We start from the raw sequence: 115,343 nt of genomic DNA, 5'->3' as shown, positions 1-115,343 counted from the left end.
TGAACGTACTTGGTGAGCCAATCGATGAAGCTGGTCCAATCGGCGAAGAAGACCGTATGTCTATTCACCGTGCAGCGCCTTCATACGAAGAGCAATCAAGTTCAGTAGAACTTTTAGAAACTGGTATCAAGGTAATCGACCTTGTATGTCCATTCGCTAAAGGTGGTAAAGTTGGTTTATTCGGTGGTGCCGGTGTTGGTAAAACCGTAAACATGATGGAACTTATTCGTAACATCGCAATCGAGCACAGCGGCTACTCAGTATTCGCCGGTGTTGGTGAGCGTACTCGTGAGGGTAACGATTTCTACCATGAAATGAACGATTCAAACGTACTTGATAAAGTATCGCTTGTATACGGTCAGATGAATGAGCCTCCAGGTAACCGTTTACGCGTAGCGTTAACAGGTCTTACTATGGCTGAAAAGTTCCGTGACGAAGGTCGCGACGTACTTTTCTTCGTAGATAACATCTACCGTTACACACTTGCTGGTACTGAAGTATCTGCACTTCTTGGTCGTATGCCATCAGCGGTAGGTTACCAGCCTACACTTGCTGAAGAAATGGGTGTACTGCAAGAGCGTATCGCATCTACTAAGACGGGTTCAATCACTTCAATCCAAGCGGTATACGTACCTGCGGATGATTTAACGGATCCATCTCCAGCAACAACGTTTGCTCACTTAGATGCAACAGTAGTACTTTCGCGTGATATCGCGTCACTTGGTATCTACCCAGCGGTAGACCCACTTGATTCATCTTCACGTCAACTTGATCCATTAGTAATTGGTCAAGAGCACTACGATACAGCACGTGGCGTTCAGACAGTTCTTCAGCGTTATAAAGAACTTAAAGACATCATTGCAATCCTAGGTATGGACGAGCTTTCTGACGAAGATAAGCAACTTGTATCTCGTGCACGTAAAATCCAACGTTTCCTATCTCAGCCATTCTTCGTGGCAGAGGTTTTCACAGGATCACCGGGTAAATACGTGTCACTTAAAGACACAATTGCTGGCTTCAAAGGCATCTTAAACGGTGAATTTGATGATATGCCAGAGCAAGCGTTCTACATGGTTGGCTCTATCGAAGAAGCTCAAGAAAAAGCCAAAAACATGTAATTAGGAGGGTAGTATGGCAGCTATGACTGTACATCTTGACGTAGTAAGCGCAGAGCGGAAGTTATTCTCTGGTCTGGTTGAATCGATTCAAGTAAGCGGTAGTGAAGGTGAACTAGGTGTAAACCCAGGACATGCGCCACTATTGACTGCCCTTAAACCTGGTATGGTACGTTTAGTAAAGCAATTTGGTCACGAAGAAGTAATGTATGTTGCTGGTGGTACTCTAGAAGTGCAACCGAACATAGTGACTATTTTGGCTGATGTAGCGGTTCGTGGTGAAGACCTTGACGAACAAGCAACAGAAGCAGCTAAACGTGAAGCTGAAGCGCAAATGGCGAATTCTTCAGCCGCTGAATTAGATTATCAACAAGCAGCAGTACAACTTGCAGAAGCAATTGCACAGCTACGCGTTATTCAGCAATTACGTAAAAAGTAAGCCTATCTGGTTTTCAAAAAGCCCACTTTATGTGGGCTTTTTTGTGCTTGAAATATACTGCATTGTTATTTTATTAGAACGCTATCATTTTTCTAAACTCTACTTTTACAGCTCTTTATCATTATTTTTACTTATATCCTTCATCGATCCCCGTTACAATATAACTAATACAAAGCAAGTTGTGATTTCAGCTTAGATTCAGTGGCTACTGTTAGATTGCCATTGAGTAAGTGCACATGATGTGACTTACGTAACCTTTTTGAATTTACACGCGCTTATTTATTTCAATAAAACAAAGAAAGAAGGATATTGTTTTAATGTCACTTACTACTGTAATTCTTGCTGCGGGTAAAGGTACTCGTATGCGCTCTGCTCTACCTAAGGTGCTGCATAAAGTTGCCGGTAAACCTATGGTGCAACACGTTATCGATAATGCTAAAGCACTCGGTGCGACATCTACTAACTTAGTTTTTGGTCATGGCGGCGAATTATTACAACAACAACTTGCTGACAACGATGTAAACTGGGTACTTCAAGCTGAGCAGCTTGGTACTGGCCATGCAGTGGCACAAGCAAACCCACATATTAATGATGAAGACACTGTATTGGTTTTATACGGTGACGTACCACTGACAAAGCAATCAACCCTTGAGCGTTTACTCGCTGCCACACCTAAAAACGGCTTAGCCGTGCTTACTGTTAATTTAGCTAACCCTAATGGTTATGGCCGTATGTTACGTGTTGATGGCAAGCTAGTGGGTATTGTTGAGCAAAAAGATGCAAGCGCAGAGCAATTACTTATTAACGAAGTAAACACTGGCATTATGGCTGTAAACGGTAAACTGCTGAAAAGCTGGTTAGGCAACTTATCTAACGAAAACGCGCAAGGTGAATACTACCTCACAGATATAGTCGCAATGGCGCACAGTGAAGGTGTAGAGATAAGCTCAGCACAACCAGATCATCCAATGGAAGTTGAAGGTGCAAATAACCGCGTACAACTTGCAGGCCTTGAACGCGCATATCAGTCGTGGCAAGCCGAACAGTTAATGCTTAATGGTGCAACGCTTGCCGACCCTGCTCGCATTGATGTACGCGGCGAAGTGACAACTGGTGAAGATGTATTAATTGACGTAAACGTTATTTTTGAAGGTAAAGTTACTCTTGGTAATAACGTTGAAATTGGCCCTAACTGCGTACTTAAAAATTGTACGATTGGCGATAACGTAATTATTAAAGCTAATACCTTAATTGATGATGCAAGCGTAGCCGACAAGTGTACTTTGGGGCCTTATGCACGTCTGCGCCCAGGTGCGATTATGGAAGAAGACTCGCATATTGGTAACTTTGTTGAGATGAAAAAAACCCGTTTAGGCAAAGGCTCTAAAGCAAATCATCTTTCTTACTTAGGCGATGCTGAAATTGGCGAAAAAGTAAATATTGGTGCCGGTACTATTACCTGTAACTACGATGGCGTAAATAAAGCCAAAACCATTATTGGTGATAATGCCTTTATTGGCTCTAACTCATCGCTTGTTGCACCGGTAAACATTGGCGCAACAGCAACTGTTGGTGCAGGTTCTGTGATCACCAGCACAGTTGAAAATGAACAGCTAGCAATCGCGCGTTCAAAACAGCGCAACTTAACCGGTTGGAAACGCCCAGTTAAAAAGTAAGTGCAGTAGTGTTTACCTTAGCTAGAAAAGCGAGTTTATACTCGCTTTTTGCTTTTTATTTAGCTGTAACATACTGCTATTAACTCCTGTTGCATCCGTTGAACTTTAATTTGCTGAGGTTGTTTTGGGCAATTAGCGCACTTTGCAACATTACCTATTTGGTAATGCAAACAACATGTTTTTCGCGTTAATGCTAATGAGTCTGAGCAAGCTGTAAGCATAATAAACTCCCCCGCCTCTGAGATATCGAGAGCATGCAACCAGTGCGCTGCCATTACATGAATATTAAACTGCGGCTTTCGCTTTGCATGAAGTAGTAGTATTGCTAATAGTGTGTCAGCTAATAAGGACATCGCCAAACGCTCATTAAGCCTTGCAACGAGGTTTAAATCTGTGAGTAACTTAACAACATAGCGTTTCAAATGGGCAGCCATATCCGTTACTGCCTGTTGCTGGTTTTGATGGTACTGCGCTTTTATAGTGGATAGTTGCAGCCCTGCAATAACACCTTGCTGATAGTGTTGCTTAAAGTTTTGCAAAGAAAAACTCATATTAAGTTCATGAACGCTGATAAGCGCTAAATAGACAGGTTGCCAATACAGCATGCCCCAGCTTTTGATTGCCCAATAACTGCGCCCAGCAGCGGGGTATTGCTGCTGCCAATACTTGTGTAACCTTGCAACCAGCAATGAACTCGATTGTATATCGAGCCAATCTGTTGATTGTTCTGGTACTTTTAAAGCACTGTGGTAGCCCTTAGCAAGCTTTAACAGCTTACTAAGGGCGAGGTGTTCAGCGTTCATAACGAGTTTAGATACTTAAAATGAGGCGTTTAAACTAAGCTCAACACTGCGCTCAGCGCCCATCCAACAGCCATTTATATCAAAACAAGCACCCACATAACGTTTGTCTGTTAAGTTACTCACGGCTAAACCTATTTTATAGCTGTCGTTAAAACGATAGCTAGCGGCAGCATCAAGCAAGGTATAACCCGGTACTGTATCGGAATTTAAGGCATCTAACTGACTTTCACCGACATAACGTACACCGCCATTAAATTCCAGTGCATCGTTAAAGAAGTAATTTAACCACATTGAGGCTTGTTGCTCTGCTACCCAAATTGGTGTTTTACCTTCCAATGCCGGGTTTTGTGGATTATCTATTACCTCAACATCCATATCTGTTAGATTTACAGTAACATCAAGAGTGTCAGTGAGTTGCTGATAAACACTGATCTCAAAACCCTTCGATTGTACTTCACCATTTTGTGTGTATTTCATAAAGTCTGGAGTGTTAACCACCACATCTTGTTTGCGCAAATCAAAAAAGGCCGCGGTTATTTTAGTTGTTGCATCATTGTTGTGATATTTCATCCCGACTTCAATTTGCTCTGCGGTCGTTGGTTTAAATGCTTTGCCAGTTAAGGTATCTACCCCCGAAGTGGGCTCGAATGATTCTGAGTAACTGGCATAAGGAGCAATGTTATTATCAAAGGTATAAATTGCTGCCATACGAAAAGTGGTATCGCTTTGATCGATTTCTTGACTACTAGATATACCGCTTTTCGTATCATCTGTAACACTGTAGTAATTATCATAACGAAGGCCAGCAATCACTGTCAGCGCATCGAGCTTTATCTCATCTTGAAGATAAAAACCGCGTTGAGATTGCTCTAAACGGCTAAATTGACGATAGCTATCTAAAGCGGCTGTAGTAGCTGCATTAAACTGGCTGTGATCTGGATTTGATAAATCAAGTGTTGGCGTATTTGCACCAAAAGTATCGGCATAGTCAAATGTAGAATCAAGGGTTTGATATTCAAAGCCAAATAATAGCTGATGATTAGTCTTCGCTAAACCAAATTGCACCGCGAGTTGGTTATCAACCACGAAGCCTTCCGCGTCTTCAATGGTTTTATAGGCAGTACGAGTTAAAATTTTATCTGCATCCGCTAAGCCGAAGTCATAGCTATTTTGTTGCGTGGCATCGGCATTGGTATAACGAAAGTTTTGCAAAAACGAAATTGAATCTGAAAATTCATGATTTAATTTATACCCGATCATAGTGACTTCACGAGCAAACTCAGCCCAGTTTTCATCGCCAGCATACGCATCAGCATCTAACTTACCGTAACTGGCTTCGTAAAGTGTGCCTTTCGCGGGTAATGGCGTTGATGGCACCATTTTAGGATCGTCTTGATAATATAAGTTAAGGTTTAAGCTTGTTTGCTCACTTATCTCAAAAGTTACTGAGGGCGCAATGGTGATTCTTTCTTCTTCGGTTGTTTGCTGTTGGCCGTCGCGGCTACGGGCAAGTGCAATAAAGCGATAATTAACGCCGTCGGTAATAGCGCCTGTGCTATCTAAAGCTAATTCAGCCAAGCTATTGCTACCAATTCGGGCTCTAATATTGTGCTCAGAGGATGCTTGTGGCGTTTTTGCTGTTTGGTTAACCATGCCACCTGGAGGTGCCGATCCGTATAAAACCGATGCTGGGCCTTTTAAAATCTCTACACTTTGTGTTGCATACGCATCTACTTGTGGAGCTAAGTTATAAGCTAGGTTGTATTGCAGCGGTAAACCATCGTAAAAATTACGGTAACTTTCAAAACCACGAATCGTATATTGGTCAAAAATCGTTACTGTACTGCGATTTTCAGGTGTGATCCCAGAAACATAGCGCAATGCTTCATTAACGGTATCTACTTGGCGTAACTCTAGTAATTTATTGTCGTAAACCTCAAAACTCATAGGCGATTCAATCGGTGTCAAACTCGATTTGGTCCCTGTTGAACGATAACTTTTTCCATATACTTCAATACTTTCTATGTCGTCTGCGGCTGGCTTTTTTGCAGCAAACCCATAGTTACTCATTAAACATAATGATATTGCAGATAGTCCAAACATTGATTTTTTTAACACAATCACTCCTTAAATTTTACTAGAATTAAACCATTGACACTTTATTGGAAACGCGATTAGTATACATTCTCATTTAGATTTATCAATTGTTTTCAATTAAAGGTGATCGTGCTCATGGTTCAGTTAAATGTGTTACTGGCGGATTCACAGCAGCAAGCTTCAACTAATGAAGCAAGTTCAATGCTTAATTCAATGTTTAATAAGGAAAATATAGATAATTTTAAAATAGGTCTTGAGCAGGTTATGCAATTGTTGGAGCAAACAATCGCAACACAACAAAAACCATTTAGCGGTATATTACCGCAGGAGCTAGCTAAAAAATTTATTGGTATTGACCTTAATCAACCGCTGTTTGATATACCGGACGCACTAGAAGAAGTTGCTCAGCTTTATCTTAAAGATGCTGTTTATTTTAATAATCCACGCTATCTCGCGCATTTAAATTGTCCGATTGTTTATCAAAGTATCCTTGCTGAATTGCTCGCTACTTCGATTAATACTGCTGTAGAGACCTGGGATCAAAGTGGTGGTGCCACTTTTATTGAACAAAGTATCGTAGATTGGACACTCTCAAAACTGGCGCTTGGTGAGCAGGCTGATGGCGTATTTACCAGTGGTGGTACGCAATCTAATTTGATGGCGATGTTGTTAGCTCGTGATTTTCAGTGCCATTTATATGCAGGGCATACTAATAAACAGCAAGGTTTACCACACGACTTTAGGCGACTAAAAATTTTCACCTCAAAAGTTAGCCATTTTAGTATTCAAAAAGCCGCCGCAATTTTAGGACTTGGTTACGATGCTGTTGTAAGCGTTCCGTGTGATGAATATTTTAGAATGGATATGACCGCTTTAAATCAGGCAATCGAACACTGTCAGCAACAAGGCGATATCGTTATGGCCATCGTTGCAACAGCTGGAACAACTGATTTTGGTAGTATCGATCCATTAACGCAGATAGCTGAAATAGCTAAGCGCTGTGGTGCGTGGCTTCATGTTGATGCTGCTTATGGCGGGGGCTTATTAATAACGCCCAATAATAAACACAAGTTAGCGGGTATTGAATGCGCAGATTCGGTCACTATTGATTACCATAAGTCATTTTTTCAGCCTGTTAGCTGCAGTGCTTTTTTTGTAAAAGATAAGCAACATCTATCAGTTGTTACTTATCATGCCGAATATTTAAACCCATTAAGTCAGCAACAAGCGGGAACGCCAGATCTATGCAATAAGAGCATTCAAACCACACGACGTTTTGATGCGTTAAAGTTGTGGTTTTCACTGCGTACGGTAGGAGCTCAAAACTTAGGTGTAGCATTTGAACAAGTGATGCATTTAGCACGACAAGGTTATTTGTTATTAGCCTCTGAAGCAGATATTGAAATTATTCATCAGCCGCAGTTAAGTACACTGGTATTTCGTTTTGTTGGCGATAGCGGTGCTACAGATAGTGAATTGGACGCCGTAAATAAATATATTCGTAAACAGTTATCTCGCCAAGGTGAGGCGTTGATCGCGGCAACTAAGGTAGCAGATAAACAATATTTAAAGTTCACCTTACTGAACTGTGCCACCACTATCAATGATATCCAGCAAGTTGTAAGGCTTATAAAGCAATATGGTTATCAATACTTAGCAAGTGATTTAGCGAACGAACATGCTCCTTTAAGTCTTGCACTGGAGGAAGTTAGCTATGGATAAGTCCATTTATGATGTTATTGGTATTGGTTTAGGGCCATTTAATTTAAGTCTGGCATGTTTAACTGCGCCACTTGAAGGAGTCAGCAGCCTCTTTTTAGATAAAAAAGCTGAGTTTAATTGGCATCCAGGCATGATGCTTCCTGAGGTAAGTTTACAAACCCCCTTTATGTCTGACTTGGTAACGCTTGCTGACCCTACTAGCCCTTATAGCTTTTTAAACTATATAAAGCAGCAAGGTCGACTGTATTCTTTTTATATTAGAGAAAACTTTTTCTTACTTCGCCAAGAATATAATCAGTATTGCCAGTGGGCAACAAAGCAGCTGCCTAATATACGTTTTAATTCAGAGGTTCAGCATGTTGAGTACAGCCAAGACGAAGATATTTATATAGTACAAACAGCAGAACAAGTGTATCTAGCTAAATATTTAGTGTTAGGCACCGGGCCGGTGCCACGTCATCCTCAATGTGCTCAAGCATTTAAGTTGCAAGAGGGGGTTATTCATTCCAGCAACTACTTAGCCAATAAAAGTCAATTACAGCAAAAACAGTCGATCAGCATTATTGGTAGCGGGCAAAGTGCCGCTGAGATTTTTTATGATTTATTACAAGAGATTGATCAGTATGATTATCAACTAAATTGGCTTACTCGTTCTTCACGGTTTTATCCGCTCGAATACACTAAATTAACGTTAGAAATGACCTCACCAGAATACGTTGATTATTTTTATCAATTACCAGAACAAAAACGCCAGCAGTTAAATCGTCGTCAGCATAATCTCTATAAAGGTATTAATAGCGAATTGATCAACAATATTTTTGATTTGCTTTATAGCAAACGGCTAACAGCTAAATTGCCAGTAAGCTTGCACACAAACTCGGCATTGATTGATATGACCTACCTGAGCCACCAGCAGGGTTTTGAACTTAGCTTAGAGCAAACTGAACAGCAGCAAGGTTATTCACTAAACACCCAAAGCGTTATTTTTGCAACGGGTTATCAGTCTTACCAACCGAGCTTTTTAGCAGGGATCAGTCATTGCATTGATAGTGACGACGCGGGGCTTTATCAAGTTGCTCGTAATTACTCAATAGACAAGCAGCATCAACGTATTTTTGTACAAAATACAGAGCAACACACCCATGGTTTTGTGACTCCTGATTTAGGCATGGCATGTTATCGCAACTCTTGTATTATTCGTGCGATCACCGGACATGAATATTATCCAATAGAACGTAAAATAGCTTTTCAGGAGTTTGCTGCGCCCAATTATGAGTTAAGCGACGAAGTAGAGCAGTTTCGCGCATGAGTAAGCAGTTTAAAGTTTTGTTGATCGCGGTAACGGTATTTGCAGTGCTCAGTGATTCAATGTTATTGCCGTTTTATCCTACTTTCTTTAGTGCGGTATTTAATATAAGTGACCCTGCCTATGTTGGCACTTACATTGCTGCCAGCTGCTTTGTTGTCATGGTATGTTTTCCTATTTGGGCCTTCATTAGTAAATACATTAATGTGCTACCTTTATTGGTTTATAGCCAAATTGCTGCGGGTGTATTTAGTGTCAGTAGCTTTTTTGCTAGCGACTTAAATTGGTTTTGGTTTTCCTCCATGGCTATGTTTGCTTTTAAAGCCAGCTATTTACTGGCTTATCCATACTTAATGAGCTTGGAAGCGAAAACAAATCACGTTACGACGATTGCAATGCTTAGTGTTGTGGTGCACTTTGGCACCATACTTGGCGCACTTGCTGGTGGCTTTGTGTTATCGGCTCTTCCTGGCAAAGCCGCATTTTTAATAATGGCTCTAAGCGATTTTACTCAGGTTTTTGTGTGCGCCTATCTCATAAGATTAGCGCCTAGTAAAAATCAGTCGCCTCCAGTAGCAAAAACATCAATCACTTCATCAAGTCGTTGGCCTGTATATCAACTTGGCATTGTTATGTTGTGCTTTTACTTTAGTGCTTTTTTGATCCGGCCTTTTTTTGCGGCATATTGGCAAAGTATTAGCGACACCTCCAGTATCGTCCTAGCGAGTGTTGTGTTTTCTATCCCTGCTTTTATGGCATTGCTTGCGCTGTGCTTTAATCATTGGCGGCAGCACACAAATCGCAACCCCATCAACTTATTAGTTGTCTTTATGTTGATCATTACAGGCGTTGCATTACAAGCCAGCCCTCTTTACTTAGTAGTGATCGCAGGACGCTGCCTGTTCGGTCTATCGCTATTCATTATTATTGTGCGTCTTGATCTGCTGCTTTACCAAGTGAGTACGCCAGACAAGTACGCTGAAGATTTTAGTAAAGTCAGTTTTTGCCAAAGCTTAGGTGTACTTTTAGCTTCTTACTGCGCGGGTTTGCTGGTTAAAAGCTCTGGTTTAGTAATACCTTTTTGGGTCGCCGCTGGTGGGCTCGCTATATCAGCTTGTTGTTTATGGCTACTGAGCAAGCAAAGTCGACGCCATACTCCTTGCGCCAATCTGGCATCGACCACGAGGGCTCAATAATGTCCATTACAACAGCTGTTTTTTGTCAGCAGTTTACTAATATCGCAGAGCTTAGCTTAAGGCCATTTAGCCTAGCACAAGATCTCGCGTTAATTCACCAGTGGGTTACTCAGCCTCATGCGCAGTTTTGGGGCATGCAGGAATTTACTATTGAGCAGTTACAGCAAGAATATCAAAGCCTGTTAGCACATAGTGATATTTATATCGGCTACGCAAACAATAGCGCGTGTTTTTTAGTTGAGTTATATGACCCTCTATTAGATGAAATAGGTAATCATTACCCCGTCAAAGCAGGTGATATTGGCATGCACATTCTGATTGCCCAAAGCAATAACAAGGTGCATGGCTTTACTTGGTCGGTGTTTCAACTGGTGATGAATTTCATTTTTGCTAATGACAAAAATCAGCGCGTTATTGTTGAACCCGATATTCGCAATAACAAAATTCATTGTTTGAATACTAAAGCCGGCTTTCGTTATCAATCTGCGGTTAGGTTAACTCATAAAACCGCACATCTCGCATTTTGCACGCGTGATAACTTTTATCACGCATTAAATAAGGATAATACTATGAAGCACATTCCGCTGAGCCCAGAGCAAGCCGTCAGTCATTTAACGCCACAGCTATGGCGGCATGTAAATAGGTTACATGTTCGCAAAGCTTTGAGTGAGTTTGCTCATGAGCGGCTGATAAAACCGCAATTGACCAATGAAGATGCAGATTGGCAATATTTTGAGCTCAGTACAGACAAAGAAACCATTGTTTATCGCTTTAAAGCCAAGCTGGGGTATTTGAATCACTGGCATATAGCAGCAGACTCAATTGAAAAACAAATAGATAACCAAGTAGCCGAGCTCGATTCAATCGCCTTTATTTGTGAGTTACAACATAGTTTAGGTATCAGCCAAGCTATGCTGCCTACTTATTTAGAAGAAATAGCCAGTACTTTATATGGCAGTGCTTATAAGCATCAGCTGCCAGCATTGACTGCTGAGCAGCTCACCACTGCGGATTTTCAACAGGTAGAGAGTGCGATGACGGAAGGTCATCCTTGCTTTATAGCAAACAATGGTCGAATAGGGTTTGATACCAATGATTATCGCCAATACGCACCAGAGACTGGCGCGCACTTACAGCTGGTTTGGCTAGGTGCGCATAAAGATAGAGTGGTGTTTTCGACCACCGATGATTTAGATTATCAAACACTCATAACGCAAGAGCTATCGACGCACACCATAGAGTCATTTAAGCAAAAGCTATTAGCGCGTGGAGTAAATAGTGACGATTACTTTTTTTTCCCCGTTCATCCTTGGCAGTGGTTTAATAAACTCGCGTCGTTATTCTCTAACGATATTGCTGATCAGCATTTGGTTTGCTTAGGATACAGTGAAGATGAATATCAGCCGCAGCAGTCTATTCGTACTTTTTTCAATAAAACACATCCGCATAAACGCTATGTAAAGACCGCACTGTCAATTTTGAATATGGGATTCATGCGTGGTTTATCGCCTTATTATATGAGTGCAACTCCCGCAATTAACGATTGGGTAGCACAAGTAGTATCACAGGATCCGTACTTAGCTGAATCCGGTTTTACAATTCTGCGTGAGGTTGCAGCAATTGGTTATTATAATCACGCTCTAGAAGCCGCAACCGATCAATACAGCCCATATCGAAAAATGCTTTCTGCACTTTGGCGTGAAAGCCCAATGCCAAAGATAAAGAGTAATCAGCGCTTAATGACCATGGCGTCGCTGCTGCATATAGATAATCAAGGACAAGCGTTATTACCTGCTTTGATAAAATCAGCCAAGATAGGTACTCATATATGGATTGCTAAATATCTAAAAGCATACTTAGATCCACTCCTTCATTGTTTCTACTCCCATGACTTAGTATTTATGCCTCATGGTGAAAACTTGATCCTGTTACTTGAGAACAACATTCCAGCCAAAGCAATAATGAAAGATATTGCCGAGGAGATAGCTATTCTTAATAAAGATTTAGTACTGGCGGATAATATTCAACGCTTAACTGTGGATGTGCCCGATGAATTAAAAGTGCTGTCAATTTTTACAGATGTGTTTGATTGTTTCTTTAGGTTCGTGGCTGATATCCTTGATCAGCAAAACGACTATTCAGAACGAGACTTTTGGCAACAAGTTGCAGAGTGTGTAATTAGCTATCAACAATCACACCCAGAACTAAAAGATAAGTTTATCAAGTACGATCTATTTAGTGCTGATTTCACCTTGTCGTGTTTAAACCGATTACAGTTAAGTAATAATCAGCAAATGATAGATTTGGCAGATCCGGCAAAAAATCTTAAATTTGAAGGAAAATTAATCAATCCGATAGCCGCATTTAATCCAATTAAAAAAGATAACAGTGCAACAGTTTAATAATTGCTATTTAGCTATGAGATGGATCAGGTCTGTATGCGCAGCTTGGTTGCTCTCATAGCTGAAAATTTAAGCGAAAATAACGCTGTAACGCCTTGTTTGTATGCCTTTTGAGCAAATAGTTAATTAATTTAATAAAACTGAAATAAAGCGTTGACGGCCTCAAGAATATCCCTATAATGCGCATCCACTGACCCGGCAGGCAGCAATGAAAAGCGCTGAACAAACGGTAAGTAAGTCGAGTAAAACTTAGCTTTGAAATCTTTTAAAAGAAACTAAAAATTAAGTGTTGACAAAAAAATAGGAAAGCGTAATATGCGCAGCCCTAGCGAGATAAAGTTTAACTTTAACCGCAGCGTTCTTTAACAATATAAAGCAATCATCTGTGTGGGCACTCGTACAGATTGAGTTCTAACAGCCGAGCTTAGTTCGCTAAGCAAGGCAAAAAATTTAGAGTCTCAATTGAAACTGAGTGACCAACAGAAGTAACTTATTTATAAGTTGCTTCGGCACAGTCAATTCAATATCGAAAGATATTAAATAAATTCAGAATTCATTGAGCTGTCGAAAGACAAAAAACTTTTAATTGAAGAGTTTGATCATGGCTCAGATTGAACGCTGGCGGCAGGCCTAACACATGCAAGTCGAGCGGTAACAGAGAGTAGCTTGCTACTTTGCTGACGAGCGGCGGACGGGTGAGTAATGCTTGGGAATATGCCTTTTGGTGGGGGACAACAGTTGGAAACGACTGCTAATACCGCATAATGTCTACGGACCAAAGTGGGGGACCTTCGGGCCTCACGCCAAAAGATTAGCCCAAGTGGGATTAGCTAGTTGGTAAGGTAATGGCTTACCAAGGCAACGATCCCTAGCTGGTTTGAGAGGATGATCAGCCACACTGGGACTGAGACACGGCCCAGACTCCTACGGGAGGCAGCAGTGGGGAATATTGCACAATGGGCGCAAGCCTGATGCAGCCATGCCGCGTGTGTGAAGAAGGCCTTCGGGTTGTAAAGCACTTTCAGTAAGGAGGAAAGGGTAGTCTTTAATAGAGGCTATCTGTGACGTTACTTACAGAAGAAGCACCGGCTAACTCCGTGCCAGCAGCCGCGGTAATACGGAGGGTGCGAGCGTTAATCGGAATTACTGGGCGTAAAGCGTACGCAGGCGGTTTGTTAAGCGAGATGTGAAAGCCCCGGGCTCAACCTGGGAACTGCATTTCGAACTGGCAAACTAGAGTGTGATAGAGGGTGGTAGAATTTCAGGTGTAGCGGTGAAATGCGTAGAGATCTGAAGGAATACCGATGGCGAAGGCAGCCACCTGGGTCAACACTGACGCTCATGTACGAAAGCGTGGGGAGCAAACAGGATTAGATACCCTGGTAGTCCACGCCGTAAACGATGTCTACTAGAAGCTCGGAGCCTCGGTTCTGTTTTTCAAAGCTAACGCATTAAGTAGACCGCCTGGGGAGTACGGCCGCAAGGTTAAAACTCAAATGAATTGACGGGGGCCCGCACAAGCGGTGGAGCATGTGGTTTAATTCGATGCAACGCGAAGAACCTTACCTACACTTGACATACAGAGAACTTACCAGAGATGGTTTGGTGCCTTCGGGAGCTCTGATACAGGTGCTGCATGGCTGTCGTCAGCTCGTGTTGTGAGATGTTGGGTTAAGTCCCGCAACGAGCGCAACCCCTATCCTTAGTTGCTAGCAGGTAATGCTGAGAACTCTAAGGAGACTGCCGGTGATAAACCGGAGGAAGGTGGGGACGACGTCAAGTCATCATGGCCCTTACGTGTAGGGCTACACACGTGCTACAATGGCGCATACAGAGTGCTGCGAACTCGCGAGAGTAAGCGAATCACTTAAAGTGCGTCGTAGTCCGGATTGGAGTCTGCAACTCGACTCCATGAAGTCGGAATCGCTAGTAATCGCGTATCAGAATGACGCGGTGAATACGTTCCCGGGCCTTGTACACACCGCCCGTCACACCATGGGAGTGGGTTGCTCCAGAAGTAGATAGTCTAACCCTCGGGAGGACGTTTACCACGGAGTGATTCATGACTGGGGTGAAGTCGTAACAAGGTAGCCCTAGGGGAACCTGGGGCTGGATCACCTCCTTATACGATTTAGAACTTATTTGTTCGTAGTGTCCACACAGATGATTGTTAGTTAGTTTTACCCTTTGGGTTAACTAATTAATATGCTCTTTAAAAATTTGGAAAAGCTGATAATAAAATTCGTATAAATACAGTGTATTTGTACAGAGTTTTCAAAAGTAAAAAAGAATGATAGCAGTATCATTCAGTGCCATTTAATGAACGTTTACGTTTGTTGATTGGTATCTACTTTAGTATTCAATATTAACTTCTGGCGAAGTTAAACTGTCATTAACGTATGACTAAACTTTACTGTTTAGTATTGCGACGTGGATTTGATGCTTAGGCAACGCCGCTGATATTTTTGTCGCTGGGCGCATAACGTGTTATGTAACCAAGCAAAAATTGATAGCAAGGCAGCATAAGTAACAAAGACCAAGCAAGACCCGTTTGGGTTGTATGGTTAAGTGACTAAGCGTACACGGTGGATGCCTTGGCAGTTGGAGGCGATGAAGGACGTATTAACTTGCGATAAGCCTAGTCAAGCTAGTAAAAAGCACTTGAGACTAGGATTTCCGAATGGGGAAACCCACCTGCTTGCAGGTATCGTTAACTGAATACATAGGTTAACGAAGCGAACGCGGAGAACTGAAACATCTAAGTACCCGTAGGAAAAGAAATCAACCGAGATTCCGAAAGTAGCGGCGAGCGAAATCGGAACAGCCCTTAAGCTTAATTGGTGTTAATGGAAGGCTCTGGAAAGTGCCACGATACAGGGTGATAGTCCCGTACATGAAAATCTCTTTTAAGTGAAATCGAGTAGGTCGGAGCACGTGAAACTTTGACTGAATATAGGTGGACCATCATCTAAGGCTAAATACTCCCAACTGACCGATAGTGAACCAGTACCGTGAGGGAAAGGCGAAAAGAACCCCTGTGAGGGGAGTGAAATAGAACCTGAAACCGTGTACGTACAAGCAGTAGGAGCCCACTTGTTGGGTGACTGCGTACCTTTTGTATAATGGGTCAGCGACTTATATTTTGTAGCGAGGTTAACCGAATAGGGTAGCCGTAGGGAAACCGAGTCTTAACTGGGCGATTAGTTGCAAGGTATAGACCCGAAACCCGGTGATCTAGCCATGGGCAGGTTGAAGGTTGAGTAACATCAACTGGAGGACCGAACCCACTAACGTTGAAAAGTTAGGGGATGACCTGTGGCTAGGAGTGAAAGGCTAATCAAACCGGGAGATAGCTGGTTCTCCCCGAAATCTATTTAGGTAGAGCCTCGGACGAATACTTACGGGGGTAGAGCACTGTTAAGGCTAGGGGGTCATCCCGACTTACCAACCCTTTGCAAACTCCGAATACCGTAAAGTAATATCCGGGAGACACACGGCGGGTGCTAACGTCCGTCGTGAAGAGGGAAACAACCCAGACCGCCAGCTAAGGTCCCAAAGTCATAGTTAAGTGGGAAACGATGTGGAAAGGCCCAGACAGCCAGGAGGTTGGCTTAGAAGCAGCCATCCTTTAAAGAAAGCGTAATAGCTCACTGGTCGAGTCGGTCTGCGCGGAAGATGTAACGGGGCTAAACTATGCACCGAAGCTGCGGATTCAGAATTTATTCTGAGTGGTAGGGGAGCGTTCTGTAAGCGGTTGAAGGTGTACCGGGAGGTATGCTGGACGTATCAGAAGTGCGAATGCTGACATGAGTAACGATAATGCGGGTGAAAAACCCGCACGCCGGAAGACCAAGGGTTCCTATCCCATGTTAATCAGGGTAGGGTAAGTCGACCCCTAAGGCGAGGCCGAAAGGCGTAGTCGATGGGAAACGGATTAATATTTCCGTACTTGGTATAATTGCGATGGGGGGACGGAGCAGGCTAAGCAAGCATGGCGTTGGTAGTCCATGTGAAAGTGAGTAGGCTAGTGACTTAGGTAAATCCGGGTTGCTGTTAGGCTGAGACACGAGACGAGCCACTAAGGTGATGAAGTTGCTGATGCCATACTTCCAGGAAAAGCCTCTAAGCTTCAGATTATACCGAATCGTACCCCAAACCGACACAGGTGGTCAGGTAGAGAATACTAAGGCGCTTGAGAGAACTCGGGTGAAGGAACTAGGCAAAATCGTACCGTAACTTCGGGAGAAGGTACGCTCCGATTGGTGATGGGATTTACTCCCTAAGCTGATTGGAGCCGCAGTGACCAGGTGGCTGGGACTGTTTATTAAAAACACAGCACTGTGCAAAATCGCAAGATGACGTATACGGTGTGACACCTGCCCGGTGCCGGAAGGTTAATTGATGGGGTTATCTTCGGAGAAGCTCTTGATCGAAGCCCCGGTAAACGGCGGCCGTAACTATAACGGTCCTAAGGTAGCGAAATTCCTTGTCGGGTAAGTTCCGACCTGCACGAATGGTGTAACCATGGCCACGCTGTCTCCACCCGAGACTCAGTGAAATTGAAATCGCAGTGAAGATGCTGTGTACCCGCGGCTAGACGGAAAGACCCCGTGAACCTTTACTACAGCTTGGCACTGAACATTGAACCTACATGTGTAGGATAGGTGGGAGACTTAGAAGCAGAGACGCTAGTTTTTGTGGAGTCGTCCTTGAAATACCACCCTTGTAGTTTTGATGTTCTAACGTTGGCCCCTGAATCGGGGTTACGGACAGTGCCTGGTGGGTAGTTTGACTGGGGCGGTCTCCTCCCAAAGAGTAACGGAGGAGCACGAAGGTTGGCTAAGTACGGTCGGACATCGTACGGTTAGTGTAATGGTAGAAGCCAGCTTAACTGCGAGACAGACACGTCGAGCAGGTACGAAAGTAGGTCATAGTGATCCGGTGGTTCTGAATGGAAGGGCCATCGCTCAACGGATAAAAGGTACTCCGGGGATAACAGGCTGATACCGCCCAAGAGTTCATATCGACGGCGGTGTTTGGCACCTCGATGTCGGCTCATCACATCCTGGGGCTGAAGTCGGTCCCAAGGGTATGGCTGTTCGCCATTTAAAGTGGTACGCGAGCTGGGTTTAGAACGTCGTGAGACAGTTCGGTCCCTATCTGCCGTGGGCGTTTGAGAATTGAGAGGGGTTGCTCCTAGTACGAGAGGACCGGAGTGAACGAACCGCTGGTGTTCGGGTTGTCATGCCAATGGCATTGCCCGGTAGCTACGTTCGGAACTGATAAGCGCTGAAAGCATCTAAGCGCGAAGCAGGCCTCGAGATGAGTTCTCACTAGAGCTATAAGCTCTCTGAAGGGCCGTTGAAGACTACAACGTTGATAGGCAAGATGTGGAAGCATAGTGATATGTTAAGCTAACTTGTACTAATTACCCGTGAGGCTTAACCATACAACGCCAAACGCGTTTTATGTGATAGTTGATAGCGCAAGAAGTTAATAGACTAAAGTAGATTTACTGAAAACTTTTATTATCAGAATTCCAAATTTTAGTTAATTGCTAACGCGATTAACACCGTATTTGCTTGGTAACAATAGCGTTTTGGACCCACCTGACCCCATGCCGAACTCAGTAGTGAAACGAAACAGCGCCGATGATAGTGTAGCATTTGCTATGTGAAAGTAGGACATTGCCAGGCTCCAAATTGAGAAAGCCGCTTCAGAAATGAAGCGGCTTTTTTACGTCTGTAGGAAAGCCAATGGCTTTGAGCTGTCAGCAGCGCAGTGTTATACCAATCGACTTAAATATTTAACCATTCTAGCGAGCTAAATAATACCAATCTGCCAAATTATGTGATCTAATTAGCACACTGATACTTATCTACTTTTACTAAATTGAACTTAGAAAAATCCAAGCAACTTTTAGCTTTATCACGTAAAGAGCCTAATGCGAGAAAGCGAATACGCCTGCTTGCTGTTTCATTATTCTTTGAGGGTGAAAACAGAACGAATATTGCTAAGCGGCTAAATACAGCGCGCGGCAGTGTCAATAAATGGGTTTCAAACTACCTTAATAATGGCGTTACTGGCTTGAACAACAAACCGATTAAAGGTCGTCCAGCTAAATTAACCTTACAACAACTAAACACACTGTCAGATTATGTAAAACAGTCAGCAAGTTCTTCAGAAGGCGGCAGACTAATGGGGGAAGATATTGCTCAGTATATTTATGACCAGTTCAACATAAGATATCACACCGATCATATTTACAAACTGCTCAAGAAGCGTGGGTTTAGCTGGATCACAAGCCGTTCTAAGCACCCAAAGCAGTCAAAAGAAAGCCAAGAGGCTTTTAAAAAAGTTCCAAGTGGAAACGATCCTTCACACCCCAGGACATCTCCCTTTAGATCGCATTGATGTGTGGTTTCAAGATGAAGCACGGTTTGGACAACAAAATCAAACAACACGCTTATGGGCTGAAACAGGCTCTAGGCCTCGCGCAACAAAACAACAGCAGTTTGAGTATGGATACTTATTTGGTGCAGTGTGCCCAAGTAATGGTAAAACAGAAGCGCTGATCAGCCCTATCGTCAATAAAGACGTCATGACGCAACACATGGAATTAATATCAAAAGCCACGGAGGCAGGACGTCATGCGGTCGTGATTGTCAACAACAACCGAAAAGTGATCCACTCCACCATTTGAATAATGATCCACTATTTATTAAGGTTTTCCATTAATCCGGCTTGTTTCTTTTCTTTGATCCTATAACTTTCCCCCTTAATTTGAACAATATGTGAGTGGTGTAAAATTCTATCTAACATCGCTGATGTTAACGCTGTGTCATTCGCAAAAATGCTCCCCCATTGTCCAAATGGGAGGTTACTGGTGAGTATGACCGCTCCTTTTTCATAACGCTTTGCAATGACATCAAACAATAATTTAGATTCCTGAGCACTAAACGGTAAATAGCCTATTTCATCAATTATTAGTAGCCTGGGTGCCAGAACTGAGCGCTGCATCACTTGTTTATACTTATCTTGACGTTGCGCTGTGGTTAATTGCAATATTAAATCAGACGCGCTAATAAAGCGGGTTTTTAAGCCTGCTTGCACTGCCTTGTAACCTAGCGCACTGGCAATATGTGTTTTGCCTACACCTGATGGCCCGAGCAGAACGACGTTTTCTTTTCGTTCAATAAACGAGAGTGTGGCAAGCTCGTTAACTTGTTTTTTGGGCACACCGGTGGCAAACGTAAAGTCAAACTCCTCAAGCGATTTTAATGACGCAAATCCAGCCATACGCGTAAACATAACCTGTTTACGTTGGTGCCGGTACGCCTGCTCACCTTGCAGTACGCGCTCTAAGAACTGTAAATAATCCCATTCCTCTTTTGCTGCTTGCTGCGCTAGCGCTGTTGCATTTGTTTCAACACCGGCGAGTTGCAGCTCCTCCGTTAGTTCATGTAAGCGTGCGAGTTGCAAGTTCATAGTGCCTCCGAGAATTGCGCGTAAATGTTTAAGTCATGATGTAACGGGTGAGTCTCGAAGGACATATCAAATACAGGTATAGCCACTTCTGCCGGCTGTGGTGGTGCAACAGGTTGGAGCGGGGGTAAAGGTTGTAGGTACGCTTGCTCTTCTTTTAATCTATCTGCGGGCTTTACTTTTATTGTGTCGTGAATGCGCTGGTTAGCCACTGTGTTCAACCAGTTAATGACTTCAACATTGGCTGTTTCAACGTCCAAAGTAAGTTCAAGGGCAAATAATTTAGTGGCTAATGGCTGATAAAAGTTATCGCGCACATAGCGCACCATTCGCTCTACTTTCCCTTTTGTTTGTGGGCGGTAGGGTTTACAGAGCTTTGGAATGAACCCCATTTCTTTACTAAATTGATAAAAGCATTGATTAAAGCGATGTTTGCCTTCACCGTAAGCATCACGCTCTATTACCACTGTTTTCATATTGTCATACCACACTTGCTGTGGAATGCCTTGGAAATACTCAAAGGCTTGGCGATGACACGCTTCGAGTGTTTCATAGCGCATGTTATCAGTGATTGCGACAAACAATGCACGGCTGAAGCCTAAAACAGCGACAAAGGCGTGCAGTGGTGATTTCCCACCTCGCATTTGGCCCCAATCAACTTGCATTTGTTTGCCCGCTTCTGTTTCAAAGCGAATAATGGGTTGGGGTTCAACGCTACCTCGATATTGATACAAGTACTGGCGTAGTAACGATATTTCTCCGGTATAGCCTTGCTCTTTAATTTCTCTGAGTAAAACAACGGCTGATAAATGTATTGGAGCGGCTTTAGCTAATCGAGAATGTAAATACGGTTTAAATGCCTCTAATTTTGAAATACCCGTTTTACGAGTAGCATAATGCGGCTCGTCAAAGTCACCTTGAAGGTATTTTTTAACGGTGTTGCGCGATATGGCCAATTGTTTAGCGATGGCTCGTTGAGACATGCCTTGCATGGCTAAGACTTTTATTTTCATGAACTCTTCTTTTGAAATCATGGTGCTTATCCAAAAGCACCAGTGTTAAGTTAACTGGATCAGATTTCAATTGTTGAAGTGGATCATTTTTGCATTGCTGGTAACAGTGATCGTTGATGGCGCTGGTTGGCATACTATTGATACTGTAAAACCATTCAATAATGTCACGCTAATAAAACTTCCGCCTTACTCCCCGGAGTTAAATCCAATAGAGCAAGTATGGAGTTGGATACGGCAACACTGTTTATCTAATCGTGTGTTTAGTGGTTATAAAGAAATAGTCGAACAGGTTTCGCAAGCGTGGAATAAATTCATTTCTGTTCCTGATACGGTTAAAAGCATATGCTCTAGAGACTGGATAAAATTGACTTAATCTTTATGCAGATTGGTATAAGGAGGCAAGGTATCACAGAGACATTTTTAATGCCTTCATCAACATTGCCCATGTGCCAGCTTGCGTGATCAACTATGACCACAGCGTGCTCTCCATAGCGCGTCGCATCCGAAATGTGTTTGGTATTAGCCTAGAAGGTTGTTAAAATAAATTCGACTTCAATCAGCAAGCCATTGAAATAGAGTATTATTTTCGGTTGTATTGTTCACTCTGAGTTCTAACAGGGAGCTTATTGAGTTAGATTTAAGATCTAATATTGGATTGCCTTTATTTTCCTCCAAAGTAACATTGTTTTTAAGACCTTTTTCGGTTACTTCACAGGTGCCATTTTTACAAATAACATCAGGTTCTGGTCTGAGGAGCTGCTTATCTGAAGTAATAATAACATACCGATCATCAACCTTAGAAGAATCTTCAAAAGCCTTAAATTTTTCAGCCGAAAAGCTTGGCACTATTCCCGCTTTTATTTCTATCATATGTTGTAGAAATTGGTAACTACCCCTATGAGACAATGCACTTAAACCTGGTTCAGTCATAAACGAAATGAAACCCTCATCTATATCAGATGAAGATAATTTTTTCTGACTATCAAGAATATTATTTATCGTAGCTTGATCTTTATCCGTAAAGCTGACCGCAAGCTGGTATCCTTCACCGTTGAAGTGTCCATTATTAAAATTATTAAGTATCTTCCCATCGTCATGCATTCTGTAACCACCAAGATCACTGGCAAACTGACGGATATACTTAAAATCTATATTATTATTATCAGCATATTCATAGATATCAGCTAATAACTCTCTATCTCCTTGTGTCAAAAATTCATAAGAACTTCGCATTAAGTTAGATAAGGACATCCCATCAGCGCCGCTTAAAATTTCTGATTCAGTACCACCAAAAATATCCGTCACCATAGCTTCATAATAATGCTCAGACCGGCTTATATTTTTGCTTTTTTCTAAATCCCGTTCATCTAAAATAGACTCGAACTGTGATGTTACTTGCGAGCTATATTCATCGGAAACCATCGCTTTACTAAAAGAAGAAAAAGAGTTCATATGAGATAATAGTAATTCTTCAAATGATGCTAGTGCGGTAACGTTACTTTCGTATTTAAGGCTGTCTCGTTTTAGGTTTGATAGGTTTTGCTGATCAAGTGTGTGCCATCTTTCATATGCAGCTACCCTCTCTGAGCTGCTAAATGTATTACTTGTGTCTAATGCTATCGTCTCAAGTTTTGATTTGGATAAATGTTCAAATTCCCATTTTGCTGTGGCAACCTCATCACTATTTATTTTTGCATTTGAAGAGAGTATTTCCTTATGTAGAGATAAATTTTGCTGACTTAATTTAGAAATATCAATAGAGCTTTTGGCCTTACTTAATTTCGACGATAATGAAGAAACCGATGCATGTATTTCTATATCCTTACTTTTTTTGGGGTCAGATTGTGGCTGAGGAAAAGCTTTTCTCGCATTTAACAAACTTCTCTTGATATCAGGTATATCCATACTATTGACCCTCTAAACGAAAATAGACTCCTTTGATTAAATTTGGAGTCTAAGGTGTTAATTAGTTAGTTGTGTAGTTAAAAGTTATACTTTCTATTCTATTTGGTGTTGAATAATGGAAAGTACCAGTTGCTTCAACTCTATGAACAATTGATACTTGAATACCTGGTTTGAAGCTCTCACCATTAAATACTGTTACCTCTCCAGTAGAGTTTGGCACAATTGGTTCGCACTTAACGGGATTGTTGTTATATGCTCGATAAAAGCACAATTCAACAATCTCGCCAAAAGAATCTGGGTAATTTGCAGATGTGTAATTAATCCCAGTAATTTTACCTGTTTTACTCTCAAGTGGAATATCTCTTAAATCGCCATGTAATATAGAAAATAGAGATGATGACAGACCACCGGCAGAGCTTAATACTAGCATCCTGCTTGGTTGCTTCTCTTTAGTTATACTGAAATCAGCGGCGAATGCTTGAGTGCTTAAAACTAGTGAAGACATTAGAAAAGCGGTAATAGACATTTTCTTCATTAAAAATTCTTTATTATATAATTGGAGAATTTTTCATTCTCTGCTTTGTACCTTTTTTACATTATTTTAATGAGGCAACATTGTCAATGTAATAAGAACAAATTATTCAATCTGGTTAGCTAGGCCATACTATGTAATGGATATTTGTACGTTTAAGTATCCATTATTAAATGAGCACTTTTTTAAATTCAAATGAGAGGGCACCCAACTAAATTACAAAAACTATTACTAGGTTTACTCGCTGATCTTATGCTTATAAAGCAGAAGAGCTGAGCGCTTCATGTTTGTGTGGGAGTTTGTCGACTATGAATGGGGATCCCGTGTCGAGACTGTAGCTGTCATCTAGCTAATTAAAAGTTGAGTGCAGTAAAGCATAGCCTTTGACCTTTAGAAAATATTATCTTGTTGCAATTTCCTCCTTGGTTTACTTTCTGAGCTGTGTAAAACTAGCTGGGTTAATTTAGTAAATCAGGTGACATGAATGTCGAATATAAAAGCTTGGAAACTTATCAGTTTATTTTGTTTGGTAAGCTTACTTATGGGCTGTCAATCGAAAGAAGAGCAGTTACAAGAAACAATTAAACAATCTATAGCTAAAGCTGAAGTTGAGTTAGCAGGACTTGGTAGTGCCTTAGATAACGGCTCAATTCGTAATGCCGCTTTATTAAGCGAATATGGCCGTATACTTAGCAATGAAAAGCCAGAGCTAGCTAAAATTGCTGGCGTGCTCGTGCAAGATGCAACTCGAAAAGGCCCGCTTTACTCAGGTTTGCAACAACGCTTAGCTGATATCAAAAGTACTTACCTTATTCCTCCTTACGATGAAACACTGCAAAATATTGATTTGTTGCGAGATGCTGCAAAGCCCGCTTTATTTTCGGATGCTTTGACCGATCCTATTAATATGCTTGCTGATATGTCGGGTGGCTCGCTTGCGCGTGTCGGTGCAATCAGTCAGCAGGCTGAAGGGGTTGGTGAAGGCAACCAGTTAGTCGGCAATCCTAATTATGGTAATTGGCAAACTAACAGTAGCGGTATCAGCTTTTGGCAGTGGTATGGCATGTACCGCATTTTAGGTGATGTATTTGATCGTGTTGAATATGGTAGTTGGAGCAAGCGCCGTAAGTATAGTTATTATAATGATTATGGTCGTGCGCGTTATTCTAGCCCTAAGCAAATTAAAGCACAAACCGCCGTTGAAACACGTACTAAGCAATCGTATCAACGCCAAGGTAAGCAATTCACAAGCCCTTATGCATCTAAAAAAACTGGGGCTTCTGGGTTAAGTCGTAGCAGTTATACACCACCAAAAAGTCGCAGTAGTTACTCCAAAACCAGTAGCTATAGTAAAGACTCGGGATCGGTCAGAAACAGCAATAATAGAACCTCTCGCGGTGTCAGTCGCGGTAAGTAAACGGCTATTTAAAGATTTAGTGTTGGAGTTTAAAGAATATGTACGAATTTAATGGAATAACTATGTGGTCACTACAAGCAATCGCGATTGATTTTGCGATTATTATTGCACTGTTTGTGAGCCTTAAATATATCAAAGGTTGGGTATCTAACTTACATGCCAATGATGAGATCACTGAGCGTGATAATTTTGCGTTTGGTATTAGCTTTGCTGCTGGCTTAGTTGCTTTAGCAATTGTGCTGACGGGTGTAAGCAGTGGTGCATTTGCAGTGAGCTTACAGCAAGAAGCATTGCAAATGGCAGCTTATGGTTTGTTAGCTATTGTGCTAATAAAGCTTGGGCACTTTTTTCAAGATAAAGTGGCACTGCGCAAAGTCAGCTTACATGATGAAATAGTGAAGGGTAATGTAACTGCCGCGGTGATTGATTTTGGCCATGTTGTGAGTGTGGCAATCGTGATTCGCTCAGCGCTATTTTGGGTGGCTACAGAAGGCTGGCATGGTTTACCAATCGTTATAGCTGCGTTTATTATTGGTAGCATTGCGTTATTGCTCGTGAGCCAGTATCGCGTACAACTATTTAAGCGTACTAACCGAAGTGGAGATTGCCTACAACAAGCAATTGTTGACGGTAACTTGGCTGTTGGTATTCGCTATGCTGGCTTTTTAATCGGTAGCGCGCTTGCGCTTACTGCGGCTTCAGGTATCGCGCCTTATGCTGCAGATAGCATTAACACCAGCTTGATTTTCTGGGCGATTAGCGCTTTGGTTAGTTTAATTGCATTTATCGTACTGCATTTAATTACGATTAAAATTATCCTTTCAGGTTGCGATATATCAGACGAAGTGAATCGTCAAAAAAATGTGGGTGTAGCAACTATTTCAGCGGCAATCTCGTTTGCTGTGGGTATTACCATGGCAACTCTATTAGGCGCGTAAAACTTGTCACATTCTAAGCAAAGCCCAAGTAAGTACTCCTTACTTGGGCATGATTTTTTATTAATTACTGTTATGGCCATACTCGCTGGGTGTGGCCTTATTTATGAATATCTGCTATCTCATTATGCCGGACGAGTTTTAGGCTCTGTAGAGAGCGCTATTTATGCGATGATAGGCACTATGATCGTAGCTATGGGTATAGGGGCTTTTTTAGCGCGTTGGTTTAAGGATGCCTTTACCGCCTTTGCTTGGCTTGAAAGTCTTATTGCACTTGTTGGTATGGGCTGTATCTTAGCTATAGCCAGCGTTATTGCTGTTAGTTATTCTTTACCGCATATTTTTTCTGACATTTTTAATCTACCAGCTGATGTAATTCTTAACGGCTATATATTTCAAAAACTCCAAGAGTGGTCACGATTCCTTCCTTATGTATTTGGCTTATTGTTAGGTCTATTAATCGGTATGGAAATTCCACTTATCGCTCGCATACGTCAGCATGTTTATGGTCGTTTCTTAGAAAATAATGCTGGCACGATCTACGGTGCCGACTATATAGGTGCAGGTATTGGAGCGGCTATTTGGGTTAGCATTATGTTGGCTATGCCAATCATGCAGGCTGCAGCATGGACTGCGCTATTTAATATTATCGCAGGTTTGGCATTCTTATGGCGTTATCATAGCTATGTCCGTTACGCCAAACTATTACTGGTATGTCATATCGCTTTACTGGTGTTATTTGGTTTTATTTTAATGCTTGGTAGTAGCTGGATGAAAGATTTAAGTAATGTGCTTTATAAGGATAAAGTTATTTATTCTGAAGCGACTAAGTATCAGCATCTGGTGTTAACCGAGCGATTGAGCCGCAATCAACCCGATCCAATTACCGATCTTTACTTAAACGGCCGCTTACAGTTTTCTAGCATTGATGAACAAATTTATCATTCAATGTTAGTGTATCCGCCATTATTAGCCTCGAACCGTCACGATAATGTATTGATTATAGGCGGTGGTGATGGGTTAGCACTAAGAGACGTATTGAAGTGGCCTGTTAAAGAAGTCACCTTAATTGATTTAGATGCCCAGTTACTTAGTTTATTTGGTCATGATGACGATGAATTTAATCCTCCGGCAGCTATTCATGAGCGCTTAACTAAACTTAATAAGCACTCAATGGCTGATCCTCGATCGCATATTAAAGTGGGTGATGCTTTTCTTGAAGTAGAGCGGTTACTTGATGAAGGTAAGCGTTTTGATACCATCATTATTGACTTACCTGATCCGAATCATCCCGATTTAAATAAAATGTACAGTGACTATTTTTATAATCATATCCGTCAATTACTAGCCGCAGATGGTGCAATGGCTGTGCAGTCAACTTCGCCTTATCATGCTAAAAAAGCATTTTTAAGTATTGGTAAAACAGTCAAAGCGGCAGGTTTTAAGCATGTTGAGCAATACCAGCAAAATATTCCATCATTTGGACAATGGGGATGGACGATTGCAACCACCACAGGTCAATCTGCAAGTGCGAGAATTAGCGATATAACAAGCTTACCAGTTGCTTCTAGATGGATCAGTAAAAAATATTTATTGGCAGCATTCGTATTCCCCAATCATTATTTTGAACAAATAAATGATATTGAAGTCAATCAATTAGGCTCAGGTACTTTATATGATTATTATCGTAGTGCATGGCAGATAGAAAGCGAATTGTATAAAAATTAATAAATCATGGTTGACATAATATGTCGACCATGCGAATCTTAACTCAGACATAATATGTCAAATGACAAAAGGCAGAGACATGGAATTAAATGAACTTTCAATAAAACTAGCATCTTTTGAAACTGAAGGCGCTAACTTTGAGTCTTTCTTGATTGCCAATCCAGGCGAGCAAGATGTGTTGCAAGTCATAGTAGATGGCAATGATGAGCTTCCTATTTTTGTTACTCAGACACAAGAGCAGCTGTTATGTATTAGCTATTTGTTCGCTGATGAGGAAGTGAAGCCTGAACTACGTGATGAGTTGAATGAAACCTTATTACGTTTGAATGTACCAATCCCGCTGAGTGCATTTGCGAAGATTGATGATAAATATGCGATCTTTGGTGCTTTGTCGGTTAATTCATCGTTTGATGATATTACCCATGAGCTAGTTACTCTAGCTGATAATGCCATCGATGCATTAGAAGCGGTAACCATTTATTTAAACGATTAACAGCTAGCTATTTTAAGTGGAGTTAAGATTATGAGTATTTTAAAAAAGTTATTTACAGCAGTACGTGGCGGCGCGCGTGAAGCGGGCGAAGCAATTGTTGACGCGAATGGGATTCGTATCTTTGAACAAGAAATTGCTGATGCGCAAAACGCGCTGCAGCGTGCTAAAAAAAGCCTAACTGAAGTGATGGCTAAAGAAATGCAAACGAAGCGTAAGATTAGCGCATTAGATGCCTCAATTGCTGAGCACGAAGCGTATGCAGGTCAAGCACTTGAAAAAGGTAATGAACCGTTAGCGCTAGAAATTGCTGAGAAAATTGGCGACTTTGAAGCTGAAAAAGCAGAGCATGATCAAGTGTTAGCTGGTTTTAGCAATCACATTGTAACGTTGAAGCAGCAAGTAAAAGATGCTGAAAAATCGATCAAAGAAAACCAACGTCAGCTTACTATGGTTAAAACCACTGAAAGCGTGCAACAAGCAACAATGGCAGTAAATAGCACACTTAATACTAATAGCTCGTCGATGACGAATGCACGCCAATCACTTGAGCGTATTAAGCAACGTCAACAAGATCGTAGTGACCAGCTTGGTGCTGCTAAAGTACTTGAAGCTGACACTAATGGCGATGATCTTAAAGCTAAAATGGCTGAAGCTGGAATTGGTGATAGCAATCCAAAAAGTGCAGATATCTTAGCGCGTATTAAAGCGAAGCAAAACGGCTAACGCGCAATTACGATTATTAAAAGGTAACTTATTATAAGTTACCTTTTTTGCTTATGAGGCAGTCTATGTTTAACTTCTTTAAGTCTAAAAAAGCCCCTGAACGCCAATTAAATCACCCTAGTGAACTTAAAAAAGGTGATATGTTCACAGTGATTGATTCGTTTGCTTACCCAAGTTGGCTAAAAGGGCAAACATTGCGCGTTATCGATGTGCAAACTTATCAATATCAGCACAGTGCTGATTATGAGCTAGTACTTGAAAGTGATGCTGGCAAGGTGGTTTTTTTGCAAATAGAGCGCAGCGATGGTGAAGAGTGGGCGAATTTTTCAATCAAAATCCAACGTGATGAAGTGGATGAAATCTTCACACTGGATGAGTTTGCGCGCATCTTTGACGAAGACGATTTAACCTACTTAGAAGTGAAAAATATACCAGAGCGTTACATGCAGTTTTTAGCTAAAAGCTATCAACAAAGTGAATCACCATTTGTGTGTTATTTTCATAATAAAGATTATCGTAGCCAGCCATTACCACGCTATGAGCAAGAAGGTGGCGAACCATGCGAAATGATTTGCCTTGAGTCGAGCGATGGGAGCCATGGTTTAAACATTGAGATTTGGGATGGTGGAGAAACTGAAGTATCACTCACTTTAACCCGACCAATCACAGACATTGTTGATCTGTTCCCTGGAGATGCGCAGTGAGTAATGCAAAAGATAAATGGTTACGTCAGGAGCAGGCTGTAAGAGCCACGCAAATGGCGTTTGATCTTAGCAGTGAAGTGCAAAAATCGATAAAAAAGCAAGCCATTGATCAAGAGCTAACGCCATCCGATATGATCCGCAAAATTTTATCACTTGAGGTTAAATCAAAAAAAACGCGTCAACGTTTATCATTTAACCTTAATGATGAAGAAATAGCATTACTTGCTGAACGCTTTGGCGTTGCCCCAGATGATAAGCGGGCAGTAAAACAGCAAGTTGCTGAGTTACTGATTGCTCGAACTAGTAAACGCTAGGTTTTGCCTTCTGATTATTAAGCCCTTACACTTAGGGCTTAAATTATCAAATAATGAGTTGTTGTGAATATTATTTTAATCGCCTATCTACTAATTTTTGCTTTGTTTGGCACGGCAGCGAGTTATTTCTTACGGTTTATTTATGCCTATTGGGTTAAAAAGCAGATGCCGATGCATTTTATTTTTAAAGCGGGGATTTGTATTGTGGCGGTCGTGGTAATTTCCGCGCTGATCCCATTATTGGTATAGCGCGGTTGCAGCAGAGCGACTATTTTAGCTCAAACGACTGGCATTGCTGATCAATACATAATGCTTGCACAGGTAAAACCGGTAAACAATCATTTAAACCATTGGTTTTATTATCGGCAGTTTCTTGCTGAGTAATTTGATCCGCTAACTGTTCTGCATTTTCTTGTTGTGTGTGCAAGGTTGAGTACACTACATAGCGGCTTGGACCACCACAGGCGCGTTGGCCTACTTCAAGCACCTTACATTGAAAACTCGCGGTACAGCTATTATCTTGCACCAACTCAGCCAATGCGCTATTTAATTTAGATACATTTGCATTGCCGTTTGCTGGTGTTGAGTCAGAAGTGCTGACACAACCACTGAGGATCAGCAAACTGGCTGTTGTTACTAAAAATTTAGAATATGATGAACGACTCATATTGGTTTCCCTTAATAAACACTTGTCGCAGAGCTTTCTAGTTTAACACATTTATTTTCAATACACTGAGCCGCAGGGGCAGTCAGGTGCTGACAAATACTGATCATCTTGTTCTGTGCATTAAATTGGCTTTCAAGGCTGGTGATCTGCTGAGTTAACTTTTCAACGGCTTGCTCATTTGCCGTTTTATTAGAGTAAACAATATAGCTACTAGGGCCGCCGCACGCACGGCTACCAACCGGTAATACTTTACATTGAGAGCTGTTATCGCAGTTTAGATCTGCAATTTGTGTCTGTAATTGCTGGTGGACCTTTTTAATGTTATCTCTTGTTGCCGGAACTTCTGTTTGCGGATTTAACTTAGTCGCTTGATTATTTTTAACTAGCGCTGCAGGAGCCGGGCTAAGTTGGTTGTTATTCGGGGTCGCAGCATCAGAACAAGCCGATAAACATAACGGCAGTAGAAGCGCGATAATAAATAAGCGCATGATAAACCTTCATAGTGGTGAACAAGTAACCACCATCATACACTTTGCAGATAACACAGCAATAAAAACTATGGCATTCAAAGGTTAAACCCGACGCTAAGGACGGGTTTAATATTTTTATAGTCCGCCTTGGGTTAATTTTGCGGGATTGAGTAAAGCTTCCAGCTCACTACGTGATAGGTCAGTTTCTTGCTCAGCAACATCAAGAATTGGACGGCCATCTTGATATGCTTGTTTGGCAATTTTAGCTGCTTTAGCATAACCAATGACTGGATTAAGCGCGGTCACTAATATGGGGTTTTTGGCGAGTGCTTTGTCGATACTTGTGTGTTTCACTTTAAAGGATCGAATCGCTTTATCAGCTAATGCTTGGCTACTATTTGCTAGTAACTCAATACTTTGCAAAATATTGTAAGCTATTACAGGTAACATTACATTGAGTTCGAAGTTACCTGATTGACCTGCAACAGTAATAGTTGCGTCATTACCAATCACTTGTGCACTAACCATGGCTGCCGCTTCAGGGATCACAGGATTTACTTTACCGGGCATAATTGATGAACCGGGTTGTAAAGCTTCTAGTTCGATTTCACCAAGGCCAGCTAGTGGACCTGAATTCATCCAACGTAGGTCGTTTGCTATCTTCATTTGTGCAACCGCGAGTACTTTTAGCTGCCCTGATAAAGCGACAATGGTGTCTTGCGAACCTATGTTATAAAAAAAGTTCTTGCTTGGCACAAAGCGTACACCGACGTTGGCACTGAGATTTTTACAAAATTGCTCAGCAAACAGGGGATCGGCATTTATACCAGTACCAACGGCTGTGCCTCCTTGCGCTAAAGCAGATACCCCCTCAAGGCTATAGCGGATCCCTGCCATTGCACTATCAACTTGGTGTTGCCAAGACCCTAGAATTTGCGCAAATGTCACTGGCATAGCATCCATCAAATGAGTTCGACCCGTTTTTACGATTTCACCTATTTCTGACTTTTTGCGCTCCAACGTTTGTGATAGCTGATCCAGCGCCGGAAATAGTTCATACACCACGTTAATTACACTGCTTACAGCAATAGTGGTAGGGATCACGTCGTTAGAGCTTTGCCCCATGTTTACGTCGTCGTTGGGATGGATAACCTCATCACCATAACGACTTGCTAAAGTTGCAATCACCTCATTAGCATTCATATTAGTGCTAGTACCTGACCCTGTTTGAAATATATCAATAGGGAAGTGTTCTAAATGTTCGCCATCAATGATCTCTTGGCATGCGCGCTCGATTAACTGTGCTTTATTTTTACTGAGATGACCTAGCTCGTAGTTGCTTTGCGCTGCGGCCTGTTTGATATAAGCAAGAGCGGTAATAAACTGTTTTGGCATTACTAAATCGCTAATGCGAAAGTTATTTACAGCACGTTGAGTTTGCGCTTGATAAAGTGCATCTGTAGGGACTTGTAATTCGCCCATACTATCTGATTCGGTTCTAAATTCGCTCATGAAAACTCCTAGAAAGGGTTAAATTCGTGACTGAGAATACGGGCTTCACGCTCTAGTATCAGGTATTTCTTGATACTATTATGACTTCTATAAAAGCGCTTTAATGCCAGTAACGGTTTATAAAGTTGCTCTAAACATTGTTTGCGAATTGCACAATGGACTAAAGAGTCGCACATTTTGTTGAGGATTTCATGGAAAGTGCGTCTTAGATAGAGTTCTTGCAGCAATAGACTGTGGTTTTTTTCGTAATGACGTGCAGCACTCAGGCCAGCTTCAATGTAATTTGCCACTAAAGCTGGCGCATGTAGCCCAGGTCGCGGGCAAATACATTTCATTTGCTGTTGATAATAAAGCATAGCGTGATGTTCATGCATAAGAAAAACCGATTAACTGTAATGGTAATTATTATCATTACAGTTAATCGGTTTCGGTGCAAGTCACAAATTGTAAATATTGGCGGAAGGTGAGTTTTTTAATTGTAGCCAAGAATAAATATTTGGTCTGTTTCATGTATTAACGCCTGATTTTGTTGATTTGTTTGCGATAGTAAATCAATTACAGTGGCACGTTCATCACAGCCTATTTTATCTGTTACTGGTTTTTCACTTGCCGCAATTGCAGCGTCTAGGGCGGTATAAGGTGATATATACATAATCTTCTCCGTTTGGTTGATTCAATTAGATAAATGCATAACTCATACCATGCTCAATATTTTTTTTATTACTTTGAATTATATAGTTTTTATATAAAATTAATTATTTAATAGCGACATCTGTTGCAAGATTTGCTTTACTAATGGGCATACTTTACCAATCTTGGTGCATCTGTATTGAGATGCTTGGAAATATATATGACGAAACCTTTCTCGCAAGCGTGTGAAAATAATAAAAATCCAATATTAAGCGTCATCACAGCATATTTAGCACAAGTCGAGAGTGTGTTAGAGGTGGGATCAGGTACGGGGCAACACAGCGTGCACTTCGCTGCTAATTTGCCTCATTTACAATGGCATACCAGTGATCGCTTGGTTAATCATAATGGTATTAAACAGTGGCTTGATGAAGCAAAGCTAGATAACTTGCACGCACCAGTAGAGTTAGATCTAAATCGCCCTTGGCCAATAAATACCGTTGATGCTATTTATACTGCTAATACGTTACACATCGTCAGCAAACCGTTAGTTGAGCAATTTTTTACTGGTGTTAATAAGCATTTAGCGTCAAAAGGTCTCGTGTGTATTTATGGCCCATTTAAATACAACGGCAACTTTACCAGTGAAAGTAATCAGCGTTTTGATGAATTTTTAAATCAGCAAGACTGCCAAAGTGGCATTCGTGATTTCGAATGGGTACAGCAATTAGCTGAGCAAGCAGGGTTAATGCTTGTTGATGATATTGCGATGCCTGCTAATAATCAGTTATTGATTTTTAAACGTCATTAGTTATCAATCTTAAAAGGTAATAATTCAGTGCATTGCTGATGATAGATGCGCATATGCTGACGCTCACGTTGTAAGTAATCTGCTATCGCAGGACTAAAAGTAGCATCCATTACGGCATGTACGGAGTGAGTAAATACCGGTGCAAAACCTCGGGCTATTTTATGCTCGCCCTGCGCACCTGAGTGAAAACACTGAAGCTGATGTTTAATACAATATTCAATACCTTGGTAATAGCAAAGCTCAAAGTGCAGGCAATCAATTTCTGCTATAGCTCCCCAATAGCGCCCGTATAGTGTGTCATTATTTTTAAAGCTCAGTGTTGCAGCGACCACTTCGTGATCATGGATGGCATGCATGATCACCAGTTTATCGGCCATTAAGGCATGTAACAAAATAAAAAAGTCATGATTTAAATAACCCATGTGGCCAGAGCGTTTTAAATAAGTGCGTTGGTAAAATTCGCAAAACTGGCTCATCACAGCTTTAGTTATCTGTTCACCTTGCAGCCATTTAATACTAATATTTTGCTGGGTTATTTTATTACGTTCTTTTTTCAATACTTTACGTTTTCGTGCAGTTAACTGCGCTAAAAAATCGTCAAAAGTAGCGTAGTTTTGATTTTGCCATTGAAACTGCACGCCAATACGATGCATACCTTGATGTGGTGTGAGTTGAGAGACTTGCTGTTGCGAGCAAAAGTTAATGTGCCAGCCAGACCAACCTTGTTGCTCACATTGAGCTGTTAAAGTCTGTGTAATGTACTGATATACTTGTTCTGGGTGTGAGTGTGCAATCGAGAGGCGTTGACCTTCAATAGGACTAAACGGTGAGCCAGATAACCACTTAGGGTAATATTCTAAACCATGCTGCTGGTAAGCTTCAGCCCATGCCCAATCAAATACATATTCGCCATAAGAGTGACTTTTTAGATAGCCGGGTGCTAATGCCACCAAAGTATCATTTTGGTAAATGGCTAAATGTTGCGGTTGCCAACCAGACGCGGCTGATACGCATTGGCTTTGTTCTAATGCAAATAAAAATGCATGATCAGTAAATGGATTATCGGCAAAAAACTGCTGCCAAACAGCGGCATCTATTGTACTGATACTGGTTAACCAGCGGTGACTAAATATACTCATTATTGATTGCCCTGCGAGCCTTCAACCTGCTTTATAAACTGTTTTATATAGAGTGCTTGCTCAGTAAAGTAAGGGTTGTAAGTCAGACGTTGAAAGGTTGGAAAGGCTGCAATATTTTCTGCAGTACGCTCGCCAATATTAGGTTTTTCGGTCGTTTTACATTGCTTATACAAAGTATCATCATCGAGGTAACTGCCGCAATTGCGATAAGCGCCAGCAATACCGTAGTAAGGGTTATCAGGTGAGTTAACTACGGCAATATGAGAAATACCATGAATGTTTTTACAGGTTGCATTTTTGCACTGTGGATTTAATACCCTGTAGTCTTTTGGAAAATCACTGGTAATGGTTGTTTTATCACCGTAATAAACCAAAGTATCTAAGCTATTTGCAGGGCGTATCTTTACATCATGTAAGGCGCTTAATAATAGCAGCGATGCACGGGTATCAATGGTGGTATCTACATCACTCATTACTGAAAAAATAGCTAAGTTTGGTAATTGACGCTCGATTAGTTCTGGTAACGCAATTGAGCGCATAGCATCGTCGGCTGCGGTTGCGGCATTAAATGGAAACGACTCATATTTAGCAAAATCAATATCGGCGTCTTTATCTATCCAATTCACAAAGGGAATACGATCAATCCACTTCGCCAGCCAACCATTTTTATTATGTGGTTCAGTGGCTGGTGAAAACAGCATCAGTGCGGTTATTTTTGGGTTAGCGGGCTTGACAGTTAGATAATTGAGTAACAGGGCTGCACCTGTAGAGTAGCCACCTAAAATCACTTGATCAAAATCTTTGATAGTGCGCTTGATGGCATAGTCAACAGCTTGCTGCCATTGTTTGGCATTAATACTACTTAGTGCATCAGCTGCGGTGCCATGGCCTGGTAACAGCAAAGTACGAACGGTATAGCCTTGTTGAAAGTAAATCTGTGCCAAGTCATGATAGGTAAATGGAGAGTCGGTAAGCCCATGAATCAATAGAACCGCTTTGTGGTTGTTATTTTGGCGTAATTCAAATGGCGCTATAAGATCAACTATATTAGGGGGGCTAGTACGTTGCTGTTGTTTAACTAAAAGCTGATAGGTATCAGTTAAAACAGGGCAAGGCATTGATGCGCGAGGGTTTGCCGCTAAAATATGTTGGTATGCAAAGCTTAAATAATCACTAAATGCTTGCTCACTTTGATAGGAAAAATCCGTATTAGCATTGCTTTTTTCAAACCGTAATAAGCCCTGCTTTTTGCTGTTCATAATATAGTTTAAATCAGTCAACTGAGTAACGCAGTTGGTTTGGCCGATAGCAAGGCTAGAGGTTGTTAATAAAGTGAGAGTTAGTAATATTCCATTAAGGCTCATAAACATCTACATAATTGATTAGGCACTCGGTTAGCTTATCGAGTTCGAGGGGTTTTGCAAGATGCTGATTAAAACCAATTGCTAAGGCATTGGCTTTATCCTCAGGCATTACATCAGCGGTTAAGGCAATGACGGGTAATTGTTCAGTACTTTTAATTTGACGTATCAAGGCGGTGGCTTGGTAACCGTCCATAATGGGCATTTGGCAATCCATTAACACTAAATCGAAGTCATTTATTTTAACTTGCTCTACTGCTAATTCGCCATTTTCAACCAGTGTTGGAGTGATCCCTAAAGAGCTAAGCATTGCTTTTATTACTAATTGATTGACGCTGTTATCTTCTGCAACCAGTATTTTTAGTTTGCTTAAATCAACATGCTGTTGTGTGTGCTTTGCCGTTACTTGTTGCGCAGCGCACGTATTTAACTCGACAGACAGGGTAAATGTGGAGCCTTTACCTGGCTCGCTTTGTACGCTGATATCTCCAGACATTAGCAAACTAAGTTCTTTTGCGATTGTTAAACCAAGCCCAGTGCCACCAAACTTACGTGATGTTGAGCTATCAGCTTGGGTGAATGCATCAAATAATTTACTTTGCTCTGATGGCGCAATGCCGATGCCAGAGTCTTTAATAGCCAAGGTAATTTGCCTACGTTTATCGGTGATCTCCTTACAGTATGCGCTAACACTTACTTCACCTTCGCAGGTAAACTTAATGGCGTTACTACATAAGTTTAATAAAATTTGCTCAATTCGCATAACATCACCTTCAAACCAAATATCGGCTGGTAATTGGTTATCAACCTTCCAGTGAATGCCTTTTTGTTCAGCGCTTTGTTCGAACATACTGCTAATCCGGGCAAGAAGCGCATTTAAATCAAAAGGAGCGACTTCCAAGGTGAGCTTTTGAGATTCAATTTTAGAGATATCGAGTACATCATTGATTAAACTTAACAATGATTTAGAAGCTAAATTAATTTTATTTAGATAATCGGTGAGGATTTCAGCGCTATCTTCATTTTTAGCTAAGGTTGAAAAACCGATCACCGCATTGAGCGGCGTACGAATTTCATGGCTCATATTGGCTAAAAATCGGCTTTTAGCCTGATTAGCTAAATCAGATTGCTTTTTAGCTTTAACTAGTGAGCGAGTTCGCTCTGCCACTAAACGCGAAAGTGCAAGATGTTGGTTATTAAACAGCAGTAATACCAGTAAAATGAGTGAGCTTACTATGACCTGTAAAATAAGTAAAAAGAGTGTCATATGATTGGTTTGATGCGGTAGAAACTCATCTTTAACCGTTAAATCAACCAACCAATTTTGCCCTGCAAAATTAATCGTGATGGTTGTAAGCTTATTGCTTTTGGTCGGCATATTTTCGACGTTTGAATAAAACGGGTTGGTAGCATTGGCTTCATAAATAGCGATATTAAACATCTTATTTTGTGCTTGCGTAAGCGATTGAGCAAGTATGTTTTCCACTAAGAATACACCTGTTGCGTAGCCTTTAATTGAGGCAATTTCATTATTTTGTTGATACACAGGGGCGAATAATAAATAAGCGGGTTCAGGTTTTTGTGCTTGCACTAATTGAATTATTTTAGTGCCTACAGGGCGATTTTTGATGCGTGGGTCGAGTAAAGTCTCTCGGCGATCTTTACGAGAATTGAGGTTAAAACCAATAGCGGATTGATTTTCTGCAAAAGGGGCGATATAGGTAATAATCACTAATGGATCGTCGTTTGATAATGGCGCTCCTTTAATACTCGGATCAAAGTTATATGAATTATAAATTTCATTGAGCTGCTTGTTAAAATCACTGACCTGAGCTGGGGGAATTTTGCGATTCCATGAAAATGCTTTAATAAATGAATGCTCAGCCAATAATTGGGCACTGTAGCTATCAAACTCTTGCTGACTTAAAGTCGGTGTTGATTGGATTTGGCTCGCAAGGCTTTGTACGGTTATTTGGCTAAGGTTTAAATTGCGCAGTAAACTGTTTTCAATGATAGATGTTTCACGCTTGGCAATTTGTATCGCATTTGAATAAGTCTCTTGGTTGTATAGCTTAGTGGTTAAGGCTACAGAGACGAATAATACCGAGCAGACTGCGATGGTTGGCAATGGGGTGACGTAGTGTCGTTTAAATTTAGGCTGTAATAACGCCAATAAAAAGGGGGTTGCGATCAGCACGCCGAGTGAGTCACCTAACCACCAAAAAGTAACATTTTTCCAATGATTATCAATGCTGTAAGCGGGATTAAATTGACTTAAAGCGTAGACTCCAATATTGGCCGATATGAGGCTGACGACAATACCGACGATAAAAATAAAATAAATAATTGATTGGCGTTGTTTTAAATACAGCGGATGGCCTAGCCAGTACTTTAAAAGAGCAGCGCCAATCATGCCTTGTAATACGGCGCCTAAGCCGATTAGCAGTACTTGTTGTAATGTATTGCCAATTAAAACCTGATCAGTGATCGCGTTATCACCGGTACTTAAATTAAAGGCGACAGAGGCAATAAATAATGCCGGAATAAAACGCCACCACCAGATAAAACAGCCAACTAAGGCAATACCAGCAGGGAGCCAAATAGGGATGACTTGTGATTGAAAGGCAAAATTAGTTAATAACTTACCAGTTGCAAAATAAGCAATAGCAAACGATATGTAAAAAACAAAAGAACTGGATGTTGAACGAAAAATCTTCACATGCATCCTTGTTAAATATTATTTTTATAGTGATATTTCAGTATAGCGAATCGGCACTAAATAGTATTATTTTTTAAAGTGGTAGCTGCTTTTTGCTAAATGTTTGCTTTAAAACCACTGTAGACTCAATGTTAGCAATACAATCAATACTCCCTAGCTTATATTTAACAAAACTTTCGTAGCTTTCTAAATCGGTAGCAATAATCTTCAATAAGTAATCATAGCTTCCTGATATGACAGAGCACTCCAGTACATGATTCAGTTTTTCCACGTGTTCTTCAAACATATTTGCCGCACTGGCGGAATTTTGGCTCAACCGCACAAACGCATAGACCAGCACGTTTAACCCGAGTGCGCGTGGGTTTAAGGCTGCGTGATAGCCAGTGATCACCTTACTTGCTTCAAGTTTTTTTATACGCCTTAAGCAAGGGGTATCCGATAAGCTTACAGTTGTTGCAAGTTCTGATACAGAGGTACGCGCATTGCTTTGCAACAACGTTAGTAATTGTTGATCTTTTTTATCTAAACTCATAATTGCGACAATAAATTGCATTTAATAGTGATTATAGAGTGAATATCACTAATTGTATGGGTTTTTATTAGTGGTTTTGCTGATTTGTGCTCTATGTTATCTGTTAACATTAATGCAATAAATTTTGGTGTGGAGTAATATCTGTGAGTAATAATACCCAGGCATTTGATGAGTGGCTCAGAACCCGCTTTGTAGAAATTAATAGTCAACTAGAGGCTATCTATTGGCAACAAGAAGATAAAGCTAACGTAGAATTTGTCGGGGAGCAATTTAAGCATCAGTTAGAGGCTGAGGGTAATGCGCATATTCGTAAGTTACTGGCAGAAGGCAATACTGATGAAGGGTTTGATCGTGCGTTTGATTTACTTGGTAATGTAGGATTATTTATGGCGGCTTGTCGACGCCATGAGATCACTGAACCATCGCGCGAAACAACCTCGCCTTTAGTCGAGGCCTCGGCACTAGCTATGCATATTGGTGCATCAATAGGGGTTACTCCGCGCTTTGCGACGGCTCATTTAACCACCCATAATAAGGCTATTAATGGCCTTTATAAGCGCTTTACGGATCTGCCAGATGAAAAATTATTCATTGATTACAATACCAAAGGGATTTTAGCCTATAAGCGAGCAGCTGATGCATTATTAAAAATTCAGCCATTAGGTATTTCGCATCCGCTATGCGGTGATTTACTTAAAGTTGCCAAGCAGGCGTTAGTCGATGTGATTGAATCGAATACGGCTTTATATAATCAGTTAGACACCGAGCGATTCTTTTTCTGTGTACGTCCTTACTATAAGCCGTATCGGGTTGGCAAAGAGGTTTACCGTGGAGCCAATGCGGGAGATTTTGCCGGAATTAACGTTATAGATATGCTGTTAGGTTTATGCTTTGCCAACGAACCGAGTTATTCACAAATGCTGGTGGATAAATTTTTATATATGATGCCTGAAGATCAGCAAATTCTGCGAGAGTCTATGCGTATGCCAAGCATAATGGATGACTTTTTAGCGGCAGGAGATACCCGCCATAGCTCGTGGTTTAAAACCAATGCCAAGTTGTTTATACAAGTATGTAAGCTGCATGGCGATACTGCAATAGGTCATCATAATCAACTGGTTAGTAAGTTTATAGCTCAGCCAGCTCAACACATGCAACAGCAACATATGAATAAAGTAACTGCCAGCGGTCCGCCATTGCATGTGTTATTGGATTCTCTTGAACAATTAAGAGATCGTCGAGCAGCAGCAAAGCGTGATGATATAAGAACTCGTTATGATGATTTAGCACAATTAAAGCAATGGGTGAGTAATTAATATGTACAAAGATGACTTTAATCTTGCGGCAGGCTGTTACTTGCTAAATCACTCTGTTGGCCGTGCACTGAAAAGCAGCCAAGATGATTTTAACCAGCATTTTTTTGCTCCTTGGCAAGCGAGTAATAAAGAGCCATGGCAACAGTGGCTGCCAGCCATTGAGCGCTTTACTCAGGCGCTCAGTACATTGTTTAATTCACCGAGCAGGCAATTTTGCCCACAAGTAAATTTATCGAGCGCTTTAACAAAGTTAGTTATGTCGCATCCTCGCTTACAGCAAGCTAATTGTAAGGTGTTGATGGCGCAAAGTGACTTTCCTAGCATGGGGTTTGCAATGCAAAAAGCGCTGGCTAGTAGCGCTGAAATAAAGTTTATTCCTGAACACGTAGATTTAACTGATAGCGTGCAATGGCAACAATATATTCAAACAGATATTGATTTAGTATTTATCAGTCACGCTTATTCAAATACTGGCCAGCAAGCGCCCGTAGCTGAAATTACGCAACTGTGTAAGCACGCAGGCTGTTTGAGTCTTGTTGATGTGGCGCAGTCAGCTGGTGTATTGCCTCTAGATTTAAGCCAAGTTGATGCTGATTTTATGATTGGTTCCAGCGTTAAGTGGTTATGCTCAGGTCCCGGTGCGGCATATTTATGGGTAAGCCAAGCGCAATTAAATGTGTGCGAACCACAAGATGTAGGGTGGTTTTCACATCAAAATCCATTTGAGTTTGATATTCATCACTTTGCTTATCATGATAGCGCATTGCGTTTTTGGGGCGGCACTCCATCGATTGCGCCATTTGTACTCGCAGGGCATAGCATTGGTTACTTTGCTAAATTAGGTGTTGCAACAGTGCGAGCGCACAACTTGGCGCTACTTGAACAATTAAGTGCAGAGTTTAGGCCATATTTGGTGTCACCAACAACGCCAGAAAAACGTAGCGGTACAGCTATTTTAAATTTTGGCGAGCAACAGCCAGCGGTATTAAGCGCGCTGTCTCAGGCGAATATAAGTGTCGATGCGCGAGCATATGGGGTGCGAGTTTCACCGCATATTTATAACAACAGTAGTGATATAGCACAGCTAATAAAAGTGGTTAAACAAACCCTAAGCTAAATTTATTGGCTTAGTTGCGTTTTAAACGCTTTTAACGCATCAATTTGTTGCTGATACTGCTTTATTTTCGGCTCAATGCGTTGCTCAGCTTGTGCTGTGCGTTTTGCTATCGCATCAGCAATTGAGTTTGCACCCATTTTATTTGCAGAGTCTTGCGTCATATAGTTTATTTTGGTTTTTTGTTCTGCAAGAGTATCTTGAAGTTGCTTTATTTCTCGTTGATAAACTGCAATTTCACGATCAATTTTTTGCATCGCAACATAACTATCTACAGACGCCATGATATCTTTGCTTTGTTGCGTATTAGTTGCTTGGGTCACATTAGTTGGTGGAATTTTTATTTCTTTAGCATCGTCACCACAAGGTATTTGACTAAAGGTAGCCACGCCATCAACCGTGCATTGGTAAGCAGCCGTAGCCACAGCTGCTGGTGGTATCAGCATCGCTACGGCACAAACCATTGTTAACTGAAGTTGTCGCAAGTACACTTATGAATCCCTAAATTTGCATTAAAATATCCAGTGCAGCTAGTTTATCAAGTTTGTTAATTTGAATCGCCAATTAATCGTTGCTATTTATTAGTGAATTTATTTTCCTTATAACGGTGCCTTTTGCAGTGAAAAATACCCGAGCAAGTGACGCATAGTGTTGGCTTGATCTGCCATTTGTTTTGCCGCAGCCATGGTTTCTTCAGTCATCGCTGAGTTTTCTTGGATCAAGGTTGTTAGGCGTTGTACCACAATATCTACCTCTTTAATTGCCTGTTGTTGGGTAATCGAAGAGCTATTGATAGACACTATCATATGGTTAACATCAGCCACAGCGCTGACAATTTGCTTTAGTTTCTCACCTGATGAATTAGCAAGGGCGGTACCGTGACTAATTTTTTGGTTGCTGTTGCTTATTATCGTTTTAATTTGTTTCGCCGAGGTTGCGCTGCGTCCAGCTAATTCTCTAACCTCATTGGCAACGACCGCAAACCCGCGACCATGCTCGCCAGCTCTGGCTGCTTCTACCGCAGCGTTGAGAGCTAATAAATTGGTTTGAAATGCGATTTCGTCAATAACAGAGACAATTTCATTAATATCCTTACTGGAATTATTAACCTCAACAATGGCATGAACCGTTTGTATGGATAGCTCGCCCCCTTCGGTTGCGCTTATTTGAGCATTTTCTGCAAGCTTAACCGCTTCGTTAGCTTGCTTAGCAATGGCGGCTATTTCATCTAGCATGTTACTGCTGCTAGCACTGGCTTCTTCTAAATTGGCTGCTTGCTCTTCAGTGCGTTGACTTATTTCGGTGTTACTCTCTGCTATCTCTGCGGCGCTTTGTGATACTCTTAAGGCAGAGTCTTGGATGCTGCTAATAACACTGGTAAGTTTTTCAATCGTTTGATTTACATCTGCTTTTAATGTAGCAAATACACCTTGGTAATCCTGCTGTACTTGTTGATTTAAATTGCCTTGAGCAAGCCCGCTTAATACCTTAGTCACCTCTGCGATTGCATCTGCGGTGATGGTCAAAGAGCTGTTCACATCATTTTGCAGCTGCGCTAATTGGCCTTGCATGTTTGTTTCTAGTTGTTGATTAAAATCACCGCTACGCATAGCTGCCATAACGCGCGCGAGTTCAGCAATAACAATACTCAAATTGCTAATAGAGCTATTTACATCATCTTTAAGTACATTGAGTTGGCCATTCATATCGCTATTGATTGTCTGCTCGAAGTTACCTTTACTGATCGCCAGCATAACGTTTGATATTTCACTTACAGCAGTGTCTAAACCCATAATTGAGTTATTAATATTGTGTTTTAAAGTTAATAATTGGCCATTGGCACTGCAATTTACTTGTTGTTTAAAGTTGCCAGCATTTACGGCTGCCATAACATCGTTAATATTTTTAATGATTAACGCGAGATTGTCGACGCTCGCGTTGATATCATTTTTAAGTGTGGCTAACTGGCCTTGTAGAGGTTGCTCAAGGTGTTGTGAAAAATCCCCATCGTGAAGTGCGCTCATTACGCGACTGATATCACTTACTGCTCCCGCTAAACTGTGTACTGAATTATTCACACTGTTTTTTAATTGTGCCAAAGAGCCTTGTGCGGCTACCGTAACCTGTTGTTTAAAGTCACCATGTTCGATATGGCTCATTACCCCGACAATTTCAGTAATGGTGCTATTTAGCGATTGCAGAGAGCCATTTATATTTTGTTTTAAGGTGGCCAGCTGTCCCTGCATTGGGGTTGTTATTTGGCTGTTAAAATTTCCTTGGCTCATTTCATCTATAATATGATTTATTTCACTCATTGCTTGCTCTAGCGAGTCTGCGCAATTATTTGTGGCCTGTTTTAAGGAATCTAATTCACCTTTGCAGGGCGCACTAATTCGGTGGTTAAATTCACCTGCGGCCATTTTATTCATAACCGTATTGGTTTGGGAAATAGAGCTTTGCAGCGCATCAAGGAGGCAATTAAAAGCACTTGCCGATGAACCTATTTCATCATTCGAAAGCACTGGCGTTCGTACCGAAAAATCACCTTTTTGTTCAACGTGACGCATTGTGTCGACAAGTAATTGCACAGGGCGGGTGAGCGAACGAGCAAACCAAATAGCGACCAGAGTAATGGCAATGATCGATATTATTAAGGTGCTAATGAGAATCGTCGTTAAATGACTGACTGTGGCAAAAGCTTCTTTTTTATCTATTTCAGCCAGTAATGACCACTGTATACCTAATACGTTAATAGGTTGATAAGACGACAGTACTAAGGAGCCGCTATAATCGGTGATTACTTGCTGACCTTTTTTACCTTGCTGAGTAAGCTCAGTTGCCAGCGTTTTTACTTTACCTATGCTTGGATAGCGAAAAGAATTTACAACTGAGCGGTTTTCGGGGTCGAGAAAGGAATCAGAACGCATTAAAAAATCAGGTCCGACTAAATATGTCTCGCCACTTGTACCTAAGCCAGCCCGCTCAGTCATAATGACATTTAGGGCATCAATGGATAGTTGAAAAATCAAGGTGCTGGTATGTACGCCTTGGTTATAAATTGGGGTGGCGATAAAACTGGCTGGTGCATTATAAGATGGCAAATATTGCTGATAATCGACAAAGGTTATTTCATCTTCATTGATCATTTTTGCTTGTTTAAATGCCAATGCTAGGTTGCTATTAGCATAAGGTCCATCGAGTAAAGAAGTGGCAAAGTCAACCTCTTTGTAAACAGAGTAAACTACTTCAGCGCTGCGATTGTCGATGATAAAGACATCATAAAAATCAAATTTTTGCGCAAAATTTAGTAAAAAACTATGGTATTTGCTGTGTAGTAAATTGTAGTTATTATCAGCACTTGCTTGTACTAATTTTGCTTTCTCGCCAAGTGGGTATGGGTTATCTGCTAGGTATTGTGATTGCCAATATTTAGCCGTGGGTGAAAGTGTGGAAAGCAGCTCAGAAGTTGGCAATTTGTCTTCGTTTTTAAGCCGGTATTTAGTATTAAAGTCGTTGTGATAGTAATCTGCCAGCTGTTGCTCTGCGGTGCTGTCGAGAGATGTTGTATAGGGCTCTTTAAATGCACGGCTAAGTTCATCTGCAGCGGTGTGGAGTAAAGGGCTTTGTGCTAAAAATAATAATTGCGCATGTATATCGGCAAAATGCCTTTCAATGGCGCTTTTTTTAATTTCACTAACCGCTTCTAATTGAGCATAAGTTTGTTTATTTAAAGCAGTAGCCGAGTTATACAGTGCAAGACTGATGGCTATCGCCAAGGGAATTAATGCAACGAGCAAAAAGGCAATAACAAGCTTTTTAGTCAAGCCAATATTACGTACAAAATTTCCGAATGAACGGGTTTGGTTAGCCATAACAACATCCTTATCAAAGCAAAGCTGTAAACCTAATATAGGTAATTAAGATTTAGTGTAGAACAGCTTGAATTAAAAGCGAGTCGATGACGAAAAATAGATTTTTTAGTTGCTGTAATGCACTCGCTATACTCTGTTAAACTACGGGCATTCAAATTTAAGTGTGTTTGCTATGAAAAACTCCATTATTCCAGTTGTATTGGCCGGTGGTATCGGTTCGCGGTTATGGCCATTATCGCGCCAAGCTATGCCAAAACAGTTTTTACCTTTACTGGGAGATGAGTCATTATTGCAAAGTACCTTAAATAGAGTCTCTGACTCATGTTTTACTGATCCGATTTTGGTTTGTAATGAACAGCATCGCTTTATTGTCAGCAGCCAATGCCAGCAAATCGGTGTTGCAACCATGGCGTTACTATTAGAGCCTGATGGCAAAAATACTGCTCCCGCCATCGCATTGGCAGCACAATATGCATTACAGCAAGGGCTTGATAAACCTTTATTAGTGATTCCAGCCGATCATCATATTGATAACTTTGAGTTGTTAATAGAGCAACTTCCTGATGCGATAAGCTTGGCGCAACAGGGCAAGTTAATTACCTTTGCAATTGAGCCAGACTCAGCCCATTGCGGTTACGGTTATATTAAAAATGGCACTAAAATAGCATCTTCAAACTGCTATGAAGTTGATCAATTTAAAGAAAAGCCCAGTCTACTATTAGCACAGCAATATCTTGCCAGTGGCGAATATAGCTGGAACAGTGGAATGTTTTTATTCACTCCTAGCGCATACCTTGCTGAACTTGAGCGTTTTGCACCAAAAATCGCCAGTTGCATTGCAGCAGCCGCCAATTTCAGTGGTGACTTAGGTTTTACCCGTGCCAATAATGAAGTCTTAAAAAACTGTCCAAGTGATTCAATCGACTATGCTATTTTAGAACGCAGCCCAAATGTGGCGGTGCTGCCTTTAGCGCTGAATTGGAATGATGTCGGCGGTTTTAATGCGCTATGGCAAAGTGCCGATAAAGACGAGCAAGGCAATAGCCTAAGCACCGATGACGTGGTTTTACATAGCCATAACAACTTGCTCAGCGGTGAAGAAGGTCATAGTATCGCAGCTCTTGGGGTGAGTGATTTAGCGATTATTCACACCCATGATGCAACTTTAGTCGCGAGCAAAAGCCAATTAGAGCAGCTTCCGGAACTATTAAAGCAATTAGCCGTTAAGCACGGTGATAAATTGATCCATCATCAAGCCGTGTATCGACCGTGGGGTAGTTACCGAGTGTTAATTGCAGGCACCGGCTTTAAAGTGAAAAAAATTATTGTCAGCCCAGCTGGCAAACTTTCAACGCAGCGCCATCAGCACCGCGCTGAGCATTGGGTTGTCGTCTCTGGCATTGCTGATGTGCGTATTGATGGCCAAGCACACAGGCTTACTGCCGATCAATCTTGCTATATAGCCGCCGGTCACATTCACAGTTTAGCAAACACGCAAAATGAGCCACTTATTCTTATAGAAGTACAAACTGGCAGCGTTTTAGATGAAACGGATATTGAACGTTTTGACGATCAGTATGGTAGAAAATAGTGAAGATTAATCGCTTTTAACCCAGCCAATACTTAATATATAACGACTACCTTTTTCTATTTTGGTTACTGCATGCTGAGTTATATCGGGCCTAAATAGTTTTATACGCTGGCTTTGAAATAAGGTGTTTTCGCACATAAACTCACCGCCCAGTTGGGCACGTTTGATAATGAGATTTAAACGAAAATGCTTACCTTTTTTTACTTTATCTGTATGGGGCTTTATTTCACTACCAACGGGAAACTTAATTAAATAAGTATCAAACTTTACTGGCCAATGGGCGCCACACAGAAGCATTTTGTCATAGCCCGAATCTTGCCTGCCACGCTGCCAGCGAAATAAATTTTTAAAAATAGCCATTGTATCTTTTCCTTATTACTTTAACTTCGCCAACTCGCCAACTCGCCAACTCGCCAACTCGCCAACTCGCCAACTCGCCAACTCGCCAATTCGTCAACTCATCTGCTCCCTGACATACTTTAAATACTGCTCAAGGCTATTTTGCCATAACACCAATGCTTCTGTGAGTGACTCTTTAAGCGGTTTGTTGTCGAGTAAGCGTCGTTCTATTTTTTTTAACTCTATGCCGTAGCGGTTAAAACCGAGTTGTAAAGCGGTGCTTGCTTGGCGATGGAGCAGCTTAATACATTGTTCTTTATCTTCGTCTAATAATTGTTGAGCACGGATCAGCTTGTTGCGTGCGGATAATACAAACTCGTTGTAAATAGACGAAATCTCGTCTTCACTAAAAGAGCTTTTTAATGTGTCTGCTGCGGTATTGTCATATAAAACATCACTCAGCTCAACGGCAATACTGGGTGCATGGCTGCTTTGTGAATCACTTAATGCTTGGCGTAATTTTTGTTGTTTAATTGGTTTACCAACAATGTCTTTTATTCCTAATGAGAAATACTCTTTGATTTCGTCAGGGCTTAAACTGGCAGTAAAGGCGAGTACTGGGGTACGTTGATTTTTATGCTCCATACCTTTGAGGGTTTTAAGTACTTCTTGGCCAGTCAGATCTGGCAGGTTCATGTCTAATAGCACAACATCAAAGTGGTACTCTTGCATCAGGTTAATAGCACTTTTACCATCGCGGGCGAGCTTGATTTTATGCTCATCATCAGCCATAAATTCTATGGCTATTTTTTGATTTAAATCTAAATCCTCGACCAGTAATACATCTAATCCAGTTAAATAATCTTTTGATTGATGGCGCTGTTCAACAAGGCTGAGTTCGCCAAGCACAAGCGTGATATCAAAGCTAAACGAACTGCCTTTATCTAACTCACTGGTAATATCAAGTTGGGAGCCCAGTTTGGCTAGTAGGCGGCTGGTGATAGCAAGGCCTAGGCCTGTTCCGCCTTTTTCTTTACCTGCGCTACTTTGTACGTATGGCTCTGTAAGGTATTCTATTTCATCATCTTCAATGCCAGGCCCCGAGTCAATTACACTAATACGAATATGATGTTCAAGTTGGCGCTCCTCTAATAACTCTACGCGAATTTTAACTTCACCTTTGTCGGTAAATTTAATCGCATTACCAACGAGGTTAATGATGATTTGCCGAAGTTTTTGTTGGTCGCAGTAATAACAAGCTTGCTCTGGGAGGTTATAAATTAACTCAAACTTTAAGCGTTTCTGCTCGGCTAATGGACTAAGTAATAAACATAAGTTATGCAACCAAGTTTTAAATTCTACGTCCTCTTCATAAAGTGCTTCGTTGTGTTGGTCAAGGCTTGCGTAATCAAGCACTTTATCCACTAACAAGTTAAGTGATTCGGCGGAGTTTATAATGGCTTCGCAATAAGGTTTGTCTCGCGGGTCTGTTGATTGATTTAAGATCAATTGCGCACTACCTAAAATACCATTAAGGGGAGTGCGAATTTCATGACTAATGGTAGATAAAAATAAGCCTCTTATTTCAAGATCTTTTTGCGCTTTATTAGTTAACTGATTGAGGTTTTGCTCTCTGCGCTCGTTACATAATAACGCCATCCCGGTGGTATAAAACATTGGGGCGATCACGCCATTAACCAGTAAGGTCACGCTAAACCAGTTTTCTTTTAACAGTGTGAAATTGTTAACATCTTCCATTAAAAAAGCGCGACCGACAAAAATACAGCTAATAATGGTCAGGATCAAAATATAGACAATGCTGCCATTGGGGTAGGGCTTACGGGCAAAGCGAATAAATAAGTACAGTAAAAACAGTGCTTCGCTTATATGCTGTAAATCAGAGGCCAGCATACGATTACGAAGGTTAGAATCAACTACGGTAAAGTACATTAGCAATGCTCCGCAAAACAAGGTTGCTAATACAAAAAACCGAAACTCTTTGCCGCGGTAACCTAAAAATTGGCTGATTGCTAATGCATGGATGATGGACGCGCTAAACCATAAACTATTAGCAAGAACAATAGTGATAATGCTATCGAGACGACCGTGTAAGGCAAAGCTCATTAGAGCAATAAATAGCACTAAAGGATAAAGAATATATAACACTGTGCCTGGAGTGTTTTTGTTGGCGCGCCAAGTTAAAAAGTTGAGTAGTGCCATGACGACCATCATGGCGGCACTGGCAGAGTAGAGCGTGAGGGAGTCGAGCATTCATATTCCAAGCAGATCAGGATGACGAGTTTAGAATAATGGCAATTGCATTTGTTAGCAAATATCGCGCTCTAGAATAAACAAAAAAACAGGCACAAAGTACCTGTTTTAATATTAAAATAAGAGTTACTAGATTAGCGAATTTCGTCCGGAATATTTTGTTGTGCCCACGATAATAATTCAATACGATTACGACATTTTGTCTTTCTAAATGCGCTGTATAAATGAGTTTTTACAGTGTGTGGACTAATGCTTAACGCTTCAGCTATTTCCTTATTTTTAGAGCCGTTACTCATTAAGGAGATAATTGCTTTTTCGCGTTTAGTTAATTTTACAGGTTCAATATCACCGTCAGTGAGCTTATGTAATGCGTCTTTATTGAACTGCAACATACGGTTTAATGCGTTACACATGATATCACGACGATACCACAGCTGATCTTCGAGTAATAAACGAATGCCTTTCATTAGCACATCAGCATTGTCGGTAGTATAAAAAACACCCCGAATACCGCTTAACAATGCACGATTAGCTAGTTCTGGATTTTCGTCTAAGTTGAATAATACGATATCGCACTTAATACGTAGATTGACCAATTGCTCTTTCAATTTCCCCCAAGCGTTTTGGCTTGATGTTTCGATAAACAATAAACGCGTTCCCTCAGGAACGTCAGATATATTTGTTCCGGTAGTAACATTGAGCCCTTGGGTTTTTAATAAAGGCTCTAATACATTAATACCAATTGTATTAATTGGCTCTAGATCTAGTAACAAAAAGGCAGAACTACTCATACTTACTATACTCTTGAATAAAGTTGACTAATCAATCCTAACATGCAATCCGCCCCTTTAGTATTAGAAATTTCCTACTTTAGGGTAAGATAGACATAGTTTTATAACGTTTATCGTATTCGTCATAAAAGATACATTTAAAAAACTTTGTAACAATTTGAAATTAATAGCAAATAACATTTTCTTTCAAAGTTAATTTTTTTTACAAATATTTACAGTTAAGCCGTTTAAAGCAAACCTTTAGTCTTATTTTGGTAAGGTGGCCACCCCATTATTTTACCTGCTAGCATATGTAAATGGATATGATAAACAGTTTGCCCGCCATGTTCATTGCAATTCATTACCACGCGGAAACCATCCTCTGCAAAGCCTTGTTGTTTCGCTATTTTTGCAGCAACCACATACAGGTGGCCAACAATTGGCGCATCTTGCTCGGTAATATCATTGATGGTCGCAATCGCTTTTTTCGGGATAATCAGCACGTGAAAAGGGGCTTGTGGGTTGATATCTCTAAACGCTAAACTAAGCTCATCTTCGTAGATGATATCAGCTGGGATCTCGCGGTTAATAATTTTAGTAAAAATAGTTTCTTGGCTCATTTAAAGGGCTCTTTGTCGGTTGTACTAAAGTCACTAATGACAAACTTTGCCTGCAGTGTCAAACTGAAATCAAACAACAAGGAGCTATTATGCGTAAACATTTATTATTAAGCGGTATTGTGTCATTATTTTTGAGTGCGACAAGCGTGGCCGAAACCGTCAATTTTCCTGAAGAAATAGTGCCATTACAAGTGGGCGATAAGAAAATTGAGCATTCATTTTTCAACCGTGTTGATGAAGTCGAGCTGGTTCCTGGCGTATATCAGCTCAAACTTAAATACACCGATTTGTACGAGCAAGGTTACGATGAGCATCAAGTTATCGACTCAGAACCATTTTGGGTGACGATGACCATTGCTGCCAATACAGATTATGATGTGGTGTTTAACCGTGCTGATAATGCGGTAGCAGCAGAAGTTTTTGCAGAAGCGCCACAAGTGAGCTTACAAGCAAAAGGGGCGTCATTAGGCACGCCGCTAGCCATTATAGCTGAGCCCGATTTGACAAGTAGTATTAACTCTCAAGTTGCGACAGTGCAAGTAGCACCAACAGCAGCAACCAGAGCTGCACCGATGGCTGCTAATTTACAAGCTCCAGTTTCTCGCCCTGCACCTAATGCAGGTAATGCGCCTAGTGCTGCCGCCATGTTAGATTTTTGGTGGCAACAAGCCAGTGCTCAAGAGCGGCAAGCTTTCATTGATAAAGTCACTAAAAATAAATAGCACTGATTAAAATAGATAGCAAAAAGGGCGAATAAATCGCCCTTTTTAATTTTCGTTATTTAGCTATTACTTAGCAAACAAGTCGTCAATAGTACCTTGCGCAAGTGGGTGGTAGCCCGGGCGCGCTTTTAGGTATACTTCATGTGCCCATTCACGTTTACCATTAGTAATCAGAGCTTTGTATAGCGGCACGATTAATTTGCGACGGCCAATACCTGATAAGTGTTTATCAAGTGCTGGATAGATAGGTTTATAGCCATTGCCAACCGCAAGCATAAACCAAGCAAAAGCACGCTCTGCGTTAGTTGATTGTGTAAGGTTGAACTCGCTGTCTAGCATCGCCATTTTATCTAGGCTTAAATCACGTGGTAAGTTATTTAAAAAGTGTAACCACTCATGCACAGTCCAATTTGCCGTAGGAAGTTGTGCGGCAGTTGTGTCACCTTTTAACCATGCTGCTGTTGCACTATCTACTTTATCGAATGCATCTGAGGTTGGGTTTGGTGCATCGCTCGGTAAGCCAGGCTGAAAAATCCACTCGTTTACTTTATCCATGCTAACAACACCTGGATACTGTTCAATTAAGTTCGTTTTTAAGTAAGTAACAAACTCTGCGGTGGTCAAAGATTTGAATGAAAACTCTTTAAAATAGGCTTTTACAAATGGGTCGAACTTGTCGCGACCATACTTGTTTTCAAGGTAAATTAAGAATAGCTGGCCTTTAGTATATGGCACTGAGCTGAATGCATCGTCCGGATCGCGGCCATTAAGTTTTAAGTTAAGGCGAGTATCTGGCGCTGCAATAGTTTTAAGTTGAGCACGCAGGCCCGCAGCGTCAAGCGCTTGCTCCATAACCGCACGGTCACGACCATAAACTTCTTCCATAATACGGTTTTCAACGTACGAGGTAAAACCTTCATTCAGCCATAAGTCTTCCCATGTAGCATTGGTTACTAAGTTGCCAGACCAAGAGTGAGCAAGCTCATGAGCGATTAAGTTAACTAAGCTTTTATCGCCAGCAACAACCGTTGGAGTGATAAACGACAGACGTGGATTCTCCATGCCACCGAAAGGAAAGCTCGGCGGTAACATTAAGAGGTCATAACGGCCCCAAGCATATTCACCATACATGGTACTTGTTTTATCGATCATCGCTTGCGTGTCTTCAAATTCAGCAACTGATGCATCTAAAATGGTTGGTTCAGCAAAAATGCCGGTTTGGCGTGACATAGCTTTAAATTCTAGATTACCAGCGCCAATCGCAATTAAGTAAGGAGAGATTGCTTGAGGCATATCAAAAATGTAATCGCCATCTTTATAAAGTGCATCTTTGTTGTCGGCACTCATCACCGCACGAACATCTTTAGGTGTATGAATACGTGCCGAGTAAGTTACACGCATCGCTGGTGTATCTTGTACTGGGATCCAACTACGAGCATGAATTGCTTGCGATTGGCTGTACATAAACGGATGAGTTTTACTGGCTGTTTGCTCAGGTGTTAACCATTGTAAGCCTGATGCTTCTGGGCGGCTATTGTAGTAAATGCGTACTTTTGCTGCTTGGTTTTTAAAAGTAATAGTTAACTTTGAGCCTTTAACGTCATCACGTGCAGCAAGGGTAAATTTTGCTTTATGCCAGCCACCAGTTTGATCTTGATACATTACTTTATCAATATCTAAGTCACGGGTATCAAGTACCAATGTTTTGCTGTCGGCATTTTGCCATTGTAACGTATGCTCAACAAAACCTTCTAACTGCTTGTCAGCAAAATCAACGTCTAAATCAAGATTTAAGTGTGTAGTAATAACATCATCAAGATTAGCATAGGAATTTTGATCAATGGCGCTCGCCATTGCTTGAGAGCACATACCTGCCATAGCGAGGCTTAAAAAAAGCGGTTTAAGTTTCATATTGACCCTGGACGGAAATAAAAAGTGCAGGTTTTATATCATGATTGACCATCAGGGTTGAGCAATTTTTACAATCTGATGCGCGTTTTGCGACGATGGGTTACACTATTGCGATTAGTGACGATTAACCTTTGGGGCATTTTGTGGCTCTCTCTTTGCAAGCTTTTCATACATTTTCTTTACCGAGCCAGTGTTCACAACTGTGCGAAATAACTGACCTTACACAATTACAGCTACTGACGTTTGATAGCCCTTTTTGCATTTTAGGTGAAGGTAGTAACACGGTATTTTTAAGCGATTATCAAGGCACTGTAATTAAAATGGCGACTACCGGTGTCGTCATCGTTGAACGCGACAATGATTACTTACTTGAAGTTGCTGCAGGAGAAAACTGGCATCAGCTTGTTGCATATACGCTCAAAAAAGGGATGCCTGGGCTTGAAAATCTTGCTTTGATCCCCGGTACAGTTGGCGCAGCACCGGTACAAAATATTGGTGCCTATGGTGTAGAGCTGGCAAAATTTATTGAATACGTAGAATATTTTGATATCGCCACTAAGCAGCTCATCCGCCTTAGTTGTCAACAATGCGAGTTTGGCTATCGAGAGTCTATTTTTAAGCATCAATTAAAAAATAAAGCAGTGATCACTTGCGTTGCATTGGCATTACCAAAACTTTGGCAGCCAGAGTTAAGCTACGGTCCTTTACAGCAGCTTGAGTCGGTAACGGCGCAGACGGTTTTTGAGCAAGTGATTAAAACTCGTAACAGCAAATTACCGGATCCTTACATACTTGCCAATGCCGGAAGCTTTTTTAAAAACCCAATTATAGAAAACCAGTTACTTAGCGAATTGCTCGTCGCGTATCCGCAGTTGCCTCATTATTACTATGATGAACACCACCATAAAGTAGCTGCCGGTTGGTTAATAGAACAAGCAGGGTTAAAAGGGTACCGTATCGCAGGAATTGAAGTGCATCAGCAACAAGCGTTAGTTTTAGTTAATCATGGTGGCAGTGAAGGCAGTGACCTAATTAAAATGATTCAACATATCCAGCAGCAAATATGGCAGCGTTATCAAATAAGCTTACAGCATGAAGTTCGCTTGATGAATAATGATACTGAATGCCATATCGGTTTAGGGGAGTTAGCATGAAGGCGCCGGATGGTAATAAATTAGCAATCTTAAATGCGCTCAATCAGGGGGGCTTTATCTCTGGGCAATTACTTGGTGAGCAACTTGGCATTAGTCGCGCCGCAGTGAGTAAACATATGCAAAGTTTACAAGCGATGGGGCTGGATATTTTTAAAGTTAGCGGTAAGGGTTATAGCCTTAATAACTCCGTGGGCTTGTTAGAGCAAAATAAGATCCAGCAATATTATCAAGGCTTGAACGCCAGTACGGCACATATCGAAGTGCATCCGATCATTGATTCGACCAACAGTGAGTTAATGCGCCGTATTGCGGCTAAACAAACACTAGATTCAGGCACTGTCGTCGTCGCGGAAATGCAGCAAGCAGGGCGTGGGCGACGCGGACGCGTTTGGCAGTCTCCATTTGGTGCGAACTTGTATTATAGTTATTTCTGGCGCTTAGATGACGGGCTGCAAGCCGCAATGGGTATGTCTATCGCTGTAGGCTTAGCTGTTTACGATACGTTAAAAGCACTGTATCAGTTAGATATTGAACTCAAGTGGCCAAACGATATTTATCTTAATAAAGAAAAGCTCGCAGGTGTTTTGGTCGAATTAGATGGTCAGCCACAAGGACCATGTCAGCTCGTAATAGGCATTGGTATTAATTTGCAAATGCCCACAAGCTACAGCCAGCAAATCGACCAAGCGTGGACTGATTTGAGCCAACATAGCCAACAGATTGATAAAAATCAGCTGGTGGCACATTTAACATACCACCTTGAGCAACGATTAGCGCAGTACAGTCAAACTGGCTTGCATGACATGTATCAGCAGTGGAACGAACTCAACGCCTTTGCAGGACAGTGTGTGGAGTTAAATACTGGGCATAGAAGCTGGCGTGGTATCTGTGAAGGCATAGATCCACAAGGTGGTATTCGTATTCGCCAAGATGGTGAGGTTAAAAGCTATTACGGTGGTGAAATTTCACTACGCAAGGCAGTTCAATGAGATTATTAATCGATGTAGGTAATACAGCACTTAAAGCAGCGCTATGCCAGCAAGGCGAAATCAAACCGTGTGATGTTAGTGCGCTACCTTGGCGGCAAATTAACGAGCTGGTTTATGCAAGTGTCGGTAAAAATGAGCAACTCAATGGACTATTAGCACAAGCATCGGCATTTCAGGTGCCATGTTTTGAAGCGAAAGTGACTAAACAATTGAGTAACCTTAGCTGTGCGTATCAACAATTTAGTAATTTAGGTATTGATCGCTGGCTTGGTTTAATTGCTGCTTTTCAATTATGGCCGCAACAAGATTGCATTGTGATAGACACAGGCACAGCCACAACAATTGATGTACTTACAGCACAAGGACAACATTTGGGGGGCTGGATATTACCTGGCCTTGATCTCATGACACGCTCATTAACACAGAATACGCAGCGTGTTTTTGATGATGCCAACACGCCTTTTGCGAATGAGCTGGGTGTAAACACACCTAATGGTTTAAAAAATGGCGCGCTAGTGGCAACCTTAGGGGCTGTTGAACAAGCAAAATTACATTTAACCAATAAAAAACCTCAACTAATTTTTGCTGGTGGCTATGGTGCATTATTGAAAGCGCAATTTTTAGACGCGATTTATGATCCGCAATTAGTGATGAAGGGGCTCAATTACTGGTATGAATTGAGCAAAAATTAACAAAAACAGGCTGTTTTGCCTGATTTGTGAGCGTTCGGCACATAAAATCACATTTTTTTTAATTTTCTTGTTGCATCACCACCAACCTTCCTCTAATATCTCGCCCCGTACTAAAGCAGTGCCGACTTAGCTCAGCTGGTAGAGCAACTGACTTGTAATCAGTAGGTCAACCGTTCGACTCGGTTAGTCGGCACCACTTTCCTTTTACCGAAAGTGTTTAGTAAAGAATTATCGTGGAGGGGTTCCCGAGCGGCCAAAGGGATCAGACTGTAAATCTGACGGCTCAGCCTTCGCTGGTTCGAATCCAGCTCCCTCCACCACTTTATTCTTGACGGTTAGAGGTAGTTTAAGAACAGGTTGCTAACGCGGGCATCGTATAATGGCTATTACCTCAGCCTTCCAAGCTGATGATGCGGGTTCGATTCCCGCTGCCCGCTCCAGTTTCTGGTGTTGCTGATATAGCTCAGTTGGTAGAGCGCACCCTTGGTAAGGGTGAGGTCGGCAGTTCAACTCTGCCTATCAGCACCAGTCTTAGAATCTTCTTGATTACTTCCTTTATCTGTCAGAAAATACTATTTGAAATTTGAAAAATTTAACTTAATCTACCTCTGGTGGATTATTTTCATATGTAATCTAGATACACAAAACTGATAGGTTCCGTCATGGCAAAAGCAAAGTTTGAACGCGTAAAACCGCACGTAAACGTAGGTACAATCGGCCACGTTGACCACGGTAAAACTACCCTAACTGCAGCAATCACTAACGTACTTGCAAAAGTATACGGCGGTGTTGCTAAAGATTTCGCATCAATCGATAACGCTCCAGAAGAGCGCGAGCGCGGTATCACAATCTCAACTTCACACGTTGAATACGATACGCCTACTCGTCACTACGCACACGTAGATTGTCCTGGACACGCCGATTATGTTAAAAACATGATCACTGGTGCTGCTCAAATGGACGGCGCTATCCTTGTTGTTGCTGCGACTGATGGCCCTATGCCACAAACGCGTGAGCACATCCTTCTTTCTCGTCAAGTTGGCGTTCCTTACATCATCGTATTCATGAACAAATGTGACATGGTTGATGACGAAGAGCTACTTGAACTAGTAGAAATGGAAGTTCGTGAACTTCTTTCTGAGTACGATTTCCCAGGTGATGACTTACCACTAATCGCTGGTTCTGCGCTTAAAGCGTTAGAAGGCGAGAAAGAGTGGGAAGACAAGATCATTGAGCTTGCAGACGCACTTGATTCTTATATCCCAGAGCCAGAGCGTGACATCGATAAGCCGTTCATCATGCCTATCGAAGATGTTTTCTCAATCCAAGGTCGTGGTACTGTTGTAACTGGTCGTGTTGAAGCTGGTATCATCCGCATCAATGACGAAGTAGAAATTGTTGGTATCAACGATACAACTAAATCTACTTGTACTGGTGTTGAAATGTTCCGTAAACTACTTGACGAAGGTCGTGCTGGTGAGAACATTGGTGCACTTCTACGTGGTACTAAACGTGAAGACGTTGAACGTGGTCAAGTACTAGCTAAGCCTGGTTCAATCAACCCACATACAACATTCACTTCAGAAGTATACGTACTTTCTAAAGATGAAGGTGGTCGTCATACTCCATTCTTCAAAGGTTACCGTCCACAGTTCTACTTCCGTACAACTGACGTAACTGGTGACGTACAGTTACCAGATGGTGTAGAAATGGTAATGCCTGGCGATAACGTTAAGATGACTGTAAAGTTAATCTCTCCAATCGCAATGGATGAAGGTCTACGTTTCGCAATCCGCGAAGGTGGCCGTACTGTAGGTGCTGGTGTTGTTGCAACTATCGTTGAGTAATAATTAACTTTTAAGTTAATTATTAGAAAAAGGTCACTTCGGTGGCCTTTTTTAATGTCTGCGATTTACGTCATGTGAAGGTGGCGCTGTTACCTTAGGCGTAGATGCTTTGTAGCAACGTTCAATATTTTTACTGTTAACCTGCTACCCAGAGTGTAAAACTAGCGATTAACGCAATCAATAATGCGACATTCAGCGGCCTTTTTCATAGCTACGACAATGATGTAAGTTCAAGCCATTACTTGTTTTTTTAAGTCTCGAAAGGACTCTGTTATCTGCATTCTCAACCAAGTGACTATATTTGTACATGCAGCAGTCAATATCTTCATTACCTACTAAACTATTACTCTTATTTGGAGTAACGGGGTAGGTTGTTATCACGAATAAATTTTATTATTTTTCAATATGGTAACCTTGACCACATTACTTTTGATAAGACATTCCATGTCGCGTTTGTTAACATTTATCTTGGTATAAGGATTCGGTGTAACGTTTTTTAGCGAATTCAATTACACCGTATTTTTGCTGTTTGTTTTTTATACCGGAAAGTTCAGCACGCTCTAGTATAAATAGCTCTCTTCAATAAGGTGTATTAACCGAATTTACTGCCAACTCACACTTAAATCTAGCGCTTCCCCTATACTCGAAGAACAAGGGCCAAAAACGGCATAGTCACCAATAATTCTCATAAATTTAGCTTGACTACTATTTGGCAGCATTGATAAATCGAGTGTAGTATTAAGGCCATAAGGTTGCCCCTTTTCGACAAATTTATCGACGACAAGCTCATTAGCCTCATCGCCATAAATTCCATTATCGTTGAGGTCAATCCAGACTTTCCATGAGGTAGATTGCTCTGTTACTTCAGTATCTCCTTGAATGTTGATGATAGTATTACTGGGATTTATCAGCTCTATCGGCATTTGGGTATAGTCCCATGCTGTTGAGTTATAATTAATGTCGTTGCCACCAATAGAAACATGAGTGATGTGCTTATCGACGCTAGCTGAGTTTATTGAGCAATACTGATCTGTTACCTGAATAAGCCGTTCAAAGGTATCCTGATCATCGGATTGATCAGTTACTGTCAACTTAACTAGGTAACTTCCTGATTCTGCGAAAATATGCTTAGGGCTGGCTTCTGTTGAAGTTTGACCATCGCCAAAATCCCATAACCATTGAACAACTTGACTCGTTGAGCGGCTATCATCGGTAAACTGAGTGCTTAATTTAATTTTATCTGCATTAAAATGGCTGAGCACTCCTTGGTCATAAAGTTTTATTTTTACCACCTTAAAAGCTTCAACGACGTCTTCTTCAGATAAGCCAGCAACACCAGCTTGTTGTTTAATACATTCTGCAGCTTCAGTTAGAGTGGTCAACGCACTCCAACAGACCTTGGCTGAATTTAAATATACTTTATAGGTAGGCTCTATCCCCCATTTATTTGATAGTAAATAAAATGGATAGGTGATCATACCAATGCGTAAATAGACATTATCACCAGCCTCTTCATAATCAAGAAAACTATCAATGGCGCCATTTTCAGTTTTTATCTGATCGAGATGACGAATAAAACCGCCATTCTCTTGGCCGTGAATCCAATTATCTGAATGTCCCGTAAACTCGTATTTTGCCATTACACCTGATATATCGCCAAAGGCTTCGTGCAAGGTACGAGCATCAGTACTAATTTCATGATCGAATTGATTTAAATCAGACACTCTATTTAAAACCCCATGGCCGACTTCGTGCGCAATAATGTCAAGTGAAGCCATAGAGTAAAATAACGGATAGGCATCACTAAAGTTGGCATATGCACCATCCCAAAAGGCGCCTTGTTCATATTGTTGACCATAGTGAACACGGATTCTAATTTTGTCTTCCAGTGGCGGCTCCCCAAGGTATTTAACAAAGCTATTGTAAACGAATGTGCCGTAAAACATGGCGTCATTAAGCGTTGAATATGTCCAGACCCCAGTCTCATCAGAAATCATATCTTCGGAATGTGTCGGCTGCGTATCACATAAAAATGAATAAGGAGGGAAAGCATTCTCATTAACGTCGTTAGGGAGCTGGTTGCGATTATTACTCTCCCCAGCTTCATCCTTAGTATTATTCATATGAGTAATGCTGACTAAACCATTATCAAAGATACATAGTCCACCTTGCTCTTCTGTACGCTGAATTGAAATTTTCTTGCGACCTACGCCATAATCCCAATTGTGAACTTTATTCCCCCCAGGCCCCGATAATTCAGCATTACCTATGAAATCATGAAAGGGAATAAGGGTACCTTTCGTGGCCTGTCCAATGGTGTTTACCGGCAAAAGAAATAGCGCATTGGTATTTGCAGGTATACTTGTATCCTTTGGGATATCAAGATGATAAACCGCTTTATTCATGGTTTTTAACCACGCATCGCCCTGTTTATTTCCTTGCTCATCTACCCAATAAACCCACACAGACTCAACTTTAGCGGGGTCACTATCAATAACTTCAGGAGCGACAATTGTTACGATGCCAGATAGTTTGCCAATAGAACTATCTTGATCACGAAAAAACGCATGTAATATTTGATTCGTTGGCACTTCAGTAATAGGGTTTAGCGGTTCTTCAATTGGCGGCTGTTTAATTGGAGGAGAGTCAGAGCTGCCACCACCACCACAAGAAACAAGAAATAAAGTAATAAATATAGAAATGAATTTCTTAAATCTAATAAGATTTAATTGGATGAGATTTGTCGGCAGTAAAAGTGATTGAAAAAAAGTCATTGGCTATCCTTAGTCGATGGGGTGGTATGTAAATAAACATTATAAATCAATGTAATATGATTTAGTTTTGGTTTTTTACCATTAAGTTTACACTCTAGAACAAATACGCTATTTTTTCAATTTATTTGGCTGAATTATAGACTATAGAGTGTAAGTAAACTGAGGTTTGGGTTAGCCAATTTCTTATTCAAAGCTAAGGTTAAATAACCCCATTAGTAGAAAAACAATTTCACAAGGGCGACGAGACAACAGGTTAAGAGCGTGAGTATCGCACACCTCCCAAATGTTTGTTCGCCTAGTCAACGTTCGCTATCGCGGACTCAATCTGGCTTTCGCAAAGAGTTGTACCGGGCAAAGTCGTACAATACTCGCCTGCTTGCTCGAGTCCGATACGCTGAGTATTGCGTGCTGTAATACGCGCTGCTAGCTGCTCGATTTCAATCGGTTCTTCAGACACTGCTTTAAATGCACTCAATCTCTCTATCTCGTCATAAACTAAATCTTGATAACTTCTGAGCCTTGCGGACAGTGCAATATAGCGCTCAGATATTGCAGCCTGACCAGCATAGGCTAAGTCATAATGACCAGAGTCCTCATAGCTTTCGACTTCATATTTTAAAATATTTAAATGTTCGTCTTTAAGGTCCTCAACATAGTCACCACCATCAAATAAATAGCTAAACAAATTGTTGGCATACGTTATACAAGGGGTTAGATTATCGGTTTTACAATGCATGGTGCCATTTTTACTTAGCCTAGCCAGTTCTGGCGTCATACCACCATCGGTGTTCACCTGAATACTATATACAGCATCTTTGGTAGCTTCTTGAAATACTTTAGTTTTAGTAAAAGTCTTACTGAAAAAAAGAAACTTCACTTTGATTTTAGTCTGAAACCATTCGTATTTAGTGCGATCTCTAAAATGGAGTTTGGCTGTTACATAGATACGCGAGCCGAGTTTGATATTGTGGATAAAGCTGTCACCACAGCGGCTTCTTACTTGATTTGGAGCTTTATTTAGTAGCTCCTGAATGGCCATTTTGGTGGTTCTATTTTTAAAGTTATAACTTCCTTTTTCATAGGTTAGCTCTACCGCTGAGGCGGCAGAATTTCTATTTTTTGTCACTTTCCTGCGCATGGAAAATTTGGCTGAGCCTCCAAAAATAACCAAATTGATACCACCCTTTACGCTACCTGTGATGGTATTGATCATGGTATCGGAGTCAAAGTCGCCACGATAAGCCAAATCGCCCATGCTACCGCCTTGAAATTGCCACTGACCATCAAGGCATGATTCAAGCGGTATGCCTAGTTTCTGCTCAAATCCCTGTCCGAGTTGTTCTTGTTCGGTATTTAAAGAGTAATAGGTATGCCCATTTGCGTAAAAGCTTAACAGGCCACAGAGCACTATTAATATGGTTCTTAAGTGCATACATAAATTCCTGTAAATGGTTTACAGTGTGAAGGGGCGAGAAAGCAACAACTCAATATTCGATTGTTTATTACTTACCACGCCCCAATTTAACTAATAGAATCTTAGCGTTTTTTATTACTCACTAATTTTCAAAAGCGGTTCCATAGGTTGGAAGGGCTGATTTACATGGTAGCCATACCATCACACCCGCAGCGGGGTCATTAGCATCAACAAATGACGGTGCCCAACCTAATTGTCTAAACCCAAGCGAGACATGGTTTTCTTCAACACCAAAGTTTGCCGTTGCTTCTCGAGCATTTTCGCATTTGAAATATTGGGTCATGTTATCCGCGGGTATATTCAGATCAGCAAGCGTGTAGCTTTGTATGCAATCGATATCGCTACCACTACAGGTGTTGAGGTACTCATTCCACGCATCTGAACATGCTGTTCCATAAGGATTATCGCGACAAACTCGGGCATATTGCTCATAAATCCAAGCGTTATTATAAGCGGCTTCCTGCACGCCTTCTGCTTTTTGACGCTGTACATCAGTCATCCAGCTAGCGTATTGTGCAAGCACACCACGAGCACGGTGCTCATGATTAACCGACTTTTTGAATTGGTCTTCAAGCCATAAAGTACGGTAGGTGGTTTCAAAACGAATATCTTTATTACCAGAATCTAAGCGACGTAAATCCTGCGAGCTGATCTCGTAAGGAGTTGCTTTGTAACGCACAACATTATAATCAGAGAGTGCATTAAACTGATTGCCAAAGTCATTCTTCGCATAGTTTACCGCTTGCTCAAATAAGGTAAAGCAAGGCTCATAGTTATCAAGTGAACAAGTGATAATATTGCTAGGAATTATGCTGAGCAGCTGCTTAGGATCACCACCTTTTTGTAATGCTCTGACGGTGATACGCACACTTTTCTTTAGATCTTCGTCAATATAATTAAGCTTACCATCGACGCTAATACCAATATTCCCTGCGCCATAGCTAACGCCTAAGTAACCGCCAATTTCGCTTTTGTGCTGTTCACTTAAGTACTCAATTTTCATGTTAATAAGTAACTGAGCACCGTATTCAATTTCACTAATAAAGGCATCACCAGCCATGCTCATTAGTTTACTTTGATACTCATTTGCGAGCGTATTACCCGAAGGTGTCAATATATAACCAATGTTCGCATCTGCTGGCATAAGAACACGCTTTTTCGGTGTCAACGACGCTTGGAAAGTATAAGTATTCGAAAACTCAGTTGAGGACATCTCCTTGGCTAAGTGACCTCCCGCTTTAATACGAATAACAGGAAAGCCAACATCTACATCAACATTACCATTTAGTTGACGGAGAACTTCGTCGTAGCTGCCATTGTTTACTAGTTCAAATTGCACACGAGTATTACCTAGTGTTTCAACGGTTTCACCTGCGACAGTTTGGACATTCAAAAAGCGTTTTTGGTCGCTGTTATAGGCCGTACCCAACACAATGTGATCGTTCACCAATCCTGGAATTTCACTTTGGAAGGTATTTACATTCTGTGCTTTTTGCATTAATTCCGCTTCATTCACAAAATTTGAATCTGCAAATGCGAAAGGCGTAGTGCTGGCAATAAATGCCGCGATAGTCTGTTTGTATAAGTTCATGTTGCCACCTATTACTTCACGTAAAGGAGGTAATCTTCTACCTCTCCGGAGTCTACTTCTTTACATGCGTCATTGCTGCCACCCAAGTAATCCATGGTAACGCGCATTTTCGTCATGCCCTTTTTTGCACCCGTTGGCGGTGTAATTTCGACCTGAATTGCTTGCTCAGAAACACCAGCAAACAAGGTTTCTTTTGTATCGTTAAAATCGCCGTCTTGATTCCAATCAATAAACACATGCCAAGTTTCAGGGTATGTTTCTGAACTACTAAATCCAGGAATTAATGTTAACTGGTAGCTTTTATCTGCATATATTTTTGCGGTATCGCCAACATAGTTACTGTAAAAGGTATTGCTACTGGTGTTTTCAATATTGGAAAACTTCACTGATTGGATGAACTCGTAGGCGCGCTCACGAGACTTTGTTGTACAATAGTTTGGCATTGCAGGTGTTACCATAACAGCACTGATCCGATAATCAGACGGGATCTGAAAACAAGAAGCGGTTGTTGATTTACCCGCAAACCAATTCTTCGGATTCGCATTATCTTCGTCACCAAAGGTGAGGTATTTCGCATCCCCCCTAAGTGTATTATTTTTGTATAGCATCACCTGTTTAAGATTCGCTATTTTCTCATCGTTTGGAATGGGGGATGTGGGGTCGAAGATATTATCAGAGACTTCAACCAATAATCCTGAAGAGCACTTTTCTAACCATTGAAAGCGGCCTAACGCTTGCTGTGGGGTGAGTACATCTCGAGATTCAAATAAAGTCGTATTCGCCTGCACTGATGGCGCTATTGTAGCAGCGAACGAGGTAATTAATGTGCTGATTAGCATGACTTTTAACATAGTCTTATTCCTTATAATTCTAGCCATTTACGGTCATACTGATGAACGCGGCCACGAGTCTGTAGTTCTCTATCGCGGCAATAATTACCAATTGAATTACGCTTACAATAATCAACGGCGTCCGCCAGAATAAAAGAGTTAAAGAGTGAGTTATCGCGAATGGTTTCTAATGCAGTTCGATGTGAGTTACTCAACTCACTGGCGTAGTAATTGAGTACGTTATCCGCACGGCGATTGTCGAGAATTGCCTGAACCCAATCATCACTCATGTTTTTGAGCGCCAATTTAGTCAGGATGCTTTTGGCAGGATATACATCATCAGGTACTAAAGGTGATAGGCTCGGCCCTGAATCGGTGTAACTTTGTGTCAATACTCTACTGACGTTATACTTATCCAAGGTATCAAACTGAGTAACATAGTTGGTTTTTATATAATCGATGCTGTTTTTAAATACATCAAAGCATGGTGTCGGGTTTTCCATCGTACAGTTAACGAGTTGATTTGGGATCACCTTCAAAAGCTCTGTCGGGTCGCCACCAAATTGTAATGCAGAAACCGTAATTTTGATATTTCGTTTCACGTCTTCGTCTACTTTTTGCAATTTACCACTGACATTGACTTTACCAGCCCAATCAACACCAAGCTGACCACCCCATTTGACTTTGTCTTCGTCATTTTTATATTGGAACTTGAGGTTGAGCATCACTTGAGAGCCATATTCAATCGCTGACACGAACTCATTACCAATATTATTAAACTTGTCCCCTGGATTGGCATTGACCAAATCAAGCGCGGCTTGTGTAGGTTTAAACCCTATTTGAGGATCTGCAACTAACAGCCGTTTTTTTGGCTTTAAAGAGAGAAATAATGTGTAAGTACCGGTGTAGTTATCTGCAGTATTTTGTTTAGCATAGCTTGCGCCAACTCCCACTTTTATTACGGGAACATCAAGGGCAGCTCCTAAGTTACCATCAAGCATACTGGATAGTTGGCTATAACTCATGTCTACACCGACAACAAAATCCATTTCAGTATTACCATAGGTTTCATCTACTTGACCAAGTACACTTTGCAGTGCATAAAAACCTTCTTTTTCACTGTGGTAAGCGGTACCTAGTGTGACAGAATCTACGTCAGAGTTGCTTGCTTGAATAGCAAAGTCAGAATTGCTTGTTTGATCAGCCGCTGCTGAAAAACTACAGGCAAAAAGACCTGCTACCCCCATGGCACGTGCCAATGGTGAATAATATGTAAGTTTCATATTTAATTCCTTTCAGAGAAATATGGCCTTTCGAATAGAAAGGCCTAGTGGCCAGATTAATCCAAACTGTTGATGTAGTCAGTTTTCCACTTTTCAGGAAGGCGTTGAAGAATCTCTTCTTCTGACATGCGAATATTCTGATCTTTGTAGTTCAATTCGTCTTGAGTAGCCAAGTCCCCTACCGCCATGCCGTTTGCAAACATCGCAAAATTACGAGACTCAGCGAATTTCGAATTTTCTGTAGGCGCCAGTTTCAAATTGTAGATTTTGTCTTTGTATTTCTCTTTTGTTACATCAGTAACAAGCACAGAACCTGTTTCAGTAAGGATACGATCGCCTACTTGCAGTTCTTTCGCCCAAATAAGACCTTTATTAGAGGTAGAAATTGGGTGAGTCTCAGTTGTTAATATGTCAGAGCCATCAGCGCCTCTTATGCGATACATCTTAATCGCTTCAATCCCTACGGACACATCAATAACTTGCATGGATTCTTTAACTTGAGTATTCGAAGCAAGTGCACCTAATACTAAATCGCCTTTCGCAATATCTTCAATAGCGCGTTGTTTACCATCGGCCATCGTGATCATTGTGCCGGTCGCTAGGCAGCTGTAACCTAACTTCATCATTGGTAACACTTCACTGTAGAAGTTACCAAAACGTGTTGACGTTTCTGACGTTAGCGAAATTTGGAATGCAACCGCGCCACCACGCTTCTTAAAGTACGGATAACCTTTAACTGCAAATGTCATATACCAGTTTGCTTCGGCGATATTAGAGAACAGTTTGGCATTACCAAAACGGCCTTCTGAACGCGGAATATTCCAACGAATGATCGACTCTTGGTTTACAGTATCAACTTCGAACTCTAGATAGTCAGAAAATTGTTTTGCATTTTCGAGTCCTTTGTAGCTTTGCTTTGTCGCGCCCCCATAGATACCTTCCTGTAAATAGATATTTGTTGGCTCATCTATACCGTTTGGTAAATCACCTACAGTTGGATAAATCTCTGTGATCTCGTGAGGAACACGCAATTCACCGTTGAATGGGATGTTTACATCCGTAATTTCGTTTGGATCTCCAATTTGGTCAGCGGCGTAGTCACAGTCTGCATGACTGCGGTTTAGACAGATTTTAATAACAGCATCATTGTTTTTATCGATAGGCGCAGCTGCAGTGTATTTTGGACGTGTGTCCAATGATGAACTTATCCCAACGTTAAGTGCAGATGCTGCTGCGTCGCTTTTTGCCGCTGGTGAAGCAGAGCCATAAAGCGCTTCAAAGTGCTCCCATGAGAACGGGTATTCAGTATACTTCATCGTCGTACTGATAGTGCCATCTTCTTGCTCAAGTTCCACATATGAACTGGCATAAATGGTATCTAGATTTGGGAAGTTTGCTTTCAATGATTTCAGTGAAATAGTCGAAGTCGCAAGCGTGTCTTTCCCATTCAACATATTAAATGTAGAGCCTAAAGGTGCGAGTTGATTGCCGTTTGCATCTTCTAATAGTAAATCTATATAGGTCGCTTGTGTGCCGCCAAAACGAGAGCTTTTTGCTCTTACAATTAGATAGGGTTCGTTTGTATCTGATGAGATGGCTAAGTTCATATCTAAGAAGAAGTGTGCTTCTTTAATAATATCGACTTCACTTTCACTAACCGGTGGCACTTCAGACGTTGCCATGTTCATTTTGGCTGATAAATGCTGTCCTATAGCTACATCTAGCGTTTTATGTAGTTGTGGATAATCACTCTCAATACGATTTGCCTTTATCAATCGTGACTTTGCCAATTGATAGTGCTGTGGATTCGACATGTCTAGCTTACGGATCCCAGATTGATCCGGCTGTGTTACTGCTGTCCCATGCATTGCTGCAGGCCCAGACTTCTGTTGTGACGCTGTGGTAGCTTGTTGTTCATTTATATAGTTGCTAGCAGCTACCGCGTTACTGACTACTAACGCGATTGCAAGCGGCATGAGCACCTTTTTGTTTAGTTTTTTCATGTTATTTTCCTTAATTGTTATAAATTTCGATAAGGTAGTCTTCAATTTCTCCGCTCCCCGAGGTTGCGGCACTGCTATAGTCAGAGCAAGGATCGATACTATTTACTCTGCTAAATCCGTAATACTGCAAAATTCTCATACGAGTCGTCGTGACAGGCTGTGACAACTTATTGCTTGGAATGCTAAATTCACCCTCAACATAACCTTTACCGTAGTCTTGGTTAGTCTGGTCGAAGTCCATTATTAAAAGTTCTGATTTGTCGTTTCTCCAGTCACCATTACCAAATTGACCATCACCATTTAAATCAATCCAGACATGGTAATTCTCAGCAAATGTTTCAGTACCAGCATAACTGGCTTCAATACGATAGGTATTGGTCTGTGTGGCATATAGTATGATTGGATTATTAGGGTTAACGACGCCTGCTTGCTGCGCATTGCTAAACGGACCATCTTGATTGAAAGTCACTTTATTAATGTGTTCATAGTCAGTGATACCCTCCGCCGTGCAGTATTCAACAGGTTGTGCTGCTTTAAGCTCTAGTAGTATATTTTTGGTGCCGGTAACTCGTCCACCCAACCAATGTTGGTCGTAACTAATAGTTAAGCTCGCGGTATAGGTTCCAGCAGCTTGATATGTATGCTCTGTGTCTTGGCCAAAATTACTGTTTTGTGTGATTGTTGTGCCGTCTCCATAATCCCAAACTAGAGTGACATCGGGATCCCAAGCTGCGTTGTCAGGTTTTGTGGTAGTGTTATTAAAGCTTACCTTAAATGTACCATCTGCTTGTTCGTTTATCGTATAGCTCACTTCAGGGGTAAAATTACTCTCGCCAATGTTTACCGTTTCACTGGCCGATTGCGTACCATCAATATGCTGAATTGTGAGTGTAATTGTGTACTCACCATCGGCTTGGTAGGTGTGATCAGTGTCTCTGTCCGATGAGTTATCCCCATCGCCAAATTGCCACTGTATCTTACTGTTTTCAGGTATAATACTTTGATTTGTGTCTAGATAAACAGTGCTTCCAGAACTGTGAGGTGTAAACTTTGCTGTGATTGTCGTATCGAACTGAACTTGTTTGTTCCAACTTCCTATCACTTTGCTGAATCTGTCATATGCTTTTAGTTCTACCTCATAGCTACCAGACTGCGCATATTTATGAATAGGTGACTTTTCGCTACTGGTGGTGCCGTCGCCAAATTTCCACTGCCAACGTTTAACACGCGCATCTATCGTGTTGTTATCAAAACTCATCTGATTAACACCTTGGTTAGCACTAATTCTCAAAACAACAGGGTCATTGTTTTCAAGTAGTTTAACGGTGTAGTCTTCAACTTCACCCCAAGACATATCTCCACACGCGGATTTAACTAGACCAAATGACACCATAGTACGAATGCGATAGGCTTGGTTTAACTTGCCACTCAATGATATCTCGCCAGTCAATTGTGTCTTACTGCTTCCAAAGAGCACGAGTTCTTCAGTCTTGTGGAATAAACCATCGTTGTCTTTGTCTAACCAGACATAAAAGTTCTTTGTTTTGTCTTGAGTGTCTGGATGTGGTGCTGCGGTTAGCGTTACATTGAGTGCTTTACCGTCCTCCACTTCGACTACATCAGATGAGTAGTTACTGTAATTACTTGAAGTAGAATCATTTTTAAAGTTATTTAACGAGACCGACGATAAGTAATACTTACTATAATTAATACCTTGCGCTGGACAATAGTCGTTAAAAACTTCAATAGGTAGCATGAAAGTATCTGACTGACCAGAAGGGGCTATGGCCGTGAGTTCAACGTTGTATTCGCCTGCATTAGCAAAGTTATGTTGGGGCTCAAATGCGCTACTTTGCAAACTGTCATCGCCAAAGTTCCATTGCCATTGCCATCCTTCGCTGTTGGCAGCCGCAACTTGCTGACCATCTTTTCGAGTTAAATTTTTAAAGTCAAAAGCCAAAAATTGGCGGTCATAACCAAGTTCGCTTTCGAGTCCATGGTCAACTTTCAGGCCAATACCTACTTGCGCAAATGCTTTACGTACGTGGTTTTGTAATTCAGTGGCTTGCCAGTGGCTACCATCTTGCTTTTTAACCCCATCTTGAGCCAACAGGTCAAGTACCGTGTAGGTTTGTCGCATTACGCAATCTGCACCAGTAAGATAAGTACTATTGCTGGTCCAGCAGTTTTTATTTGCGTTAGCAAACAGGATAAAGGAGTATTTTGTATTCCAAGGTGAGGATTCGTTATCTAAATCAGTTGAAGTGAGATAGTAAAAAGCTTTGTTGAATACACCTGCGCCATGGTGAGAAGTTACTGAGTCATCATAGTCATCCACATGATCAATTGAATTTCCATCTAGCGTAGGTGTTTTAAAATAACGCAGTGCATCGTCGAGGCGAAATGTTTCGTGATTGCTTTTCCAATCATTGATTCCCGAGTAAAAGAATTCAGCTGCTTCTCCCGCCATATCAGAAAACGCTTCGTTAATAGCACGAGCTTGACCTGTCAGCATTGACTTTGGCGTATTGGAGCCAAATTCCTCAGTAAAACCATGAGCAATTTCATGCGCAACTACATCTAAGGAAACCATAGGATAGAATAGGTAGTCACCATCACCAAAATAGACCTCGCCGTTTTCGTAAAATGCCTGATCCATGTTCAGGCCATAATGGACATTTTGAGTTACCTTCTTATTAAAGTAAGGCTTATGACCAAGGTAAGCTTCAAACATCAAACTCGCTGTTTGCCCGTGATGATGGGCATCATTCAAGGCAGAGCGAGCACCGTGATATTCTTTGTAATTGTTACGAGTTGAATCTGAGCAGTTGTAGCTATAAGGATTATTAACTTGCGCTGTGCCGTGATTATAGTTTCTAGTCTCAACGTTTTGTGCATCGAATAAGCAGGTGGTTTGCTGATTGCCTGTTTCCATTGCAATAACAAAAGTCTTTGGTGGGTAAGAAACATAATCTGCTTGCTTGTAATCTGGACGTGAAACCTTGTCATTGCCTGATGGGCCGCTTCCACCCTCATAAACGATCCGCTGTAACACATCGGATTGGCTGATGAGTTCGTTTGTCGTTAGGTCTACAAAAGAGATGATTCTTTGTGGTTTAAAGGGGGCTGACTCGAAATCGGTGAAAAAGGCAATTTGAGCAGCGTGTCGTGCTTTTCCTTGAGCATCTATATAAATGACTTCTTCTGCTGATTTACGTCTATAGATTCTGGGGCGTTCATTATTAAACTGAGAAACTATTGAATCTAAAGCTACGCTAAGTTGCTCTTCTGACGCGGGAGTTAAAGCTGATATATCTTTAGCAACGTTAACAATTAAATCGCCATAAACTTGTTCAACTACACCACTCTCGTCTGTCAGCACAACAAGATCTTGATTCCAAATAGGAATATTTTTATACTTTTGAGTAATTGTGTGGCTTTGCTTGGTTGCACTCATTTGGTTTTGATGAATTGTAAGCGTTTGGTCTAAGTATTGCGCTGTAAATGCCTTTAGCGCGAGTAGATAGTTTTGGTTTGAAGCATTATTAAATGTGGATTGTTTTCGTTGTGAAGTAGGCGCAACTTTCTGCGTGTCATTGAATAAAGATATGCGTTCTGCGGCATGGCAATGCATACTTATTGCTGATACTAAAACGCACAGAGACTTTAATGCTTTCATATTAACTCCATAATTATTTTGAAGATTCCTTTCCACTTAAACGCAACGACTTAATAATTGATACAATAGAGCGAATAAGTTCTGTTAAGAATAAACCCTAGTCTAGCAGCTAATTCAAAACAAGTTTTTAACAAAATAAAACCCAAAATTAACAAATAATTCACACCCAGGGTTGGTAATCAATTTGTTATTTTTGTTGTTTTTAATCTAAGTGATTGTTATTTTAGAATAAATTTAAAGTATTTAAAAACTGATAAAGAAGTGAAAAAGCTTGTACGGTAAGGAGAATCGTCATCATTTTGTAATTTAAAGTGAATTTGAAAAATCAGGCGTTGACTAGTTATTTTTATATTGTGAAATTATACGCAATATTGATGAAATAAAATGAGTAATTAGTGCCGTTTTAGGTTGGATGATTTCAGAGGGATTGCTCTGGTAAAAAGTACCTAGTTGCTTCAAAAAACTAGGTGCTTTTTGTGATTTTTATTGAACACCTGCATTAGGGCCTGTTTATTTTTCGAGGTTGCTTTTACAGCAGTATGTTTGGTTTTTAAGCAAGACAGAGCCTATGGATTGTGGTTGTTCCCCATAAATATGCGATAACGCAGCATAAATGCCAAACATGCACTGCCCGAAGGGGGCGATTAACTATTTGTTGCCTACATGTGTGTAGGCAAGGGGCGTGAGCAGGACGAGGAAGTTCTGCTCAATTTTTACTTAGCCCACTAGGTCACAAACCTCACACCGCGATTAAATCGCCGCTAGATTGAACAAATTTTAATTCTGAAAGATCAACAGGCCCTAATGTAGTTAGTAACAAAGGGTGATATCTCGATGGTTCCTGTGGACATCTTTATCTTCATCTGTAATGGTCTAATGAAGCAGGAGAGGTTTATAGCGTATGCACATTCATGAGAGGGTGTAACTAATTTTGTAACTGCCTATCTTAATTTAACCTATTAAGCGTTTAAGGATAAGGCGATGAACATAAATAAAGAAGACCTTGAAGCGTTTACTAAAAAAACGGCTAAAAGTATTAAAACACCGGACAATCTAAGTCAATTTAGCCAGATGTTAAAAAATAACCGACGAAGCTGCATTAAATGCAGAAATGGATGAGCATTTAGGATATCAGAAGCACAGTAAGTCACGAGTCGTAACGGCAAAACAAGCAAACGCATTAAAACGGAAGATAGTGAATTTTAGCTCGATACTCGACGCGACCGTGAAGGCTCTTTTGAGCCAAAGCTAATGAGCCTGTAACAGACTCTGTGTTAGCTATATTTTTAAAAAGCCTTAACGATGGCTATATTCTGATCTTATATTTCTTGTTAAGCAAGTCAGAGATGTTTTTTAAATATAGTTATCTAAATCAGCTGCCTGCTTTGTTTAGCTTTTTCTTTTAACATTTTCTGCGCGCGCTTTTGTTCTGCTTTCTTAACGTGTTTGCTGATCCACTTGGTCATTTTTACCATTAATGCTGGCGGGAAGTCATGGCCCATACCGTTTACTATCTTTAATTTAGCCTTCCTGATTTGGGCTGCGGTTTGCTTTCCAGCGGCTATTGGCATGACAGGGTCTAAACTGCCATGTATGACGAGGGTTGGGGCTTTTATTTTCGGCATTAAATGTTGCCGGCAATCACTGGCAGTAATAGCGGCAAGTTGTCGGTTAAAGCCTTGCGGGTTGTGTGCTCTATCCACTCCTAGGGTAGCTTGTTTACGCAAAGCTAGTTCATCTTGTGGATAGGCTGGGCTGCCAATTAATTGATTTAGCCTTATATTATAATGTATAGCACCATCACGACTGGCTTGGGCGCGACGATGTTTTGCAAGCTGTAAAAATAGCTTTAAATTAGACGCCGATAGCTTAGGTTTACTCGAACTTGACATAATTGAGGTTAAGCTCAAGACCTTTTTTTTATGTTTAGCTGCGATAATTTGTGCAATCATGCCGCCCATAGATGCACCGACTAAATGCGCTTTTTTGATTTTTAATTCGGCCATTAATTCTAATACATCATTTGCCATATCATCTAAGGTGTATGGGATGCGGGATTTAATAGGTAACCGTTTATTTAGCCATATTTTGAATAGGTTAGGGCTACCAAATTGTTCAAGTTGGCTTGAAAGACCAGTATCGCGGTTATCAAAACGGATGACTCTAAACCCTTTAGCTACTAAGCCAAAATAGAGTTCATCAGGCCATACTGTTAGCTGCGCTCCAAGGCCCATAATCATAATGATGACAGGCGCTGATTTTTTTCCTTTATCTTGATAGCTAATTGTAATGCCACTTTTAATTTTAATCGTGCGCATATTACGTTATGTTGATAGCTTATTTAGCGACTTATGCAAAACAGTATAGTTAAAACTCAGTAATCCTTCATGAGTAGAAATATGAATTTTTTATATCAGAATGAGAGCCGTTTTTTAATACGTTTAACCTTCAGCATGTTTTCGCAGTTCTGCTAGCATGCTTTCATTGCCAATCATTTCATCAAGTACAGAGCGGACATTATCATCACTAGTGTGCTGGTAAAGTGATAAAATATGCTGGGCAATTTGTTGGCTATTGCCATCTTCTGAGCTTTGCGATTGATAGTATTGCGATATCAATCCTTGCCCCGCTAAACGGCGAATATAATCGTTAGACTCATGCTGCAGTAGTGAAGTAAAGCGCTCAGTCAGGCGTTGATCGAGTACGGGTGCTTGAGTTATGACTTCAATGGCTTGGATTTTGAATTTCTCATCATCACTATTAGCGGCCAGCTCTAAAATATTATCGACTACCGCAAAGTCATACTCAGGTATTTTTGATTTATTCAAAATATACATATTCATTTGTAGTTGAGTTAGGGCTGCGAGTCTATCGATGTCTGTGGCATTTGGGTCGAGTATTTGCTCTCGTAATTGTGTGGTTATTTTTTTCGCATAGTCAGAGTCTGACTTTATGCGTAGTTCATAGTCTTGTGGTAAGTCGGCATAAAAACCGTAAAGTGGGTTGCTTTCACGCATTTCATCTATTTCTTGCTGTTCTTTTTCCGTCAGTACAGCAAGCACCAACTCCTTAAAGTCATCGTTATTATATTCTTGATCTATAGAAGTATTTTTTATTTTTAGGCTGGTAACTTGTCGCTGTAAAGATATTATTTTGTTATGCAATTGGGTAACTGAAAGTTCGTTGCTGTCATTATTCAGTGGCATATTAGTAACAATGATCGATGACTGTTCAGTGCTACTTTTGTCGTTAGGTAAACTCACTGATTTGAAAAATGTACCGTAACACGAGACCACAAGTGCGGCTGAGGCAAGGGCTATTGCGACTGATCCTTTACTAATAGGCATGTGGTGGAGGCTCCATATTTGAAAAGGCGTAATTTACCGCTTTTGGGGCTATAAGTCTGTTAAAAGATGTAGAAAGTTAAGTGTGCTTCAGCGTATTATAATTTATTCGCTAAGTATGATTGATAACGAAGATTAATTTTATTTTTAATTAAGCAAGGAGACTCTTCTCTTTGCAAACATCATGTTGTTTGGTCGTTGTATACAGCACGGAAAAGAAAAATATGAATATACTTAAGTGGTTTTTTATTGCGTTGTTTTTGCTCCTATCGGGGTGCGCAACAAAGCAAGAAAAGGTTAAAAAAGACAGTGTCAAAAAAGCAACCCTCAGCATCGCAGAAAATCGCAAACCGCTTGGTAAAGTTGGTGTGATTACGCTGATTGGTGATAACTTACTTTGTACGCATACAGGGGTTACGGTATTCAGCAATGAACGGCAGTTGTATGCGCTCCCTACGGATTTAAATGAGCTGCTAACGCAGCGGATAATTGCGCGCTTTGCTGGTTTTGATACCACATTAGTGCCGTTAAATAAGCAATCTATGTCGATCATTAATACTGATGTAGGCGTCTCGCGATGGAGCAACATTGAGTTTAATAATCAACAAAATGTAGACACGGTTTTGATTTTCAGTGGCGCGTTTAAATATAGATCTAAAGACGGTTATTATAAAGATGAAAATGCGCTTCATACCTATGCTGAGTTTTTTGTATATGATGTGTCTTCAGGTGATTTACTAGCTGAGTCAACGCATTACCAGTACAACTTGTTTGACGCGTTTAGCTGTACACAAAGCACATTTGCGACAACAGGAGCGATGTATGAGTTGATAAAAATGGCAGGGGCCACGTCTCAAGAGAAATTGATAAATGAGATTTTTCAGCCATCAAAGAGTAATTAGGCCCTGAACCTCAGGACCTAATTATTTATCAATTAATGTTTTTTTGCATACTGTTCGGCTTGTTGCCATACGCGCAGCACATTGCCACTGAGGATTTTTTTGATATCTTTGTCACTGTAACCACGATCCATTAATCCTTGCACTAGGTTCGGGTAGCTAGATACATCTTTTAAGCTTACTGGCAGTGAATCGCCAACACCATCGTAATCAGAGCCGATGCCAACATAATCGATACCAATTAGCTCAACAACGTGATCGATATGCTCAAGTACTTGCTCAAGACTCGCAAATGGATACGGGTTTTTAGCACGATACGCGGCATCAAAATCTTGACTTAATTTAGTGCCTTCTTTTTTGGCCGACTCTTTTTTACTCTTTAACTGCTTGCCCCAATCACCTGCTTTAGCGGTTACAAAGCTTGAACCAAAGTTTATTTGAATAACCCCGCCGTTCTTTTTTAGTGCTAGTAGCATATCGTCATCCATATTACGCTCAAAACCAGGCGTATATTTGCGCAGTGATGAGTGTGAGGCAATAACCGGTGTTTTAGATAGCTCCATTACTTGATAAAACGCATCATCTGAAATATGTGAAACATCAATCAGCATACCGATATTGTTCATCTCAGTAACCAGTTTTTTACCAAATGGGCTTAGACCTTTCCATTTACGGCGAATATCATAAGATGAATCTGAAATATGGTTGCTTTGTGAATGAGCAAGGGTGATATAGCGTACACCACGATCAAAAAAGTGCTGTAGGTTTGCCATGTCACCTTCAATTGGTGAGCCGTTTTCCATCCCCATTGCTATCGACATTTTGCCTTGTTTAAACTGCTTTTTAATATCATTCGTTGAATCGGCAATAGCAAATTTGTCAGGGGCGCGCTGGGCAATTGCTTCCATACTATCAATGAGTTGATTTGCTAGCTGAAAGCTTTTACCTTTCCCTTCAAACTCCAAATGCGCAGGAATATAAATCGACATAAATGGCGCATTTAAGCCACCTTTAACTGCGCGTGGGTAGTCAAAATCACCGTCATCAGTGGCTTTAGTAACATCAGCCCATTTAGCATGAATACGGTACGGCACATCGATATGAGTATCGATTAAAATAGTGTCTTTGGTGAGTTTAATTGCTTTAGCTGATGCGCTGATGTCTGCACCTTGCACTTGGCTTGATAAAGCAAGTGCAACGGCAATAACTACTGAGCTTAGTTTTATCATTTTTAATGGCTCTTTTAGTAAAAAAGCCATTGTCTATTTTTACAACTAGGGTTACAAGTTTACTCGTTAAATTGTGTTTCACTTTGCAGTGCTTTAAATTCACCTTTAGAAATAATAGTAACTGATTCGTGCAGTTCTGAAAAAAACACCATGGCATCGCCATTTTGTAGTTGTTGTTTTACTTGCGCCACTTTACTTTCAATACTGAATTCTTGCTCACCGTAATCGGTGCCTTCACGTAGCACATAACTTTCAATTAAATTGTATAGAGTGTCTTTATCTAGTTGCTCATGGGGAATGATCATAGCTGCTCTTTTTTGACGATTTGGGTGAAGAAATCTGGCACTACATGCTCTAACCAATAAATCGGTTTAAATGGATTTTTTCCACTTATAAAGCCAACATGGCCGCCTTTTTCTGAGACTTGCAGCGTAACATGCTCACTAACATCTTGCCTACTGGGTACAGCTTTAATTGACAGCATTGGGTCGTCTTTCGCATGAACAATTAATGTGGGTGTTGTAATGTGTTTTAAATAAGGCTTAGCGCTGGCTTGTTGATAGTAATCTTCAGCACCAATAAAACCATGTAAAGGAGCTGTCAGTTTATCGTCAAACTGCCATAAATCATCAATTTCCATTAGCTGATCTGGTGTTAAATCAATCTGTTTTGTGATTTGCGGTAATTTACGCTGCATCGATTTTTTCATGCGATCGAGTAAATACTTTTGATAAATCTTAGCCAAACTTTTACGAATAACTTGGCATGATGGCGACAAATCATAAGGAGCTGAAACAACCGCCGCGCCATCAAGTAAACATTGTTCGCCTTGTTCACCTAAGTATTTGGCCAGTACGTTACCGCCGAGTGAAAAGCCAACTGCAACCATCAAGCGATCTGGAAACTGCTGCTTAAGTTGTTTTATAAAAAAATCGAGATCGCCGGTTTCGCCACTATGATATGCACGGGGTAGGCGGTTAACTTCAGTAGAACAGTTACGAAAATGCATTAAAACAACACTAAACCCCTGCTTTTTGAGGGCTTTCATCATGCCTTTTGCATAAAAGCTATTGATATTACCTTCCAGGCCATGCAATACAATTGCCAGCGGCGCGTTATCGTTTTTGGGTTGTGACCAAGCGAGCTCTAAAAAATCGCCGTCGGGAGTATCAAGCTGCTCTAATTGGTAGCGAGTATTATGAAAAGGCCGAAAAAACCGTGGCATAATGGTTTGCACATGGCGATTAGTCATCCACCAAGCTGGCTTGAAATCTGTAGACATAAGTTAAAACATGTTTAGCTAATAGAATCGCTAGTGTAACAAACTTTTAATAATAAAAAGCCCCTAATCAAATAACTTGATAGGGGCTTTGTGCGTCGTGCTTAATTCTGATTGGGTGTTTTGTCGTCATGTACTTTTTTGATAAAAAAGTACACAAAGAAAAGGCATAAACTGATCACTACTCCCAGAAAACCAAATGATAAAAATAGTACTGGGTCACTAAAAAAGTCTCTGAAGAATACGTCCATAAATGCCTCCTAATGTCTATGGATTAATGATAGAGACAGTTTGACTAGGTTGTTATGATCCAGATCAAGCTATTTTCCTAAGTTGATTAGCAGTGATACAGAAGTTGATTTGGATCAAATCAGTTAGCGAGTTTGCAAGGAGAAAGGTTAAAGTGGCAAAGCTCTAGAGAGTTTGCGGGCCATTATTAATGAAAAAACTGGAATGCTACCAGTCTTTGCATTTTTATTTTAAACTGTATTGGTTATAAAAACTGTAATACAGGGGGAGATCTGGAGGGTTACGCGGATAGTTAAATACACTTTAGTGATGGCATTTTTTTATGTAAGTTTAGGTTTCTTAACATCACAAGTTATCAATATGGTTGCGAGACTAACCTTTGAAGACTTTTTCGTAATCCAGTTAATCCCCTCAGCTTTCTTATCCATGTTCATGTATGGGGTTATGGCTTACAGAAGTTCAAGCCATAATTGGCAATATGCATGTGCAGTTTATGTGTTGGGGTTTTTATTTAGCACTGCGAGCACTTCGTTTATTTTGCAAGAGTTGTTTATCCCGTCAACTTTAGCTTTTGAGCTACCTATTTTACTTTTAAGTACAGTTATAGGAACATTAATAGGTATCAGGTTGAGAACCAAAAATAACAACAAGCCTACAGCCGCGGAATTCAAGCGCTAATGCACGACCTACAAAAGCGCTAGTATATTTTACTGGCTTTTCTTTAAAGCGTAGCGCCTCGAAACCCTCATTGTGGATAAATCACTTTAAAATTTTGTACAAAAAAAGACAGTGAGACAGATAAAAATATATTCGCAGCTAAAGCTGGCTCCTACAGGTATGAATATCCGTGGGCAATGGTTTTAGACATGATTGCCCTAACTATATCCCAAACACAAGTTCGCACCGAGCTGCTTATAGCTTAAGCAGATACAACCTCATATTATTCGGCTCCGGATGCGTAGCTAATCTAAATTTATTTACCGCATCTATCAACATCTCTTGCTGTTGTTTTTCTAGCTTTAACTCGGCGCTGAGTAGCTCTTTACGAATTGCAGCGTAATCTGCAATCTCGGTGTGGTTGGTTTTTAAATAGCCGCGGGTGGCACGCAGCGGTTGTAATACCTGCTGATCAAATTCACTAATACATTGCTCAAGTTTGTTTAACTGAGTTTGGCTAATTGCTAGATTGAGAGAGTCTAAATAATACAGTAGCAGGCACAGGTTAACGTTTTTACCTTGCTGGTTTTGGTAATCTAACAGGCGTGCTTGCATGTCACCTTCACTGTAAAGGCGACATGCAAATTGCCAAAAATCTCTGCTATTGAGCAAGTTCATTGGCAAACGCTTGCTCTTTTTCTTCCATCTCTTCAAGGGCCATTAATAGCTCCTCTTCGATGTCATTTACTTTCGGTGTTAACGTCGCTTGTTTAGCTAGTAATTCTTTGAGTTTTGCTTTGTTGTCATCGTTATAAAGCTCGTTATCGCCAAGTGCTTGTTCGATTTCAGCTAATTCGGCAGAGTGTTTATCAAGTTGCTTTTCAAGCTTTTCGATGTGCTTTTTAAGTGGTTGTGTGGCTTTTCTAAACTCTGCTTCTAGGCGTTTTTGCTCTTTACGGTTAACGCTTGAGTTTGCTTTTGGTTCATTGTCATCTTGAGTGGTTTTTGCCGCTTCTTTATTAGCGTTAAGTAGCCATTGATAGTATTCGTCTAAGTCGTAGCCAAACTGGGTTACTTCACCGTTATCCACTAAGTAATATTCGTCGGCGGTATTTTTTAGCATGTGACGGTCATGGGAAACGGTAACCATCGCGCCTTCAAACCCTTGCAACGCCATTACTAAAGCATGACGCATTTCTAAATCAAGGTGGTTGGTTGGCTCATCGAGCAGTAATAAGTTTGGTTTTTGATAGACCAACATTGCGAGTACTAATCGGGCTTTTTCACCCCCTGAAAACGGTGCTACGGGCTCAAGGGCTTTATCACCAATAAAGGCAAAACCACCTAAAAAGTCACGCAGTGATTGCTCGGTGGCTTTAGGATTTAAACGCTGCAAATGGGTAATCGCGCTGGCTTTTAAATCTAGCGATTCCAATTGATGCTGAGCAAAGTAACCTATGTTTAAGCCCTGATGTTGGAATACTTCGCCTGCTTGCGGTTGTAAGTCGCCAGACAATAACTTTATTAAGGTTGATTTACCTGCGCCGTTACGGCCAAGTAGGGCAATGCGACTACCAGGGACTAAGTTAAGTTTTATACTGTGTAATATGGTGGTGTCGCCATAACCGGCTTGCGCTTTATCTAGGGTCATCAAAGGGTTTGGCAGCGCGATTGGCTCGGCAAACTCAAAGTCAAACGGTGAGTCGGCGTGAGCGGGGGCTAGTTTTTCCATGCGCTCAAGCGCTTTAACACGGCTTTGTGCTTGCTTAGCTTTACTTGCCTTTGCTTTAAAGCGGGTAATAAACTGCTCAAGGTGGGCAATTTGCTCTTGTTGTTTTTCAAACATGGCTTGGTGCTGTAATAAACGCTCGGCTTTTTGGCGTTCAAACTGCGAGTAATTACCTTTGTATACATTGATCAGCTGCTTATCAATATGCCAAATTTGATCAACCACAGCGTCTAAAAACTCACGGTCATGTGATATTAATACTAAAGTACCGGTGTAAGCGCGTAAAAAACGCTCCAGCCAGTACACCGCATCTAAATCCAAGTGGTTAGTTGGCTCATCCAGTAGCAGCAAGTCGGCATCACGAATCAGCGCTTGGGCAAGGTTTAAGCGCATTCGCCAACCACCGGAAAAATCACTAACGGGGTTTTCAATTTGGTTATTTGCAAACCCTAACCCGTGAAGTAACTCGCCGGCTTTGGCTTCTATGCTATAGCCTTTAATGTGCTCAAGTTGTATGTGCACTTTGGCTTGGGTATCGCCATCATCATTTTGTTCGGCTTCGCGCAGCGCAATACGCATGGCGTAATACTCAGGATGACCTTGTAATACATAATCAATTGCGCTGATATCTAGCGCTGGCGTTTCTTGTTTTACCGAGGCGATAGACCAGTCTTTAGGGATACTGCAATTACCTGCATCAAGCTGTAGTTCAGATTTCAATAAACTAAAGAGTGTTGATTTACCGCAGCCATTGGCGCCAACTAGGCCAACTTTGTGTTCTGGAAATAATGTAGCTGAGGCATCTTTAAGGAGTGCTTTACCGCCGCGAAGTAATTCAATTTCTGAGATCTGGATCATGTAGTCTGCGCTTTACTGTGCCTTTGTGAACTTGACGCTATCATAGCACGGAAGCTGGACTATATTTCAATCGTCAGCGTATCAACTGGGTAGTTATTGGGTTAAAATGTAGCAAGTTTCTTTTCAAACTGTGGGAAAACGTAGTGAAACAGAAAAAACGATTTATTGCTGGGGCAACCTGTCCAGAGTGTAAAACCATGGATATGATGATGCTTTACAAAGAGCACGATGTAGAGAAAGTCGAATGCATGCAGTGCGGCCATAAAATGGCACAGCCAGAGCAGGCTGTTCAGGCATCAACACGCCAATTTGAACAAGTCATTGGCGTGTTTAAACCGGGCGATTAAGCGCCCGCAACCATCAATAGTGTGGCGGCGGAGGCTCTGGCGTGTCTGACATCATCATAGATGATGATTGCGACTCTTTAATTTTTTCAGCCAGTAGCTCTGTTTGGCGCTTCATTTTTGCCAACAGCTGCTGGTGCACTTTTATTTCATCATTTAAAATTTCAATCGTTTCGTCTTGAAAAGCCACTTTGGCTTCAAGTTCTGTTAAGCGATGTTCAATTGTGTTCATTTTTTTCTCGTCTAGTAAAGCGCTCAGCGATCCCACTGGAGCTTTCGGTTAACAACGCAGTATCGTTGTCAGTAAAAGCGACATCAAGTACCACTGCTGATTTTGGTCTACTGCCTTCTCGCGGTGTTACATGCCAACTTTGAATTTGTTCACCACTGGATAATTGCCATAGGTCCACTAAGCGGTTAGGTGAGCCTGTTGCCAGCAAGGTGCCTGCTTCATTAAAGCGTACCGCAGTGAAAATTCTCTGGCGGGCAATATACTGCAGTTTACTAACAAGATCACCTGTTGTCAGCTGCCATACATGTGCTTGTGTCATACTGTCTGCGGTAAATGCATAGCGACCTTGCGGATCTAAGGTCACTTGGGTGACACGACTTGGATGGTTAAAGCGATGGATCACTTGTCCGGAACGAGTATCCCAAAAGTACGCCGCATAATCATTGGAGCCACTGAGAGCAAAATTTCCGTTGGGCGATAAAGCAACTGCGTTAATTTTTTCTTGGTGGCCAAGGAACTCAATGCGTCTACCGGTCTCTAAGTCGAGGTAAACAACAACGCCATCGCTACGACCGTACAAAACACTGCGGCCTTGGTTACTAATGGCGATATCACGAATAGTGGCGGTTTTTATTTTGTAGTAGCCGGTATTTTTGCCAGTGGCAATATCCCATACTGCAAAAGTGGTTTTTTCAGCGGTAACAGCGTGGCTGTTGTCATAAGCGATAGCCACGGTATGTACTAGGCTATCGGCGTCTTGTTGCTGAAACCATTGGTATTTTAGTACTTGCTGTTGATTATCCCATAGGGCGACCCCATGGTGTATAGATGAGATCAGGCTGTATTTGCCATCATGAGATATTGCGGAGGCGAACGCGCCTCTGGCTGCATGCTCATAGCTTGCAGTGGCTTGGTCTTTTTGTTCTGAGCAGGCAATCAGCAAGGTGCAGCACAGAAGATACAAAAAAGTACGAAATATCGACATATTACAGCTATTTCCCCTTAACTCTTAGTGATTGAGAGGTTAGACTAGGGCTCGTGAAAGCCTAGGTTGTTTATCTAATTAACGTGAAAGTGAGCGTATAGCCTACAATCAGAAATTAGATAAGTAGCCTACCATGGGCCGTTAACCTTTAACTAGTAATAATACAATAAATGACATCTGCAAAGTGTGTCGGAGATTTAAAATGAAAAAGACGATTAAATTGTCATTGATTGCAGCGTCAGTTTTAGCGCTAACAGCTTGTAATCAAGAAGCAAAACAAGAACAAGCACCTGTTAAACTTGAAACTGAAGTACAACAACAAGCATACGGTATTGGTGCATCTGTTGGTAACTTTTTAAATAAAGATTTAGCTGATAAAAAAGAGTTAGGCATTGAGCTTGACCAAGCATTATTAATTCGTGGTTTTGAAGATGCCCTTGCTGGCGACGCAAAAATTGACGAAGAGAAAATTCGTGAAGTATTAACTGCACTTGATACGTCAGTACGTACTAAGCAAGAGCAACATGCCAAAGTAGAAGCTGAAAAAAGCCAAGCTGAAGGTGAAAAATACCTAGCTGATAACGCTAAGAAAGAAGGCGTAACAGTAACTGAATCAGGCCTACAGTACGAAGTGATCACTCAAGGTGATGGTGAAATGCCAGTAGCAACTGACGTAGTTAAAGTACACTACAAAGGCACACTACTTGACGGTACTGAATTTGATAGTTCGTATGCTCGTAACGAACCAACGACTTTCCCACTTAACCGCGTAATCGCTGGTTGGACTGAAGGTTTACAACTTATGCCTGTAGGTTCTAAGTATAAGTTTACTATTCCAGCAGAACTAGCATACGGCGATCGTGACTTAGGTAAGATCCCAGCTAACTCAACACTTGTTTTTGAAGTTGAATTACTTGAAATTCAAAATGAAGAGCAAGCAGCAGCTGCAGAGTAATTATTTATTCTGTGCGAGAAGGGGGCTAATTAGCCCCTTTTTTTGTTGCTAAAATCTTAGCTAAAGGCGGTTTCTTTCATAGTCAACGTACCTGTATCAGCATTGAGTTCGATTTGCGTACCGACCGGTAATATGAACTGTCGTTTTATATGGCCAATCATCGCCCCTCGGTAGGCAGGGATAGCCAGCGGTTTTATATAATCTGCAAAAATTTCATCTAGCGTCAATGAGCCATAGCCATTTCCCGGGCTGCAATCGTTACAGTCACCAAATACAAACCCCGCTATTTTGTCCAGTGCACCCATTAGTTTTAAAGTGCTGAGCATGCGGTCAATCCGATAAGGTGCTTCATCAATGTCTTCTAAAAATAAAATAGCCCCGTCAAATTGTGGTAAATAAGTTGAGCCAGCCAGCGCTGTTAGTACAGTTAAATTACCGCCGATAAGTTGTCCAGTCGCTTTACCTGGTGTGATGGTTTGGGTGAGGTATTGGCTATTAACCAATTCATCCTCGGCTTTTGGCAAGTTGCTAAAGTGCATGCGGGTTTGTTGCTCAAACATTTGTTTAAATTGTTTAACATGAAATGGATTCCAATCACTAGAGGCGTTAGGTCCATGAAAACTAACAATACCGGCTTTAGCTAGTAACGCGTTATGAAGTGCGGTGATATCTGAGTAGCCCATCAGCGGTTTGGCGTTAGCACGGATCATTGCATAATCCAGTAGGGGTAAAATACGTGCCGCCCCAGAGCCACCTCGTAAGCAAAAAATAGCATCAACACTGCTGTCGTTAAACAGCGCATTAAGATCGTCTGCACGTTGTGTATCAGTGCCCGCAAGGTGGCCACGTCTAGCCATAATATTAGGTGCTAACTTAGCATTATAACCAAGTGCTTCAATTACTTGCTTAGCTAAAATAATGTCTTTTTGATTTGCTGTTGCTGCTGATGGGCTAGCTACACCAATTGTGCCTCTGCTTGGTAAGGCGTTCGGCTTTTTTAAACTTAGTGCAGTTTGACTTGATAGGTTAGCTGCTTGAGCGCTATTGCCTGCGAGTAACCCTGCACTGAGGAGTGATACAGATTTCAAAAATGTACGTTTATTCATGGCGAGCCTGTGTAGTTTTAATGCACAATAAGGCTATAATTACATCATTGAAATATAAATTTCAATTTTATGGGGTGTTATGGGAATATTAAATTTATAGATGGGTAAGAAAAGACTTAAAGTAAACAGCAAACAAGGAGCTTAGCTCCTTGTAACGTAATAATTGTGTGTATTATCTAGGTGTGATTAGAATATAAATTATCAATCAACTCATCTTCTAACTCAAAACGCAGCTCAAGTGTTTCACCAAGTTTTGATAAGTCGTCATCAAAATCATTGAGTAAATCTTCTTTATCCACCTCTGCATATTTATCATTAAAATCAAGTGCAATGTCAGTAGTTTGCGAAATTCGTGGATAAAGTTCATTGGCAAGCTGCTGGCTGTTAGGGCCTTTTTGCTCACATGCCTTGGCAATGTCGTCATACACTTCAAAGTGACCAGCAGATAAATAATCCATCAATAGTTGGCAAAAATTTTGGATCTGTAATTGGTCAGGTAAGGCATGGTCTTTTTTATCATACGGTGAAAAGCCAGCAATACGACAATATAAAACTAATAGTTCTTGGCGTTCTGAGAGCCATTTGTCGATCACGGTGTGGCTACCACCCCATTTTTGTTGAGCTTTTTCCAAACGCGTCAGCATTATCATTCTCCTTAGCTGGGTTGGTTTCTTCTATAACAATGAAATATGCCGCAAAGATCAACACATTTTTTTTATAATTTTGTAATAAAACAAGAACTATATGATATATAAACAGTTTTTTTAATAAAATACAAATCGTTTATATTGTTTCAGGCAAGAAAAAACCACCATAAAGGTGGTTAATTTCTTTTTCCATGACTTGTTTAAACAAGCTTTCTTATTGTTATTAGAAGATTTTTATTTTTATTGTTATGTAATTTTTATTGTTTTTATTGTTAACGCGGGACAAGTTATACCAAGGTTTTTACTATGTTGCAAACATATTAATAAAAAATTTCAAATGTTATTGTTTGTTGTATTAATTTTGTACCAAGCAAGCATCTTAAAATAGATTATTAATCTGTATCAATACTAAGGTTAATTAGTGCCATAGCGATAGAGAGGTGTGCGATATGGTGATACAATCTGCGCAATATCTATCAGCTTTAGGATCCTTTACGCTATGAGCGAATTAAAAAACGACCGTTATTTACGTGCACTACAAAAACAGCCAGTTGATGTGACTCCGGTATGGATGATGCGCCAAGCAGGGCGTTACTTACCAGAATACCGCGCAACTCGTGCACAAGCGGGCGATTTTATGAGCCTGTGTAAAAATGCTGAGCTCGCTTGTGAAGTAACATTACAGCCGCTGCGTCGTTACCCATTAGATGCCGCTATTTTATTTAGTGATATTTTAACGATTCCAGATGCGATGGGCTTAGGTTTGTATTTTGAAACCGGTGAAGGTCCTAAATTTGAGCGTCCAATTTCATCACTTGCTGATGTACAAAAAATTCCAAAGCTCGATCCAACAGATGAGCTTGGTTATGTTATGAATGCCGTAAGCACGATCCGTCGTGAACTAAAAGGCGAAGTACCGCTAATTGGTTTCTCGGGTTCACCTTGGACACTTGCTACTTATATGGTTGAAGGCGGGAGCAGCAAGACCTTTGGTAAAATCAAAAAAATGGCGTTTGCTGAGCCAAAAACACTGCATTTGTTACTTGATAAGCTTGCTGATTCAGTGATCGATTACTTAAATGCACAAATTAAAGCCGGTGCGCAGTCTCTAATGGTGTTTGACTCATGGGGCGGTGTATTGAGCCCGCGTGATTATAAAGAGTTCTCATTGCAGTACATGCACAAAATCGTTGATGGTTTAATTCGTGAATACGATGGCCGCAAAGTGCCCGTTACGTTATTTACTAAAAATGGTGGTCAATGGATTGAAGCGATAGCAGCAACGGGTTGTGATGCAATTGGTCTCGATTGGACAATTAATATTAGCGATGCTAAGCGCCGTGTCGGCGACAAAGTAGCTCTGCAAGGTAATATGGATCCAGCAATGTTACATGGCACACCAGATCGTATTCGCCAAGAAGTAGCGACTATCCTTGAAGATTTTGGCACAGGTGAAGGTCATGTATTTAACTTAGGCCATGGTATTACGCCTGATGTTGATCCTGAAAACGCGGGTGTATTTATTAATGCCGTACATGAGTTTAGTGCGCAATATCATAAGTAACTGCCGCTGTAACAAACACTGTCATTTATAATCAAAAAAGCCCGCTTATCAGTAAGCGGGCTTTTTATTAGCTGTCTCAACGTGTTTATTTAAACAGTCGATTCAAACCATTTAACGCCGCAACACGATAGGCTTCAGCCATAGTTGGGTAGTTAAAGGTGGTATTTACAAAGTAATCAATATTATTGCCGCCATTTTTTTGTTCCATAATGGCTTGGCCAATGTGCACGATTTCAGAGGCACGCTCGCCAAAACAATGCACACCCAGTACTTCTTTGGTTTCAGTGTGGAATAATATTTTTAAACTACCCACTTCGGTACCAGCAATCTGTGCTCGCGCTAAATGTTTAAATTGAGCTCTGCCGACTTCATAAGGGATTTTCGCGGCGGTTAACTGCTGCTCTGTTTTACCTACTGAGCTCATTTCAGGGATGGTATAAATACCTGCCGGAATATCAATAATTAGTTTTTCATCGCAATTACCACAGGCAATTGCATCGGCAGCAATTCGACCCTGATCAAACGCTGCACTAGCAAGACTTGGGTAGCCAATGACATCACCAACGGCATAAATGTTATCGACCTCAGTTTGGTAAGTTTCATTAACTTTTAACTGCCCGCGGCCATCAGCTTTTAAACCAACCGCTTCAAGATTAAGTCCGTCAGTGTTGCCGGTGCGACCATTGGCAAATAAAATACAGTCAGCTTTAACGCGTTTTCCTGATTTTAAATGCATAACAACGCAATCATCACGGGTTTCAATGCGGTCAAACTCTTCGTTATGGCGGATCACAATGCCGCTATTCCAAAAGTGATAGCTTAAAGCATCTGAGATTTCAGCATCCATAAAGGCGAGTAAGCGGTCGCGAGTATTAACTAAATCGACTTTTGCACCTAAACCTTTAAAAATAGACGCATACTCACAACCAATAACACCAGCGCCGTAAATAAGTACACGATGAGGGTCATGCTCTAGGCCTAAAATAGTATCGCTGTCGTAAATACGAGAATGGGTAAAGTCGACTTCAGGTGGGCGATAAGGGCGAGAACCTGTAGCAATAACAATGGTTTTAGCAGTTAGTCGTTCGGTTGACCCATCAAGACGTTTAATTTCAATTGTGTGCTTATCAACAAAGCTAGCATCACCTTGAAACATATGAATACGATTACGGTCGTAAAAGCTACTGCGTAAATTTGATTGCTTAGAAATAACCGAGCTGGCGTGGCGCAAAATATCAGGAAACGTTAACCTACTAGGGCGCTCACCCACATTAAACAATGGGTTTGCTTTGTATTCTATGTAGCGGCTAACAGAGTGACGTAGTGCTTTTGAAGGGATAGTACCCCAATGTACGCAACCACCACCAACGGAAGCTTGGCGTTCGATAACGGCCACTTTTTTGTTGCTTTTAGACAGGTTCATGGCGGTACCTTCACCGCCAGGACCTGTGCCTATAATAATTGCATCATATTGAAATGATGGTTGTTCTTGCTTTACTTGTTGTTTGGCCACAGCCACTCCTACATTAACTAAAAGAGGCTTTTAATAACCTCGCATTGAGTGCAAGCCACGCCTGCTTTTGATTTTCCCAGGCTGCTTCCAACTCATGATATTGTGTCATTAAAGCTGATTTTTCGCATTGTTGCAGCATGTTATTCTTTTTAACTTCTAAAACTTGCTTTTTTAGTGCGCAAAAGTGTTGTAGCTTTTTCAGCAATAAATCGTACTCTTGCTGCAATAATGTAAGCTTATCTTGCGCTAAAGGCAATTTCGCTAAACGGTTTTGCGTTCTATTCATTAACGTTTCGGCTTTGGCTTTTTCGATGCGCTCAACCGGCGTACGTTTTAATTTTTTAGCAAGTCCAACAGCCGCAAAAGCGCGGATCATCCATTTTGTGGGATCATAATGAAACCATTTTATGCCATTGCGATAATCACTGGCAAAAATATGATGAAAGTTATGGTAACCCTCGCCATAAGTAAACAAGGCTAGTACCCCGTTATCACGAGCAGTGTTTTTTTCGGTGTAAGGTCGAGAGCCCCAGATATGCGCCACCGAATTAATAAAAAAGGTGAAATGCTGGCTCAATACCAAACGCAACAATCCAGCTAACAACAGCATGCCAATTACATCACCAATTATTAAACCCAGCAAGGCAGGGATACCAATATTAGTTGCTAATACTAATTTCATATAATGACGGTGTTGCCACATCACTATTTTATTGCGTTGTAAATCACGACAATTACTATAATCACCATAACTGTCGCCTTGGTAATCGCGTAACATCCAACCTATGTGGCTATACCAAAAGCCATTAGTTGCTGCATAAGGGTCTTTTACAGGGTCATCAACTTGGCCATGATGAACGCGGTGATCGCTGCTCCAGTGCAGCGCACTATTTTGTAGTGCAAAAGCACCACCTAAAGCAAAAAAGGCTTCTACAACAGGATGAGCGTCGTAAGTTTTATGGGCCCATAAGCGATGGTAGCCTGCGGTAATTGACATACCAGCATAAAACATACAAGCAACAAATGCGATCCAATGACTACTGGTAAAGCCATGGGTAAACCCATACCAAGGCACTAATGTGGCAGCAGCCAAAAAAGTAATACTAAAAAATAGGACATTGGTCCAAATAATCGGTGGTTTTTTCATCTTTTCAAATCTGAGCGTACACTTGTAAGCTAAAATAATATTTCATTCTCTTGCCGTCAAGTATTAGACTGGAGAATTAAGATAAAAATCACCATAAATTGATTTAAATTAAATCAGGAGTAGTTCATGTCGGGTGTTCGCGCGCAACAGAAACAAAAAACACGACAAGCTTTAATTGAAGCGGCATTTAACCAATTAAGCGCCGATCATAGCTTTTCTAATTTAAGTTTACGTGAAGTTGCCCGTGAAGCAGGTATAGCACCAACCTCATTTTACCGCCACTTTAAAGACATGAATGAACTGGGTTTAACCATGGTTGATGAAGCCGGTTTAACGCTGCGCCAGCTAATGCGCCAAGCGCGCCGCCGTATAGCCAGTGGCGGTAGCATTATCACCACCTCGATTGTTACTTTTATGGAGTTTATTGATAACTCCAGTAATCAATTCAGATTATTACTGCGTGAACGCTCCGGCACCTCTAAAGCATTTCGTGCCGCTGTAGCCCGTGAAATTAAACACTTTATTTTAGAGCTTGCTCATTATCTTGAAAGCGAAACCCCGTGCGATGCAACTCATGCGTATATTCAAGCAGAGGCTATGGTCACGCTAGTATTTAATGCCGGTGCTGAAGCATTAGACATAGAAGGGCAACAACGAGAAGAGTTAGTCGATCGTTTAATTTGGCAATTACGTTATATAACGCGTGGCGCTAGTAATTATGTGCGAGAGAATAAAAACACGAGTGAATAATCAGCATAAATGCTTGTAGATTTTTTGTTCCTATTTCTTTATTATTGCAAGCTAAAGTTTATACTCAGAAAATTAAATCTCTGCATTAGAGAAAGCGAGGATGCACATGCTCACCAAGGACGCGGTGAACTTTAAACATGCCCATATTTTTGATGAAATAAAAGATGAAGCAACCGAACCTGTTGTAACGTTTGCGTACGTCAGGCGAGCTGAATTCTTTTTATTACCGAAAAAACTACAACGGCTTATTCAAGATAATCAGTATGGTGTAATTGATAAACGCCAAGCCGCACGGCTACGTGATGATCCCCGCAGCCAATTTTGGGCAAATGAAAAAACATGGCGAAAAGTCAGCTACAACACCTATAAAAATACCGCGCAAGGCTTAGCTGTTTATCCAAAAGATCCTGTGAGTACCACTAAGTTTTCGTCATCCGGTGGAGCTAATGCCGCACCTGATTATTCGGCTTCGGAGCATTTTTTAAGTGACTCCAACCAAGCAAACTTCTTAGCAAATCCAGCGCTACTCAATAGCCAGTATGGCGAAGGGCAAGCAAAGTATATTGCGCAATCAATGCAGCAAAATAGCCGTGCTTTAAAGCCAACAGTTGTTGAAGTTCACTTACCCGCAGTATGTATATATAAGCCCGCTTTGCAAAGTACTGTATTGCTAAAAGCGTCGCATCAAGTTAGGCAAAATTTTTCAAACCATCTTTTACAAGCAAGTGAAACTGTAGAGCAGCTCGCCGAGCAATATACCGGCTATAAAAATGCCAATTTGATTTACGACTACAACCTAGGCTTTAGTAACCGCAAACCAGCCAAACCCGGCACTAGCTTACGCGTGCCCGATGGCTGGAAGCTCAATATTGAAGGCTCAAGCAGCAACAGCCGCAGCGTGGTTATTAAGTGGCAAGGGCCAACCAGCGGGCAAGTAACCTTACAACTTGAGAAAAAACGCCCTGACGAAGTCTCATTTTGGCAGCATTTTTTTGCTGTAAAGCCCGGACTTTATAACGTTATTGTCACTGCCAGCGGCGCAGTAGATACCACTACCTTTACCGTTGAACAGCCCGGGTTAGGCTACGAAATTGAATTGCGTGATGAAGTAGGCGAGCCGCAAGCGAATATGGGGTACAAAATTCGCTTACGTAACGGCCATGTTATCACCGGACAGCTCGATAAAAACGGCTACGCCAACGTATCAGGCCCTGATTTTGAAAACGCCAAAGTCAGCTTTTTTGAACTCGCCGATCACGATTGGTCAGTAGGCAACATCACCTAAACGTAGACTTGCTCTGGCGATATTTATATTTAGGGATAAGGATATTTCAATGACACAACAACACACCGTCGCACAAGGCGAAACACTGCTACGCATAGCACGCGAATATGGTTATAAAACCTCAACCGCCTTGTATAACCACCCCAGTAATGCTGAGTTTAGAGCGCTGCGCCCTGATCCAAACTTAATTTACCCCGGTGACGTTATTACCATACCACCTAAAAAAGAAAAGTTTATGCCGCTGCGCGCCAATAGCCTAAATACGTTTGTTGTACAAAACGAAAAAGAATATTTTCGCTTGCAAGTATCGTATGACGATGGCGATGATATTACCGGTAAACGTGTTGTGCTTAATATCGGCAGCCAAACAATCGATACCGTATTGCAAAGTGATGGGCTTATCGAAGTAGAGCTTAATAATAACGACGCCCTTACTGGCAACGTCGATTTATATTTAAAAGCAGGCGAAACCACACCAACTAAAAGCTTTGCGGTACAAATAGGCAATCTAGATCCAATCGACACGCTTTCTGGCGTGCAGGGACGTTGTAATATGTTGGGGTTTAATTGCGGCAAGGTTGATGGCGTCATGGGTCAAAAAACTCGCATTGGTGTAAAGGAATTTCAGTACGAGCACGATCTCGACATAGACGGCATACCAGGCCCTAAAACCAAAGCAAAATTACAACAAGTATTTGGGAGTTAGTATGAGTACCCCGTACAGTATGGCAATGGTAGTTAACAATATAAATCTGTTAACGATTGTTAAGCCCGCTTTTGTATTTTTTTATCAAGTTGACACAAATGCAAAAAATTACGCTAAAGAGCAGCTTGTGTTGGTAAATAATCAACATAACTGGCAGCAAATAAAGCCAATTTCACGTGTAATGCCTAAGGGAGATTGGGTCCGTATAGAATTTACCGACATACCCCAAAGCGGCAATTTTGATTTATTACAAGACCCAAACGACGGCCAGCCTAGTTACTATATATTTGATAACGTGCCATTCAGCGAGCTTAACAAGCAAACACCAAACACGGTAATAATGGCAGAGATAACAGAAGGGTAAGTGCATTCATTTTGCCTTCATTATAAAAGGTTTTAAATAATGAGTTTGTTTACAGCAATCCAATAAATGGGCTCATTCAGTAAAAGGATAGTTTTTGATGTTTTTTAAAAAATACAGCATGTTTTGCGTGCTCTCTCTTTGTGCCAGCTTGGTACTAGGCGGTTGCTCAGAGCCATCTTCACAAGGCTCTGAGCAGGCAGAGGTTGATGTTGCTAAATACCCATGGGCTAAAGAGCATAAAAACCACCCTGAGTGGCCGATGGAAATACGTGAAGAGGTGTATGGCGATGCAGATACCTTCTCAACCCCGCGGTTAATGTTTTGGAATAAATACAAATACAGTGAGGTACGCACGCTGTGGTCATCTCGTTTAGATGGCTCTGACAGGCGTCGCATAATTCCTGAAGAAATTTTTACCCAGTTGGAACCTGCGGGATTGCATCCACCATCTCGCTCACCAGATAACCGTTATATCGCTATTTCGGGTTATATAAATGACCGAGCGACGCGCCAGTTATACGACACTAAAGAGAAAAAGCTAATCACCATGTCAGGTGGTGGTGGTGGCTACCCGTGGTTTAATTGGACGTCAGACAGTAAAAATGTAATTTTTTACTCAGATGGCAAAAACTTTAATTACCATGTTCCAACAGGCGAGTTAACCCCACGACCACAAATTCACCACAGTGGCGCTGCTTTTTTACTCCCAGGCGATAAAGAGTTTTTAGCGGTAAAGCACGATGGCTTTTGGATACATAAGTTTGATGGTGAAGTAGTGCGTAAAGTGAATTTTGGTTTCCCAAAAGAGTGGGAGATGAAAAACCACCGTATTTCACCTGATGGAAAATATTTGGCGTTCATGACTCAAGGCAGACCAAAAGCGCATTTTCATTGGGTGAATATTGCCAACCCTGAGGTTAAGCATTCAGAAATAGGGGAAGGTAATGGCGTTATTTTTTCTCCAGAAGAGGATTATCAGTTGGAGTTTGTAGCAAAATTTTCAAAAGAGCGTGGTAAAAATGGTTTCTATCCTTCAAAGCGTATCATAAGAACAAAGAATATAGTGACCGGTGAGCAAGCTGAGGCGATAGTAAAAGAAAATGGTATTTGGGGTCTTGATACATTAGGTCCAATAGCAGTTACAAACTTAGCAGTACAAGGACGATAATAATGCATAAAATGCATGATATGAGCAAAGGAAGTGCCAGCCCAATAGTGTATTTATTAACTGGTTATGTTGAAAACAATAAACCGGTTGGTAAATTAACCCCGGTAGCAAACCGAATCGTGGTGGCCGAGCAGCCTGAGTCAGCCACTTACGATACAAAAAAGCCTATTGTATTAAAAACAAATAGTGCTGGTATTTTATCGACAATAAACAGTGAGTCGTTAGAGGTACGCCAGCCGTTTCATGCATACACTGCCAATAATAATCAACGGCCTATTATTATTCCGCCAATGGAGTCTATAGGGCTCATTGCAAATAATAACCCTAGTGGATGGGCGAAAGAGTTTGTTGATAATTTAAAAAATTACAGGAGCTCAAATACGCCGTTATTAGAGCTACGAACAGTCCCGATTACCAATTTAAAACAGCCAACAGAGAATAGCGAAGACGACACTTACAATAAGTGGTATGCAAAAGAAATAGCTCAGAAGAACGTACAAAGTATCCAAGCTTATATACTGGCAAAAACCCGAGCGATTATATTAAGTATCAATCCAAATGCACCACTCCTTTCTCCAGGTGAAAATATTGTTTTGTCACCGCTAGTGGGTGAAGATAAATTTGCCACTTTCGATCCTGAAACTAACTTAGCAGTGATATCAGGTACTGATAAAAGGCTACCCAAAGGGTTGTACCGCATTAAATTGAGGTTGAATGAAAAAAAACTAGAGGCTCAACAATCACGATGGTGTGCTAAATCAATTCAATTTGACGGCACATATTATTACTATGAACTTGCCGAAATGGTGCGTTTTGATATAAAAAATGAAGCCGGTGAGTTTGATGTAATTAATTGCGACCCGCTTTCGGTTGAAGAGGCAATAATAAAGCAATTTCCGCGTTTTTATAGCCACTTAATAAGTTATGCGAAAGATTTAAAAACCGAGCATGCCACCTATGACCCTAAAAATATTAGTGTTAAAGATGAAAACGGTAAAGAAATTGGCCGCGCTAAAGTCAGCGATGAACCGATAAGAATGGCTAGCGGCTATGAAAGCTTTTGTCATGGTTGGGCGGTGGCAAAAGGCCGCGCACAACTCGCCGCCGGGTTAATTAATACTGATATAACCGCCAGTGCCAGTAACGGCAATTTTACCACCAATGGTAAATTTGTGTTAGGCAGTAAAATTGCCAAGGCAATTCATACCCATTTAAATAAAACAGAAGATAAAACCATTCAAGCCACCCTTGATTCTGTATTTGCGATGCAAGAAGGGCAAGATGCGTGGCAAAAGCTACGCAGTGCGCGTGCTGCTATGACAACCGACGGTTGGCGGCAAGCACTTGCAGAAAATCTGTGGCGCTTACCAGCGAACACACCAGCTACAATGGAAAGTTATAACAATAGTTTAGCGAACAGGCTTGGTATTCCTAAAGTAGCCATGGATGCAGCAGGTAATGCACTCAATATAGCTGACTTAACCATAAATATTGCAGCGCTCGGGCAAACTACGTTGCAGCAATTTGGTACAAATATCCCTAACTTAGCGCAATCTAAACAGCATTATAAAACGGTTGCTAACGATTACTTTGAGCATTTAAGTGCTAAAGAAATAGTAAAAGATGTGGTAATTAAAGCACAGTTTGCACTTAATAGTGAGCAGGTAACCGATGAATACCGTGATGCTATCTTGCAGCAAAGTGAAGCGGTTTTAAAAGCGTTTGAGCTAAACAAATCGCTTAAAATTATAGTGGCAGGCCATACCTGCGATCTGGGTCATTACGATTATAATATGGCGCTATCTGAGCGACGAGCCGATGCTGTTAAAAATATTTTAGTAACTCAAGCTGGTATTGATGAGGCGCGTATTGAAGTGCAAGGGCTGGGTTATACTCAGCCACTTGTAAATAATAAAGATGAAGCCAGCCGAGCGCAAAATCGCCGTGTACATATTGCCGCTTATGCTATTAGCCAGCTTTCTGTTTGCCCATCACGCGAGGGTATGGATAGCTTAGAGCGCTTTCGTAATTTAACCGTGATTAACGACATAAAAGTAGGTGAAACTGCCGATGAAATGGCGTGGCAAATGATTAACATTGCTTTGGGTGTGATGGCGTTCATTCCGACAACCGCGCCTATTGCAGCAGCGGTGGCAGTAATAAAAGCGGGTGGTGCTATAGCTACATCGGCTGCTAATTTAATGGATGAAGTGCTGCTCGATAACGCCTGTAAAAAGTATTATGCCGAAATTCAAAGAGATAAACGCCTAGGCCAAGAATGTGCTGCTAACCAAGGGATGATGCATGAGCTGCTTAGTGAATTTAAAGAGAGCGAAAGCACAGAGCAAAGTACGCAGTGGGCTGCGCAATTTAGACTGCGCTCAGAGGCAATATCGGGCCTGATGGGCTTGTTATTAAGGGCGCAGCGTGAAGGAGATAAAAGCGAATACTACAAAAACCTAGAGCGTTATAAAGTAAAACAATACATAGAAAACTTTTTATTAGGTGATAGCTGGGCGCTCCCTAATTTACCCGGTGCATCAATTCGTATGGATACCTTTTGGGTGTTTTTAATTGATAGTATCGCAGGTCAAAAGAAAAACGTAGGCAATGATAAAAAAGCGCTCTATGGGTTTAGTGACAATTACAGCCTGTTAACTAAAGCCGCACGTAAAACTGTGATAGAGGACCCTCAAAACGCACTTTATATGCACTCGCAGTCTAACCCGTATGGCTTTTATATGATGGCGGTGCCAACACTCGCGCGTGAACATAACTATATTACCGCTGAGTTTCAAAACTACTTTCCTATTCATACCTTTGGCACACAAGAAAAAGCAGGCAGTAAATACCTTGAAAGCTTTGCAAACACCTTTGAGCCGGTATTTTCTGACTATGGTGAAGCAAGTTATCATCACAGCGCCATATATTATCAAGACCCAACGTCAAAAAAATGGTTGCCAATTATTGCCAACAAACTAAAGCGCTTAACGCCATTCACACCTATTCGTGTTTTAGTGGTGTTTAACGATACGATGACCGGTATTGCCCCTATTACCTTTAAAGTAACGCGCTGTGATGGGAAAAATAACGAGCTTGCTTATAAAGAGTTGGTAAGGCCACTTGTCGAGTCTGAGCTATTAGAGAGTGAAAAGCACTTTGCCGGAAAGTTTGGTTGTGTATTTACACCATTTTTTCAGTTGGGGCCAAAAACGTATTTAGGTACCAAGCCTATGGTGCACGAAGAAGCCTTTTACCCATTAATGCACGACTCTGCACTTGAATACTATCAAGATGACAATTTTTCTGACATGCGTTACTTCATTCGTGCGCAAGTTGGCAGTAGTCTTGGAGTTGTATTGCCGTTAATGGGAGAACGTAAAGATAATAGTGATGAGATGATTTTTGAGTCTGACACTGCGGAGGTCCTCTATGCCTTAGGCATAAAAAATAAGTTTGTGGCGAATGAGTTTTATGTTGATTTAAATACAAAGCGTAATGGTGGTAATGAAGAGTCACTATTAATAAAAGACTTTTTAACCAGTAATAGCTCAAGCTTTGTATACCCAGAGCTTTTTGCGGGGGAAAAAAGCATTAGAATTTTGGTGCGCTTTGGCGGTGAAGGAAAGCCTTATTTAATGACCAGTAAAATACAAAGGCAAGGGCGCTCAATCCGTTTATTTGAGAGTGAATTTGCTGCCGCACAAAGTTTAGGGTTTAAAGTACGCCAGTTTGGCGATGACATAATATTTGATGACTTTGATTGGAATACCCAAGTCGATATTATGGTTGTAGCCACCTGTACAAAGCTAGAGTCTGATAATTATACCAAAAAATTAATTGGTTTAGATTGGCGTAGTGTGCCATGTGATTTAATACTGCAGCAGACTATTGGTATTAATGACCAAGGCCCGCAGTATAAGTCAAAGCTGTGCTATTTAGGCAAAGCAACGCGTAATGCAAATAAAGGTTATAAAACAGAGCGTATTTTAAATAAAATGGTGGATACGTGGCATGACGATGACTATCAATTTGAGGATATGTGGGATGACAACCAGTGCAAAATTGATGAGCAGGTAGGCCCAGAGTATGAAGAGTTAATTGAACTATTGAATAACGCAGGCCCTTATAACGAGAAAGGTAAACAGGCTCGAGCTCGAGCGTTGCTTAATTGGCATAATAAAGACGCTAAAGCATTTGCCGGTGAAGAGCAGGTTTTTGTTTTTGCAGCGAACTTTAGTTTAAAGTATGAGTCGCCAAAACGGGTTACCGTTAAAGGTTTAAGGCCTTTTGGTGATATATTTACAGCTCAGTTTAGTGATTTGTTTACTGAGCAACAAGACCGGGAGTATAGTATGGAGCTAGGCGTCGCTAGCTTTAATTCTGCGGGTAATTCTGGTTTTAACTTTAATGATATCGGTTCGACGACTGATAAAACCAGCAACCATGGTTTGCAGTTAAAGTTACCATTGCCTAACCCTACAAATAGCGATTTGCCTTGGGGTAAAACATTACCTGAAGCTGATTTAAAAGAATTAGCCGCAAAGCTAAATGGCGAGCATTCAACCCCATCACAAAAAGCAGTGTATAAAAGGTTGTCAGAGGAAGGGTTGACTGAAGGTGAAGTGAAACAGTGGTTTGTTGAAGATGCGACAAAGAAGAAGGTCAGGCCGTTAGGGGCTTTTAAAGAGTAAATTAACTTCTTAGTACTTACAGGGCTGTAACCAAGCACTCTTTGTGAACAGCCCTTTTACCTAAGCTTACTTCACCTTTTAAAATATCAGCATATTATGGCATTAATTAAACCAATTTACCCAGTACCATTAATCAATAAAATAAAAGCGTTGCTGGCATTTAAATTGCCTAGCTCAGAGATGCCACCACCGCCGATCACCTATGTTGATGATAATGTCTGTAAGCTTAGCAACAACTCCATTAAAGCGCGTAATATGGGCATTATCCCTATGTTATTCATGGTGTCATTTATTGCGTTTTACCAGGTAGTTGGTTTTTATTCTATGTGGAAATCAACGGAAGAGAGTATGATGAAAATGGTTGATTTTTATAAAAAAATATGGGGAAGATTATTTCTTATCCCCGAATGTTGAACCAGTTAGTAAAAGTTTTTACGATATGTTTGATGAAAATGGCAAAATGTCATTAAGTCGTTATATGCATTATCACTATTATGAAACCGCTGATGTGGGCGGTACGTTTCGCCTTAAGCGAGATATAATTTTGTCCATCTTTATTATACTGACACTTCCGCCCTTATTGTACTTTTTAATCTTTTTTAAACGCCAAGCGCCGATGGTGTTTGACCGTAATCGGCAAATTGTTTATCACTGGTATAAGGGCAACGTTCGCGCTCAACATTTTAAAGACCTACGAATACATGAAGATTCACAAATGATGCGTATTCAGACGCGCAGCCTTGGTAAGCGCGGTGATATGCGTTGGGCTAATTTTATGGTGCAACCGCGCCATAACCCTTATTACAACGGTAAAGATGCGTACGAGCCAGTATTGGCGTTTATTTGCCAATTTATGGAATATGGCCGCGAGCATGTAATGCCGCAGCATGAGCAATGGCAATCAGATGACAAACCCTTTGCATTTTTTGATGATGAAAAACCAAAAGATTTTGCGCAGCAGCTAAATGCGGTGTTAACACATTTATCAGAGAACGATACAGATATCCCACTTGATAAAGACAATTTACCCTTATCTACAGGGATGGATATGAGCATGAGTATGCGTTTAAGTAGGGCCGAGAGTCGAGAAAGTAATAAAGCTGTGGACAAGAATGAATAAAGGATTTGTTGAGATTAATGGCTTTGATTAAACACCACTACCCAGTACCTTTAGCAAATAAGTTGAAAGCACTGCTTAGCTTTCAACTCACTAAAGAGGCACCGCCGCCAACACCGATAGTGTATGTAGATGAGCATCTTTGTAAGCTTAGTAATAATTCAATGAAAGCCCGTAATATGGGACTGATCCCATTGTTATTAATGATTTTATTTGCTGTACATTTGAATGTTGATGACTTCTATACTGGTTGGGGTAAGAAAGAAGAGTCTGTACAAAAAAAAATAGATTTTTATAAAAAAGAACTTGGTAATAATTATTTTAAATCACCAGATATTCCCGAAGTTCGCAGAATGTGGTTCGAGATGTTAGATGAAAATGGAGAGCTATCATTAAGTAATTATATGCATTATCGATATTATACAACTGCCGAAGTTGGCGGTACTTATCGCCTTAAAAAAGACATTTCATTTTTAGTTTTTTACGCTATTTCTATTCCACTATTGTTGTTTTTTATTATTCGTTTTAAGCGTCAAGCGCCGATGGCGTTTGATCGTGATAAACAAATTGTTTACCTCTGGTACAAAGGCAAAGTACGCGCCCAGCACTTTAAAAATTTACGGGTTTATGAAGACTTTCAAATGATGCGTATTCAGACACGTGGTTTTGATAAACACAACAACATGCAATGGGCTAATTTTATGGTGCAACCTCGTCATAATCCTTATTACAACGGCAAAGATGCGTACGAGCCAGTATTGGCATTTATTTGCCAATTTATGGAATATGGCCGCGAGCATGTAATGCCGCAGCATGAACAGTGGCAATCAAATGACAAACCCTTTACATTTTTTGATGATGAAAAACCAAAAGACTTTGCGCAGCAGCTAAATGCGGTGTTAACACATTTATCAGAGAACGATACAGATATCCCGCTTGATAAAGACAATTTACCCATTCCCCCTGTGTGAATAAGGTAAGGGCTGATGGTTTTAGAGCATCTAAAGCGCTTTACAACCACCCAAGCAACGCAGAGTTTAAAGCCCTACGCCCCGATCCTAATTTAATTTACCCGGGCGATAAAATCACGATTCCACCAAAAAAAGAAAAGTTTATACCGCTGCGCACCAATAGTATTAATAGCTTTGTTGTACAAAACGAAAAAGAATATTTTCGCCTGCAAGTGTCGTACGACGACGGCGATGATGTAGCGGGCAAACGCGTAGTACTCAATATTGGTAGCCAAACAATAGATACCGTATTGCAAAGTGATGGGCTTATCGAAGTAGAGCTTAATAATAACGACGCACTTACTGGCAACGTCGATTTATATTTAAAAGCAGGCGAAACCACACCAACTAAAAGCTTTGCGGTACAAATAGGCAATCTAGATCCAATCGACACGCTTTCTGGCGTGCAGGGACGTTGTAATATGTTGGGGTTTAATTGCGGCAAGGTTGATGGCGTCATGGGAGAAAAAACACGCATTGGGGTAAAAGAATTTCAGTACCAACATGAGCTAGATGTAGATGGTATTCCTGGCCCTAAAACCAAAGCAAAATTACAGCAAGTATTTGGGAGTTAGTATGAGTGCCCCGCATAGTATGCCAATGGTAGTTAACAATATAAATCTGTTAACGATTGTTAAGCCCGCTTTTGTATTTTTTTATCAAGTTGATACTAATGCAAAAAATTACGCTAAAGAACAGCTCATGCTGGTAAATAATCAACATAACTGGCAGCAAATAAAACCCATATCACGTGTAATGCCTGAGGGGAACTGGGTTCGTATAGAATTTACCGACATACCCCAAAGCGGCAATTTTGATTTATTACAAGACCCAAACGACGGCCAGCCTACTTACTATATATTTGATAACGTGCCATTCAGCGAGCTTAACAAGCAAACACCAAACACGGTAATAATGGCAGAGATAACAGAAGGGTAAGTGCATTCATTTTGCCTTCATTATAAAAGGTTTTAAATAATGAGTTTGTTTACAGCAATCCAATAAATGGGCTCATTCAGTAAAAGGATAGTTTTTGATGTTTTTTAAAAAATACAGCATGTTTTGCGTGCTCTCTCTTTGTGCCAGCTTAGTGCTAAGCGGTTGCTCAGAGCCACCTTCACAAGGCTCTGAGCAGGCAGAGGTTGATGTTGCTAAATACCCATGGGCTAAAGAGCATAAAAACCACCCTGAGTGGCCGATGGAAATACGTGAAGAGGTGTATGGCGATGCAGGTACCTTCTCAACCCCGCGGTTAATGTTTTGGAATAAATACAAATACAGTGAGGTACGCACGCTGTGGTCATCTCGTTTAGATGGCTCTGACAGGCGCCGCATAATTCCTGAAGAAGTGTTTATGCAATTTAGACCCGTAGGGCTACATAAACCAAGCCGCTCCCCAGATAACCGCTATATAGCTATTTCGGGTTATATCAATGATAGAGCGACACGCCAGCTTTACGACACCAAAGAACAAAAACTAATCACCATGTCAGGCGGGGGGGGGCATCCTTCATTTAACTGGACCTCAGATAGCGATAATGTGATTTTTTATGCAGATGGTAAACATTACAACTACCAGGTATCAACAGCCACTCTTACACAGCGCAAAATAATTTATTCAGATGAGCTGTTTTTACTCCCAGGCGATAAAGAGTTTTTAGCGATAAAGCACGACGGCTTTTGGATACATAAGTTTAATGGTGAAGTAGTACGCAAAGTTGATTTTGGTTTCCCAAAAGAGTGGGAGATGAAAAACCACCGTATTTCACCGGATGGAAAATATTTGGCGTTCATGACTCAAGGCAGACCAAAAGCGCATTTTCATTGGGTGAATATTGCCAACCCTGAAATAGAGCACTCAGAAATAGGGGAAGGTAATGGCGTTATTTTTTCTCTGGATGAAAATGCCACCCTTAAATTTGGTTATAACCCAATGGGCGAGGTTGATGAGCTTGGTAAGCCTGTTACTTATAGCATTATCACTAGAACCAATATTTTAACAGGTGAGCAACAGGTAACGCGTACTAAAGAAATGAGAATTTGGGGAATGAGGTCAATATACCCTATAGCAATTACCAACCAAAAAGCACAGGGTAACTAGTTATGCATGAAATGAGCAAAGGATCTGAATAGAGTGGAGACAACAGTGGGAATTAAAATAGAAAACTTATCTAAGCAGGATCGGCCATAAAGTAAAGTATATTATGGTTGCTTTAGGTTTGGTTTGAATTATATAACCGTAAAGTTGGTTTTATACGAAATTTATTTTCTTTTATTGTGGTTTTTCATTCCATTTAAAGGTGAGATTATGCTTGCATGCGCAGTTTTGAAGTGTTAAAAATAGGGCTCACTGAACACACACATTTAGTAAAGACGATGCAAAACACTCATTTAATTACATTAAAACTGAACCTCTTACTGCAAGCGCACGTGAGCGGGGATTAGTGTATTTGCATTAAGTAAACACAAAAAACCCCGCATATCGCGGGGTTTTTTTTATCTCGCATCCAGGGCAGCAGAGAATTAAGGGTAGATTATGCAAGAACAAGATAAAGTATGGATTTTCGACACCACTTTACGTGATGGTGAGCAAGCGCTTAAAGCGAGCCTGACTGAAGAAGATAAAATCCAGCTGGCACATACTATTAGCCGCCTAAATGTGGATGTGATGGAAGTAGGTTTTCCGGTTTCGAGCCCTGCCGATTTTCGTTCAGTGCAACGTATAGCGACAGAAGTGAAAGGCCCTATTATTTGTGGTTTAGCACGCGCTGTTGCTAAAGATATTGAAGCCTGTGGCGAAGCACTTCGCACAGCACAACAAAGTCGAATTCATACTTTTATTGCTACCAGCCCTTTGCATTTAGAACACAAGCTACGTATGAGCTTAGATGATGCGACAGCCATGGCGGTTAAATCAATTAAGCTTGCCCGTAATTATACTGATGATGTGGAATTTTCATGCGAAGACGCAGGCCGTACACCGCATTGGGATTTATGCAAAATTGTTGAGCAGGCGATTAATGCTGGTGCATCAACCATCAACTTACCAGATACAGTTGGTTTTGTTACGCCAGACGAATACGCGGCGATGATCCGCCATTTAATGAATAACGTGCCAAATATTGATAAAGCGCGGTTAAGTGTACATTGTCATAATGATTTAGGTTTGGCTGTTGCCAATTCTGTTGCAGCGGTGCAAGCCGGTGCACGGCAAATCGAATGTACTATTAATGGTATTGGTGAGCGTGCGGGTAACTGTTCACTTGAAGAAGTGGCGATGATCATGAAGATGCGCCAAGACCACTTAAAAGTGTATACCGATATTCGCAGTGAAGAGATTTATCGCGCCTCACGCCAAGTGGCGAAAATTTGTAATATGCCAGTGCAACCTAACAAAGCGATTGTTGGCGAGAATGCTTTTGCCCACAGTTCAGGTATTCATCAAGACGGTGTATTAAAAGCGCAAAATACCTATGAAATTATGTCACCAGAAAGCGTCGGCGTACCAAATAACCAATTAAATATGACCTCACGTTCGGGTCGTCATGTTATTGAGCACCGCCTTGAAGAATTAGGCTATCAAAAATCTGATTACGATATGGATAGCCTATATGAAAGCTTCTTAACCCTTGCAGATCAAAAAGGTACAGTGTACGACTATGACCTTGAAGCGATGATTTATTTTAACCAAATCAGTGATAAAGACGACAAATACCAATTAGAGTTTGTTAACTCAACGTCTAACTCGCAATCAGTAGCAAGCTCAACTATTGGTATGACGATTAATGGTGAGTCTAAACAAGAAGCAGCCACTGGTAATGGCCCTGTAGAGGCATCATTCTTAGCGATTGAACGTTTAACGGGTATGACTGTTGAAATGATTGAATTTAATCTAGAGGCGACCGGTGAAGGCGCCAGTTCATTAGGTGAAGTAAATATAATAGCTAAATACGATGGCCGCCCTTATCACGGCGCGGGCATTGCCGCGGATGTGGTTGAGGCGTCAGTACGCGCCATGATCCGCGTTTATAACTTAATTTATCGTGCACAAAAAGTGTCTGATTTAAAACAACAAAGGAAAGCAGGATGAGTCAATCAAATTATAGCGTTGCAGTATTAGCAGGCGACGGTATCGGCCCAGAAGTAATGGCAGCAGCAGAGCAGGTATTGGATGCTGTGAGCAGTAAATTTGGTTTTACTTTAACTCGTCATCATCATGCCATTGGCGGCGCTGCGATTGATCAATTTGGTAAAGCGTTACCCGATCAAACCCTTGCAGCGTGTGAAAGTGCCGATGCAATTTTGTTTGGTTCAGTGGGCGGTCCAAAGTGGGAGCATCTTCCTGCCAATGAGCAACCAGAGCGCGCATCACTTTTGCCACTACGTAAACACTTTGGTTTATTTTGTAACTTACGCCCAGCGCAACTATTACCAGCACTGAGCGCTGCATCGCCATTACGTGCCGATATAAGCGAAAAAGGCTTTGATATCTTATGCGTGCGTGAATTAACCGGCGGTATTTACTTTGGCGAAAAAGGCCGCAGTGGCGAAGGGGCTGAAGAAGTGGCATTTGATACACAAACTTATTCACGCAAAGAAATTGAACGCATTGCACGTTTTGCCTTTGAAGCAGCAAAATTACGTAATAACCATGTAACGTCGGTTGATAAAGCCAACGTATTAGCATCAAGTGTATTATGGCGCGAAGTAGTAACCGAAGTAAGCAAAGACTTCCCAGAAGTAAGCCTTGATTATATTTACGTTGATAACGCGGCAATGCAACTGGTTAAACAACCTAGCCAGTTTGATGTGTTACTGTGTGATAACTTATTTGGTGACATATTGTCAGATGAATGCGCGATGATCACCGGATCTATGGGCTTATTGCCATCGGCAAGTTTAAATCAGTCAGGCTTTGGTATGTATGAACCTGCTGGTGGTTCGGCACCTGATATTGCAGGCAAAGGGGTTGCAAACCCAATCGCACAAATTTTAAGTGCCGCGTTAATGCTACGTTATTCACTAGGCCAAGATGAAGCGGCGCGCAGCATTGAAAAAGCAGTAGCCGAAGCGGTCGAAGCAGGCGTAGGTACACCGGATATTTACCCAAATGCAGGTTATACAACGCAAGACGTTGCCGCAGCAATTGTCGCTCGTATATAAAACAGCACGTATTTAAACAATTATTCACTCGCTGCACCGTCACGCGGCGAGTCAAACAAATTAGGGGATCAGCAAGTGGCCCAAACGTTATACGATAAAATCTGGCAAGCACATGTAGTTGCTAGTATTAATGAGCAAACCGATTTACTTTATATTGACCGTCATCTAGTACATGAAGTGACATCGCCGCAAGCTTTTGCTGGCCTGCGAGAGAAAAACCGTAAAGTGCGTTGTCCTGAAAAAACCATCGCAACGATGGATCATAATGTATCGACCAAAAGCCGCTCATTAGATGCCGCCAGTGAAGTATCAAAAAACCAATTGATGGCGCTTGATGCCAACTGTAAAGAGTTTGGTATTGTACTTTACGATTTAAACTCAATTAACCAAGGCATAGTGCATGTAATGGGGCCTGAGCAAGGTATTACTTTACCTGGCACTACCATTGTTTGTGGTGATAGCCATACTTCTACTCACGGTGCATTTGGTGCCCTGGCCCATGGTATTGGTACGTCTGAGGTTGAGCACGTACTCGCGACGCAAACGCTACAACAGAAAAAAGCCAAGTCATTAAAAATTCAAATTAATGGTGTACTACGTCCAACGGTTACAGCCAAAGATTTGATCATGGCGGTGATTGGTAAGCTAGGTACCGCTGGTGGTACAGGTTATGTGGCAGAGTTTTGTGGTGAAGGTATTGCAGCACTGTCAATGGAAGCGCGTATGACATTGTGTAACATGAGTATTGAAATGGGCGCTAAAGCGGGTTTAATCGCTTCAGACCAAATCACTTATGATTACTTAAAAGGCCGCCCATTTGCTCCACAAGGCGATGATTTTGAAGCTGCAGTTGCCTACTGGGAAACCTTAAAAACTGACGAAGGTGCGCAGTTTGATTTAGAAGTTGAACTAGAAGCGAGTAGCATTCAGCCGCAAATTACTTGGGGCACTAGCCCTGAGCAAGTTATTGGTGTTGATGAATGCATTCCCGATCCAGATCAAGAGCCAGATTTAATTAAAGCTGATGCGATTCGCAGTGCCCTTAAATACATGGGTTTAACAGCCGGTGATAAGTTATCGTCAGCGAGCGTTGATACGGTATTTATTGGTTCATGTACCAATAGCCGAATTGAAGATTTACGCGCCGCCGCACAGATTGTTGAAGGTAAAAAAGTGGCTGCTGGTGTTGAGGCGTTAATCGTACCTGGCTCTGGCTTGGTGAAAAAACAGGCTGAAGATGAAGGCCTAGCTGATATTTTCAAAGCTGCTGGTTTTGAGTGGCGTGAACCGGGTTGCTCAATGTGCTTAGCGATGAACGATGACCGCTTAGGTGCAGGCAAGCGCTGTGCATCCACCTCAAACCGTAACTTTGAAGGTCGCCAAGGCCGTGGTGGTCGTACACACTTAGTAAGCCCTGCAATGGCCGCTGCGGCAGCTATTCATGGTCGCTTTGTTGATATTAGAGGAGAAGCCTAATGAGCATTTTTTTTAGTGGCTTAATGGCCCCACTTGATAAAAACAACGTCGATACCGACCAAATCATTCCAAAGCAGTTTTTAACCTCAACCAGCCGTGATGGTTTTGATGCGGCGTTGTTTTATGATTGGCGCTATTTAGATAACGACGAGCCAAACCCTGAGTTTATTTTAAATCGGCCATGTTACCAAGGCGCGCAAATATTACTAACTCGCGATAACTTTGGCTGCGGCTCATCACGTGAACATGCACCATGGGCGCTTAAGCAATATGGTTTTGAAGTGATTTTAGCGGAAAGCTTTGCTGATATTTTCTTTAATAACTGTGGCAATAACCAGATGCTAGCTATTGCACTACCAGCGCAAACGCTGGAAGAGTTATTTGTGTTGAGTGAGCAGCACGACGATATTCATATCGACATCGATCTTGAAAACCAAATGCTGACCAGCAATAAGTTTGCACCAATTAGCTTTGATATTCGCAAAGATGTAAAAGAGCGTTTATTAAGCGGCTTAGATTTTATCGGCGTGACCGAAACCCTAAATCCGCAAATTGACGCCTTTGAAGCAAAGCTTAACGCCGAGCGCCCTTGGCAGTAAAGGTTTAAAAGTCATTAAACAATGAAACGCGGCTAAGGCCGCGTTTTTTGTGAGTCGAGGAATTAATTTACAGCATTACATTTTTTTGTTTTATGGGTACAATCCACAATATACTAACGATAAAAATCAGGTGAATTACGTGAATTGTAAGTTGCAAAGAAATTTTTGGGCGCTTTTAGCCGCTGTTTTAATGATTGCAGGGTGTGGAGGTGACTCGGAAACTCCCGTTGAGCAGCCATTAACGGTTTCAATAGATGGTCCAAAAAGTGTATCGGAGGATGACGGGTTTACCTTACAAGCCAATATAAATAAAAGTGACACTGGTGTTGTGGTGCATTGGTATGACTCTGGAAGAAGCCTTATCAGTGAAGAGGCTACATTGAACATAGAGCCATTCGATGTAACAGAGGATACCACTGCAGTGTATAAGTTGTACGTTGCTCATAATGGACAAGAAGTTGAGACTGAACATACAATTGAGGTAAAACATCGTATTAATGTTGAAAAGAAACCACAAGATGCGACAAAGACGGTTTTATTATTACAAAATTTATTGCTGGAAGAAGCGCAAACTTTAAGTAATCAACTATTAGCAAAGCTTGATGGCGAGGAAATAGAGCTAGAACAAGTGTGTGAAAATGGGGGCTTATATACACTTTCATATTTGGATAATGATGATTCCAGCACGATTACAGAAGGGGATGTGTTACAGCAATCTTTTCAGGATTGCTCGGATAATTATCGGAATGCATTAAGTGGCCTCAGAATAGTCACGATTTTAGACGCTGATTTACAAAATGGCATCATTGAGTTTAGTGTCAATAATGATGATATTGAAACCTTGGAAAGTACTTACTCATATAATGAGCTAATGACGTTTAAGGGAAGTTACTCAACTCGCTTTGCATATTCACCTAGCATTCGAACCATAGCTATAACTGTAGATGAAAAACTCCAAGGAAAAGCCTTAAAGCCGTTTAGTTATGATGAAACTTTTTATTACGTCAATATTAAAGAATTAACGATAGAGAAGGTAATTGATTTTAATACAGCAACATACAGCATAAAAACCAATGGTACTGTTGATGATACAAATTTGAATGGTGAATTCAGCTTTTCTCAAGAAGATGCTTGGTATGGGTATTTTATGGAATATCCACATAAGGGCTCTATTAAAGTTAGCTCAGAAAAAGAGTCGATACTACTAGCCAGTAATTTTGTTTCAGATTCTGATAAGTTAAACATTAGCTATGGTGAAGAACAGCTCCAGCTTCATTGGTCCACCTTCCTGCCCGAAGCTATGTCTACGTTTAATATATATAACAATATCAGAGCATTTCGTGCAGATAATTTTGATCGAGTACTTGATCCTGGAAGTGTTAATAATAATTCAGTTCAGTTGGATGGCCCCGTACCTCTAATTTTTTCAAGACCTGTAGCAGCTGACACTTCTGCTTCTGTATATTTCCAAACTCAATCAGGGTACGACCATATCAATATTCCTGGTAGAGTTGAGGTTGCTGGCGCGCTAATAAATATTTACCCAGAACAACCATTAAAGGCTGATACAGACTATGATTTACAGGTTTCAGGTATTACAAGTGTCACAGGGCAGGAGCATAATTGGATATTTTTAGATATAAAAACAACAGATAGTATTATTCCTAATTTAACAAGCTCCAATTATTTCTATCAAGACAATCAATATCCTACGTTGAGTGTTGAGGACAGTATTTTAAATAAAGGGCAGGTTCTATCTTATCAATGGGTTGATTTAAATGGTGTAGGCATTGAATTTGATGACGAAAATGCAGTTTCTACAAGTTTTAGTCTACCAGAAGTTGTTGAATCAGATATCACTATTGAAGTGATACTTACTAATGACTTAGGTGAGCGTGCAAAGGAAAGAATAACTTTGCAGTATTTGCCTTACTCAGGAACGTACCTTTTTATAGATGGTATTAAAGATGATTATGTTAGCTTAGGGAAGAAGATCATAGAGACGCAGGCAACAGGTGATTTTTCTGTGTCGCGTGATTCAAATGATCAATCCCACTTAGAGTTTCTATTTGAAAGTGATGAAAGTAATTGGAGTTTAAATCTAAAAGCCCCTGGTGATGCAAGCTTGTCTGTTGGAGAGTATTTAAATGCTACCCGTTACCCTTTTCAAGGTGAATCGTCGGCTGGTTTAGATCTCTCTGGGGAGCATAGAGGATGTGGTAGGCTTTATGGGCAATTTGAGATTTTTGAGTTAGAAGAGAACTCTAAAAATGAAGTCCAAAAACTGGCTGTAAATATTACGCAGAGTTGTGAGAGCAGTGAATCTCCAGAATTAAAGGGCTATATTCGATTTAATTCAGCAGTGCCTTTGAATCCATAATTATAAATAATGAAACGCGGCTCAGGCCGCGTTTTGAATGGAAGTTAACGCATTAGCCAGCCATCAGCCATTTCTTCTATTGTGACTTCATTAGATGTTTCATTTTCACCGTATCCTTGTGAACTTAAAATGTATTCAACACTGCAAGAGTAAACGGTTTTACTTTTCAATACAGTTGTTTATTGAGAGGTTTTCAATTGTTGAATGCAGAGATAAACAAGTAGAGATTTTTAGAAGGGTATGTATCCTTCCCACCGGACAAACCTTGTATTGATTTAACAAGTTCAAGCTTCCCATTCATTGTATCTTCAATACCTGAACTGCTAGGTCCTCCGCAGGAGGTAAGAAGCCTTGAAACCGTTATTGCAAAAGCCGAATTTACAAAGTGTTTTTATTTTTAATTATATTTATCAATTGATTGAGTGTTTATTAGTAATGTAGCATGAAAACCATACTGCTTTGCCTTTTGTACAAAACATACAAATTAAATAATTCCAGGGGCTAGTCTTTTTATACTATATGATGTGTTTATTAATACATATAAGCAATAGCGAAACCTAGCAAAGCAAGTATGCAGCAAATAGTCATATTAATTGTTTTAAGTTTTTTAAATTGGCTAATTTTTGGAGCATCAATGGTCGATAAAAAGCCATTTTTTAGTGATTCATGTAAGTTAGCAGCAATAGCGGAGCGTGAAGTATTACCTAGTGTATTTTGAGCTAACTGCTGCCACCGGGTTTGGTATGTCTGCGCTAAGTGTGTAAGTAATACCAATCTGCATAAAGATTAAGTCAATTTTATCCAGTCTCTAGAGCATATGCTTTTAACCGTATCAGGAACAGAAATGAATTTATTCCACGCTTGCGAAACCTGTTCGACTATTTCTTCATAACCACTAAACACACGATTAGATAGACAGTGTTGCCGTATCCAACTCCATACTTGCTCTATTGGATTTAACTCCGGGGAGTAAGGCGGAAGTTTTATTAGCGTGACATTATTGAATGGTTGTACCGTATCAATAGTATGCCAACCAGCGCCATCAACGATCACGACCGCATGACGTCCTGCCTCCGTGGCTTTTGATATTAATTCCATGTGTTGCGTCATGACCTCTTTATTGACGATAGGGCTGATCAGCGCTTCTGTTTTACCATTACTTGGGCAGACTGCACCAAATAAGTATCCATACTCAAACTGCTGTTGTTTTATTGCACGGGGTCTCGTGCCTGTTTCAGCCCATAAGCGTGTTGTTTGATTCTGTTGTCCAAACCGTGCTTCATCTTGAAACCAAACATCAATGCGCTCTAAAGGGAGATGTCCTGGGGTGTGAAGGATCGTTTCCACTTGGAACTTTTTTAAAAGCCTCTTGGCTTTCTTTTGACTGCTTTGGGTGCTTAGAACGGCTTGTGATCCAGCTAAACCCACGCTTCTTGAGCAGTTTGTAAATATGATCGGTGTGATATCTAATGTTGAACTGGTCATAAATATACTGAGCAATATCTTCCCCCATTAGTCTGCCTCCTTCTGAAGAACTTGCTGACTGTTTTACATAATCTGACAGTGTATTTAGTTGTTGTGAGGTTAATTTAGCTGGACGACCTTTAATCGGTTTGTTGTTCAAGCCAGCAACGCCATTGTTAAGGTAGTTTGAAACCCATTTAATGACACTGCCGCGCGCTGTATTTAGGCGCTTAGCAATATTCGTTCTGTTTTCACCCTCAAAGAATAATGAAACAGCAAGCAGGCGTATGCGCTTTCTTGCATTAGGCTCTTTACGTGATAAAGCTAAAAGTTGCTTGGATTTTTCTAAGTTCAATTTAGTAAAAGTAGATAAGTATCAGTGTGCTAATTAGATCACATAATTTGGCAGATTGGTATAATGTGTTATATTTTCGATCTTCTATAATGAATAGCGCACAAATTAAGATAAACGCCACTATAGGATAATTTCCTATATTAACCCTCTCAATTGATTCTCTTTAAAAACATAAATAGTTTTAGACTCAAGTGCAATTGTTTACGTTTTATTTATTTTTAAGCTCGTAAACTTTGCTTATTTAATCTATAGCCAAAAACCACTCACCGCGATTACTTCCTTTGTATTTATTAACAGGCTAAGCTGCAACTTTATACTTTTAGGAACATGCTATGAAATTATTAACTGCGGCAACTTTATTGCTGGCGTCTACGGCGGCGTTTGCTCGCCCTGCGCCTTTGGTATCTATCCCAACTCATGATGGCTTTTTTGATAATATTGCCGCCCATTGTGGTAAAGCTTTTGAGGGTAAAGTAACGGTTGATAATGCCACTGGTCCTAGCTCGTTTGCGGGTAAAAAATTAGTCATGCATGTTCGTAAATGCACTGATAGCGAGTTACAAGTACCGTTTCATGTAGGTGATGATGCATCACGTACGTGGATCATTACCAAAACCGGTAGTGGTTTGAGTTTAAAACACGATCATCGCCATCAAGATGGGACTGATGATGTATCGACTATGTACGGTGGTCATACGGTTGATGCTGGGTTTGCTAACGTGCAGTCGTTCCCTGCGGATCAGTATTCAAAAGAATTGTTTGTTAGCCAAGGTATTCCACAATCTATCGGTAATACATGGCAGATGTATATTTACCCTGAAAAGTTTACTTATCGTTTAATTCGCCAAGGCCGCGAGTTTCGCGTTGATTTTGATTTAACAAAACCAATTACACCACCGCCAGCGCCTTGGGGTTATAAAGACTAAAGATTAGTCTTTGCTGGGCTTTGTCTCACATTGTAGTAATACCGTTAAAGGTGGCTGATAGGCGCGGGGTTTGGTTGGGAAACGATCATACTCTTGTACACCATCAGTCACTTTTAGCATAAACGGATTACCACGGCATAAACGGTCAGCATGGCGCAATAAAAATACACTTTGATTTTTAAAGTGCTGATAGTCGTCAGATTGAATTTCTAGATGATAGTTATTTGCGTCTAATTTTGTTTGGTAATAATGGACTTTTTCATCGAAGTCATAGAGTTTTTCGGTTTCACCTTTTTCTGCTAATACCGCATTACTGCCTATTAATAGTGCCAGTGCACTGATAATTACTAGCCTATTTGCTGTTTTTCCTTTCATAAACCTTTAACTCCATTATTGTATTGAGCGCACTATTTAATTACAGTGATGCAACGAGTTATGCTGTAAGTCTAACACCCAAAAAG

Annotated in this window: 90 protein-coding genes, 4 tRNA genes, 3 rRNA genes and 5 pseudogenes (1 of these 102 only partly in view); 57 read left to right on the top strand and 45 right to left on the bottom strand. The window is 41.0% G+C overall.

The window, feature by feature from the left end:
• From atpD to glmU, 3 genes are all read left to right on the top strand, one after another.
• Positions 1-1,118: the 3' portion of a F0F1 ATP synthase subunit beta gene (gene atpD / locus PVK79_RS01095; RefSeq protein WP_145241681.1), read on the top strand. The gene continues 268 nt to the left of window position 1, outside the view; 1,118 of the gene's 1,386 nt are visible here — the last part of the coding sequence; the start codon falls outside the window, past its left edge; the stop codon is at positions 1,116-1,118.
• Between the two features lie 13 nt (positions 1,119-1,131).
• A complete protein-coding gene (locus PVK79_RS01090; RefSeq protein ID WP_145241679.1) occupies positions 1,132-1,554 on the top strand; it encodes a F0F1 ATP synthase subunit epsilon in 423 nt (140 codons plus the stop codon).
• Positions 1,555-1,871: 317 nt separating this feature from the next.
• Positions 1,872-3,230, top strand: a complete 1,359-nt coding sequence (gene glmU, locus PVK79_RS01085; RefSeq protein ID WP_182718519.1) for a bifunctional UDP-N-acetylglucosamine diphosphorylase/glucosamine-1-phosphate N-acetyltransferase GlmU — start codon at positions 1,872-1,874, stop codon at positions 3,228-3,230.
• Positions 3,231-3,289: 59 nt separating this feature from the next.
• Here glmU and PVK79_RS01080 read toward each other — a convergent pair whose 3' ends face one another.
• On the bottom strand, positions 3,290-4,033 hold the full coding sequence (locus tag PVK79_RS01080) for a siderophore ferric iron reductase (protein WP_257325153.1): 744 nt from the start codon (positions 4,031-4,033) through the stop codon (positions 3,290-3,292).
• 15 nt (positions 4,034-4,048) lie between these two features.
• Positions 4,049-6,136, bottom strand: coding sequence for a TonB-dependent siderophore receptor (locus PVK79_RS01075; RefSeq protein WP_425607888.1), 2,088 nt, complete (start codon positions 6,134-6,136; stop codon positions 4,049-4,051).
• 129 nt (positions 6,137-6,265) lie between these two features.
• On the opposite strand from PVK79_RS01075, the gene PVK79_RS01070 reads away from it, so the two are divergent.
• From PVK79_RS01070 to PVK79_RS23500, 9 genes and pseudogenes are all read left to right on the top strand, one after another.
• Complete coding sequence (locus PVK79_RS01070; protein WP_257325151.1) at positions 6,266-7,852, top strand: pyridoxal phosphate-dependent decarboxylase family protein; 1,587 nt, start codon at positions 6,266-6,268, stop codon at positions 7,850-7,852.
• Entirely contained in the window at positions 7,845-9,161 is a 1,317-nt protein-coding gene (locus PVK79_RS01065; RefSeq protein ID WP_257325150.1) for a lysine N(6)-hydroxylase/L-ornithine N(5)-oxygenase family protein, read from the top strand. Before PVK79_RS01070 ends, PVK79_RS01065 begins: the two co-directional genes overlap by 8 nt.
• Positions 9,158-10,354, top strand: coding sequence for an MFS transporter (locus PVK79_RS01060; RefSeq protein ID WP_257325149.1), 1,197 nt, complete (start codon positions 9,158-9,160; stop codon positions 10,352-10,354). Before PVK79_RS01065 ends, PVK79_RS01060 begins: the two co-directional genes overlap by 4 nt.
• Positions 10,354-12,756 carry a GNAT family N-acetyltransferase gene (locus PVK79_RS01055; RefSeq protein WP_257325148.1) on the top strand — a complete coding sequence of 801 codons (2,403 nt, stop codon included), beginning with the start codon at positions 10,354-10,356 and terminating at the stop codon, positions 12,754-12,756. The genes PVK79_RS01060 and PVK79_RS01055 overlap by 1 nt, the downstream gene beginning before the upstream one ends.
• 583 nt (positions 12,757-13,339) lie before the next feature.
• Positions 13,340-14,881, top strand: a 16S ribosomal RNA gene (locus PVK79_RS01050).
• A gap of 437 nt (positions 14,882-15,318) precedes the next feature.
• A 23S ribosomal RNA gene (locus tag PVK79_RS01045) occupies positions 15,319-18,205 on the top strand.
• 132 nt (positions 18,206-18,337) lie between these two features.
• Positions 18,338-18,452: ribosomal RNA gene (gene rrf / locus PVK79_RS01040) — 5S ribosomal RNA — on the top strand.
• Together the 16S, 23S and 5S rRNA genes form the textbook arrangement of a ribosomal RNA operon.
• A gap of 196 nt (positions 18,453-18,648) precedes the next feature.
• Positions 18,649-18,813 (top strand): annotated as a pseudogene (locus tag PVK79_RS23505) (hypothetical protein); the annotation flags it as partial.
• Positions 18,814-18,843: 30 nt separating this feature from the next.
• Positions 18,844-19,426, top strand: a pseudogene (locus PVK79_RS23500) (IS630 family transposase); the annotation flags it as partial.
• A 44-nt stretch (positions 19,427-19,470) separates the two neighbouring features.
• On the opposite strand, the gene istB reads toward PVK79_RS23500, so the two are convergent.
• Together istB and istA are read right to left on the bottom strand one after the other, a co-directional pair.
• Positions 19,471-20,244: an IS21-like element helper ATPase IstB gene (istB, locus tag PVK79_RS01025; protein WP_182762799.1), complete on the bottom strand. Its 774-nt coding sequence runs from the start codon at positions 20,242-20,244 to the stop codon at positions 19,471-19,473.
• Positions 20,241-21,275: an IS21 family transposase gene (gene istA / locus PVK79_RS01020; RefSeq protein ID WP_257324812.1), complete on the bottom strand. Its 1,035-nt coding sequence runs from the start codon at positions 21,273-21,275 to the stop codon at positions 20,241-20,243. The genes istB and istA overlap by 4 nt, the downstream gene beginning before the upstream one ends.
• 85 nt (positions 21,276-21,360) lie before the next feature.
• Between istA and PVK79_RS01015 the strand changes: the two are divergent.
• Positions 21,361-21,627: pseudogene (locus PVK79_RS01015) on the top strand (transposase); the annotation flags it as partial.
• A gap of 179 nt (positions 21,628-21,806) precedes the next feature.
• Here PVK79_RS01015 and PVK79_RS01010 read toward each other — a convergent pair.
• Positions 21,807-23,159: a hypothetical protein gene (locus PVK79_RS01010; protein WP_182719299.1), complete on the bottom strand. Its 1,353-nt coding sequence runs from the start codon at positions 23,157-23,159 to the stop codon at positions 21,807-21,809.
• A gap of 61 nt (positions 23,160-23,220) precedes the next feature.
• Positions 23,221-23,694 (bottom strand): hypothetical protein, encoded by a 474-nt coding sequence (locus PVK79_RS01005; protein WP_182719300.1) that lies wholly within the window; start codon positions 23,692-23,694, stop codon positions 23,221-23,223.
• 481 nt (positions 23,695-24,175) lie between these two features.
• Between PVK79_RS01005 and PVK79_RS01000 the strand changes: the two genes are divergently transcribed.
• From PVK79_RS01000 to PVK79_RS00965, 8 genes are all read left to right on the top strand, one after another.
• Positions 24,176-25,108, top strand: a complete 933-nt coding sequence (locus tag PVK79_RS01000) for a CHAD domain-containing protein (RefSeq protein WP_145242697.1) — start codon at positions 24,176-24,178, stop codon at positions 25,106-25,108.
• Positions 25,109-25,146: 38 nt separating this feature from the next.
• A complete protein-coding gene (locus PVK79_RS00995) occupies positions 25,147-26,046 on the top strand; it encodes a DUF350 domain-containing protein (protein WP_145242699.1) in 900 nt (299 codons plus the stop codon).
• A gap of 72 nt (positions 26,047-26,118) precedes the next feature.
• Positions 26,119-27,771, top strand: coding sequence for a polyamine aminopropyltransferase (locus tag PVK79_RS00990; protein WP_425607900.1), 1,653 nt, complete (start codon positions 26,119-26,121; stop codon positions 27,769-27,771).
• Positions 27,772-27,850: 79 nt separating this feature from the next.
• A complete protein-coding gene (locus PVK79_RS00985; RefSeq protein ID WP_145242701.1) occupies positions 27,851-28,264 on the top strand; it encodes a YjfI family protein in 414 nt (137 codons plus the stop codon).
• A gap of 30 nt (positions 28,265-28,294) precedes the next feature.
• Positions 28,295-28,987, top strand: a complete 693-nt coding sequence (locus PVK79_RS00980) for a PspA/IM30 family protein (RefSeq protein WP_145242702.1) — start codon at positions 28,295-28,297, stop codon at positions 28,985-28,987.
• A 65-nt stretch (positions 28,988-29,052) separates the two neighbouring features.
• Positions 29,053-29,691: a hypothetical protein gene (locus tag PVK79_RS00975; RefSeq protein WP_257325146.1), complete on the top strand. Its 639-nt coding sequence runs from the start codon at positions 29,053-29,055 to the stop codon at positions 29,689-29,691.
• On the top strand, positions 29,688-30,005 hold the full coding sequence (locus PVK79_RS00970; RefSeq protein ID WP_145242704.1) for a hypothetical protein: 318 nt from the start codon (positions 29,688-29,690) through the stop codon (positions 30,003-30,005). The genes PVK79_RS00975 and PVK79_RS00970 overlap by 4 nt, the downstream gene beginning before the upstream one ends.
• Before the next feature lie 63 nt (positions 30,006-30,068).
• A complete protein-coding gene (locus PVK79_RS00965; RefSeq protein WP_145242705.1) occupies positions 30,069-30,254 on the top strand; it encodes a hypothetical protein in 186 nt (61 codons plus the stop codon).
• Between the two features lie 19 nt (positions 30,255-30,273).
• Here the strand turns inward: PVK79_RS00965 and PVK79_RS00960 are convergent, their stop codons facing one another.
• The 5 genes from PVK79_RS00960 to PVK79_RS00940 form a co-directional block, all read right to left on the bottom strand.
• Positions 30,274-30,672, bottom strand: coding sequence for a hypothetical protein (locus tag PVK79_RS00960; RefSeq protein WP_182719305.1), 399 nt, complete (start codon positions 30,670-30,672; stop codon positions 30,274-30,276).
• An 11-nt stretch (positions 30,673-30,683) separates the two neighbouring features.
• The gene (locus PVK79_RS00955; RefSeq protein WP_145242708.1) at positions 30,684-31,160 is read right to left on the bottom strand and encodes a hypothetical protein; all 477 of its coding nucleotides are present in this window, start codon (positions 31,158-31,160) and stop codon (positions 30,684-30,686) included.
• Between the two features lie 117 nt (positions 31,161-31,277).
• Complete coding sequence (locus PVK79_RS00950; RefSeq protein WP_182759056.1) at positions 31,278-32,654, bottom strand: class II fumarate hydratase; 1,377 nt, start codon at positions 32,652-32,654, stop codon at positions 31,278-31,280.
• An 8-nt stretch (positions 32,655-32,662) separates the two neighbouring features.
• Entirely contained in the window at positions 32,663-33,028 is a 366-nt protein-coding gene (locus tag PVK79_RS00945) for a hypothetical protein (RefSeq protein WP_257325145.1), read from the bottom strand.
• 98 nt (positions 33,029-33,126) lie between these two features.
• Positions 33,127-33,306 (bottom strand): hypothetical protein, encoded by a 180-nt coding sequence (locus tag PVK79_RS00940; RefSeq protein WP_145242712.1) that lies wholly within the window; start codon positions 33,304-33,306, stop codon positions 33,127-33,129.
• A 198-nt stretch (positions 33,307-33,504) separates the two neighbouring features.
• On the opposite strand from PVK79_RS00940, the gene PVK79_RS00935 reads away from it, so the two are divergent.
• A complete protein-coding gene (locus PVK79_RS00935; protein WP_149983352.1) occupies positions 33,505-34,095 on the top strand; it encodes a DUF938 domain-containing protein in 591 nt (196 codons plus the stop codon).
• Here the strand turns inward: PVK79_RS00935 and PVK79_RS00930 are convergent.
• From PVK79_RS00930 to PVK79_RS00915, 4 genes are all read right to left on the bottom strand, one after another.
• Positions 34,092-35,234: a GNAT family N-acetyltransferase gene (locus PVK79_RS00930; RefSeq protein ID WP_257325144.1), complete on the bottom strand. Its 1,143-nt coding sequence runs from the start codon at positions 35,232-35,234 to the stop codon at positions 34,092-34,094. The two genes, PVK79_RS00935 and PVK79_RS00930, sit on opposite strands and share 4 nt — an antisense overlap.
• Entirely contained in the window at positions 35,234-36,598 is a 1,365-nt protein-coding gene (locus PVK79_RS00925; protein WP_182759054.1) for an alpha/beta hydrolase, read from the bottom strand. The genes PVK79_RS00930 and PVK79_RS00925 overlap by 1 nt, the downstream gene beginning before the upstream one ends.
• Entirely contained in the window at positions 36,588-39,314 is a 2,727-nt protein-coding gene (locus PVK79_RS00920) for a CHASE domain-containing protein (RefSeq protein ID WP_182760485.1), read from the bottom strand. Before PVK79_RS00920 ends, PVK79_RS00925 begins: the two co-directional genes overlap by 11 nt.
• 73 nt (positions 39,315-39,387) lie before the next feature.
• Positions 39,388-39,867, bottom strand: coding sequence for an Lrp/AsnC family transcriptional regulator (locus tag PVK79_RS00915; RefSeq protein WP_257325143.1), 480 nt, complete (start codon positions 39,865-39,867; stop codon positions 39,388-39,390).
• A gap of 122 nt (positions 39,868-39,989) precedes the next feature.
• On the opposite strand from PVK79_RS00915, the gene PVK79_RS00910 reads away from it, so the two are divergent.
• Positions 39,990-41,162, top strand: a complete 1,173-nt coding sequence (locus tag PVK79_RS00910; RefSeq protein WP_149983347.1) for a PrnB family protein — start codon at positions 39,990-39,992, stop codon at positions 41,160-41,162.
• A gap of 1 nt (position 41,163) precedes the next feature.
• Positions 41,164-42,279: an aminotransferase class V-fold PLP-dependent enzyme gene (locus PVK79_RS00905; protein ID WP_257325142.1), complete on the top strand. Its 1,116-nt coding sequence runs from the start codon at positions 41,164-41,166 to the stop codon at positions 42,277-42,279.
• A 2-nt stretch (positions 42,280-42,281) separates the two neighbouring features.
• Here PVK79_RS00905 and PVK79_RS00900 read toward each other — a convergent pair whose 3' ends face one another.
• Complete coding sequence (locus PVK79_RS00900) at positions 42,282-42,767, bottom strand: DUF4124 domain-containing protein (protein WP_257325141.1); 486 nt, start codon at positions 42,765-42,767, stop codon at positions 42,282-42,284.
• A gap of 108 nt (positions 42,768-42,875) precedes the next feature.
• Positions 42,876-46,148 carry a methyl-accepting chemotaxis protein gene (locus PVK79_RS00895; RefSeq protein WP_257325140.1) on the bottom strand — a complete coding sequence of 1,091 codons (3,273 nt, stop codon included), beginning with the start codon at positions 46,146-46,148 and terminating at the stop codon, positions 42,876-42,878.
• A gap of 172 nt (positions 46,149-46,320) precedes the next feature.
• Between PVK79_RS00895 and PVK79_RS00890 the strand changes: the two genes are divergently transcribed.
• A complete protein-coding gene (locus PVK79_RS00890; protein ID WP_182732559.1) occupies positions 46,321-47,739 on the top strand; it encodes a mannose-1-phosphate guanylyltransferase/mannose-6-phosphate isomerase in 1,419 nt (472 codons plus the stop codon).
• A 6-nt stretch (positions 47,740-47,745) separates the two neighbouring features.
• Here PVK79_RS00890 and PVK79_RS00885 read toward each other — a convergent pair whose 3' ends face one another.
• The 4 genes from PVK79_RS00885 to PVK79_RS00870 all read right to left on the bottom strand — a co-directional run bounded on the left by PVK79_RS00885 (position 47,746) and on the right by PVK79_RS00870 (position 51,739).
• Positions 47,746-48,099, bottom strand: a complete 354-nt coding sequence (locus PVK79_RS00885; protein WP_145242732.1) for a 2OG-Fe(II) oxygenase — start codon at positions 48,097-48,099, stop codon at positions 47,746-47,748.
• Between the two features lie 93 nt (positions 48,100-48,192).
• The gene (locus tag PVK79_RS00880; protein WP_145242734.1) at positions 48,193-50,349 is read right to left on the bottom strand and encodes an ATP-binding protein; all 2,157 of its coding nucleotides are present in this window, start codon (positions 50,347-50,349) and stop codon (positions 48,193-48,195) included.
• A 134-nt stretch (positions 50,350-50,483) separates the two neighbouring features.
• Positions 50,484-51,140, bottom strand: a complete 657-nt coding sequence (locus PVK79_RS00875) for a helix-turn-helix transcriptional regulator (protein WP_257325139.1) — start codon at positions 51,138-51,140, stop codon at positions 50,484-50,486.
• A gap of 227 nt (positions 51,141-51,367) precedes the next feature.
• Positions 51,368-51,739, bottom strand: a complete 372-nt coding sequence (locus PVK79_RS00870; RefSeq protein WP_145242738.1) for a histidine triad nucleotide-binding protein — start codon at positions 51,737-51,739, stop codon at positions 51,368-51,370.
• 89 nt (positions 51,740-51,828) lie between these two features.
• Between PVK79_RS00870 and PVK79_RS00865 the strand changes: the two genes are divergently transcribed.
• The gene (locus tag PVK79_RS00865) at positions 51,829-52,461 is read left to right on the top strand and encodes a DUF2057 family protein (protein WP_182735853.1); all 633 of its coding nucleotides are present in this window, start codon (positions 51,829-51,831) and stop codon (positions 52,459-52,461) included.
• A 66-nt stretch (positions 52,462-52,527) separates the two neighbouring features.
• Here the strand turns inward: PVK79_RS00865 and PVK79_RS00860 are convergent, their stop codons facing one another.
• Positions 52,528-54,372: a M1 family metallopeptidase gene (locus PVK79_RS00860; RefSeq protein ID WP_257325138.1), complete on the bottom strand. Its 1,845-nt coding sequence runs from the start codon at positions 54,370-54,372 to the stop codon at positions 52,528-52,530.
• A 143-nt stretch (positions 54,373-54,515) separates the two neighbouring features.
• Between PVK79_RS00860 and murB the strand changes: the two genes are divergently transcribed.
• From murB to tuf, 8 genes are all read left to right on the top strand, one after another.
• On the top strand, positions 54,516-55,526 hold the full coding sequence (gene murB / locus PVK79_RS00855; protein WP_145242744.1) for a UDP-N-acetylmuramate dehydrogenase: 1,011 nt from the start codon (positions 54,516-54,518) through the stop codon (positions 55,524-55,526).
• The gene (gene birA, locus PVK79_RS00850; RefSeq protein WP_149983335.1) at positions 55,523-56,515 is read left to right on the top strand and encodes a bifunctional biotin--[acetyl-CoA-carboxylase] ligase/biotin operon repressor BirA; all 993 of its coding nucleotides are present in this window, start codon (positions 55,523-55,525) and stop codon (positions 56,513-56,515) included. Before murB ends, birA begins: the two co-directional genes overlap by 4 nt.
• Positions 56,512-57,207, top strand: a complete 696-nt coding sequence (locus PVK79_RS00845) for a type III pantothenate kinase (RefSeq protein WP_149983334.1) — start codon at positions 56,512-56,514, stop codon at positions 57,205-57,207. Before birA ends, PVK79_RS00845 begins: the two co-directional genes overlap by 4 nt.
• A gap of 120 nt (positions 57,208-57,327) precedes the next feature.
• Positions 57,328-57,403, top strand: a tRNA-Thr gene (locus tag PVK79_RS00840).
• Between the two features lie 39 nt (positions 57,404-57,442).
• Positions 57,443-57,527: transfer RNA gene (locus PVK79_RS00835), tRNA-Tyr, on the top strand.
• 45 nt (positions 57,528-57,572) lie between these two features.
• Positions 57,573-57,647, top strand: a tRNA-Gly gene (locus PVK79_RS00830).
• Positions 57,648-57,659: 12 nt separating this feature from the next.
• Positions 57,660-57,735, top strand: a tRNA-Thr gene (locus PVK79_RS00825).
• Positions 57,736-57,869: 134 nt separating this feature from the next.
• Positions 57,870-59,054 carry an elongation factor Tu gene (gene tuf, locus PVK79_RS00820; protein ID WP_182758002.1) on the top strand — a complete coding sequence of 395 codons (1,185 nt, stop codon included), beginning with the start codon at positions 57,870-57,872 and terminating at the stop codon, positions 59,052-59,054.
• Positions 59,055-59,170: 116 nt separating this feature from the next.
• On the opposite strand, the pseudogene PVK79_RS00815 reads toward tuf, so the two are convergent.
• The 8 genes and pseudogenes from PVK79_RS00815 to PVK79_RS00780 all read right to left on the bottom strand — a co-directional run.
• Positions 59,171-59,338, bottom strand: a pseudogene (locus tag PVK79_RS00815) (IS4-like element ISPtu1 family transposase); the annotation flags it as partial.
• 318 nt (positions 59,339-59,656) lie between these two features.
• Entirely contained in the window at positions 59,657-61,828 is a 2,172-nt protein-coding gene (locus PVK79_RS00810) for a PKD domain-containing protein (protein ID WP_257325137.1), read from the bottom strand.
• Between the two features lie 295 nt (positions 61,829-62,123).
• Positions 62,124-63,260, bottom strand: a complete 1,137-nt coding sequence (locus PVK79_RS00805) for a hypothetical protein (protein ID WP_257325136.1) — start codon at positions 63,258-63,260, stop codon at positions 62,124-62,126.
• 124 nt (positions 63,261-63,384) lie between these two features.
• Positions 63,385-64,893, bottom strand: coding sequence for a hypothetical protein (locus PVK79_RS00800; protein ID WP_257325135.1), 1,509 nt, complete (start codon positions 64,891-64,893; stop codon positions 63,385-63,387).
• Positions 64,894-64,904: 11 nt separating this feature from the next.
• On the bottom strand, positions 64,905-65,744 hold the full coding sequence (locus PVK79_RS00795) for a GEVED domain-containing protein (RefSeq protein WP_257325134.1): 840 nt from the start codon (positions 65,742-65,744) through the stop codon (positions 64,905-64,907).
• Positions 65,745-65,755: 11 nt separating this feature from the next.
• Positions 65,756-67,006 (bottom strand): internalin, encoded by a 1,251-nt coding sequence (locus PVK79_RS00790; RefSeq protein WP_257325133.1) that lies wholly within the window; start codon positions 67,004-67,006, stop codon positions 65,756-65,758.
• 56 nt (positions 67,007-67,062) lie between these two features.
• Entirely contained in the window at positions 67,063-69,009 is a 1,947-nt protein-coding gene (locus PVK79_RS00785; protein WP_257325132.1) for a Hint domain-containing protein, read from the bottom strand.
• Positions 69,010-69,019: 10 nt separating this feature from the next.
• On the bottom strand, positions 69,020-72,688 hold the full coding sequence (locus PVK79_RS00780) for a PKD domain-containing protein (RefSeq protein ID WP_257325131.1): 3,669 nt from the start codon (positions 72,686-72,688) through the stop codon (positions 69,020-69,022).
• A gap of 987 nt (positions 72,689-73,675) precedes the next feature.
• On the opposite strand from PVK79_RS00780, the pseudogene PVK79_RS23495 reads away from it, so the two are divergent.
• A pseudogene (locus PVK79_RS23495) lies at positions 73,676-73,891 on the top strand (transposase); the annotation flags it as partial.
• 164 nt (positions 73,892-74,055) lie between these two features.
• On the opposite strand, the gene PVK79_RS00775 reads toward PVK79_RS23495, so the two are convergent.
• Positions 74,056-75,006, bottom strand: a complete 951-nt coding sequence (locus PVK79_RS00775) for an alpha/beta fold hydrolase (protein ID WP_257325130.1) — start codon at positions 75,004-75,006, stop codon at positions 74,056-74,058.
• A gap of 123 nt (positions 75,007-75,129) precedes the next feature.
• The gene (locus tag PVK79_RS00770; protein WP_145242386.1) at positions 75,130-76,035 is read right to left on the bottom strand and encodes a hypothetical protein; all 906 of its coding nucleotides are present in this window, start codon (positions 76,033-76,035) and stop codon (positions 75,130-75,132) included.
• 221 nt (positions 76,036-76,256) lie between these two features.
• Here PVK79_RS00770 and PVK79_RS00765 point away from each other — a divergent pair, with 221 nt between their 5' ends.
• The gene (locus PVK79_RS00765; RefSeq protein ID WP_182735841.1) at positions 76,257-76,934 is read left to right on the top strand and encodes a hypothetical protein; all 678 of its coding nucleotides are present in this window, start codon (positions 76,257-76,259) and stop codon (positions 76,932-76,934) included.
• A gap of 32 nt (positions 76,935-76,966) precedes the next feature.
• On the opposite strand, the gene PVK79_RS00760 is transcribed toward PVK79_RS00765, so the two are convergent.
• From PVK79_RS00760 to PVK79_RS00740, 5 genes are all read right to left on the bottom strand, one after another.
• Positions 76,967-78,160, bottom strand: a complete 1,194-nt coding sequence (locus PVK79_RS00760) for a dipeptidase (RefSeq protein WP_257325129.1) — start codon at positions 78,158-78,160, stop codon at positions 76,967-76,969.
• 59 nt (positions 78,161-78,219) lie between these two features.
• A complete protein-coding gene (locus tag PVK79_RS00755) occupies positions 78,220-78,465 on the bottom strand; it encodes a YheU family protein (RefSeq protein WP_145242392.1) in 246 nt (81 codons plus the stop codon).
• Entirely contained in the window at positions 78,462-79,442 is a 981-nt protein-coding gene (locus tag PVK79_RS00750) for a hydrolase (protein WP_145242394.1), read from the bottom strand. Before PVK79_RS00750 ends, PVK79_RS00755 begins: the two co-directional genes overlap by 4 nt.
• Positions 79,443-80,600: 1,158 nt before the next feature.
• A complete protein-coding gene (locus PVK79_RS00745) occupies positions 80,601-81,023 on the bottom strand; it encodes a TIGR02444 family protein (RefSeq protein WP_257325128.1) in 423 nt (140 codons plus the stop codon).
• The gene (locus PVK79_RS00740; protein WP_257325127.1) at positions 81,007-82,932 is read right to left on the bottom strand and encodes an ATP-binding cassette domain-containing protein; all 1,926 of its coding nucleotides are present in this window, start codon (positions 82,930-82,932) and stop codon (positions 81,007-81,009) included. The genes PVK79_RS00745 and PVK79_RS00740 overlap by 17 nt, the downstream gene beginning before the upstream one ends.
• 143 nt (positions 82,933-83,075) lie before the next feature.
• Between PVK79_RS00740 and PVK79_RS00735 the strand changes: the two genes are divergently transcribed.
• Positions 83,076-83,279 carry a YheV family putative zinc ribbon protein gene (locus PVK79_RS00735; RefSeq protein ID WP_029216159.1) on the top strand — a complete coding sequence of 68 codons (204 nt, stop codon included), beginning with the start codon at positions 83,076-83,078 and terminating at the stop codon, positions 83,277-83,279.
• Positions 83,280-83,292: 13 nt separating this feature from the next.
• On the opposite strand, the gene PVK79_RS00730 is transcribed toward PVK79_RS00735, so the two are convergent.
• Entirely contained in the window at positions 83,293-83,508 is a 216-nt protein-coding gene (locus PVK79_RS00730) for a SlyX family protein (RefSeq protein ID WP_145242400.1), read from the bottom strand.
• A complete protein-coding gene (locus PVK79_RS00725; protein ID WP_145242402.1) occupies positions 83,495-84,493 on the bottom strand; it encodes a WD40 repeat domain-containing protein in 999 nt (332 codons plus the stop codon). Before PVK79_RS00725 ends, PVK79_RS00730 begins: the two co-directional genes overlap by 14 nt.
• Before the next feature lie 202 nt (positions 84,494-84,695).
• Between PVK79_RS00725 and fkpA the strand changes: the two genes are divergently transcribed.
• Positions 84,696-85,448, top strand: coding sequence for an FKBP-type peptidyl-prolyl cis-trans isomerase (fkpA, locus tag PVK79_RS00720; RefSeq protein ID WP_145242404.1), 753 nt, complete (start codon positions 84,696-84,698; stop codon positions 85,446-85,448).
• A gap of 56 nt (positions 85,449-85,504) precedes the next feature.
• Here fkpA and PVK79_RS00715 read toward each other — a convergent pair whose 3' ends face one another.
• Together PVK79_RS00715 and rsd are read right to left on the bottom strand one after the other, a co-directional pair.
• Positions 85,505-86,554 (bottom strand): S66 peptidase family protein, encoded by a 1,050-nt coding sequence (locus PVK79_RS00715; RefSeq protein WP_145242406.1) that lies wholly within the window; start codon positions 86,552-86,554, stop codon positions 85,505-85,507.
• A gap of 176 nt (positions 86,555-86,730) precedes the next feature.
• Entirely contained in the window at positions 86,731-87,198 is a 468-nt protein-coding gene (rsd, locus tag PVK79_RS00710; RefSeq protein ID WP_145242408.1) for a sigma D regulator, read from the bottom strand.
• Positions 87,199-87,700: 502 nt separating this feature from the next.
• Here rsd and hemE point away from each other — a divergent pair.
• Positions 87,701-88,765 carry a uroporphyrinogen decarboxylase gene (hemE, locus tag PVK79_RS00705; protein WP_257325126.1) on the top strand — a complete coding sequence of 355 codons (1,065 nt, stop codon included), beginning with the start codon at positions 87,701-87,703 and terminating at the stop codon, positions 88,763-88,765.
• 85 nt (positions 88,766-88,850) lie between these two features.
• Here the strand turns inward: hemE and sthA are convergent, their stop codons facing one another.
• Both sthA and PVK79_RS00695 read right to left on the bottom strand, forming a co-directional pair.
• Positions 88,851-90,278 (bottom strand): Si-specific NAD(P)(+) transhydrogenase, encoded by a 1,428-nt coding sequence (gene sthA, locus PVK79_RS00700; protein WP_257325125.1) that lies wholly within the window; start codon positions 90,276-90,278, stop codon positions 88,851-88,853.
• 13 nt (positions 90,279-90,291) lie between these two features.
• Complete coding sequence (locus tag PVK79_RS00695) at positions 90,292-91,425, bottom strand: acyl-CoA desaturase (protein WP_145242414.1); 1,134 nt, start codon at positions 91,423-91,425, stop codon at positions 90,292-90,294.
• A gap of 126 nt (positions 91,426-91,551) precedes the next feature.
• Between PVK79_RS00695 and fabR the strand changes: the two genes are divergently transcribed.
• The 17 genes from fabR (at position 91,552) to PVK79_RS00610 (ending at position 112,137) form a co-directional block, all read left to right on the top strand.
• A complete protein-coding gene (gene fabR / locus PVK79_RS00690) occupies positions 91,552-92,175 on the top strand; it encodes an HTH-type transcriptional repressor FabR (RefSeq protein ID WP_145242416.1) in 624 nt (207 codons plus the stop codon).
• Between the two features lie 106 nt (positions 92,176-92,281).
• Positions 92,282-93,460 carry a hypothetical protein gene (locus PVK79_RS00685; protein ID WP_257325124.1) on the top strand — a complete coding sequence of 393 codons (1,179 nt, stop codon included), beginning with the start codon at positions 92,282-92,284 and terminating at the stop codon, positions 93,458-93,460.
• Between the two features lie 49 nt (positions 93,461-93,509).
• The gene (locus tag PVK79_RS00680) at positions 93,510-94,166 is read left to right on the top strand and encodes a PGRP and LysM peptidoglycan-binding domain-containing protein (RefSeq protein ID WP_257325123.1); all 657 of its coding nucleotides are present in this window, start codon (positions 93,510-93,512) and stop codon (positions 94,164-94,166) included.
• Position 94,167: 1 nt separating this feature from the next.
• The gene (locus PVK79_RS00675; protein WP_182735898.1) at positions 94,168-94,530 is read left to right on the top strand and encodes a hypothetical protein; all 363 of its coding nucleotides are present in this window, start codon (positions 94,168-94,170) and stop codon (positions 94,528-94,530) included.
• A 97-nt stretch (positions 94,531-94,627) separates the two neighbouring features.
• The gene (locus PVK79_RS00670; RefSeq protein ID WP_425607872.1) at positions 94,628-95,698 is read left to right on the top strand and encodes a TolB family protein; all 1,071 of its coding nucleotides are present in this window, start codon (positions 94,628-94,630) and stop codon (positions 95,696-95,698) included.
• Positions 95,699-95,700: 2 nt separating this feature from the next.
• On the top strand, positions 95,701-100,392 hold the full coding sequence (locus tag PVK79_RS00665; RefSeq protein ID WP_257325121.1) for an OmpA family protein: 4,692 nt from the start codon (positions 95,701-95,703) through the stop codon (positions 100,390-100,392).
• Positions 100,393-100,488: 96 nt separating this feature from the next.
• Positions 100,489-100,806, top strand: a complete 318-nt coding sequence (locus tag PVK79_RS00660; RefSeq protein ID WP_257325120.1) for a hypothetical protein — start codon at positions 100,489-100,491, stop codon at positions 100,804-100,806.
• A 25-nt stretch (positions 100,807-100,831) separates the two neighbouring features.
• Positions 100,832-101,512, top strand: a complete 681-nt coding sequence (locus tag PVK79_RS00655; protein ID WP_257325119.1) for a hypothetical protein — start codon at positions 100,832-100,834, stop codon at positions 101,510-101,512.
• A 17-nt stretch (positions 101,513-101,529) separates the two neighbouring features.
• A complete protein-coding gene (locus PVK79_RS00650; protein ID WP_257325118.1) occupies positions 101,530-102,480 on the top strand; it encodes a hypothetical protein in 951 nt (316 codons plus the stop codon).
• On the top strand, positions 102,477-103,094 hold the full coding sequence (locus PVK79_RS00645; RefSeq protein WP_182779348.1) for a peptidoglycan-binding domain-containing protein: 618 nt from the start codon (positions 102,477-102,479) through the stop codon (positions 103,092-103,094). The genes PVK79_RS00650 and PVK79_RS00645 overlap by 4 nt, the downstream gene beginning before the upstream one ends.
• Before the next feature lies 1 nt (position 103,095).
• The gene (locus PVK79_RS00640) at positions 103,096-103,458 is read left to right on the top strand and encodes a hypothetical protein (RefSeq protein WP_182758012.1); all 363 of its coding nucleotides are present in this window, start codon (positions 103,096-103,098) and stop codon (positions 103,456-103,458) included.
• A 97-nt stretch (positions 103,459-103,555) separates the two neighbouring features.
• On the top strand, positions 103,556-104,620 hold the full coding sequence (locus tag PVK79_RS00635) for a TolB-like translocation protein (protein WP_425607871.1): 1,065 nt from the start codon (positions 103,556-103,558) through the stop codon (positions 104,618-104,620).
• A 435-nt stretch (positions 104,621-105,055) separates the two neighbouring features.
• Positions 105,056-106,609, top strand: a complete 1,554-nt coding sequence (leuA, locus tag PVK79_RS00630; protein WP_182778634.1) for a 2-isopropylmalate synthase — start codon at positions 105,056-105,058, stop codon at positions 106,607-106,609.
• Positions 106,606-107,682, top strand: coding sequence for a 3-isopropylmalate dehydrogenase (gene leuB, locus PVK79_RS00625; RefSeq protein ID WP_182735445.1), 1,077 nt, complete (start codon positions 106,606-106,608; stop codon positions 107,680-107,682). The genes leuA and leuB overlap by 4 nt, the downstream gene beginning before the upstream one ends.
• A 75-nt stretch (positions 107,683-107,757) precedes the next feature.
• The gene (leuC, locus tag PVK79_RS00620; RefSeq protein WP_145242429.1) at positions 107,758-109,158 is read left to right on the top strand and encodes a 3-isopropylmalate dehydratase large subunit; all 1,401 of its coding nucleotides are present in this window, start codon (positions 107,758-107,760) and stop codon (positions 109,156-109,158) included.
• The gene (leuD, locus tag PVK79_RS00615) at positions 109,158-109,757 is read left to right on the top strand and encodes a 3-isopropylmalate dehydratase small subunit (protein WP_257325116.1); all 600 of its coding nucleotides are present in this window, start codon (positions 109,158-109,160) and stop codon (positions 109,755-109,757) included. Before leuC ends, leuD begins: the two co-directional genes overlap by 1 nt.
• A 139-nt stretch (positions 109,758-109,896) precedes the next feature.
• Positions 109,897-112,137, top strand: coding sequence for an Ig-like domain-containing domain (locus tag PVK79_RS00610; protein ID WP_182731716.1), 2,241 nt, complete (start codon positions 109,897-109,899; stop codon positions 112,135-112,137).
• A 786-nt stretch (positions 112,138-112,923) separates the two neighbouring features.
• Here the strand turns inward: PVK79_RS00610 and PVK79_RS00605 are convergent.
• Positions 112,924-113,956, bottom strand: a protein-coding gene (locus PVK79_RS00605; protein ID WP_257325115.1) for an IS630 family transposase whose coding sequence is annotated in 2 segments (ribosomal slippage) — positions 112,924-113,496 and positions 113,498-113,956 — 1,032 coding nt in all. Because the reading frame shifts where the segments join, the coding sequence is not laid out codon by codon here.
• A 332-nt stretch (positions 113,957-114,288) separates the two neighbouring features.
• On the opposite strand from PVK79_RS00605, the gene PVK79_RS00600 reads away from it, so the two are divergent.
• Complete coding sequence (locus PVK79_RS00600; RefSeq protein WP_182758019.1) at positions 114,289-114,882, top strand: hypothetical protein; 594 nt, start codon at positions 114,289-114,291, stop codon at positions 114,880-114,882.
• 3 nt (positions 114,883-114,885) lie between these two features.
• Here the strand turns inward: PVK79_RS00600 and PVK79_RS00595 are convergent, their stop codons facing one another.
• The gene (locus PVK79_RS00595; RefSeq protein ID WP_145242437.1) at positions 114,886-115,257 is read right to left on the bottom strand and encodes a hypothetical protein; all 372 of its coding nucleotides are present in this window, start codon (positions 115,255-115,257) and stop codon (positions 114,886-114,888) included.
• Positions 115,258-115,343 lie beyond the last annotated feature (86 nt).

Source organism: Pseudoalteromonas rhizosphaerae, assembly GCF_028885455.1.
In the GTDB taxonomy this organism is placed as follows: Bacteria; Pseudomonadota; Gammaproteobacteria; order Enterobacterales; family Alteromonadaceae; genus Pseudoalteromonas; species Pseudoalteromonas rhizosphaerae.
Note: the sequence above shows the minus strand (reverse complement) of the source record. Positions and strands in the feature narration are given on the sequence as shown.

What these genes read in the sequence shown, in the direction of transcription:
- PVK79_RS01090 (WP_145241679.1), top strand. Translation starts at nt 1,132, where the DNA reads ATGGCAGCTATGACTGTACATCTTGACGTAGTAAGCGCAGAGCGGAAG.
- glmU (WP_182718519.1), top strand. Translation starts at nt 1,872, where the DNA reads ATGTCACTTACTACTGTAATTCTTGCTGCGGGTAAAGGTACTCGTATG.
- PVK79_RS01080 (WP_257325153.1), bottom strand. Translation starts at nt 4,033, where the DNA reads ATGAACGCTGAACACCTCGCCCTTAGTAAGCTGTTAAAGCTTGCTAAG.
- PVK79_RS01075 (WP_425607888.1), bottom strand. Translation starts at nt 6,136, where the DNA reads ATGTTTGGACTATCTGCAATATCATTATGTTTAATGAGTAACTATGGG.
- PVK79_RS01070 (WP_257325151.1), top strand. Translation starts at nt 6,266, where the DNA reads ATGGTTCAGTTAAATGTGTTACTGGCGGATTCACAGCAGCAAGCTTCA.
- PVK79_RS01065 (WP_257325150.1), top strand. Translation starts at nt 7,845, where the DNA reads ATGGATAAGTCCATTTATGATGTTATTGGTATTGGTTTAGGGCCATTT.
- PVK79_RS01060 (WP_257325149.1), top strand. Translation starts at nt 9,158, where the DNA reads ATGAGTAAGCAGTTTAAAGTTTTGTTGATCGCGGTAACGGTATTTGCA.
- PVK79_RS01055 (WP_257325148.1), top strand. Translation starts at nt 10,354, where the DNA reads ATGTCCATTACAACAGCTGTTTTTTGTCAGCAGTTTACTAATATCGCA.
- istB (WP_182762799.1), bottom strand. Translation starts at nt 20,244, where the DNA reads ATGAACTTGCAACTCGCACGCTTACATGAACTAACGGAGGAGCTGCAA.
- istA (WP_257324812.1), bottom strand. Translation starts at nt 21,275, where the DNA reads ATGATTTCAAAAGAAGAGTTCATGAAAATAAAAGTCTTAGCCATGCAA.
- PVK79_RS01010 (WP_182719299.1), bottom strand. Translation starts at nt 23,159, where the DNA reads ATGGATATACCTGATATCAAGAGAAGTTTGTTAAATGCGAGAAAAGCT.
- PVK79_RS01005 (WP_182719300.1), bottom strand. Translation starts at nt 23,694, where the DNA reads ATGAAGAAAATGTCTATTACCGCTTTTCTAATGTCTTCACTAGTTTTA.
- PVK79_RS01000 (WP_145242697.1), top strand. Translation starts at nt 24,176, where the DNA reads ATGTCGAATATAAAAGCTTGGAAACTTATCAGTTTATTTTGTTTGGTA.
- PVK79_RS00995 (WP_145242699.1), top strand. Translation starts at nt 25,147, where the DNA reads ATGTACGAATTTAATGGAATAACTATGTGGTCACTACAAGCAATCGCG.
- PVK79_RS00990 (WP_425607900.1), top strand. Translation starts at nt 26,119, where the DNA reads ATGGCCATACTCGCTGGGTGTGGCCTTATTTATGAATATCTGCTATCT.
- PVK79_RS00985 (WP_145242701.1), top strand. Translation starts at nt 27,851, where the DNA reads ATGGAATTAAATGAACTTTCAATAAAACTAGCATCTTTTGAAACTGAA.
- PVK79_RS00980 (WP_145242702.1), top strand. Translation starts at nt 28,295, where the DNA reads ATGAGTATTTTAAAAAAGTTATTTACAGCAGTACGTGGCGGCGCGCGT.
- PVK79_RS00975 (WP_257325146.1), top strand. Translation starts at nt 29,053, where the DNA reads ATGTTTAACTTCTTTAAGTCTAAAAAAGCCCCTGAACGCCAATTAAAT.
- PVK79_RS00960 (WP_182719305.1), bottom strand. Translation starts at nt 30,672, where the DNA reads ATGAGTCGTTCATCATATTCTAAATTTTTAGTAACAACAGCCAGTTTG.
- PVK79_RS00955 (WP_145242708.1), bottom strand. Translation starts at nt 31,160, where the DNA reads ATGCGCTTATTTATTATCGCGCTTCTACTGCCGTTATGTTTATCGGCT.
- PVK79_RS00950 (WP_182759056.1), bottom strand. Translation starts at nt 32,654, where the DNA reads ATGAGCGAATTTAGAACCGAATCAGATAGTATGGGCGAATTACAAGTC.
- PVK79_RS00945 (WP_257325145.1), bottom strand. Translation starts at nt 33,028, where the DNA reads ATGCATGAACATCACGCTATGCTTTATTATCAACAGCAAATGAAATGT.
- PVK79_RS00940 (WP_145242712.1), bottom strand. Translation starts at nt 33,306, where the DNA reads ATGTATATATCACCTTATACCGCCCTAGACGCTGCAATTGCGGCAAGT.
- PVK79_RS00935 (WP_149983352.1), top strand. Translation starts at nt 33,505, where the DNA reads ATGACGAAACCTTTCTCGCAAGCGTGTGAAAATAATAAAAATCCAATA.
- PVK79_RS00930 (WP_257325144.1), bottom strand. Translation starts at nt 35,234, where the DNA reads ATGAGTATATTTAGTCACCGCTGGTTAACCAGTATCAGTACAATAGAT.
- PVK79_RS00925 (WP_182759054.1), bottom strand. Translation starts at nt 36,598, where the DNA reads ATGAGCCTTAATGGAATATTACTAACTCTCACTTTATTAACAACCTCT.
- PVK79_RS00915 (WP_257325143.1), bottom strand. Translation starts at nt 39,867, where the DNA reads ATGCAATTTATTGTCGCAATTATGAGTTTAGATAAAAAAGATCAACAA.
- PVK79_RS00905 (WP_257325142.1), top strand. Translation starts at nt 41,164, where the DNA reads ATGTACAAAGATGACTTTAATCTTGCGGCAGGCTGTTACTTGCTAAAT.
- PVK79_RS00895 (WP_257325140.1), bottom strand. Translation starts at nt 46,148, where the DNA reads ATGGCTAACCAAACCCGTTCATTCGGAAATTTTGTACGTAATATTGGC.
- PVK79_RS00890 (WP_182732559.1), top strand. Translation starts at nt 46,321, where the DNA reads ATGAAAAACTCCATTATTCCAGTTGTATTGGCCGGTGGTATCGGTTCG.
- PVK79_RS00885 (WP_145242732.1), bottom strand. Translation starts at nt 48,099, where the DNA reads ATGGCTATTTTTAAAAATTTATTTCGCTGGCAGCGTGGCAGGCAAGAT.
- PVK79_RS00880 (WP_145242734.1), bottom strand. Translation starts at nt 50,349, where the DNA reads ATGCTCGACTCCCTCACGCTCTACTCTGCCAGTGCCGCCATGATGGTC.
- PVK79_RS00875 (WP_257325139.1), bottom strand. Translation starts at nt 51,140, where the DNA reads ATGAGTAGTTCTGCCTTTTTGTTACTAGATCTAGAGCCAATTAATACA.
- PVK79_RS00870 (WP_145242738.1), bottom strand. Translation starts at nt 51,739, where the DNA reads ATGAGCCAAGAAACTATTTTTACTAAAATTATTAACCGCGAGATCCCA.
- PVK79_RS00865 (WP_182735853.1), top strand. Translation starts at nt 51,829, where the DNA reads ATGCGTAAACATTTATTATTAAGCGGTATTGTGTCATTATTTTTGAGT.
- PVK79_RS00860 (WP_257325138.1), bottom strand. Translation starts at nt 54,372, where the DNA reads ATGAAACTTAAACCGCTTTTTTTAAGCCTCGCTATGGCAGGTATGTGC.
- birA (WP_149983335.1), top strand. Translation starts at nt 55,523, where the DNA reads ATGAAGGCGCCGGATGGTAATAAATTAGCAATCTTAAATGCGCTCAAT.
- PVK79_RS00845 (WP_149983334.1), top strand. Translation starts at nt 56,512, where the DNA reads ATGAGATTATTAATCGATGTAGGTAATACAGCACTTAAAGCAGCGCTA.
- tuf (WP_182758002.1), top strand. Translation starts at nt 57,870, where the DNA reads ATGGCAAAAGCAAAGTTTGAACGCGTAAAACCGCACGTAAACGTAGGT.
- PVK79_RS00810 (WP_257325137.1), bottom strand. Translation starts at nt 61,828, where the DNA reads ATGACTTTTTTTCAATCACTTTTACTGCCGACAAATCTCATCCAATTA.
- PVK79_RS00805 (WP_257325136.1), bottom strand. Translation starts at nt 63,260, where the DNA reads ATGCACTTAAGAACCATATTAATAGTGCTCTGTGGCCTGTTAAGCTTT.
- PVK79_RS00800 (WP_257325135.1), bottom strand. Translation starts at nt 64,893, where the DNA reads ATGAACTTATACAAACAGACTATCGCGGCATTTATTGCCAGCACTACG.
- PVK79_RS00795 (WP_257325134.1), bottom strand. Translation starts at nt 65,744, where the DNA reads ATGTTAAAAGTCATGCTAATCAGCACATTAATTACCTCGTTCGCTGCT.
- PVK79_RS00790 (WP_257325133.1), bottom strand. Translation starts at nt 67,006, where the DNA reads ATGAAACTTACATATTATTCACCATTGGCACGTGCCATGGGGGTAGCA.
- PVK79_RS00785 (WP_257325132.1), bottom strand. Translation starts at nt 69,009, where the DNA reads ATGAAAAAACTAAACAAAAAGGTGCTCATGCCGCTTGCAATCGCGTTA.
- PVK79_RS00780 (WP_257325131.1), bottom strand. Translation starts at nt 72,688, where the DNA reads ATGAAAGCATTAAAGTCTCTGTGCGTTTTAGTATCAGCAATAAGTATG.
- PVK79_RS00775 (WP_257325130.1), bottom strand. Translation starts at nt 75,006, where the DNA reads ATGCGCACGATTAAAATTAAAAGTGGCATTACAATTAGCTATCAAGAT.
- PVK79_RS00770 (WP_145242386.1), bottom strand. Translation starts at nt 76,035, where the DNA reads ATGCCTATTAGTAAAGGATCAGTCGCAATAGCCCTTGCCTCAGCCGCA.
- PVK79_RS00765 (WP_182735841.1), top strand. Translation starts at nt 76,257, where the DNA reads ATGAATATACTTAAGTGGTTTTTTATTGCGTTGTTTTTGCTCCTATCG.
- PVK79_RS00760 (WP_257325129.1), bottom strand. Translation starts at nt 78,160, where the DNA reads ATGATAAAACTAAGCTCAGTAGTTATTGCCGTTGCACTTGCTTTATCA.
- PVK79_RS00755 (WP_145242392.1), bottom strand. Translation starts at nt 78,465, where the DNA reads ATGATCATTCCCCATGAGCAACTAGATAAAGACACTCTATACAATTTA.
- PVK79_RS00750 (WP_145242394.1), bottom strand. Translation starts at nt 79,442, where the DNA reads ATGTCTACAGATTTCAAGCCAGCTTGGTGGATGACTAATCGCCATGTG.
- PVK79_RS00745 (WP_257325128.1), bottom strand. Translation starts at nt 81,023, where the DNA reads ATGAACTTGCTCAATAGCAGAGATTTTTGGCAATTTGCATGTCGCCTT.
- PVK79_RS00740 (WP_257325127.1), bottom strand. Translation starts at nt 82,932, where the DNA reads ATGATCCAGATCTCAGAAATTGAATTACTTCGCGGCGGTAAAGCACTC.
- PVK79_RS00730 (WP_145242400.1), bottom strand. Translation starts at nt 83,508, where the DNA reads ATGAACACAATTGAACATCGCTTAACAGAACTTGAAGCCAAAGTGGCT.
- PVK79_RS00725 (WP_145242402.1), bottom strand. Translation starts at nt 84,493, where the DNA reads ATGTCGATATTTCGTACTTTTTTGTATCTTCTGTGCTGCACCTTGCTG.
- fkpA (WP_145242404.1), top strand. Translation starts at nt 84,696, where the DNA reads ATGAAAAAGACGATTAAATTGTCATTGATTGCAGCGTCAGTTTTAGCG.
- PVK79_RS00715 (WP_145242406.1), bottom strand. Translation starts at nt 86,554, where the DNA reads ATGAATAAACGTACATTTTTGAAATCTGTATCACTCCTCAGTGCAGGG.
- rsd (WP_145242408.1), bottom strand. Translation starts at nt 87,198, where the DNA reads ATGCTGACGCGTTTGGAAAAAGCTCAACAAAAATGGGGTGGTAGCCAC.
- hemE (WP_257325126.1), top strand. Translation starts at nt 87,701, where the DNA reads ATGAGCGAATTAAAAAACGACCGTTATTTACGTGCACTACAAAAACAG.
- PVK79_RS00695 (WP_145242414.1), bottom strand. Translation starts at nt 91,425, where the DNA reads ATGAAAAAACCACCGATTATTTGGACCAATGTCCTATTTTTTAGTATT.
- fabR (WP_145242416.1), top strand. Translation starts at nt 91,552, where the DNA reads ATGTCGGGTGTTCGCGCGCAACAGAAACAAAAAACACGACAAGCTTTA.
- PVK79_RS00685 (WP_257325124.1), top strand. Translation starts at nt 92,282, where the DNA reads ATGCTCACCAAGGACGCGGTGAACTTTAAACATGCCCATATTTTTGAT.
- PVK79_RS00680 (WP_257325123.1), top strand. Translation starts at nt 93,510, where the DNA reads ATGACACAACAACACACCGTCGCACAAGGCGAAACACTGCTACGCATA.
- PVK79_RS00675 (WP_182735898.1), top strand. Translation starts at nt 94,168, where the DNA reads ATGAGTACCCCGTACAGTATGGCAATGGTAGTTAACAATATAAATCTG.
- PVK79_RS00670 (WP_425607872.1), top strand. Translation starts at nt 94,628, where the DNA reads ATGTTTTTTAAAAAATACAGCATGTTTTGCGTGCTCTCTCTTTGTGCC.
- PVK79_RS00665 (WP_257325121.1), top strand. Translation starts at nt 95,701, where the DNA reads ATGCATAAAATGCATGATATGAGCAAAGGAAGTGCCAGCCCAATAGTG.
- PVK79_RS00660 (WP_257325120.1), top strand. Translation starts at nt 100,489, where the DNA reads ATGGCATTAATTAAACCAATTTACCCAGTACCATTAATCAATAAAATA.
- PVK79_RS00655 (WP_257325119.1), top strand. Translation starts at nt 100,832, where the DNA reads ATGTTTGATGAAAATGGCAAAATGTCATTAAGTCGTTATATGCATTAT.
- PVK79_RS00650 (WP_257325118.1), top strand. Translation starts at nt 101,530, where the DNA reads ATGGCTTTGATTAAACACCACTACCCAGTACCTTTAGCAAATAAGTTG.
- PVK79_RS00640 (WP_182758012.1), top strand. Translation starts at nt 103,096, where the DNA reads ATGAGTGCCCCGCATAGTATGCCAATGGTAGTTAACAATATAAATCTG.
- PVK79_RS00635 (WP_425607871.1), top strand. Translation starts at nt 103,556, where the DNA reads ATGTTTTTTAAAAAATACAGCATGTTTTGCGTGCTCTCTCTTTGTGCC.
- leuA (WP_182778634.1), top strand. Translation starts at nt 105,056, where the DNA reads ATGCAAGAACAAGATAAAGTATGGATTTTCGACACCACTTTACGTGAT.
- leuB (WP_182735445.1), top strand. Translation starts at nt 106,606, where the DNA reads ATGAGTCAATCAAATTATAGCGTTGCAGTATTAGCAGGCGACGGTATC.
- leuD (WP_257325116.1), top strand. Translation starts at nt 109,158, where the DNA reads ATGAGCATTTTTTTTAGTGGCTTAATGGCCCCACTTGATAAAAACAAC.
- PVK79_RS00600 (WP_182758019.1), top strand. Translation starts at nt 114,289, where the DNA reads ATGAAATTATTAACTGCGGCAACTTTATTGCTGGCGTCTACGGCGGCG.
- PVK79_RS00595 (WP_145242437.1), bottom strand. Translation starts at nt 115,257, where the DNA reads ATGAAAGGAAAAACAGCAAATAGGCTAGTAATTATCAGTGCACTGGCA.